Source organism: Pseudomonas sp. lyk4-TYG-107 (assembly GCF_030209055.1).
GTDB classification, from domain to species: Bacteria; Pseudomonadota; Gammaproteobacteria; order Pseudomonadales; family Pseudomonadaceae; genus Aquipseudomonas; species Aquipseudomonas putida_A.
This window is the reverse complement of the sequence record NZ_JARVST010000021.1, coordinates 1-97,606: the sequence shown is the minus strand read 5'-3', so window position 1 is coordinate 97,606 and position 97,606 is coordinate 1. Positions and strand designations below refer to the sequence as shown.

Annotated in this window: 71 protein-coding genes and 2 pseudogenes; 39 read left to right on the top strand and 34 right to left on the bottom strand. The window is 61.5% G+C overall.

What is annotated here, in order from left to right:
- Nucleotides 1-389: 389 nt before the first annotated feature.
- A complete protein-coding gene (locus tag QRN61_RS18890) occupies nt 390-611 on the top strand; it encodes a hypothetical protein (RefSeq protein ID WP_285374540.1) in 222 nt (73 codons plus the stop codon).
- Between the two features lie 174 nt (nt 612-785).
- Here QRN61_RS18890 and QRN61_RS18885 read toward each other — a convergent pair whose 3' ends face one another.
- The 5 genes from QRN61_RS18885 to QRN61_RS18865 form a co-directional block, all read right to left on the bottom strand.
- On the bottom strand, nt 786-1,553 hold the full coding sequence (locus QRN61_RS18885) for an SDR family oxidoreductase (protein WP_007965755.1): 768 nt from the start codon (nt 1,551-1,553) through the stop codon (nt 786-788).
- Nucleotides 1,554-1,575: 22 nt separating this feature from the next.
- Nucleotides 1,576-2,643, bottom strand: coding sequence for a phosphotransferase family protein (locus QRN61_RS18880; protein ID WP_115990105.1), 1,068 nt, complete (start codon nt 2,641-2,643; stop codon nt 1,576-1,578).
- Between the two features lie 156 nt (nt 2,644-2,799).
- Nucleotides 2,800-3,768, bottom strand: a complete 969-nt coding sequence (locus tag QRN61_RS18875; protein ID WP_150369612.1) for a 2-hydroxyacid dehydrogenase — start codon at nt 3,766-3,768, stop codon at nt 2,800-2,802.
- Between the two features lie 139 nt (nt 3,769-3,907).
- Nucleotides 3,908-4,432, bottom strand: a complete 525-nt coding sequence (locus tag QRN61_RS18870; RefSeq protein WP_150369611.1) for a cysteine hydrolase family protein — start codon at nt 4,430-4,432, stop codon at nt 3,908-3,910.
- Between the two features lie 207 nt (nt 4,433-4,639).
- Nucleotides 4,640-5,023 carry a tautomerase family protein gene (locus QRN61_RS18865; RefSeq protein ID WP_096795934.1) on the bottom strand — a complete coding sequence of 128 codons (384 nt, stop codon included), beginning with the start codon at nt 5,021-5,023 and terminating at the stop codon, nt 4,640-4,642.
- Between the two features lie 470 nt (nt 5,024-5,493).
- Here QRN61_RS18865 and QRN61_RS18855 point away from each other — a divergent pair, with 470 nt between their 5' ends.
- The 3 genes from QRN61_RS18855 (at nt 5,494) to QRN61_RS18845 (ending at nt 8,939) form a co-directional block, all read left to right on the top strand.
- Complete coding sequence (locus QRN61_RS18855) at nt 5,494-5,664, top strand: hypothetical protein (protein WP_007965765.1); 171 nt, start codon at nt 5,494-5,496, stop codon at nt 5,662-5,664.
- A gap of 252 nt (nt 5,665-5,916) precedes the next feature.
- Nucleotides 5,917-7,197 carry an HAAAP family serine/threonine permease gene (locus tag QRN61_RS18850; protein WP_027613177.1) on the top strand — a complete coding sequence of 427 codons (1,281 nt, stop codon included), beginning with the start codon at nt 5,917-5,919 and terminating at the stop codon, nt 7,195-7,197.
- Between the two features lie 80 nt (nt 7,198-7,277).
- Complete coding sequence (locus QRN61_RS18845; protein WP_285374533.1) at nt 7,278-8,939, top strand: SulP family inorganic anion transporter; 1,662 nt, start codon at nt 7,278-7,280, stop codon at nt 8,937-8,939.
- Nucleotides 8,940-8,990: 51 nt separating this feature from the next.
- Here the strand turns inward: QRN61_RS18845 and acnB are convergent, their stop codons facing one another.
- Nucleotides 8,991-11,600, bottom strand: a complete 2,610-nt coding sequence (gene acnB, locus QRN61_RS18840) for a bifunctional aconitate hydratase 2/2-methylisocitrate dehydratase (protein ID WP_027613175.1) — start codon at nt 11,598-11,600, stop codon at nt 8,991-8,993.
- Nucleotides 11,601-12,067: 467 nt separating this feature from the next.
- On the opposite strand from acnB, the gene QRN61_RS18835 reads away from it, so the two are divergent.
- Nucleotides 12,068-12,538, top strand: a complete 471-nt coding sequence (locus QRN61_RS18835) for a DUF1289 domain-containing protein (protein WP_007965774.1) — start codon at nt 12,068-12,070, stop codon at nt 12,536-12,538.
- 208 nt (nt 12,539-12,746) lie between these two features.
- Here QRN61_RS18835 and uspL read toward each other — a convergent pair whose 3' ends face one another.
- Nucleotides 12,747-13,610 (bottom strand): universal stress protein UspL, encoded by an 864-nt coding sequence (uspL, locus tag QRN61_RS18830; RefSeq protein WP_027613174.1) that lies wholly within the window; start codon nt 13,608-13,610, stop codon nt 12,747-12,749.
- A 159-nt stretch (nt 13,611-13,769) separates the two neighbouring features.
- Here uspL and QRN61_RS18825 point away from each other — a divergent pair, with 159 nt between their 5' ends.
- The 3 genes from QRN61_RS18825 (at nt 13,770) to QRN61_RS18815 (ending at nt 16,520) form a co-directional block, all read left to right on the top strand.
- The gene (locus QRN61_RS18825; protein WP_027613173.1) at nt 13,770-14,378 is read left to right on the top strand and encodes a MiaE family protein; all 609 of its coding nucleotides are present in this window, start codon (nt 13,770-13,772) and stop codon (nt 14,376-14,378) included.
- A gap of 147 nt (nt 14,379-14,525) precedes the next feature.
- A complete protein-coding gene (locus QRN61_RS18820) occupies nt 14,526-15,233 on the top strand; it encodes a response regulator (RefSeq protein WP_115990098.1) in 708 nt (235 codons plus the stop codon).
- Nucleotides 15,234-16,520, top strand: a complete 1,287-nt coding sequence (locus QRN61_RS18815; protein WP_285374529.1) for an ATP-binding protein — start codon at nt 15,234-15,236, stop codon at nt 16,518-16,520.
- 118 nt (nt 16,521-16,638) lie between these two features.
- On the opposite strand, the gene QRN61_RS18810 is transcribed toward QRN61_RS18815, so the two are convergent.
- Nucleotides 16,639-17,127 carry a GFA family protein gene (locus QRN61_RS18810; protein ID WP_123587924.1) on the bottom strand — a complete coding sequence of 163 codons (489 nt, stop codon included), beginning with the start codon at nt 17,125-17,127 and terminating at the stop codon, nt 16,639-16,641.
- A gap of 208 nt (nt 17,128-17,335) precedes the next feature.
- On the opposite strand from QRN61_RS18810, the gene QRN61_RS18805 reads away from it, so the two are divergent.
- The 3 genes from QRN61_RS18805 (at nt 17,336) to QRN61_RS18795 (ending at nt 20,535) form a co-directional block, all read left to right on the top strand.
- On the top strand, nt 17,336-18,220 hold the full coding sequence (locus QRN61_RS18805) for a LysR substrate-binding domain-containing protein (RefSeq protein WP_123587923.1): 885 nt from the start codon (nt 17,336-17,338) through the stop codon (nt 18,218-18,220).
- A 99-nt stretch (nt 18,221-18,319) separates the two neighbouring features.
- Nucleotides 18,320-19,435 (top strand): agmatine deiminase, encoded by a 1,116-nt coding sequence (gene aguA, locus QRN61_RS18800; protein WP_027613168.1) that lies wholly within the window; start codon nt 18,320-18,322, stop codon nt 19,433-19,435.
- 2 nt (nt 19,436-19,437) lie between these two features.
- Complete coding sequence (locus QRN61_RS18795) at nt 19,438-20,535, top strand: extracellular solute-binding protein (protein WP_115990094.1); 1,098 nt, start codon at nt 19,438-19,440, stop codon at nt 20,533-20,535.
- Between the two features lie 105 nt (nt 20,536-20,640).
- On the opposite strand, the gene QRN61_RS18790 is transcribed toward QRN61_RS18795, so the two are convergent.
- Genes QRN61_RS18790 through QRN61_RS18780 form a run of 3 tightly spaced genes read right to left on the bottom strand, consistent with a single transcriptional unit; the run spans nt 20,641 to nt 23,171 of the window.
- The gene (locus QRN61_RS18790) at nt 20,641-21,258 is read right to left on the bottom strand and encodes a DNA-3-methyladenine glycosylase family protein (RefSeq protein ID WP_097087952.1); all 618 of its coding nucleotides are present in this window, start codon (nt 21,256-21,258) and stop codon (nt 20,641-20,643) included.
- 1 nt (nt 21,259) lies between these two features.
- Nucleotides 21,260-22,057, bottom strand: coding sequence for an isocitrate lyase/PEP mutase family protein (locus QRN61_RS18785; RefSeq protein WP_285374522.1), 798 nt, complete (start codon nt 22,055-22,057; stop codon nt 21,260-21,262).
- Nucleotides 22,058-22,088: 31 nt separating this feature from the next.
- On the bottom strand, nt 22,089-23,171 hold the full coding sequence (locus QRN61_RS18780) for a bifunctional transcriptional activator/DNA repair enzyme AdaA (protein ID WP_285374520.1): 1,083 nt from the start codon (nt 23,169-23,171) through the stop codon (nt 22,089-22,091).
- A 107-nt stretch (nt 23,172-23,278) separates the two neighbouring features.
- Here QRN61_RS18780 and QRN61_RS18775 point away from each other — a divergent pair, with 107 nt between their 5' ends.
- A complete protein-coding gene (locus tag QRN61_RS18775) occupies nt 23,279-23,692 on the top strand; it encodes a VOC family protein (protein WP_096795943.1) in 414 nt (137 codons plus the stop codon).
- Here the strand turns inward: QRN61_RS18775 and QRN61_RS18770 are convergent.
- Nucleotides 23,689-24,309 carry a LysE family translocator gene (locus QRN61_RS18770; RefSeq protein ID WP_097087945.1) on the bottom strand — a complete coding sequence of 207 codons (621 nt, stop codon included), beginning with the start codon at nt 24,307-24,309 and terminating at the stop codon, nt 23,689-23,691. The two genes, QRN61_RS18775 and QRN61_RS18770, sit on opposite strands and share 4 nt — an antisense overlap.
- A 274-nt stretch (nt 24,310-24,583) precedes the next feature.
- Here QRN61_RS18770 and QRN61_RS18765 point away from each other — a divergent pair, with 274 nt between their 5' ends.
- Complete coding sequence (locus tag QRN61_RS18765) at nt 24,584-25,198, top strand: biliverdin-producing heme oxygenase (RefSeq protein ID WP_285374515.1); 615 nt, start codon at nt 24,584-24,586, stop codon at nt 25,196-25,198.
- Nucleotides 25,195-27,441: an ATP-binding protein gene (locus QRN61_RS18760; RefSeq protein WP_285374513.1), complete on the top strand. Its 2,247-nt coding sequence runs from the start codon at nt 25,195-25,197 to the stop codon at nt 27,439-27,441. Before QRN61_RS18765 ends, QRN61_RS18760 begins: the two co-directional genes overlap by 4 nt.
- 42 nt (nt 27,442-27,483) lie before the next feature.
- Here the strand turns inward: QRN61_RS18760 and QRN61_RS18755 are convergent, their stop codons facing one another.
- Nucleotides 27,484-31,167 (bottom strand): hypothetical protein, encoded by a 3,684-nt coding sequence (locus QRN61_RS18755; RefSeq protein WP_285374511.1) that lies wholly within the window; start codon nt 31,165-31,167, stop codon nt 27,484-27,486.
- 223 nt (nt 31,168-31,390) lie between these two features.
- Here QRN61_RS18755 and QRN61_RS18750 point away from each other — a divergent pair, with 223 nt between their 5' ends.
- Nucleotides 31,391-31,978 (top strand): LysE family translocator, encoded by a 588-nt coding sequence (locus QRN61_RS18750; RefSeq protein ID WP_095139638.1) that lies wholly within the window; start codon nt 31,391-31,393, stop codon nt 31,976-31,978.
- A gap of 14 nt (nt 31,979-31,992) precedes the next feature.
- Here QRN61_RS18750 and QRN61_RS18745 read toward each other — a convergent pair whose 3' ends face one another.
- The 3 genes from QRN61_RS18745 to QRN61_RS18735 all read right to left on the bottom strand — a co-directional run bounded on the left by QRN61_RS18745 (nt 31,993) and on the right by QRN61_RS18735 (nt 34,231).
- Nucleotides 31,993-32,826, bottom strand: coding sequence for an AraC family transcriptional regulator (locus QRN61_RS18745; RefSeq protein ID WP_097087938.1), 834 nt, complete (start codon nt 32,824-32,826; stop codon nt 31,993-31,995).
- Between the two features lie 35 nt (nt 32,827-32,861).
- Entirely contained in the window at nt 32,862-33,365 is a 504-nt protein-coding gene (locus QRN61_RS18740) for a VOC family protein (protein WP_007965300.1), read from the bottom strand.
- A gap of 191 nt (nt 33,366-33,556) precedes the next feature.
- Nucleotides 33,557-34,231, bottom strand: coding sequence for a class I SAM-dependent methyltransferase (locus QRN61_RS18735; protein WP_285374507.1), 675 nt, complete (start codon nt 34,229-34,231; stop codon nt 33,557-33,559).
- Between the two features lie 92 nt (nt 34,232-34,323).
- Between QRN61_RS18735 and QRN61_RS18730 the strand changes: the two genes are divergently transcribed.
- Nucleotides 34,324-34,716, top strand: a complete 393-nt coding sequence (locus tag QRN61_RS18730; RefSeq protein WP_285374505.1) for a GFA family protein — start codon at nt 34,324-34,326, stop codon at nt 34,714-34,716.
- 265 nt (nt 34,717-34,981) lie between these two features.
- On the opposite strand, the gene QRN61_RS18725 is transcribed toward QRN61_RS18730, so the two are convergent.
- Nucleotides 34,982-35,812 carry an alpha/beta fold hydrolase gene (locus QRN61_RS18725; RefSeq protein WP_285374503.1) on the bottom strand — a complete coding sequence of 277 codons (831 nt, stop codon included), beginning with the start codon at nt 35,810-35,812 and terminating at the stop codon, nt 34,982-34,984.
- A gap of 251 nt (nt 35,813-36,063) precedes the next feature.
- On the opposite strand from QRN61_RS18725, the gene QRN61_RS18720 reads away from it, so the two are divergent.
- The 4 genes from QRN61_RS18720 to QRN61_RS18705 all read left to right on the top strand — a co-directional run bounded on the left by QRN61_RS18720 (nt 36,064) and on the right by QRN61_RS18705 (nt 40,303).
- Entirely contained in the window at nt 36,064-36,519 is a 456-nt protein-coding gene (locus tag QRN61_RS18720) for a (2Fe-2S)-binding protein (protein WP_007965305.1), read from the top strand.
- A 14-nt stretch (nt 36,520-36,533) separates the two neighbouring features.
- Nucleotides 36,534-38,696, top strand: a complete 2,163-nt coding sequence (locus tag QRN61_RS18715) for a xanthine dehydrogenase family protein molybdopterin-binding subunit (protein ID WP_285374502.1) — start codon at nt 36,534-36,536, stop codon at nt 38,694-38,696.
- A 1-nt stretch (nt 38,697) separates the two neighbouring features.
- The gene (locus QRN61_RS18710; RefSeq protein ID WP_285374501.1) at nt 38,698-39,276 is read left to right on the top strand and encodes a hypothetical protein; all 579 of its coding nucleotides are present in this window, start codon (nt 38,698-38,700) and stop codon (nt 39,274-39,276) included.
- 61 nt (nt 39,277-39,337) lie between these two features.
- Nucleotides 39,338-40,303 carry a sensor domain-containing diguanylate cyclase gene (locus tag QRN61_RS18705; RefSeq protein ID WP_285374499.1) on the top strand — a complete coding sequence of 322 codons (966 nt, stop codon included), beginning with the start codon at nt 39,338-39,340 and terminating at the stop codon, nt 40,301-40,303.
- 552 nt (nt 40,304-40,855) lie between these two features.
- Here QRN61_RS18705 and fabI read toward each other — a convergent pair.
- The 8 genes from fabI to gloB form a co-directional block, all read right to left on the bottom strand.
- Nucleotides 40,856-41,650 carry an enoyl-ACP reductase FabI gene (gene fabI, locus QRN61_RS18700; RefSeq protein ID WP_003202751.1) on the bottom strand — a complete coding sequence of 265 codons (795 nt, stop codon included), beginning with the start codon at nt 41,648-41,650 and terminating at the stop codon, nt 40,856-40,858.
- A 19-nt stretch (nt 41,651-41,669) separates the two neighbouring features.
- Nucleotides 41,670-43,280 (bottom strand): ABC transporter ATP-binding protein, encoded by a 1,611-nt coding sequence (locus tag QRN61_RS18695; protein ID WP_285374497.1) that lies wholly within the window; start codon nt 43,278-43,280, stop codon nt 41,670-41,672.
- Nucleotide 43,281: 1 nt separating this feature from the next.
- Entirely contained in the window at nt 43,282-44,301 is a 1,020-nt protein-coding gene (locus tag QRN61_RS18690; RefSeq protein WP_285374495.1) for an ABC transporter permease, read from the bottom strand.
- A gap of 1 nt (nt 44,302) precedes the next feature.
- The gene (locus QRN61_RS18685; RefSeq protein WP_003224148.1) at nt 44,303-45,376 is read right to left on the bottom strand and encodes a microcin C ABC transporter permease YejB; all 1,074 of its coding nucleotides are present in this window, start codon (nt 45,374-45,376) and stop codon (nt 44,303-44,305) included.
- Nucleotides 45,377-45,380: 4 nt separating this feature from the next.
- A complete protein-coding gene (locus tag QRN61_RS18680; protein WP_285374494.1) occupies nt 45,381-47,222 on the bottom strand; it encodes an extracellular solute-binding protein in 1,842 nt (613 codons plus the stop codon).
- Complete coding sequence (locus QRN61_RS18675) at nt 47,219-49,051, bottom strand: extracellular solute-binding protein (protein ID WP_285374493.1); 1,833 nt, start codon at nt 49,049-49,051, stop codon at nt 47,219-47,221. Before QRN61_RS18675 ends, QRN61_RS18680 begins: the two co-directional genes overlap by 4 nt.
- A 290-nt stretch (nt 49,052-49,341) precedes the next feature.
- Nucleotides 49,342-50,808, bottom strand: coding sequence for a LysM peptidoglycan-binding domain-containing protein (locus QRN61_RS18670; RefSeq protein WP_096795960.1), 1,467 nt, complete (start codon nt 50,806-50,808; stop codon nt 49,342-49,344).
- 99 nt (nt 50,809-50,907) lie between these two features.
- Nucleotides 50,908-51,675: a hydroxyacylglutathione hydrolase gene (gloB, locus tag QRN61_RS18665; protein ID WP_285374491.1), complete on the bottom strand. Its 768-nt coding sequence runs from the start codon at nt 51,673-51,675 to the stop codon at nt 50,908-50,910.
- Nucleotides 51,676-51,741: 66 nt separating this feature from the next.
- On the opposite strand from gloB, the gene QRN61_RS18660 reads away from it, so the two are divergent.
- From QRN61_RS18660 to QRN61_RS18640, 5 genes are all read left to right on the top strand, one after another.
- Entirely contained in the window at nt 51,742-52,500 is a 759-nt protein-coding gene (locus tag QRN61_RS18660; protein WP_285374490.1) for a methyltransferase domain-containing protein, read from the top strand.
- Nucleotides 52,501-52,591: 91 nt separating this feature from the next.
- Nucleotides 52,592-53,053 (top strand): ribonuclease HI, encoded by a 462-nt coding sequence (gene rnhA, locus QRN61_RS18655; protein ID WP_003224162.1) that lies wholly within the window; start codon nt 52,592-52,594, stop codon nt 53,051-53,053.
- A 183-nt stretch (nt 53,054-53,236) separates the two neighbouring features.
- Nucleotides 53,237-53,995, top strand: a complete 759-nt coding sequence (dnaQ, locus tag QRN61_RS18650) for a DNA polymerase III subunit epsilon (RefSeq protein ID WP_027613146.1) — start codon at nt 53,237-53,239, stop codon at nt 53,993-53,995.
- A gap of 244 nt (nt 53,996-54,239) precedes the next feature.
- Nucleotides 54,240-56,495, top strand: coding sequence for an Orn/Lys/Arg family decarboxylase (locus QRN61_RS18645; protein WP_096795962.1), 2,256 nt, complete (start codon nt 54,240-54,242; stop codon nt 56,493-56,495).
- A 14-nt stretch (nt 56,496-56,509) separates the two neighbouring features.
- A complete protein-coding gene (locus QRN61_RS18640; RefSeq protein WP_096795963.1) occupies nt 56,510-57,124 on the top strand; it encodes a GNAT family N-acetyltransferase in 615 nt (204 codons plus the stop codon).
- Here the strand turns inward: QRN61_RS18640 and QRN61_RS18635 are convergent.
- Both QRN61_RS18635 and QRN61_RS18630 read right to left on the bottom strand, forming a co-directional pair.
- Nucleotides 57,090-57,983, bottom strand: a complete 894-nt coding sequence (locus tag QRN61_RS18635; protein ID WP_285374487.1) for a LysR family transcriptional regulator — start codon at nt 57,981-57,983, stop codon at nt 57,090-57,092. The genes QRN61_RS18640 and QRN61_RS18635 overlap by 35 nt on opposite strands.
- Before the next feature lie 85 nt (nt 57,984-58,068).
- Complete coding sequence (locus QRN61_RS18630) at nt 58,069-58,299, bottom strand: hypothetical protein (RefSeq protein WP_007965845.1); 231 nt, start codon at nt 58,297-58,299, stop codon at nt 58,069-58,071.
- A 183-nt stretch (nt 58,300-58,482) separates the two neighbouring features.
- Here QRN61_RS18630 and QRN61_RS18625 point away from each other — a divergent pair, with 183 nt between their 5' ends.
- Complete coding sequence (locus tag QRN61_RS18625) at nt 58,483-59,040, top strand: NADPH-dependent FMN reductase (protein WP_027613142.1); 558 nt, start codon at nt 58,483-58,485, stop codon at nt 59,038-59,040.
- Nucleotides 59,041-59,200: 160 nt separating this feature from the next.
- Nucleotides 59,201-60,484 (top strand): arsenic transporter, encoded by a 1,284-nt coding sequence (locus tag QRN61_RS18620; RefSeq protein WP_097087915.1) that lies wholly within the window; start codon nt 59,201-59,203, stop codon nt 60,482-60,484.
- Between the two features lie 130 nt (nt 60,485-60,614).
- On the opposite strand, the gene QRN61_RS18615 is transcribed toward QRN61_RS18620, so the two are convergent.
- Complete coding sequence (locus QRN61_RS18615) at nt 60,615-61,565, bottom strand: DUF1853 family protein (RefSeq protein WP_285374484.1); 951 nt, start codon at nt 61,563-61,565, stop codon at nt 60,615-60,617.
- A 115-nt stretch (nt 61,566-61,680) separates the two neighbouring features.
- On the opposite strand from QRN61_RS18615, the gene QRN61_RS18610 reads away from it, so the two are divergent.
- From QRN61_RS18610 to pepN, 6 genes are read left to right on the top strand one after another with little or no spacing between them, the layout of a single operon-like run.
- A complete protein-coding gene (locus tag QRN61_RS18610) occupies nt 61,681-62,571 on the top strand; it encodes an NAD(+) kinase (RefSeq protein WP_003224174.1) in 891 nt (296 codons plus the stop codon).
- The gene (locus tag QRN61_RS18605; RefSeq protein ID WP_372241222.1) at nt 62,568-63,542 is read left to right on the top strand and encodes a metallophosphoesterase; all 975 of its coding nucleotides are present in this window, start codon (nt 62,568-62,570) and stop codon (nt 63,540-63,542) included. Before QRN61_RS18610 ends, QRN61_RS18605 begins: the two co-directional genes overlap by 4 nt.
- A complete protein-coding gene (locus QRN61_RS18600) occupies nt 63,539-64,408 on the top strand; it encodes a rhomboid family intramembrane serine protease (protein ID WP_285374479.1) in 870 nt (289 codons plus the stop codon). Before QRN61_RS18605 ends, QRN61_RS18600 begins: the two co-directional genes overlap by 4 nt.
- Before the next feature lie 32 nt (nt 64,409-64,440).
- Nucleotides 64,441-64,701, top strand: coding sequence for a YeaC family protein (locus QRN61_RS18595; RefSeq protein WP_003224178.1), 261 nt, complete (start codon nt 64,441-64,443; stop codon nt 64,699-64,701).
- Complete coding sequence (locus QRN61_RS18590; RefSeq protein ID WP_027613137.1) at nt 64,698-65,528, top strand: DUF2797 domain-containing protein; 831 nt, start codon at nt 64,698-64,700, stop codon at nt 65,526-65,528. The genes QRN61_RS18595 and QRN61_RS18590 overlap by 4 nt, the downstream gene beginning before the upstream one ends.
- 10 nt (nt 65,529-65,538) lie before the next feature.
- On the top strand, nt 65,539-68,196 hold the full coding sequence (gene pepN / locus QRN61_RS18585; protein WP_115990069.1) for an aminopeptidase N: 2,658 nt from the start codon (nt 65,539-65,541) through the stop codon (nt 68,194-68,196).
- Nucleotides 68,197-68,314: 118 nt separating this feature from the next.
- Here the strand turns inward: pepN and katG are convergent, their stop codons facing one another.
- Entirely contained in the window at nt 68,315-70,585 is a 2,271-nt protein-coding gene (gene katG, locus QRN61_RS18580; RefSeq protein ID WP_285374478.1) for a catalase/peroxidase HPI, read from the bottom strand.
- A gap of 289 nt (nt 70,586-70,874) precedes the next feature.
- On the opposite strand from katG, the gene QRN61_RS18575 reads away from it, so the two are divergent.
- Nucleotides 70,875-71,303 carry a hypothetical protein gene (locus QRN61_RS18575; RefSeq protein WP_097087905.1) on the top strand — a complete coding sequence of 143 codons (429 nt, stop codon included), beginning with the start codon at nt 70,875-70,877 and terminating at the stop codon, nt 71,301-71,303.
- A 42-nt stretch (nt 71,304-71,345) separates the two neighbouring features.
- On the opposite strand, the gene QRN61_RS18570 is transcribed toward QRN61_RS18575, so the two are convergent.
- Nucleotides 71,346-73,577, bottom strand: coding sequence for an LTA synthase family protein (locus QRN61_RS18570; protein WP_285374476.1), 2,232 nt, complete (start codon nt 73,575-73,577; stop codon nt 71,346-71,348).
- 308 nt (nt 73,578-73,885) lie between these two features.
- Here QRN61_RS18570 and QRN61_RS18565 point away from each other — a divergent pair, with 308 nt between their 5' ends.
- Both QRN61_RS18565 and QRN61_RS18560 read left to right on the top strand, forming a co-directional pair.
- The gene (locus QRN61_RS18565) at nt 73,886-74,902 is read left to right on the top strand and encodes an ABC transporter substrate-binding protein (RefSeq protein WP_285374474.1); all 1,017 of its coding nucleotides are present in this window, start codon (nt 73,886-73,888) and stop codon (nt 74,900-74,902) included.
- 127 nt (nt 74,903-75,029) lie between these two features.
- A complete protein-coding gene (locus tag QRN61_RS18560) occupies nt 75,030-75,524 on the top strand; it encodes a hypothetical protein (RefSeq protein WP_285374472.1) in 495 nt (164 codons plus the stop codon).
- A 69-nt stretch (nt 75,525-75,593) separates the two neighbouring features.
- Here QRN61_RS18560 and QRN61_RS18555 read toward each other — a convergent pair whose 3' ends face one another.
- The 4 genes from QRN61_RS18555 to QRN61_RS18540 all read right to left on the bottom strand — a co-directional run bounded on the left by QRN61_RS18555 (nt 75,594) and on the right by QRN61_RS18540 (nt 79,119).
- Nucleotides 75,594-76,073, bottom strand: coding sequence for a copper chaperone PCu(A)C (locus QRN61_RS18555; protein WP_027613130.1), 480 nt, complete (start codon nt 76,071-76,073; stop codon nt 75,594-75,596).
- Entirely contained in the window at nt 76,073-76,678 is a 606-nt protein-coding gene (locus tag QRN61_RS18550) for an SCO family protein (RefSeq protein ID WP_115987469.1), read from the bottom strand. Before QRN61_RS18550 ends, QRN61_RS18555 begins: the two co-directional genes overlap by 1 nt.
- Before the next feature lie 156 nt (nt 76,679-76,834).
- On the bottom strand, nt 76,835-78,241 hold the full coding sequence (locus QRN61_RS18545; RefSeq protein WP_285374469.1) for an efflux transporter outer membrane subunit: 1,407 nt from the start codon (nt 78,239-78,241) through the stop codon (nt 76,835-76,837).
- A gap of 83 nt (nt 78,242-78,324) precedes the next feature.
- Entirely contained in the window at nt 78,325-79,119 is a 795-nt protein-coding gene (locus QRN61_RS18540) for a helix-turn-helix transcriptional regulator (protein WP_225138690.1), read from the bottom strand.
- Nucleotides 79,120-79,607: 488 nt separating this feature from the next.
- Here QRN61_RS18540 and QRN61_RS27800 point away from each other — a divergent pair.
- The 3 genes and pseudogenes from QRN61_RS27800 to QRN61_RS18530 form a co-directional block, all read left to right on the top strand.
- Nucleotides 79,608-80,930: pseudogene (locus QRN61_RS27800) on the top strand (condensation domain-containing protein); the annotation flags it as partial.
- A 90-nt stretch (nt 80,931-81,020) separates the two neighbouring features.
- A pseudogene (locus tag QRN61_RS18535) lies at nt 81,021-86,021 on the top strand (amino acid adenylation domain-containing protein); the annotation flags it as partial.
- Between the two features lie 268 nt (nt 86,022-86,289).
- On the top strand, nt 86,290-97,606 hold an 11,317-nt coding region (locus QRN61_RS18530), incomplete at its 3' end, for a non-ribosomal peptide synthetase (RefSeq protein WP_285374465.1).

The window sequence follows — 97,606 nt, the reverse complement described above, 5'->3', positions numbered from 1 at the left end:
TCAGATCAAAAGCGGTACTCGAGCTAACGCTCATTGTGTTGAGTGGGGCGGCTTCGCCGCATGGGGTGTCGCTCTCTGAATTGCAGGAGTCAGCCTGCTGGCGATGGCGGCCTGAAAGCGGACCCATTTACAACTGAACACACCCATTCCAACTGTGGGAGCTGGCTTGCCAGCGAAGGCGGCCTTCCAGTCAAAAAATTCTTGTTGATGTACCCCTCCCACACAGAGTTACTCCCCGCAAAATCGACAGCCAATTCCCTTATCCCCCTCCATTTCACTGGCGCTTGCAGGGTAGTCGGCTATAAAGAATGAGTGGTCAGGTCTTCCGTCATCCGCGATATTCGTGCGCGATGGCGGAAGTGGCTCTTCCATTCATCGCGGGTCGTCCTATGAATAATCCTGGGAAACGCGTGTATCTGCCGTTGTCGCTGGCTTTCTCTGTCGCGCTATTGAGCGGCTGCGCCAGTCCTCCGCCACCGCCTCCTGCTGCACCGCCACCACCGCCGGTGCGTAACTGTCAGACCCTGGAAAACACTCAGGTGTCGGGCGATATGTATGTTGACGAGCAGGTCACCCGGCATATCACCACCACCCGGTGTGTCACGCAGTAGTGCTGTAGGGGTGCTTGCCGGTGCACTTTGTCAGGCCATTACCCAAAGTCACTGTCTTACGGATAACCCCTGTGGGAGCGGGCTTGCTCGCGAATGCGGTGTGTCATTCAAGGCAATGCTGCCTGACACTCCGACTTCGCGAGCAAGCCCGCTCCCACAGGGTTGTCAGAGAGATCAGGACAGGAACCCACCATCCACATTCAGCGAAACCCCGGTGGTGTAGCTCGATGCATCACTTGCCAGATACAGCACCGCCCCGGCCATTTCACTCGGATCGGCCACGCGCTTGAGCGGGATCTGCGTCAGCGCCTGCTTGAGGATCGCGTCATTCTTCACCAAGGCCGAAGCGAATTTGGTGTCGGTCAGGCCCGGCAGCAAGGCGTTGCAGCGGATGCCGAATTGCGCACATTCCTTGGCGAAGACTTTGGTCATGTTGATCACGGCGGCCTTGGTCACCGAGTAGATGCCCTGGAACACGCCCGGTGAAATCCCGTTGATCGAGGCGACATTGATGATGCTGCCGCCACCGTTTTCGCGCATCAGCTTGCCGGCTTCCACCGACATGAAGAAGTAGCCACGGATGTTCACGTCGACAGTCTTCTGGAACGCACCCAGATCGGTGTCCAGCACGTTGCAGAACTGCGGGTTGGTCGCCGCGTTGTTCACCAGAATATCGAGGCGACCGAACTGTTCCTTGATCCCGGCGAAGACCTGGCTGATCTGTTCCATTTCACCAATGTGGCAGGCCACGGCGGTGGCCTTGCCGCCGGCGGCGATGATCGCGTCGGCGACGTGCTGGCAGCCTTCGAGCTTGCGGCTCGAGACGATCACGTGGGCGCCTTGCTGGGCCAGCAGTTTGGCGATGGCTTCACCGATGCCACGGCTGGCGCCGGAGACGAATGCGATTTTGCCGTCGAGGTCGAACAACTGAGTCTTGGACATAAGGGTTCCTTGGTGTGGGCCGTCAGAGGCTCGATTTCGCAATGACCTGCAGGCTCATGTGCTCCAGCAGTTTGTTCATGTGAATGAACTGCGCGAAGCGTTTGTCCTGGGTCTGGCCGTGGTAGAAGCGGTAGTAGATCTGCTGCACGATGCCGGCCAGACGGAACAGGCCGTAGGTGTAGTAGAAGTCGAAATTGTCGATCTGGATGCCCGAGCGTTCGGCGTAGTAATCGACGAATTCGCGTCGAGTCAGCATGCCCGGGGCGTGGCTCGGCTGGCGGCGCATCAGTTGCACCGGTGCCGGATCATCGGCCTGAATCCAGTAGGCGAGGGTGTTGCCCAGGTCCATCAGCGGATCGCCGAGGGTGGTCAGTTCCCAGTCGAGCACGCCGATGATCTGCATCGGGTTGTTCGGGTCAAGGATCACGTTGTCGAAGCGATAGTCGTTGTGGACGATGCTCGAGGTCGGATGGTCGGCCGGCATCTTGTCGTTGAGCCAGGCTTTGACTTTCTCCCAGTGCGGCGCATCCGGGGTCAGGGCTTTTTCGTAGCGCTCGCTCCAGCCCTTGATCTGGCGGGCGACGTAGCCTTCCGGCTTGCCCAGATCGCCGAGGCCGCAGGCGTTGTAGTCAACCCGATGCAGCTCAACAAAGCGGTCGATGAAGCTCTTGCACAGCGCTTCGGTTTTCGCTGCATCGAGGCCCAGTTCTGGCGGCAGGTCGGAGCGCAGGATGATGCCCTTGACCCGTTCCATCACATAGAACTCGGCGCCGATCACTGACTCGTCGGTGCAGTGCACGTAGGCTTTCGGGCAGTAGGGGAAACCATCGCGCAGTTGATTGAGGATGCGGAATTCGCGGCCCATGTCGTGGGCGGATTTGGCCTTGTGGCCGAACGGCGGCCGGCGCAGCACGAACTCCTGCTGCGGGTATTCCAGAAGGTAAGTCAGGTTCGACGCACCGCCGGGGAACTGGCTGATCTGCGGCGTGCCGGTCAGCCCCGGAATGTGCTTCTTCAAGTACGGATCGATCAGGCTGGCATCGAGTTCTTCGCCAGAGCGGATACGGGTGGACTGGTCAGTAAGCGCCATGCTTATCCCTTCTGCTTATTTTGGAGGCCAGACATCATTGGCTAATCTAATGGCGCACTCGGGCGGCCACAAGCGCGCAGCGGTCTTATAGGTTAGCGTGTTGCAGGATAATCAGCGTTTCGAATAGGTACGGCAGCAGGGCGCTGCCGGCTTTTTTCAATGCACGCGCTGGTTGTTGAGCCTGGGGGGCAGGGCGATGGGCGTCAGCACCGGTTGCCCTGAGAAGAACGCCACGAGGTTTTTTCCCACCAGTTCCACCGTGCCTTGGGTGGCCTCGGGTGACAGGCCGGCGACGTGTGGCGTGAGAATCACGTTGCTCAGGCTTTTCAGTGCATCCGGCACCTGCGGTTCGTGATCGAACACGTCCAGTGCGGCGCCGGCAATCCGCCGTTGCTCAAGGGCGCTGATCAACTCAGCGGTGGCGATCACACTGGCCCGCGCGATGTTGACGATGAAACCGTTCGGGCCAAGGGCGTCGAGCACCGGGCGAGTCACCAGATGCTGGGTGCCAATCCCGCCCGGCGTGGCGACGATCAGAAAGTCCGAGGCCCGCGCCAGTTCGGTTGGCGTCGAGCAGAACGCATAGGGCACATCACTGCGCAGTTGACGGTTGTGATAACTGATCTGCATGTCGAAACCGAGGTGAGCACGCTTGGCAATCGCCATGCCCACCGCGCCCAGGCCGAGAATGCCCAGGCGTTTATTGGCCAGCGACGGGCGCATGATCTTCGGCCATTCACCCCGGCGCACCGCGGCGTCGCAGCGTGGAATGTCGCGCACCAGCGCCAACAGCATCGCCATCGCATGATCGGCCACCGACGAGGCGTTGACCCCGGCACCATTGGTCACGGTGATCCCGCGATCGCTGGCAGCCTGCAGGTCAACGTGTTCATAGCCGGCGCCGATCACGGTGATGATTTTCAGCGCCGGCAGGGCGGCGATTTCCTCAGCGGTCAGTCCCAGCGGGCCACGGGTCAGCACCGCGTCGATCCGTGCGCCGTGGCTGGCGATGGCTTGCGCACGTTCGGCAGGGGTTGGTGCGAGGATCAGGTGAAAACCCTGATGCTCGAGAATCGGCAGATAGTCATTGATGGTTTCAACCAGTACCAGAACGGTGGCGGGCATTGCGCGGCTCCTGTGATCTATGACGGTGTGGTCGCGAAAGTCGTGTCAGAGTGCTGATTCCAGAGCGGTTTGGCAATGGTGGCCGCAGCCCCGCTTCAGCCAGTGTAGGAGCTGAAACGGGGAGCGCGCGGGCGCTTCGTCAGAAGCTCACGTCAGCGCTGTTGATCAGCCGTGCAAATGCTCCGCCGAGGGTGGCGTTATGGTGCTCGATGATGACGTGGGCGGGTAATGCCGGGGTGTCCATGCAAGTGTGGGCGTCGGCCACCAGCAACGGCTTGAAGCCAAGATCCGCAGCGGCGCGGCAGGTGGCGTCGATGCAGAACTGGGTCTTCATGCCGACCAGGTAAAGGTCGTCGATCTGATTAGCGTTGAGCTGCTGCGCCAGATTCGTGCCGTGGAATGCGTTGGGTCTGGATTTGTCGAACACATGGTCGGACTCGGCATTCAGATCGAGTTCCGGCAGCAATTGCCAGAAGGGGCTGCCGGCGGCAATCGGCGAGCCTGCCGGGCCGGTGTGGCGCACGGCGTAGATCGGCACGCGTTGCTGGCGTGCCTGGCGGATCAGCTGCTGGATGTTGGCGAGCACACGCTCGCCGTCGTGGGGTTTTTCCGGGCCATGGAACAGACCGACCTGCATATCGATGATCAACAATGCTGCGGACATGATGTTTCTCCTTGAGGGCTGCAAGTGCCGCACGGACGGGAGAAACAACAAGGCCCCGTCCATTGCTGGCGGGGCCTTGGGTTCACTGCGCTGGATTCACCTCAGGCAGCAACACCACGACCCGCCGGTGGCGGTCGTGGTGGTACGGGTGAGGTGCAGCGGGCGAAGGTTCATGCCGCCGATCATGCTGGCGGCGGCGAAGGGCTGTCAACTGGCGTATTGAGCGATGCCGTTGCCGAACGACCAATTCTCCTTTTTTACTTCCACCAGATTGATGAACACGTCTTCCATACGAATGCCCAGTTGGGTGTTCAGGTTGTGCGCGATGGTCTGGTACAGGGCTTTTTTCTGCTCCAGCGTCCGGCCTTCATTGAGGGTGATCTGGATAATCACCAACCGATCGCTGCGCTGGATGCCCAGGTATTGCGGGTCGAAGATGAAATGCTCGCCGTCGTGCTCGTTGAGAATCTGGAAGTTGTCGTGCTCCGGCACGTTGATGGTGCTGCGCATGGCGGCGTAGATCTGCTCGCCGATGCGTTTGGCGAAGGTGGGGTCAGAGTGTTTTTTGATTTCGACGCGGACGAGGGGCATGGGCAGAGACTCCGTTGGGTAGGGGACTTGTCTCACGCTAGAACATGTCGGCCAGATTGAAAGTGTGGGGTGATGAGCTCGCCGCTGTTTTTGTACGAGGCTACCTACGTTTTTCGCGGATTTTGCCTACGAATTTGGCGGATGCGTCTGCTATGCGGCTGCCGATGAACAAGAAATGATGAGACATACAGTAGCTCGGGCGGTGACTGCCAACAGCCAAGGAAGGCAAATGCTCAAGAACGATCTTGAAAATCTGGAACTCGACAGGCTGGAGAATGAGTCAAGAAAGCTTGTGGCCGAGAGGAAAAGCTATTGGCGGAGGAAAAAAAGCTTAAGAGAGAGACAAATTTATATCCGCTCGCAGTTATAGCTGGGGTGGTGACAGCAATCACCCCAGCAGCAGGTGTTTTCTTCAAGTTTTGAATGTTCGTTTCACAACCGTCCGACCCATGATCCAAAGGAAAATCCACATGAGTACCTATGATCGCAAAGCCAGAATGGAACAACTGGAACGTGAGCACGATGAGTGGGAAGAAAGAATGCGCATCAAAAACAAGGGCGATATGTACCCAATCTGGGGAATGCTAGCGTTCGGCCTGTTTTGCATGTCACTCGGATTCATGCTGGCTCGATCGATCTGATCAAATCTTCCCGCTCGTATTCCATTGAAACTTGCCGGAAAACGACATCTAACGTATCTGGAGCCGACAGCCATTTTCCCGAAAACGACAACCCGCTGATCTGCTCCGTACAACCATTCCTCAGCTAAGTCTTTGCTTCTGCTCATTTATCGCGGAGAATCGCGCCCCTGTTTCGGCCGGAGCATGTCTGTCGGTTTTTTCCGACGCGTCCTGACCGAGTGGCAAGTGACCGGAATGCGGAGATCCGACCGGATGAATGATCAGGCCAATAGCGTCGACGCACGCTATGAAGCGGCAGCACCAGCTGAACTGTCGAGCTGGAATCGCCATGACACCACGTGGATGTTGGGACTGTTCGGGACGGCCATTGGCGCCGGTACCCTGTTTTTGCCGATCAACGCGGGTCTGGGTGGCTTCTGGCCGCTGGTGATCCTCGCGCTGCTGGCCTTCCCGATGACATTCTTCGCTCACCGCGGCCTGACCCGCTTCGTGCTCTCCGGTCGCGAAGGCGCCGACATCACCGAGGTGGTCGAGCAGCATTTCGGCATCAAGGCCGGCGCGCTGATCACCCTGCTGTACTTCTTCGCCATCTTCCCGATCCTGCTGATCTACAGCGTCGGCCTGACCAACACGGTCGCCAGCTTCCTCGAACACCAACTGCACATCACGCCGCCACCGCGCGCGCTGCTGTCGTTCGTGCTGATCCTCGGCCTGCTGGCCGTGGTGCGTTGCGGCGAGCAGGCGATCGTCAAGGCGATGAGCCTGATGGTGTATCCGTTCATCGTCGCGTTGCTGTTCCTCGCGGTGTACCTGATTCCGCACTGGAATGGCGGCATTCTTACCACCGCTTCGCAAGTGCCGGCACCGTCGGCACTGCTGCACACACTGTGGCTGGCGATTCCGGTGATGGTGTTCTCGTTCAACCACTCGCCGATCATCTCGGCCTTCGCGGTGGACCAGAAGCGTCGTTACGGTGCCAATGCGGAGCAGCGCAGCTCGCAGATCCTCTGCCGCGCCCACCTGCTGATGGTGGTGATGGTGCTGTTCTTCGTCTTCAGTTGCGTGCTGACCCTGTCGCCGGAACAACTGGCCGAAGCCAAAGCGCAGAACCTGTCGATCCTGTCGTACCTGGCCAACCACTTCAGCAATCCGGCCATCGCTTTTGCGGCGCCGTTGATTGCCTTTGTGGCGATCTCCAAGTCGTTCCTCGGCCACTATATCGGTGCCAGCGAAGGCCTCAAGGGCCTGATCGTCAAGAGCGGCAAGCGTCCGGGCGCCAAAGCGCTGGATCGTATCGTGGCGGCGTTCATGCTGGTGGTGTGCTGGATCGTTGCAACCCTGAACCCGAGCATTCTCGGGATGATCGAGGCCGTCGGCGGTCCGGTGATTGCGGCGATCCTGTTCCTGATGCCGATGTACGCGATTCGTAAAGTACCGGCGATGGCGCGCTATCGCGGTCAGGCGTCGAACGTATTCGTTACCCTGGTCGGTCTGGTGGCCATTTCGGCGGTGATTTATTCGCTGACGGCGTAAGCCAAAGCGCCAGAGACTCAGCTACAGTGGCCGCTGTGCGTGATACGCACAGCGGCTTTTTTTCGTCTGGAGACAGTGGATTGTCGAGCGCGCCCCAATCAGTAGAGCCACCCAATCGCTGGCAGGACATCCTCGCCGGTCTGTCGATTGCCGGTCTGCTGTTGCCCGAAGCGGTCGCCTATTCGACCATCGCCGCACTGGCGCCCCAGGCCGGGGTGATTGCGCTGTTTGCCGGGTTGCTGTGCTATGGGTTGTTTGGCACCAGCCGCTTTGCCATTGTCTCAGCCACGTCTTCGTCAGCGGCGGTGCTGGCGGCGGCCACCGCGACCATGGCCAATGGCGACCCGCAGCTACGCGCGACGCTGGCGGTCGGGTTGGTGCTGGTCACCGGTGGGCTGTTCTTGCTGGCGGGGATCTTTCGTTTCGGCAGCGTCACTGCGTTTATCGCCAAACCGGTGCTGCGCGGCTTCGCCTTCGGCCTCGCGCTGACCATCATCCTCAAGCAGGTCGCCAGTGTGGTCGGTGTGCATCTGACCGATGCCAATCTGGTGCGCTTCGCCCCGCAACTGCTCGAACAACTGCCGCAGTGGAACTGGCCGGCGGCGGCCGTCGCAGCGGTGGCGTTGCTGCTGTTGGGACTGTTCTCGCGCTTTCCACGGGTGCCAGGCGGTTTGCTGGTGGTGGTGATCGGCATCGTCGCCGGACAATGGTTGAACCTTCCGGCGTATGGCGTGAACATGATCGGTTTGATCGACCTGAGCCTGGAGGTGCCGAGCCTGCCGGTGCTGCCGTTTGCCGACTGGCTGCGGCTGGGGGAGGTGGGGTTTGCGCTGGTGATGATTCTGTACGCCGAGTCGTACGGCTCGATCAGTTCGTTCGCCCTCAAGCACGGTGATCGTGTGACCTCCAACCGCGATCTGCTGGCGCTCGGCGCAGCGAACTTGTTGTCCGGATTGTTCCATGGCATGCCGGCGGGGGCCGGGTATTCGGCGACGTCGGCGAACGAGGCCGCTGGCGCGACTTCTCGCTGGGCCGGTGGGGTGGCGGCGCTGGTGGTGCTGGTGATCGTGCTGACGGTGCTGCCGTGGATCGCCCTGACACCGGAGCCGATTCTGGCGGCCATCGTGGTTCATGCGCTGGCGCGGGGCTTGAGTCTGCAGCCGCTGGGGCGCTATTTCGTCTGGCGCCGGGATCGGCTGCTGGTGCTGTGCGCGGTGGGGGCGGTGCTGGTACTGGGCATTCTCGACGGCTTGCTGGTGTCGGTGGCCATCAGCGTGTTGCTGATGCTCAAACAGATGTCGGCGGCGGACATTCAGGTGCTCGGTCGGATCGACGGCGGGCATGATTTTGTCGATCTGCAGCGTCACCCAACGGCGGTGACTGAGTCGGGAGTGCTGATTGTGCGGCCCAGTGAGGCGTTGTTCTTTGCTAACGTCGAGCGAGTTCTTGGTGCAGCTTTGCACTTGATTCGTCATTCGGACGTGGCGCTGCACACGGTGATTCTCAGTCTGGAGGAAACCCCGGATCTGGACGGCACCAGCATTGAGGCGATCCAGGAGTTCTTCCTGCGGGTGCATCAGGAGGGCAAGCGCCTGATTCTGGCGCGACTCAAGCATGAGGCGCTGGCCGTGTTGGAGGCGTTGCCGGAGGTAACGGCCAACGGGGTGATACTCAGCGGGCTGAGCGTCGATGGTGCGGTGCAGCAGGCCTTGAAGCCTGCTCCCACAGGTCCCCAGACATAAAAAAACGCCGCGCATCTCACGATGGGCGGCGTTTTCTATTGCTTTGTAACGTTAGGCTTGAACGACTGGAATCTTGGCGTTCGCAGCAGCTTCACGGAACTCGGCGATCTGGTCGAAGGACAGGTAGCGGTAGACATCGGCCGCCATGCTGTCGATCTTGCCAGCGTATTCCATGTACTCCTCGACGGTCGGCAGGCGACCCAGGATCGAAGCCACGGACGCCAGCTCGGCCGAAGCCAGGTAGACGTTCGCGCCGTCGCCCAGACGGTTCGGGAAGTTACGGGTCGAAGTCGAGACCACGGTGCTGTTCGGCTCAACGCGTGCCTGGTTACCCATGCACAGCGAGCAGCCTGGCATTTCCATGCGTGCGCCGGCCTTGCCGTAGATGCCGTAGTAGCCTTCTTCGGTCAGTTGGTGAGCGTCCATCTTGGTCGGCGGCGACAGCCACAGACGGGTAGGCAGCTGACCCTTGACCTGATCCAGCAGTTTACCGGCAGCGCGGAAGTGACCGATGTTGGTCATGCACGAACCGATGAACACTTCGTCGATCTTCTCGCCAGCCACGCTGGACAGCAGACGGGCGTCGTCCGGATCGTTCGGCGCGCACAGTACCGGCTCGTTGATGTCGGCCAGATCGATTTCGATGACTTCGGCGTATTCGGCGTCGGCATCGGCTTCCATCAGCTCAGGGTTGGCGATCCAGGCTTCCATCGCTTGCGCGCGACGTTCCAGGGTACGCGCATCGCCGTAGCCTTCGCCGATCATCCAGCGCAGCAGGGTGATGTTGGACTGCAGGTACTCGGTGATCGACTCTTTCGACAGCTTGATGGTGCAACCGGCAGCCGAACGTTCGGCCGAGGCGTCGGACAGTTCGAACGCCTGTTCCAGGGTTAGACCTTCCAGGCCTTCGATCTCCAGGATGCGGCCGGAGAAGGCGTTTTTCTTGCCTTTCTTCTCGACGGTCAGCAGACCGTTCTGGATGGCGAAGTAAGGAATGGCATGAACCAGGTCACGCAGGGTGATGCCAGGTTTCATTTTGCCTTTGAAGCGCACCAGGATCGATTCCGGCATGTCCAGCGGCATGACGCCGGTGGCAGCGGCGAACGCGACCAGACCGGAACCGGCCGGGAACGAGATGCCCATCGGGAAGCGGGTGTGCGAGTCACCACCGGTACCTACGGTGTCCGGCAGCAGCATGCGGTTCAGCCACGAGTGGATGATGCCATCGCCCGGACGCAGGGAAACGCCGCCGCGGGTCATGATGAAGTCAGGCAGGGTGTGGTGGGTGGTCACGTCGATCGGCTTCGGATACGCCGCGGTGTGGCAGAAGGACTGCATCACCAGGTCAGCGGAGAAGCCCAGGCACGCCAGGTCTTTCAGTTCGTCACGGGTCATCGGACCGGTGGTGTCCTGAGAGCCGACGGTGGTCATTTTCGGTTCGCAGTAGGTGCCAGGACGAACGCCTTTGCCTTCTGCCAGACCGCACGCCTTGCCGACCATTTTCTGCGCCAGGGTGAAGCCCTTGGTGCTTTCAGCCGGTGCTTCCGGCTTCTTGAACAGATCGAATGCCGGCAGACCCAGTTCGGCACGAGCCTTCTCGGTCAGGCCACGGCCGATGATCAGCGGAATACGACCGCCGGCACGGACTTCGTCCAGCAGCACAGGGGTCTTCATTTCGAAGGTGGTGATGACTTCGTCGGTACCGTGCTTGCAGACTTTGCCAGCGTGCGGGTACAGGTCGATCACGTCGCCCATGTTCATGTTCGACACGTCGAACTCGATTGGCAGTGCGCCGGCATCTTCCATGGTGTTGTAGAAGATCGGAGCGATTTTGCTGCCGAAGCAGAAACCGCCAGCGCGCTTGTTCGGCACGTAAGGGATGTCGTCGCCGAAGAACCACAGCACCGAGTTGGTTGCCGATTTACGCGAGGAACCGGTACCGACCACGTCACCGACGTAGGCGATCGGGAAGCCTTGACCGCGCATTTCTTCGATCTGCTTCATCGGGCCGGTCTTGCCTTGCTCGTCCGGAACGATGCCGTCACGGGCCATTTTCAGCATGGCCAGGGCGTGCAGCGGGATGTCAGGACGCGACCAGGCGTCTGGTGCCGGGGACAGGTCGTCGGTGTTGGTTTCGCCGGTGACCTTGAACACGCGCAGGCTGATCTTGTCGGCCAGGACAGGGCGTTTCTTGAACCACTCGCCATCAGCCCAGGATTGCAGCACGGCTTTGGCGTGAACGTTGCCGTTCTTGGCTTTTTCAGCCACGTCGTGGAAGGCATCGAACATCAGCAGGGTGTGCTTGAGTTCTTCGGCAGCCACTGGCGCCAGCTCGGCGTTGTCCAGCAACTCAACGAGGGTCACGATGTTGTAGCCGCCCTGCATGGTGCCGAGCAGTTCTACAGCGCGCTTCTTGTCCAGCAGAGGGGAGGTGACTTCGCCTTTGGCCAGGGCCGACAGGAAACCGGCTTTGACGTAAGCGGCTTCGTCCACTCCTGGTGGTACGCGATTGGTGATCAGGTCAACGAGGAAAGCTTCTTCGCCAGCCGGAGGATTCTTCAGCAGCTCGACCAGGCCTGCAGTTTGTTCGGCGTTAAGCGGCTGGGGAACGATACCCAGGGCTGCACGCTCTTCGATATGTTTGCGGTAGGCTTCAAGCACAGTTATTACCCTCATCAGTGGTCCCAAATGGGTGTCCGGGACGCTCATCCCGAAATTGCCGTACTCATGCACCGCACGACGTTGTGGGTCGTTTGGCCAGAATTACCGGCAATTCCTTACAGAAGCTGCTTTCAAAGTTTTACGCCTGCAGAACGGGGAGCTGATGAGGGTTGGCGTTGGGCTTTTCCCCGCTGGAAAAACCCTTCGCCAACACCGCTCTGAAGGAACGACTGTGCTCGTGACGCTTTGAAAACAGCTTCTAACGGACATTGGCGCCTTAAAAGGCTGGCTGATTCTACGGCAAAAAAAATTTAAAGGTAAGTCGCGCTCTATTGGACTTTGGTGGCGTTGTGCGCGGGCGAGGCAAACCGCGAGCCAGCGCTTGCCCCTGACGTTTGAGGGGTGATCAATGCCCGACAAAGGGCTAACATGCCGGCCTGTTCCGCGTTTCAGTGTTTTGCCAATTTATGCCCAATCAGACCATCAAGACCCCCTGCGTCGGCCTCTGCTCCACTGTTTACGGAGATCTGGTGTGCCGTGGCTGCAAGCGTTTCCACCACGAAGTGATCCACTGGAATGGTTACGGCGAGGAGGAAAAGCGTGCGGTGTGGTTGCGTCTGGAGCAATTGCTGTCACAAGTGATGGCGAGCAAGGTCGAGATCTTCGATCCAGCGCGGCTGCGCCAACAGCTGGAGCAGCGCAAGATCCGCTTTGTGCCGCATCAGTCGGAATATTGCTGGGCCTATCAGCTGATTGCGCGCGGGGCGCGGGTGATCATTAATCTGGAAGCCTATGGGATGGTGTTGCTGCCGGAGTTCCGCGACTGGAACCTGCCGGAGTTGCGCGATGCCATTGATCGGGAATTCTTCCTGCTGTCGGAAGCGCATTATCAGCGCTACATCGCCCCGGGCTTCCTGAAAGACGCCTTCGGCGCCTAGAAGCTTCGCGAGCAGGCTCGCTCCCACAATGATCGCAGTGGAATGCAAATATTGTGGGAGCTGGCTTGCCAGCGATGAAGTCGGTGCATCCAATATCGATGTTGACTGACCCACCGCTATCGCTGGCAAGCCAGCTCCCACAGGGATATGCATTCCAACCGTGGGAGCGAGCCTGCTCGCGAAGGCGCCGGTTCAGGCACCGTAATCCTCAGTGCTTCACCGCCAACTCCACCAGATGATCCTCAACCTCCTGCGGCTTGAGCACCAGCACGTCGCTTTCCAGCGCATCCAGCACCACCTCAGCGGTATTGCCGATCAACGCGCCCGACAACCCGGTGCGCGCCACGGTGCCGATCACGGTCACCGCCGCCTGCAGCTTGTGCGCCATGAACGGAATCAGCACATCCGCCGGGCCTTCCTCGATGTGCAGGTGTTCGTCGTCCACATCGAACTCGGCCTGAAACGCCTTGCACTGTTCGCGGTATTTCGCCTCGATGGTTTCCTTGAGTTGAAAGGTCGGATCCGCTGCCGAGAGCATGGGTGACGGATGCGCCGTGATCACATGCAGATGCGCCTTGGCGAGGCTGGCAATGTCGTAGCCGTGATCAATGATCGTAGTGTGCAAATGCCGGTGTTCGCCATCGGCATTGCCCACGTCCACGGCCGCAAGAATCACCCGGTCTTTCCAGGAAGTGGATGTTTTTACCAATAGCACCGGGGTCGGGCAGTGCCGCAGCAGTTTCCAGTCCGCCGGCGTCAGCAGGGCCTTTTTCAGCGCACTGTCGGGATAGTGCTGCTTGATCACCAGCCCGCAGCCTTCGGCCTGCTGCACATCGATGATGGTTTCGTGCAGGCTCTCGTTCCACGCCTGTTCGGTGGTCGCGCTGTAGCCATCCGCCAGCAGCGCGGCTTTGAGCACGCCGAGCATGCCGGCGTGGTCGTGCTTGCGGTCGCACACCAGCAGGTGCAGATGGGCCTGGGTCACGCCGGCGATCAGCTTGGCGCGCTTGAGCGCCAGGCTTTCCGAATGTTCGGGTTCGATGACCACCAGAATGCTGCGAATGGCTTGCATGAGCGGAGTCTCCAGCAAAGAAAAGGCACGGCGTTGCACAACTATAGTTGCTGCTCATGCGCCTGCGACTTGATACATATCAACGCCTGCGACTGGTGGTCTGCGGGCAGGCCGGTATAATCGGCGGCCTTTGCTCGTACACCTTTTACCGTGAGCCCCATGATCCTTCCCGAAATCCACGAATTCCTTGGCTGCCGCACGCCCGACGCCTGGGTCCAGGCGGCACTGGCCGATCAGGAAACCCTGCTGATCGACCACAAGAACTGCGAGTTCAAGGCCGCCAGCACCGCGCTGAGCCTGATTGCCAAGTACCATTCCCACGTCGACCTGATCAATATGATGTCGCGTCTGGCCCGGGAAGAACTGGTGCACCACGAACAAGTCATGCGCCTCATGAAACGCCGCAAGATCGAGCTGCGCCAGTTGCACGCCGGGCGTTACGCCTCGGGCCTGCGCAAAGTGGTGCGCAGCCATGAGCCGGTGAAACTGGTGGATACCCTGGTGGTCGGCGCATTTATCGAAGCGCGCAGTTGCGAGCGTTTCGAAGCGCTGGTGCCGCATCTGGACGAAGAACTCGGCAAGTTCTATTTCGGCCTGCTGAAAAGCGAGGCGCGGCACTTCCAGGGTTATCTGAAACTGGCTTACCAGTACGGCGACGCGAAGGACATCGCTCAGGTGATCGACAAGGTGCGTGCTGCCGAGCAGGAGCTGATCGAGTCGCCGGATGAAGAATTCCGCTTTCACAGTGGTGTGCCGGCCGCGGCCTGAAACACAAACTGTTAAAAACTCTTAAGAGTATGAAATATCACCGAAAACCGGCCCCTGCGGCCGGTTTTTGCTGCCCGAAACAACGCCTCTCCGACGAATCCCGCCATACTGTCGCCCACTTCACACATGGGTTGGCAGACGGTCGTTATGGATAACCTGGGTTTTGGCAAAGTCCTGCTGGTCGAAGACGATGAGCGTCTGGCCACGTTGATTGCGCACTTTCTCGAACAACATGGCTACGAGGTGCGCGCGGTGCATCGCGGTGATCTGGCAGTGGCCGCGTTCCTCGAGTTCCAGCCCAAAGTGGTGGTGCTCGACCTGATGCTGCCGGGGCAGAGCGGCCTGCACGTGTGCCGGGAAATCCGCAGCGTGTCGGACACGCCAATTGTCATCCTTACCGCCAAGGAAGACGACCTCGACCATATTCTCGGCCTGGAATCCGGCGCCGACGACTACGTGATCAAACCGATCAAACCGCCGGTACTGCTCGCTCGGCTGCGCGCCTTGCAGCGGCGGCAGATGCCGGAAGCTGGCGTGGTCAGTGCGCTGGAGTTCGGGGGCTTGAGCATCGATCGCAGCTGTCGCGAAGTGCGTCTGGCCGGCGAGATCATCGAAATGACCACCATGGAATTCGAGCTGCTGTGGTTGCTGGCCAGCGCCGCGGGCAAGACCTTGTCCCGCGATGACATTCTTAACCGCATGCGCGGCATCGCCTTCGACGGGCTCAATCGCAGCGTCGACGTGTACATCAGCAAGTTGCGCAACAAACTCAAGGACAATCCCCGCGAACCGGTGTGCATCAAGACCGTGTGGGGCAAGGGGTATCTGTTCAATCCGTTCGCGTGGGAGCTGTAGATGCTGCGGTTATTCCTCGGGCTGTTTCTGGTGATGACGGTGGGCCTGGTCCTGGCGTTGCAGACTGTCGAGCGTACGTTCGATGCCTTGCTCGACTATCAGATGCAGGACTACAACCGCGAGGCGGTGCGTGGTCAGGCCTGGACGCTGGGGGAGTTGCTGCGCAACCTCGACGGCCCGGCCCGTGAAAAACAACTGCAGGCTCTGCGCCCGCACTATGGCCTGGGGTTGACCTTGGTCGACGCCGATCAACTGGCGCTCAGCGACGAGGAAAAAGCCGAGCTTGCTCAAGGCTTGCTGGTGATCCGCGACAAATACACCCAATACATTTCAGCCATCGACGGCGGCTCGCAACTGCTCAGCATTCGCTTGCCCGCCGAACCCAGCCTGATGCCGTTCTACATTGCCGGTGCCTACTTGATGATCGCCGTGCTGATCGGCTGTGTGTTGTTTTTCTGGGTGCGTCCGCACTGGCGCGATCTGGAAAAACTCCGTCTGGCCGCCGAGCGCTTTGGCGACAACGACCTGTCGGTGCGCATTCAACTGTCCAAGCGCTCGAACATTCGCGATCTGGCTGAACACTTCAACCTGATGGCGGCGCGCATCGAGAGCCTGATCGCCAATCAACGCGAACTGACCAACGCGGTGTCCCACGAGCTGCGCACGCCGATTGCGCGATTGTCGTTCGAACTCGACCAGCTCAAGCAGCAACCGGAAGCCAGCCAGAACCGCGAACTGATCGCCGACATGTACGCCGACCTTGGCGAGCTGGAAGAAATGGTCTCCGAGCTGCTGACCTACGCCAGCCTCGAACGTGGCGCGACGGTGATCAAGTGCGAAAACATTCAAGCGGCCAACTGGCTCGACAGCGTGGTCGGCAGCGTGGCGCTGGAGGCGGAAGCGGCGGGGGTGCAGTTGCTGATTGGTGACTGCCTGCTCGACACCGTACGCATCGAGCCGCGCTTTATGGCGCGGGCGGTGATCAATCTGCTGCGCAACGCCATTCGTTATGCCGAGCGCCGTGTCGAAGTGACGCTGGTGCGCAGCGGCGATTACTACGAAGTGCGGGTCAACGACGACGGTCCGGGTGTGCCGGTGGAAGGACGGGAGAAAATCTTCGAGCCGTTCTCGCGGCTGGATGCCAGTCGCGATCGGCGTACCGGCGGTTTCGGCCTGGGTCTGGCGCTGGTGCGGCGGGTGTCGCAGTCTCATGGCGGGCAGGTCGAGGTCGGGGAATCGGTGTGGGGTGGGGCGTCGTTCCGGATGACCTGGGCGCATCTGGACTGATTTGTGTAGACAGGTTGGGCCCTATCGCGAGCAGGCTCACTCCTACATTTGGAATGCATTCCCTTGTAGGAGTGAGCCTGCTCGCGATAGAGCCATCAATCACAACACAAGCCCCTGCTCATTTGACCAACCCCAACCGCTCATGCCACTGCGCAATCGACTCCTCGGGATACACCGCAAACTGCTTGTCCTTGGGCTTCGCATCCACCTCGACCCAGGGCGCCTTCGACCCCAGCATCAAATGTGTGTGCTCCGGCGGCACCGGCAACGGGGTATCGATGGCCGAGGCGAATGGATGAATCAACTCCGGCCATTCCGGGCTGAACAGCCACAAGCCGCTGCCGCACTGTGAGCAGAAATGCCGCTCGGCGGTGCTGCGATGGGCACGTTTTTCACCTGCTTCCTTCATCTTCGCGTGGTAGATGCTGATGTGCTTGCGCCCCTGAACCTTGAGGCTGGCCGCATCGCCACCGAGGTTGATCGCGTAACCGCCACCGCCTTGAGTCTTGCGGCAGATCGAGCAGTAGCAGCGTTGATAGGGGTAGGGATGGGCGCTGGTCAGGCTGAAAGTGACGGCGCCGCAATGGCAGGAGCCTTCGAGGTGCATGAGGGGCCTCCGGTTGGCTGAAGGGGTGCGGTTGAGCCTAGAAGATTTGTGGCGATCATGCAGACGCTTTCGCGAGCAGGCTCGCTCCCATAGGGGAGCGCGTTCGAGAATGTGGGAGCGAGCCTGCTCGCGAAGAACGATAACTCGGTCGCACTGGACGCCCACCGCCAGCCCGGTCAGCATGTCCCAAAAAAAGGCACCCCAACCCATGCGAAGACTCCCCTCACTGGCCGCCTTGCGAACCTTCGAATGCGCCGCCCGCCACGCGCATTTCGGCCGGGCTGCCGCCGAGTTGTGCGTCACCGACAGCGCGGTCAGCCACCAGATCCGTCAGCTCGAAGAGCAGCTCGGCGTCTCGCTGTTCATTCGCGAAGGCCGGCAGATCCGCCCGACCATCGCCGCCGGACGCCTGATGCAGAGCCTGCAGCAGGCCTTCGAACTGATCGGCGAGGCCTGTGATGAACTGCGCGATCCTTCCTCGCTGGCGGTGTTGCGCCTGGCGGTTACCGCCGAGCTGGCGCAAAAGTGGCTGATGAACCGCCTCACCGATTTCTACGCGCGCTATCCGCACATCACCCTGCATCTCTACGAACAGCCGATCGACGCCAGCGCGCCGGGCGAAGACATTGACCTGGCGATCACCTACGGCACCGGCCCGGTGGACAGCAGCGCCTACTTCGTACGGCCGTTGCCTGCGCTGCAATTCTTCCCGGTATGCAGCCCGGGGCTGTTCAATCAGGGCAGTCTGAAATCCCCGAAAGACCTGGCGCGCCACTGCCTGCTGCACGACGATCAGGACGGCAAGACCTGGACCGCCTGGCTCACCAGTCACGCCGGCGATCTGCGCCCGCAGCGCCAGTTGTATTTCGCCCATGCCGGTCTGGCGCTGGAAGCGGCGGCGCAGGGGCAGGGCGTGGCGATGGGCGACAACCTCACCGCGCAGGAGGACTTGCTGAGCGGGCGGCTGGTGCGGCCATTCACCTCGAGCATGACCGCGCTCGGCCAGTACGCGCTGGTCTGCGAACGGCTGCGCCTGGAGCGGCCGGCGGTGGCGCAGATGCTTGAATGGTTCAACGATCAACTGGCCGATTGATGAGTTGAATTCAACTGTTCCGCAATATTCATCGTTGGCGGGCCAGCCGTCCGCGACCGTAGCCTGTGGTCATTCCCAACCCCAAGACGAGGTTTGACCATGGCACGTTTGCTCGACTCCACCCCCAAGCGCGACGGCTTCCGTCTGCCCGGCGAATTCGAAGCCAAGTCCGGCTGCTGGCTCGGCTGGCCGGAGCGCACCGACGTGTGGCGCAACGGCGCGAAACCGGCGCAGAAAGTCTGGGTGCAGATCGTCACCGCCATCTCCCACAGCGAACCGGTCACCGTCTGCGCCTCCGCCGCGCAATTCGCCACCGCCCGCCGCCAGTTGCCGCCGCAAGTGCGCGTGGTCGAGATGACCTGCAACGACACCTGGTTCCGCGACAGCGGTCCGTGCTTCGTGGTCAACGACCAGAGCGGCGAAGTGCGCGGCGTCGACTTCGAGTTCAACGCCTACGGTGGGCTCGACGGCGGTTTGTACTACCCGTGGGACAAGGACGACCAGATCGCCAGCAAGATCCTCGAAATCGAACGCTTCGACCGTTACCGCGCACCGCTGATTGCCGAACTCGGCGGCATCCAGAGCGATGGTCAGGGCAGCATCCTCACCACCGAACAGTGCCTGCTCAACCGCAATCGCAACCAGCATCTGGGCAAGGACGAAGTAACCCGGCGCCTGACCGATTACCTCGGCGCCGAACAAGTGATCTGGCTGCCACGCGGCTGCAAGTTCGACGAAACCGATGGCCATGTCGATGACCTCGCCTGCTTCGTCCGCCCCGGCGAAGTGGTGCTGCAATGGACCGACAACCGCGACGATCCGCAGTGGGAAATCTATCAAGAGGCCTACGACATCCTGCGCAGCACCCGCGACAGCCGTGGCCGCGAGTTGATCGTGCACAAGCTGCCGCAACCGGACGTGCTGGAGTGGACCGCCGAAGAAGCCGAAGGCCTCGATCAGCAGGACAGTACCCACACCCGTCAGGCCGGCACCCGAATCTGCGCGTCGTATATCAACTACTACGCCGGCAACAGCTCGATCGTGGTGCCGCTGTTCGGTGATCGCAACGATCAGGTGGCGCTGGCGACCCTCGCCGAACTGTTCCCGCAGCACAAGATTGTCGGCATCGAGAATTCCCGGGAAATCCTCCTCGGTGGCGGCAACGTCGCGTGCATCACCATGCCGCAATACGCCGGCCAGAAAAAAGGAGCCTGACCATGGGCCTGCACAAACTGAGTAAAGCGTTATTGCTGGTGCTTGCACCCCTGTGTGTGCAGGCTGCCGAAACGGCGAAACCGGTGGTCAATCTGTACATCTGGGGCGAGTACCTGGCCCCGGATACCCTGAAGAATTTCGAGGCGAAAACCGGGATTCAGGTGGTCGCCGATCACTTCGATTCGCTGGAAACCGTAGAGACCAAACTGCTCACCGGGCGCAGCGGGTATGACCTGGTACTGACCGCCGGGCAACACCTGTCGCGAGCCATCGAGAGCGGTGCGATCCAGCCGCTGGACAAGGCGCGGGTGCCGCACTTTGCCGGGGTTGGCGAGGAGTTCCGCCAGCACATGGCGGTGTTCGATCCGGGCAACCGTTACGCCGGGATTTATGCCTGGGGTACCACCGGCGTGGGTTATCAGGAACAGGCGATCAAGCGGCGTCTGCCAAACGCGCCGACCGACAGTTGGGCGATGCTGTTCGACCCGGCGGTGGTGGCGAAATTTGCCGACTGTGGCGTGAGTCTGCTCAACGATCCGAACGAAGTGTTCGCGGCGGTCATGAAGTACCTGGGCCTGGACATCAACCGCCAGAACCTCGATGACTTGAAACTCGCCGAGCAGCAACTGGCGAAGATCCGCCCGTACATTCGCTACTTCGACAACGATCTGAACATTAGCGACCTGGCCAACGGCAACACCTGCGTGGCGATGTCGTGGAATGGCAACGTGGCGATTGCGGCGGGGCAGGCGCAAGCGGCGAGCAAACCGTTCCAGCTCAGTTACCGCATCCCCAAAGAAGGCACGTTGATCTGGTTTGACGCCATGGTCATTCCCAAGGATGCGCCGCATCCACAGGCCGGGCTGGCATTGATGGATTATCTGATGACGCCTGAGGTGATCGCGCCGATCACCGACACCATCCACTACGCCAATGCGATCACGGCGGCGGATAGTCTGGTGGATGCGTCGATCCGTAATGATCCGGGGACGTACCCGTCGGAGGCGGTGCGGGCTTCGCTGTACAGCAAGAATGACAATGGCAAGGCGTTCAATCGGGCTTTGATTCGGGCGTTCAGCAAGTTGAAGTCAGGTCTTTGATTTGAGGTTGAGTCGACGGGCGCCTTCGCGAGCAAGCCCGCTCCCACATTTTGAAATGCGTTCCTCTGTGGGAGCGGGCTTGCTCGCGAAGAACGATAACGCGGTCTAGACCTTGGCAACGCGCCACAAATACCAAGCTGCCACCGTCCGATACGGACTCCACGCCAAGCCGATCTCGATCATCTGCCTGCGCGTCGGCTGTACCTCCAGCGCCTTCAATCGGCGATAGCCCTCGCGCACGCCAAAATCATCCGCCGGCAGAATATCCATGCGCTCCAGGCTGTAAATCAGCAGCATCTCCACGGTCCAGCGGCCAACCCCGCGCAGGCTGACCAGGCGTTCGATCAGCGCTTCATCCTCCATTGCCAGCGCGGTGGGATAATCCGGCACTACACCGTCCAGCGTTGCCTGGGCGATGCCCTGAATGGTCGCAATCTTGCCCGCCGAAAAACCGCAGCCGCGCAGTTGATCGAAGTCGGTCGCGAGAATCTGTTCAGGCCGGGGAAACGTCTGCCCCGGAAACAGCGCCACCAGACGCCCGACAATTGCATCCCCAGCCTTGGCGTGCAGTTGCTGATAAGCAATTGCCCGCACCAGCGATTCGTAAGGGTCACGCGCCGGGTGCGGTTGATGCAGGCACTGGCCGACGGCTGCAACGTGGCGCTGCCAGTCCTCGTCGAGCGCGGCCAGAAATTCGCTGGCCGCCTGATAACGATCCGGCATGCTATTTCAGCAGTCCGTTGACTTCGCCGTAGGTCAGCGCCTTCAGATCATGGGTGTCGAGCTTGCCGCTGGCGAGGAAGCTTTTCACCAGCGAGCCCATTGCGCCGTAGAGGAACTCGGCGATCCCGGACCCGGCGCTCAAGCGCCGCACGCCCAGAGCTTGCAGCTCGGTCGGCGACGGCAGGCAGGCGAAGCCGAGCACGTTCACCGGCAGTGACGTGCCCTTGCAGATTGCCTCGATTTCATAAGCGGCGGTCACGCCAGCGGCAAACAAACCATCGGCTCCGGCCGCCTGATACAACCTCGAACGGCGCAGGGTTTCGGCGACGCGATCCTCGGCCGGGACCAGACCCTTGAGGTAGACGTCAGTGCGCGCGTTGATGAACAGCTTCACATCACGTTTGCGGGCGACTTCTCGCGCCACTTCGATCTTGCGCGCCAACAGCTCCGGGGCGCCGCTGCCGTCCTCGATATTGATCCCGACCGCACCGGCGGCAAGCACCGCGTCGACCACTTCGGCCACACGGCCAAGGTCATCGGAATAACCCGCCTCGATGTCCACGCTCAGCGGCACCTGGATCACCCGCGCGATGGATTCCACGGTTGAAATCAGCCGTTCGAGGGGCAGGGTGTTGCCGTCTGGATAGCCATGCGCCCAAGCGACTGCCGCGCTGCTGGTGGCGACCGCTTTACCGCCTGCATGCTCGACCAGTCGCGCGCCAGTGGCGTCGGCGACGTTGGTCAGGATCAGCAGACCTTCCTGGTGTAACTGGTGGAACCGAGTGTCGAGCGCGTTCATCGAAATCCCTTCTTGTAAGTGGAGCGAAGTGTCAGAAAGCCAGTGGTTGCGTGAGCTGCACCGCAGCGTTTTCCAGCCTCAGCAGAAACGCCTTGCGCGGCTGTCCACCACCATAGCCGGTCAGCGTACCGTCCGCACCGATCACCCGATGGCACGGAACCACGATCGACAGCCGATTGTGCCCATTGGCCAAACCTACCGCGCGACTGGCGCCGGGTTTGCCCAGGCGTGAGGCGATGGCGCCGTAGGTGCTGGTCTGGCCATAAGGAATTTGCAGCAGTTGCTCCCAGACTTGCCGGTCGAACGCGCTGCCGGGCAGGTGCAGCGGGACGCTGAACAGAGTGCGGGTCCCGGCAAAATATTCGTTGAGTTGCTCTTCGATCTGCCGCAAATGCGCGTTGTGTCCCGGTGCGACCACGTAGCCATGGCGGGCCTGCAGTTCCTCGACCTCGCGGGTCAGCGCCGGGCGATCGAGAAACTCCAGCAACACCAGTCCGCGACGTTCGGCCATCGCGATCATCGGCCCCAGCGGCGTGGTCAGGCGGGTGAACAGCAGCGGTTCACTGTGGGCCGCACGACCCGGGGTGATGTGGAACGACTTCTGGAACGCATCGCGAAAACCGCTGAGCGATTCATAGCCTGAGTCGAACGCCGCATGGTCAATCGAGGTGCCTTGGCGAATCCCGCCCAGCGCCATACCGAGCCGGCGCGTGCGCAGCCACGCATGAAAGGTCATGCCGAAATGCTGCTTGAACCAGCGCCGCAGCTTCAGCGGTTCGATGCCTTCGGCCAGCAGTTGCGCATCGCTCCAGCGCATTTCCGGGTCGGCATCGACGGCGGTGAGCAGGCGCTGCACCCAGTCGGGGGCGATGGCGGCAGCGTCCAGCGGCTTGCAGCGCAGGCAGGCGCGATAACCGGCGCTCAAGCACTCATCGGCATGGGCGAAGAATTCGACGTTCTCCGGTTTCGGCTTGCGCGCCGTGCAGCTGGGGCGGCAGAAGATCCCGGTGGTTTTCACGGCCGTGAAGAACACCCCTTCGTAGGCGGTGTCGCGTTCGAGCATGGCGCGAACCATCTCGGCGTGGGGCGGCAGCAGTGCGGTTTGTATGTTCATGGCCTGAGCTTAAATCCAGGATTTCGATGGCTCCACCGAAAAATCGACAGTGAATTTTTTCGATTCTGCACCACAATCAGCGGATCGCCGATTCGCTGGAGCCAACCATGCCACCGTTCATCATTCAACACATCGATCACATCGTCCTGCGTGTCGCCGATCTGCAACGCAGTATCGATTTCTACCGCCAGGTCTTCGGCGCCGAGGTGGTCAGGCACAACGAACCATTGGGTCTGGTGCACCTGCGCGCCGGCACCTCGATGATCGACCTCGTCGACTTGCAAGGCGAACTCGGCAAAAAGGGTGGCGGGGCGGCCGGTACCGAGCGGCGCAACGTCGATCACTTCTGCCTGCGCATCGAGCCGTTCGATGAGCCGGCGCTCCTCAGCCACCTGCAGTCCTGCGGCCTGAGCGTTGAAAAAGCCGCCCGACGTTTCGGCGCTGAGGGCTACGGCCTGTCGCTGTATTGCTTCGACCCGGACGGCAATCAGGTCGAGCTCAAAGGGCCGTCCGAAACTTAAGCCCGTTTCGCCAGCAACAACACCGAAGCCGCCGCCGACAGCAGCCCCGCGCAGCAACGGTTGAAGATCCGTTTGCCGCGCGGCTCGGCGAACCAGCGGCGCATGTGCAGGCCCATCCACGCATAGGCGCCGATGGCAATCCATTCCAGCAGCAGAAACAGCGCGCCGAGCACCGCGAATTGCGCCGGCACCGGGCGGCTCGGATCAACGAATTGCGGCAGAAACGCGGTGAACAACAGGATCGCTTTCGGGTTGCCCGCCGCCACCAGAAACTCCTGACGCGCCAGCCGCCAGAACCCCACCGACGCTCCGGCGACCTGCTGCTCGGCCTCGGGGTTGGCGCGCCAGAGTTGCCAGGCCAGGTACAGCAGGTACGCCGCGCCAATGATCTTGATCGCATGGAACAGCCATTCCGAGGTCTGCAGCACCACCGACAATCCCGCGCCGGCGAGGGCAATCATTGCGGCGAATGCAACGATTCGCCCGATACCGGCGGCGCAGGCCCGACGATAGCCGTAGCGGGTGGCATTGCTCACCGACAGCAGGTTGTTCGGGCCGGGGGCCATGTTCAAAGCAAAACAGGCCGGGAGAAACAGCGAAAGCGTGGCGAGATCCATGGGCTTGGGCTCCGGAAGCGATGACGCTTTTTTATCACAGGCTGCGGGCGCGTTGACCCGTACAGTCATGCGGTGCTGTCGCGGTACAGCCTTGGCAGCCTCTTTGATCGAGTCGAACTTTTCTGATTCTCCAGAACTCTGAAAGGTCTGAAGGCGATGGTTTCGTCAGAAAAATCTGTGCGCCAAGTCAGAAAAAGGCGTTTGCCGTGTAATATCCTTCCAAAGCTGCAAACACCCTGCCGGCCCCGAAGCGGCCCCACCAAGAGCGATCTACATGCAAGCAAAGGCCCGTGAAGTTTATGTGCCACCGGTGCTGCAAGATCTGCGAGCCGGCACTGCCGAACTGCACATCGCACTGGAAAAACGTCTTCCTTTTTTCTCCGATACCCTCGATTCCAACGCTTTTGTACGGCTGATGCAGGCCTACTACGGCTTTTATCGACCGCTGGAAAGCGCATTGCTCGACAGCGGCGTGATGCCGGTCGATTTCGATCTTGCGCCACGTCTCAAGGCGCGAACCCTGCTCAACGATCTGCAGGCGCTGGGCCTGACGGCCGAGGCCATCGCCCGCTTGCCAGTGTGTCAGTCGTTGCCCGTGATCGACTCCAGCGCTGCCTGCCTGGGGGTGATGTACGTGCTGGAAGGGGCAACCCTCGGCGGGCAGATCCTGCGTCGCGAAATCGCCTCGCGGTTGAGCCTGAACGCCGACAACGGTGCGGCATTCCTCGACGTTTACGGCGCTGCCACAGGCCGCCGCTGGCGCGATTTCATTGATTACCTGGGCAGTCGATCGCTGGATGCGGGCGAACGTGAAGCCGTGGTTGCGGCAGCCCAAACCACATTCAGCTGTTTCGAGCGCTGGCTCGAAAGCCGGGAGGTACTGGCATGAACCCGCAAGACCAAGAAGCCTTTGAAGAACTGCTGGCCAACTGTGCCGACGAACCGATCCGCTTTCCCGGGGCAATCCAGCCCCACGGCCTGTTGCTGACTCTGAGCGAGCCGGCGCTGGACATCATTCAGATCAGCGCCAACGTCGAGACCCTGCTGGCACGCCCGGCGCAAGAACTGATCGGCCAGCCACTGCACGAATTGCTGGGTGAGACGCACGCGGCGGCCGTGCGCGAGGCGTTGCAACAACCGGTATTTGCCGATGCCGGACCGCTGCACTTTCGCCTCAACGGCACCGCGTTCGAAGGTCTGCTGCACCGTCATCAAGGCGTGTTGATTCTGGAACTGGAAATCCACGTCGAGAACTTCCAGCCGCGCAACGTCGCCGGCAACCAGACCCATCTGGGGCGCATGCTCCAGCGACTGCAAGCGGCCACTTCGCTGCAGGCGCTGTACGACATCAGCGTCAAGGAAATCCAGGCCATGACCGGTTACGATCGGGTGCTGATCTACCGCTTCGAGGAGGAGGGCCACGGTCAGGTGATCGCCGAGGCGTCCGACCCGTCAATGGAAGTGTTTAACGGCCTGTTTTTCCCGGCCTCGGACATCCCCGAGCAGGCGCGCGAGCTGTACCGCACCAACTGGCTGCGGATCATCCCGAATGCCGATTACCAGCCGGTGCCGCTGGTGCCCAAGTTGCGCCCGGACACCCAGACCCCGCTGGACCTGAGTTTTGCCACTCTGCGCAGCGTCTCGCCGATTCATTGCCAGTACATGAAGAACATGGGCGTGCTGTCGTCGATGAGCATCTCGCTGCTCAAGGGCGACAAACTCTGGGGCCTGATCAGCTGCGGCAACCGCCAGCCGCTGCACGTGCCGCATGAACTGCGCAGCGCGTGCCAGACCATCGGTCAGGTGCTGTCGCTGCAGATCAGCGCGATGGAAGCGCTGGAAATCAGCCGCCAGCGCGAGGAGAAAGTCGAGGCGTTGGCGCTGCTCAATCAGGCCATGATCGACTCGCCGGAAAACGTCTTCGACGGTCTGGCGCAACAACCCCAAGTGCTTATGGCGCTGGCCGGGGCCGGGGGCATTGCGATCATCGAAGACAAGCAATTGCACCGTTATGGCAACTGCCCGGAGCCGGAAGACATTCGCGCCCTGCACAAGTGGTTGCAGAACACCGGCGAGCCGGTATTCGCCAGCCATCATCTGGCGAGCGTTTATCCGCCAGCCGCGCAGTTTCAGCAAGTGGCCAGCGGCGTGCTTGCCATGAGCCTGCCCAAACCGGTGGACAACGGGGTGATGTGGTTCCGTCCCGAGGTCAAGGAAAACATCAACTGGAGCGGCGACCCGCGCAAACCGCTGGATCTGGAAAACTCCGACGCCGGCCTGCGTCTGCGTCCGCGTACTTCGTTCGAAATCTGGAAAGTCGAGATGGCCGGGATCTCCACCAAATGGAGTCATGGCGATCTGTTCGCGGCCAACGATTTGCGCCGTTCGGCACTGGAAAACGACCTGGCGCGACAGGTACGCCGCGAGCAGGAGGCGGTGCGCGCCCGTGATGAACTGGTGGCGGTGGTTTCCCATGACCTGCGCAACCCGATGACCGTGATTTCCATGCTCTGCGGCATGATGCAGAAGACCTTCAGTTCCGACGGCCCGCACACCTCGCGGCGCATCTCCACGGCTATCGACACCATGCAGCAGGCAGCTGGGCGGATGAACACGCTACTGGAAGATCTGCTCGACACCTCGAAGATCGACGCCGGGCGCTACACCATCGCCCCGCAGACCCTGGATGTCGGGCAGATGTTCGAGGAAACCCAGTCGCTGCTCGGGCCACTGGCGCTGGACAAGGACATCAATATCTCGTTCGAGGCCGATCCCGACCTGAAAATCCACGCCGACCCGGAGCGCCTGTTTCAGGTGCTGTCGAACCTGATCGGCAACGCGATCAAGTTCACCCCGCGCAAAGGTTCGGTGGGCGTGTTGGCCAAGTCTGACGGCAAAGAGATCGTGTTTACCGTGCGCGATACCGGCGAAGGCATTCCCAAGGAAAACCTGGCGCGGGTGTTTGACCGCTACTGGACGGTGAAGGAGGGCAACCCGACCGGAACCGGACTGGGCTTGTACATCACGCAGGGGATTGTTGAAGCCCACGGCGGGCGCATCGAGGCCAGCAGTGAGCCGGGTGAGGGCACGGAGTTTCGGTTTACCGTGCCGGCGATGCTCTCCGGGGAATGAAGAAATCCGTGCCACCTTAAACGGGGCACGGATTTTGGGTGGTTAGCCCAGATCGCTCAACGACATGAACACGTGTTTCGGCATCGGTACAAATCGATTGTTGCGCAATTGGCTGATCGCATACACCGCGCTGGCGGTACGACCATTGCCGTCGCCGAAGCCTTGAAAACCGGCGATGGCCGCCAGCAAGTGTTTGTCGACATGCTCATGGGCGGCATCGAGCGTCTTCAGATGTTGTTCCAGCGAAGCATAACCGCTGATGCTGCCACCATATTTTGTTGGCTGTCCTACCTCGCGCACAGACTCCGCCAGTTGAGGCACCAGTCGAGCGTGGATCTCTTTGACCACGTTCGCATCGGTGAGCGATTTATTGTTGCTCGTATACTCGCGCAGGATCGCGACAATGTGCTCCAGTTCGTTGTCGGAGGACGAACCCTTGACCATCCAGGCTCCGGCTCTCTGCGCATTGTCGGTGAAACCCTGCGGGTTGAACGCCGTTTCGGGCATCACGTCGCTGTAGGGTGGCTTGCCCAGATCCAGCTTCAAGACGCTTTGCTGATGATTCTTCAGATAGATGACTTTCCTGGATTCAAGCTCGGCCATTGATCCAAGTATTTCCGAATAGTCACCAGCTTTTGTAGTGAACTTTGTGCCGTTGAACCGGGGGCCTCTGCTTTTGGTGAAGCTGATCAGTACGTCGTTCGCCGCGGCATGACCGATTAACGATTCCAGTTGCTGGAATCCCTTTGAGGACTGAGTCGCTTCCCTCGTTGCAGCGTTGAACAGATGCTGCAGTTCTGTCGCATTGCCGCCCTTGGGTATGGAAACAACGTCCTGGCTCAGGCGTGTGACGAGCTGTTCGACTGTTTCGAGTGCATCATCCTTGAACAATGCCCGTGCATGCGCCAGCGTCGGCAACGTCATGCGAATCTCCGCTGCAACCCCGGTCTTGCTCAGGGCCTTGACCAGGTCGTACGAGCCGCTGCTGGTACTGCTCAGCGCTCGGAGTTGTCCGGCTCCGGCCCGGATGACGGTATGGCCGAAATGGCTGAGTTTCATCACGCCTTTGCCGACCAGTCTGGCGCCACCGTAAACCAGCTTCGGAACGCCATCGAGCGGATTGAACACCGACAGCGCTACGCTTGCGCCGACCTTGCTCAGGCTTAACAGTCTTGTACTGCTGCCCAGCGCCTTGCTGAACGGCCCCAGCGCTCCGGCAAAGACGAAGAGGATCGCGGTCAGGTCCATCACACAGCTGAATATGGCGCCGCTGCGAAGATCCGGGTCACTGGAGGACAGGCCCCTGATGCACTGGCGGAACGGGATGACGATGTCGAGAATGGTTTCGGTGACGTTGTCCCAGTCATCATGTTTCTTCTCCAGGGCGGGTCTGTCGTAACTGATTGCATAAAACTGATCGTAATGGGTGGGGGGATTATGTTCGGCAATGATTTCGCCGATCTTGTCGAAACGCTCCGAGTTGAAACTGTGCATAGGGCTACGCGTGAAGGGGAGCGCGTCGTCAGGCTCATCGAATTCGGCAAAGCGTTCGAGAATGATGCCCGGCCTGTCTCGCAGCTCCTCGCTCAAGGGGGGCTGGCCTTCGAAGTAAGCGGTTTTCTCGATTCGCGCATGAAGATACGTCAGCGACTTGAAGTCTTTGTCGCCGTTCGGTCCCTCGGTAAACCATCCGATCTCATCGAGTGTCTGGCCGCGGATGTAGGCTTCAGCAAGAGCCGGATTATTGCGGCAAATGCCTTGCAGGGGGAATATTTCAAAACAGTAGAACTGCAATCCATACTTGCAAAACAGCATGTTGCCGAAGCGCGCTGTTTTACGTGGATCAAACGGCACAAAGCTGCTGTTTATCGGGGTTTGTATGGAGAAGTCGCGAACGCTGAATATGGCCACCTTGCCAAATTCAAGTGCCATCCGTTCATCCAGTGATAATCGTGAAAGTGTCAGGCGCACAGTGGTATTGATGGCTGTTTTGTATTGCTTGAAGTATTCTTTTACTTTTGCCTTGTAAATGTCGTTGATTGGTTCGAGTGTCAGCAGATCCGGATACGCCTTGTAGATACTTGTGCCGGATTGCCTGTCATAGCCTTTTTTGAACAGCAAGTTGCGGGTCATGTAAACATCAAGCACGGAATGATAATGGCGTTCGTATCCGTATTCGACCGGCAACGCTATTTGCATCATCGGATCGCAACCTACGTCGTACAGCTCGGCTTTTGCCAGCTTGCGCCGGCTGACCGGTGGGGTGGCGATCGTTGTCAGTGCGGCGTTGATCGCCTCGAGGTGGGCGTTGTATTGGCTGGCTGCCTGCTTGAACAGTTCCTGGGTTGGCAGGTCATTGGCATTCTCCGGTTCCAGGCCATTCAGCATCGACCAGTCCATGATGCCTTGCAGGTTCGCCCAGTCATGCAGGGTCTGCTGTTGGGCACTAGTGGGCAAGATCGCGCCCAATTCAAGCAGCTTGTCATAGGACATCTGACTGGACAGGCCAGGCGCGATGGTCTCGGCCAGACTTACCGATTTGCGCAGAATTACCCAGCCTGGCGTGCCGATCTGTAGCGTCGTGGGTGTTCTGACCAGGAATTCGGGCGCAAGTCCGGCGAGGATCAGTTCCAGCGTCATTGGAACTGCATACTCCTTTATACGTCGGCGCCCGAGTGCCTGTTCCAGTGCCAGGTTGACCTCATGGGAGGTAGCCTGCACGTAACCTGGGTTATAGATATTCTGCTCGATGAAGTTCTGGTTCTTGTCTTCGCGACCCAACGACAAATCCAGCATGACCGCTGCGACCAGCAGGCGACTGCGCTGCTCTGTGCTCAGCACAGTCGCATTGGCCATGGACGGCTCGTTCAACGCTTCGAAGCAGGACTGGGCGAAAGCTTTGGCTTCTTCGGTCTCGATCAGCAGTGCCCAGGCGCGACGCGGGTATTCACGCAGGGCTGTCGGCGTCTCTTTCTTGAGCAGTGCGCCCGCCAGATAATTGATCAGCGGTTCCGCGCGCGGCTCGCCCTTGTCCATCAACTTATGGATGACCTGGTAGATAGCCGATTGCTGATCTTCGTCGATGCACAGCTCTGTTGCGCCGGTTTCGTTCGATATCCCCCAGTAGTTGCCATGTGTCGGTGGCAGCGGCAACGTCAGTTCGAGCCAGGCAATCAGGTTTTGCAAGTGGTCTGCGGTCTCGGGCAGGTTCAGTTGCTGGAACTGCAGCCAGTTGAGCAAGGGCAGACGGTCGCTTGAAGACACGATGCCACCTGTCATGACTGCACTGCTGGCCAGCAGTTGCAGGTCGGCTTTCAACGAATCAATCTCGTTGATCTGCTGGGTGATATCAATGCGCTCGATAAACGTCCCGACAGTTGTTTCGATTTCATGGACTTGAAAGATTTCGCCCTTTTTATTGACCAGTGTCCAGTTGTCATCATTGATTTCTAACGTATCGACGATTGCAACGAATTGTGGCTGACGTACCAGTTGGCGCAGGACGATGTGTGCCGAAAAATGCGCTTGATTGAATAGACTTCCCTCAAGAGTCGATATGCACAGTTGTTTGTTATTAACACGGTTGGTGGGGTAGGCATAGTTGTCGCTGGCCTTGGCCTTTTCCCACTTTTCGAGCATGGCTCTCATTGTCTGCGCAATATCACGTCGCTCAAGTTGCTCACTTGATAGAGGTGCTGGGGTAAAAAGATTGGTTGAAGTCGTCATTGGGTGTCAGTCCATCCATGGCTATATAGGTGGGTCAATAAACGGGTACCGCGAAGATTTGTTTTCGCGTGGCGACTATATCGGCGCAACCAGGGTTTGTTTTGCAGTATTGGTTTCAACGTATGTTTCGTGTCGGTCGATACGAGGGCAATTTTGTTCAATACAGCAGGCCGTGCCTTAGTTAGCCTGAGTCTCTTTCTCCCCACTCTGCAGCAGGTGCGTAATGAGTCTGATTGTGTCGATGGCGGCGTTTGCGCTGGTGGCGTCCATAACCCCGGGGCCGGTGAATATAGTGGCGCTGAGTTCCGGTGCGCAGTTCGGCTTTCGGGCCAGTCAGCGGCACGTGGCAGGAGCGACGCTGGGTTTTGTGCTGTTGCTGGTGCTGATGGGCCTGGGGCTGCATGAGGTCCTGAAACTGTGGCCATTTCTGACCCGGGTGGTGCAATTGGCCGGGGTGGCGTTTCTGTTGTTCATGGCCTGGAAACTGGCTGCCGATGACGGCCAGTTGCATGCCGGCGAGGCGGGGCGGGCGCCGTCGATGTTGTACGGCGCGGTGATGCAATGGCTCAACCCGAAAGCCTGGCTGGCCTGTGTGGCAGGGATGGGCGCGTTTGTCGCCGATGGCGAGGCGCGGCTGGTCTGGCAGTTCGCCGCGGTGTATCTGGTGATCTGTTATCTGTCGGTCGGTTGCTGGGTCTATGCCGGGACGTTTCTGCGTGGGTATCTGGGCAATCCGAAGGGGATGCGCCTGTTCAACCGGTTGATGGCCTTGTTGCTGGCGGCGAGCGCGGGTTATCTGCTGTTGCCGTGAGCCCGGCGCCAGGGTCAGCCGCGATATTGGCCGGGGGTTGCCGCCAGATGCTGTTTGAATGCGCGCTGAAAATGCGCCTGATCGGCAAACCCTGCCTCCAGTGCGACATCAGCAATCAACTGGCCGCTGCGCAGACGTTCGCGGGCGAACTGGATGCGCTGGTTGACCACAAATGCATGCGGGGTCATGCCGTAATGCTGCTTGAACGCACGGATCAGATACGACGGTGACAACTGCGCCGCCGTGCAGATGTCCTCCAGGCTGAGCAGGTCCGTGCAGTGTTCGCGGATGAAGTCGGCGGCGCGTTCGAGCTTGAAATTCGGTTCGCGCAACGGTGGTTCAGCCGGGTTCAAGCGTAGTTGCAGATCGCTGAAAAACTCCACCGCTGCGCTGTGTTTGCGCAGTACGTCCTGCTGCTCGTCGACGAGTGTGGCGTAAAGCCCTTGCAGGTCACGAAACAGTCGCGGGTCATCCAGATGAGTAGTGGAAAACCGCCGAAACTCAAGCTCGGCACTGAACCCCAGTTGATGCTGCAGATCCGTCAGCCACGACGTCTCGACATACAGCATCAAGTACGACCACGGCTGATCATCGAGCGGGTTGCAGGCATGCACGTCGCCGGGATTCATCAGCACCACGGTGCCGGCGGCGACTTCGAACGTCGATTGCTCATGCACATAAATGCTGCGCCCCGCCGTGATCGCACCGATCGAAAAATGCGCGTGGGAATGGCGCGAGTAGCAGACCTCACGGCCATCGGCGATGGCCCGCGCTTCGATGAAGGGCAGGGCATCGTCGCGCCAGAAGCGAGGGGCTTTTTCAGGGTTTTTGGCGGCAGCGTGTTTCATCGTTATGGTTCCCGGCAGGCCAGAACCGGAGTGTATTAGCTCTGGCCGGCAAAGGCCCGCTCCAGTTCGGCGATGTCGAGTTTTTTCATCTTGAACATGGCCTGCATCGCCCGTTGCGACTTGCTGGTGTCGGGGTCCTGCATCATGTGCATGAACGCCACCGGCACGATCTGCCACGACACGCCGAACTGGTCCTTGAGCCAGCCGCATTGCTGGGCCTCGACCGGGCCACCGGCCGACAGGTTGCCCCAGAAGTGGTCGACTTCTTCCTGATTCTGGCAATTGACCTGAAACGAAATGGCCTCACTGAACTTGAACATCGGCCCGCCGTTGAGGCCGGTGAAGGTCTGGCCGTCGAGTTCGAAACTGACGGTCATCACCGCGCCTTCCGGCTTGCCGTGAAATTCCTGGCCGACCTTACTGTAGTGGGTCAGGCCGGTGATTTTCGAATGATCGAAGATCGAGCAATAGAACTTCGCGGCGGCTTCGGCCTGATCATCGAACCACAGGCACGGTGTGAGTTTTTGAAAGCGTTGCATGGCAGTCATCCTCGGCAGGTTAGACACGCAGGATTTACAGCGTAGTCAGTCCTTGGTCGAATGGCGGTGCCGTAGATCGACAAGTGCGTCGCTTGCCGCCAAACCCTGTAGGAGTGAGCCTGCTCGCGATGGCGTAGGGTCAGGCAACGCCTATGCAAGCTGCGACGACGCCATCGCGAGCAGGCTCACTCCTACAAGGAGCGCCGTTCGGCGATCAGCAACAGTGACTGCGGCACCGTGCTTTGCGGGTGCTGCGGTTCCTGCAAACCGAGAATGTGAAACCCGGCCATGTCCAGCGCGTTGCACCAACTCGACAGCGTGCGGAAATACCACGGCATCGGCTGCCACTGGCCCTTGAACCCGGCGAAGAACTCTTCACGCCAGCCATCCTGATAATCGCCGGCCGCCACGGCCCACGGATGCAGGGTCTGAATGATCATGGCGCCGCCGGGAACCAGTAACTCATGCATTGCGGCGAGCAATGGAATGATGTCCTGATGCAGCAGCGAGAAGTTGGCGCAGATCAAATCGTAGTCACGGCCAATATCAATTTCGGCGTCGACCAATGCCGCATAACTGGCCACATGTACCTTGGCCGAACCGGCCGCGCGTGCAGCCTCGATCAACGTCGCATCGCCATCGACGCCCGCCGCATCGATACCGCGATCCGCCAGCGCCCGCAACAACCAGCCTTCGCCGCAACCCAGATCCAGCACGCGTCCCGGTTGGCGGCCCATGATCGCCAGCAGGATCGCCTGATCGGTGACCTGCTGACGGCTTTCGATGGCACCGCTGCGGATCGCGTCGATCCAGGCATCAGCGTTGGCGTGCCAGCTTTGCAACAAGATGGATTCAGGGGAGGGCATGGCGCGGTCTCCGGCAAAGGCAGAATGTGGGCGTTGGCTTGTACGACTGCTATGGTCAAAGGCTGAACAGAGTCTGGCAGAGGATAGACACCATGAGCCCATTAACTGGCGGCTGCCTGTGCGGCGATGTGCGTTTCGAAGCATCAGGCGAACCTTACCGCGTCGGGATCTGCCACTGTCTCGATTGCCGCAAACACCACGGCGCGTTGTTTCATGCCTCGGCGATATTTCCCGAGAATGCGCTGACCGTCAGTGGCAAGACCGGCGAATATCAAGGGCGGGTGTTCTGTCCGCGCTGTGGTTCGCCGGTACTGGCGCGTTCGGGGGATGAAATTGAAGTGAATGTCGGCTCGCTGGACGCGCCGAACCAGTTCAAGCCGACTTATGAACTGTGGACTGTACGGCGCGAGTCATGGTTGCCGGCGCTGCCACTGGTGCACCACTACGAACGTGATCGCGAAGGGACGGGGCGCACCGAGGAATAGTACGCAGGTCAAGCCAATCATCCAGCCCACTCTGTGGAAGCTAGCCTGCTCGCGAATGCGGTGGGTCAGCCAACCCCATCATTGATTGACCGATTGCCTTCGCCAGCAGGCTGGCTCCCACACGGTTCCTGGTGTGACCGAGTATTCAGCAACCACCTGAAAACCTGTGGGAGCTGGCTTGCCAGCGATGAGGCCGGCACATCCACAATTGATGTTGCCTGATCCACCGCCATCGCTGGCAAGCCAGCTCCCACAATGATGTGTGTCAGCCGCGAATAAACGCCAGCAGATCGGCATTGATCGTCGCCGCCTCAGTCGTCGGCATCCCGTGCGGAAACCCCGGATACGACTTCAACGTGCCATTTGGCAGCAGTTTCGCCGACAAAGGCCCCGAGTTCGCATACGGTACGATCTGATCGTCCTCGCCATGCATCACCAGCACCGGCACGGTGACTTTCTTCAGGTCTTCAGTGAAGTCGGTCTGCGAGAACGCAACGATCCCGTCGTAATGCGCCTTGGCGCCGCCGATCATGCCCTGACGCCACCAGTTGCCGATGATCCCCTCAGACGGCTTGGCCCCGGGGCGGTTATAGCCATAAAACGGCCCGCTGGGGATATCGCGGTAGAACTGCGCGCGATTGGCCGCCAGTTGCGCCTGAAAATCGTCGAACACCGATTTCGGCAAACCACCCGGATTGCTTTCGGTCTTGACCATCAACGGTGGCACCGCGCTGATCAATACGCCTTTGGCGACGTTGTCCTGACCATGCCGGGCGATGTAGTGGATGACCTCGCCGCCGCCGGTGGAGTGGCCGACATGCACCACGTTCTTCACCCCCAGGTGCTGAACCACCGCCAGCGCATCGTCGGCGTAATGGTCCATGTCATGGCCGTCCCAGACCTGACTCGACCTTCCGTGCCCCCGGCGGTCATGGGCGATCACTCGAAAACCCTGGGCCAGAAAGAACAGCATCTGCGCATCCCAGTCATCCGAGCTGAGCGGCCAGCCGTGGTGGAAGTGGATCACCGGGGCGTCCTTCGGGCCCCAGTCCTTGTAGAAAATATCGACGCCGTCTTTGGTGGTGACAAATCCCATGTTCGCGACTCCTGACCAAGGTGATGGGTTACCGCGCTTGTCGCAGACCGGTCGTGAGGGTTCGGATAAGCGCCGTTATCAGCCAGAAGATTAAAGTCGACATTTTTGCGATAGGGCATGACCGGTGGTCGCCATGTCTGGCTTCACGCGCAAATTAGGCTTTGCTGAAAGGGATAAGCCGAGGCGCGCACAGGCTTCGATGGCCGTAGCGACGCCCCTTCAGAACACCGTGAGTCTGAGGAAATCCCCCGATGCTTACCTTGAATATCAATGGCAAGGATCAGGAGCTCGATGTGCCGGCCGACATGCCGTTGCTCTGGGTCCTGCGTGACGTTGCGCACCTGACCGGTACCAAATTCGGCTGTGGCATGGCCCAGTGCGGCGCCTGCACCGTACACGTCGATGGCGCGCCATTGCGCGCCTGTATCACGCCCGCCACCGCCGTGGCGCACGGCCAGAAGATTCTCACGATCGAAGGCCTTTCGACCGATGGCTCGCACCCGGTGCAGCAGGCCTGGGCCGAACTTGATGTGGTGCAGTGCGGCTACTGCCAGTCGGGGCAGATCATGTCTGCCGCCGCGCTGCTGGCGAAAATCCCCAAGCCCACCGACAGCGATATCGATCAGGCGCTCTCCGGCAATATTTGCCGCTGCGGTACCTATCCGCGAATCCGCGCGGCTGTGAAACGTGCGGCCGAGATCGGCTGATTGGGAGATAGACGATGAACAGTCCTGTATCGCGTCGCGGATTTCTCAAGGGCAGTGCCGTGCTGGGTGGCGGTCTGGTGGTGGCGTTTGTCGTCCCCGGTGCCCATCGTTTTGCTCTGGCGGCGGAGAATGAAGGCAAGGTCTTCGCGCCGAATGCGTTTTTGCGCATTGCCGCCGACAACAGCGTGACGGTGTTGCTCGGGCATTCTGAAATGGGCCAGGGCATCTGGACCGGCCTGACCATGCTGATCGCCGAAGAACTGGACGCCGACTGGTCGACGATCCGCGTCGAGCACTCGCCGGCCTCGGCGGCCAATTACGGCATGCCCGCGTTTGGCGGGATGCAGATTACTGGCGGCTCGACCTCGACCTGGATGGAATTCGACCGCTACCGGCTCGCCGGGGCCACGGCGCGGCAGATGCTGGTGGAAGCGGCGGCCAAGCGCTTCAACGTCGCTGCGTCGACGATTCGCACCGAGTCCGGCGTAGTGATCGCCGGCGATAAACGCGCGACGTACGGCGAACTGGCGGACGCCGCCGGGCAACTGCCAGTGCCGGATCCAAAGTCGATCACCTTCAAGGAGGCCAAGGACTGGAAAGTCATCGGCAAACCGACCAAGCGTCTCGACACCCCGGAGAAAATCACCGGCCGCGCCAGGTTCGGCATGGACGTGCAATTCGAGGGCTTGATGACCGCGATGGTCGCCCGTGCGCCGGTGTTCGGTGCCACGGTCAAATCCTTCGAGGGCGCCGAGGCACTGGCGGTGCCCGGTGTGCACAAAGTGGTACAGGTGCCGACCGGTGTGGCGGTGATTGCCGATCATTACTGGGCGGCGAAACTTGGTCGCGATGCGCTGAAGGTCGATTGGGATCTCGGGCCGCACGCTGACCTGAGCAGCCAGGGCCTGCTCGACAGTTTCCGCAAACTGGCAGCGACACCGGGCACTTCCGCCAGCCAGGCTGGGGATCCGAAAGGCAACTTCGACAAGGCGGCGAAGAAAATCGACGTCGAATACAGCGTGCCGTATCTGGCGCACGCACCGATGGAACCGCTGAACTGCACAGTGAAGATCAGCGCCGAAAAGTGCGAGATCTGGACCGGCACGCAATTCCAGACCCTCGACCAGATGGTCGCCGGCAAGATCACCGGACTCAAACCGGAACAGGTGGAAATTCACACCGAATTTCTTGGCGGCGGATTCGGGCGGCGGGCCAATCCGACCTCGGACTTCGTCGCCGAAGCGGTGCAAGTGGCGAAAGCCGCCGGGCTGCCGGTGAAAACCGTGTGGTCGCGCGAGGACGACATTCGCGGCGGGTATTACCGCTCGATGTTCCTGCATCAGGCACGCATAGGCCTGGACGGGCAGGGCATGCCGCTGAGCTGGCAGCATGTGCTGGTCGGCCAGTCGATCATGGCCGGCACCATGCTCGAACAGACCATGGTCAAGAACGGCATCGACGCGACTTCGGTCGAAGGTGTGGCCGACAGCCCGTATATCAAGGGCCTGGCCCATCAACAGGTCGAGCTGCATTCGCCGCAGACCGGAATCAATGTGCTGTGGCTGCGTTCGGTGGGGCACAGCCACACCGCGTTCGTCATGGAGTCGCTGATCGATGAACTAGCCGCTGCGGCGGGCAAGGATCCGGTGGAGTACCGACGTACCTTGCTCAAGGACCATGCGCGGCATCTCGGGGTGCTGAATCTGGCGGTGGAGAAGGCCAACTGGAAAGCGCCATTGCCGGACGGACATGCGTTGGGTGTGGCGGTGCACGAGTCGTTCGGCAGTTATGTGGCGCAGGTGGCCGAGGTCTCTCAGGACAATCTGGCGATCCGCGTGCACCGCGTGGTGTGTGCGGTGGACTGCGGGATCGCGGTCAACCCGCAGAGCATCGCGGCGCAGATGGAATCGTGCATCACTTTTGGCCTGGGCATGGCGCTGCACAGCAAGCTGACGGTCAAGGACGGCGCGGTGGTGCAGTCCAATTATCACGATTACCAGGTGCTGCGGCTCAACGAGATGCCGCTGGTCGAAGTGCATATCGTGCCCAGCAGCGACAAGCCCGGTGGCATCGGCGAGGCCGGTGTTCCGCCCACAGCGCCGGCGGTGGCCAATGCCGTGTATGCGCTGACCGGGCAGCGCTTGCGTGAACTGCCGCTGCAACTGTCGGGGGTGTGAGATGAAACGACATCTGCTGTTGGGCACGATGATGTTGCTGGGGCTGGGCGGCTGCGCCTCGGACCTGTTCGCCGACGATCAGGAGGCACTCAAGGCGTTCGGCACGGTGCAGAAGGTGTTCCAGAGCCCGCGCTGCCAGAACTGCCACATCCCCGGCGATTCGCCGCTGCAGTTCGATGCGGGCAAACCACACGCGATGAATGTGGTGCGCGGCATGGACGGCAAGGGCGCCGCCGGTTTGCCTTGCGCCACCTGCCACGCCGAGAGCAATCCACCGGCCAGTTATGGCCCGCATGCGCCACCGGGGGCGCCGCACTGGAGTCTGCCGCCGGCGGCGCACAAGATGGCCTGGATCGGCCTGCCGCCGGACAAGTTGTGCGCGATGATCAAGGACCGCTCGAGCAACGGCGACCGTGATTTCGCCGCGCTGATCAAACATGTCAGCGACGACAAACTGGTGTTGTGGGGCTGGAACCCCGGAGCAGGGCGCGCACCGGTGCCGGTGCCGCATGACATTTTTGTGGCCCAGTTCAAGCTTTGGGCCGATGCTGGCGGGCCATGTCCGGTGGCGGGCGGTTGAGTGTGTGAGTCGCTGGCGAATCAAGCTACTCTAACGGTCATTGACCCTGATGGAGTGCGTGATGCTGGCCCCGATCAAACCCGCCAATGAAGCCACCCGAATTCAAGCGCTGCACGGCTTGAAGGTTCTTGATTCGGCGCCGGAGGAGCGTTTTGACCGGCTCACGCGGCTGGCCAAACGCCTGTTCAACGTGCCGATTGCGCTGGTGACGCTGGTGGACAAGGATCGGCAATGGTTCAAGTCGTGCGTCGGCCTCGACGTCAACGAAACCCCGCGTGATGTATCGTTCTGTGGGCACGCGATTCTTCAGGACGAATTGCTGCTGGTGCCTGATGCCAAGCAGGACAAGCGCTTTCATGACAATCCGCTGGTCACCGGCGAGCCGAAGATTCGTTTCTACGCGGGCTACCCGCTGACCGTGCCCAACGGCAACAAAATGGGCACGTTGTGCCTGATCGACATCAAGCCGCGTGAACTCGACGACGAGGAGCGTGCCCTGTTGCGCGATCTCGCCGGCATGGCCGAGCAGGAGTTGATGGCGGTGCAGATGGCGAGCATGGACGAGCTGACGCTGCTGTCCAACCGCCGCGGCTTCAAGACCCTGGCCCAGCATGCGCTGGACGCCTGCAAACACCGGGACAAACCGGCGACGCTGCTGTTTTTCGATCTCAATGACTTCAAGCAGATCAACGATCGTTACGGCCATGCCGAGGGCGACAGTGCGCTGAAGACCTTTGCCGATGTGCTGCGCATCGCTTTTCGCGAGAGCGACGTGGTCGGGCGATTGGGCGGTGACGAGTTCGTGGCGCTGCTGACCGGCTCCAGTCACGTCGAAACCACAGCGATCATGGCGCGGCTCAAGGAAATCCTCGACGAGCGCAATGCGATGTTGCAGCGCGGCTACGAGATTCGCTTCAGCGTCGGCCAGATCGAATACGATCCGCAACGCCATGAAACGGTGGATCGGTTACTGGCCGATGCCGACGAGGCGATGTATGCGCACAAGCAGGCGTTGAAACGGCGCTGATTCAGGCCTCATCGCTGGCAAGCCAGCTCCCACAGATTTAGCGGCTGCCCACGAAATCCCGGCACACCGCAGAACCCTGTGGGAGCGGGCTTGCTCGCGAAAGCGTCCGGCCAGGCGATATCCATGTTGAATGTGCCAGCCTCTTCGTGAGCAAGCCCACTCCCACAGGTTTATCGGGTGCTCACAAAATTCAGGTGCAGCGCAGAACCCTGTGGGAGCGGGCTTGCTCGCGAAAGCGTCCGGTCAGGCGATATCCATGTTGAATGTGCCGGCCTCTTCGTGAGCAAGCCCACTCCCACAGGTTTATCCGCTGCCCACAAAGTTCAGGCGCATCGCAAAACAGTGTGGGAGCGGGCTTGCTCGCGAAAGTGTCCGCTCAGGCGATATCCATGTCGAATGTGCCGGCCTCTTCGTGAGCAAGCCCACTCCCACAGGTTTATCCGCTGTTCACGAAATTCAAGCTCACTCCTACAGGGGGATTTGGGTTGTTGAAGACATTGCAGGCACAAAAAAACCCGCCGATTGGCGGGTTTTTTATCGGCAGACCGAAGATTACTCTTCGATGTTGCCCATGGCGGTGGTGTTGAAGCCGCCGTCCACGTACATGATTTCACCGCTGATGCCCGACGCCAGGTCGGAGCACAGGAAGGCGCCGGCGTTGCCGACTTCTTCGATGGTGACGTTGCGGCGCAGTGGGGTTTGCGCTTCGTTGGCGGCCAGCATCTTGCGGAAGTTCTTGATGCCCGAGGCTGCCAGGGTACGGATCGGGCCAGCCGATACGCAGTTGACGCGGGTGCCGTCCGGGCCCAGGGAGCCGGCCAGGTAACGTACGCCAGCTTCCAGCGAAGCCTTGGCCATGCCCATCACGTTGTAGTTCGGCATGGTGCGCTCGGCGCCCAGGTACGACAGGGTCAGCAGGCTGCCGTTGCGGCCTTTCATCATTTCGCGGCCAGCCTTGGCCAGAGCCACGAAGCTGTAGGCGCTGATGTCGTGAGCGATGCGGAAACCTTCACGGGTGGTGGCTTCGGTGAAGTCGCCGTCCAGTTGGTCGCCCGGGGCGAAGCCGACGGAGTGCACGATGCAGTCCAGGCCGTCCCACTTCTTGCTCAGTTCTTCGAAGACCTTGGCGATTTCTTCATCGCTGGCCACGTCGCACGGGAAGCACAGCTCAGGGCTCGAACCCCAGCCTTGAGCGAATTCCTCAACACGACCTTTCAGTTTGTCGTTCTGATAAGTGAAGGCAAGCTCAGCGCCCTCGCGATGCATGGCGGCAGCGATGCCGGATGCGATGGACAGCTTGCTGGCGACACCGACGATCAGTACGCGCTTACCGGCGAGAAAACCCATGTGTTGCTCCTCTTTCAGGTTATTGCGCAGTGGCTGGTGCCAAAAAAGCGGCTTCCAGCAACTGCTGTGTATACGGATGTTTGGGGGCGGCAAAAATATCTTGCGCGTCTCCCTGTTCGACCACTTGGCCATGCTTGACCACCATCAACTGGTGGCTCAGCGCTTTGACGACAGCCAGGTCATGGCTGATGAACAAATACGTCAGGTTGTACTTGGCTTGCAGTGAACGCAACAGCTCCACCACTTGCCGCTGCACCGTGCGGTCGAGCGCGGAAGTCGGCTCGTCCAGCAGGATCAGCGCCGGTTTCAGCACCAAAGCCCGGGCAATGGCGATACGTTGCCGTTGCCCACCGGAAAATTCGTGAGGGTAGCGGTGCCGGGTTTCCGGATCCAGACCTACCTCCTTCAATGCCGCAATAATCGCCGCTTCCTGCTCGGCGGCGGTGCCCATCTTGTGAATCCGCAGGCCTTCGCCAACGATGTCGCTGACGCACATCCGCGGACTCAGGCTGCCGAACGGATCCTGAAACACCACCTGCATCTCCCGCCGCAACGGGCGAACCTCGTTCTGCGTCAGGCAGTCTAGCTGCTTACCCTCAAAGAGGATCGCGCCTTTGCTGCCGATCAGCCGCAAAATCGCCAGACCCAGCGTGGATTTGCCGGAACCGCTTTCCCCCACGATCCCCAGCGTCTGTCCCTGAGGCAGGCTGAAATTGATGCCGTCCACTGCCTTGACGTAATCCACCGTGCGCTTGAGCAGGCCTTTCTTGATCGGGAACCAGACTTTGAGGTTCTCGACTTCGAGCAGCGGCGCCCCGATTTTATTGCTCGCCGGGCCTCCGCTGGGCTCCGCGCCGAGCAATTCCCGAGTGTACGGATGCTGCGGCGAACGGAACAGCTCTGCGCACGATGCCTGTTCGACGATGCAACCGCGCTGCATGACACATACGCGATGCGCAATTCTTCGCACCAGGTTCAAATCGTGACTGATCAGTAACAGCGACATGCCCAATCTGGCCTGAAGTTCCTTGAGCAAATCGAGGATTTTCAGCTGAACGGTCACGTCCAGTGCGGTGGTCGGCTCGTCGGCGATCAGCAGTTCCGGCTCGTTGGCCAACGCCATGGCGATCATCACCCGCTGGCGCTGGCCGCCGGACAATTCGTGGGGCAGGGCCTTGAGGCGTTTGTGCGGCTCGGGAATGCCGACCATCTCCAGCAGCTCCAAAGTGCGCTTGGTCGCGACTTTGCCGCTCAGACCCTTGTGGATGCCGAGGATCTCGTTGATCTGCTTCTCGATCGAGTGCAGCGGGTTGAGCGAGGTCATCGGCTCCTGAAAGATCATCGCGATGCGGTTGCCGCGAATATGCCGGATGGTCTTTTCGCTCAGCCCCAGCAGATTCTGCCCGGCATAGTTGATGCTGCCGGCCGGATGGCGGGCCAGCGGGTAGGGCAGCAGGCGCAGGATCGAGTGCGCCGTCACCGATTTGCCCGAGCCGGACTCGCCGACCAGGGCCAGGGTTTCGCCGCGTTTGATGTCGAAGCTCACGCCCTCGACCACCCGGTGCAGCCGCTCGTTGAAGCCGAACTCGACGGCGAGGTCGCGCACTTCGATCAGATTGTCCTGATTCATTTCACTTCCTCGGGTCGAAGGCATCGCGAGCGGACTCGCCGATAAACACCAGCAAACTCAACATCAGCGCCAGCACCGCGAACGCGCTCATGCCCAGCCATGGTGCCTGCAAGTTGGATTTGCCCTGGGCCACCAGTTCACCCAGCGACGGACTGCCGGCCGGCAAACCGAAACCGAGGAAATCCAGCGCGGTCAGGGTGCCGATGGAGCCGGTAAGAATGAACGGCATGAAGGTCATGGTCGAGACCATCGCGTTGGGCAGGATGTGGCGGAACATGATCGCACCGTTCTGCATGCCCAGTGCCCGCGCGGCGCGCACGTATTCAAGGTTACGGCCGCGCAGGAACTCGGCGCGCACCACGTCGACCAGGCTCATCCACGAAAACAGCAGCATGATCCCCAGCAGCCACCAGAAATTCGGCTGGACGAAACTGGCAAGGATGATCAGCAGGTACAGCACCGGCAATCCCGACCAGATCTCCAGAAAGCGTTGCCCGGCCAGATCGACCCAGCCGCCATAGAAACCCTGCAGCGCGCCGGCGATCACGCCGATGATCGAGCTGAGCACGGTCAGCGTCAGGGCAAACAGTACGGAAATGCGGAAGCCGTAGATCACCCGCGCGAGCACATCGCGGCCCTGATCGTCGGTGCCGAGCAGGTTGTCCGCCGACGGCGGGGCTGGGGCCGGGACTTTCAGGTCGTAGTTGATGCTCTGGTAGCTGTAGGGGATCGGCGCCCACAACACCCACGCATCCTTGGCCTTGAGCAGTTCGCGGATGTACGGGCTCTTGTAGTTGGCTTCCAGCGGGAATTCGCCGCCGAAGGTGGTTTCCGGGTAGCGCTTGATCGCCGGGAAGTACCAGTGGTTGTCGTAATGCACCACCAGCGGCTTGTCGTTGGCGATCAGTTCGGCACCGAGGCTCAGGCCGAACAGGATCAGAAACAGCCACAGCGACCACCAGCCACGCTTGTTGGCCTTGAACAGTTCGAACCGGCGGCGGTTGAGAGGGGACAGGTTCATCTCAATGCTCCCGGCTGGCGAAGTCGATGCGCGGATCGACCAGGGTGTAGGTGAGATCGCCGATCAGTTTCACCACCAGGCCGAGCAGGGTGAAGATGAACAGAGTGCCGAACACCACCGGGTAATCGCGGTTGATCGCCGCTTCGAAACTCATCAGACCCAGACCGTCGAGAGAGAAGATCACCTCCACCAGCAACGAGCCGGTGAAGAAGATGCCGATGAACGCCGACGGAAACCCGGCAATCACCAGCAGCATGGCGTTGCGGAACACATGGCCGTAGAGCACGCGATTGCGCGTCAGGCCCTTGGCCTTGGCGGTGACCACGTACTGCTTGTTGATCTCGTCGAGGAAGCTGTTTTTGGTCAGCAGGGTCATGGTCGCGAAGTTGCCGATCACCAGCGCGGTCACCGGCAGCGCCAGGTGCCAGAAGTAGTCGAGGATCTTGCCGCCCAGGCTCAGTTCATCGAAGTTGTTCGAGGTCAGCCCGCGTAGCGGGAACCAGTCCAGATAACTGCCGCCGGCAAACACCACGATCAGCAGAATCGCAAACAGGAACGCCGGAATCGCATAGCCGATGATGATCGCCGAACTGGTCCACACGTCGAAGTGGCTGCCGTGCCGCGTGGCCTTGGCGATCCCCAGCGGGATCGACACCAGGTACATGATCAGCGTGCTCCACAGCCCGAGGGAGATCGACACCGGCATCTTTTCCTTGATCAGGTCGATGACCTTGGCGTCACGGAAAAAGCTGTCGCCGAAATCCAGCTTCGCGTAGTTCTTGACCATGATCCACAGACGTTCCGGGGCCGACTTGTCGAACCCGTACATGTGCTCAATTTCCTTGATCAGCGCCGGGTCCAGACCTTGCGCGCCGCGATAGGCGGAGCCGGCCACCGAGACCTCGGCACCGCCACCGGCGATGCGGCTGGTGGCGCCTTCGAAGCCTTCGAGCTTGGCGATCATCTGTTCCACCGGGCCGCCGGGCGCGGCCTGGATGATCACGAAATTGATCAGCAGAATGCCGAACAGGGTCGGGATGATCAGCAGCAGTCGCCGAAAGATATACGCCAGCATCTGATTACTCCGTGCCCACAGGGTCGGCTTGCAGTTTGGTTTCGACTTCTATGGCGGGCTTCGCGTCAGGCTTGACCCACCAGGTGTTAATCCCGATGTCGTATTTGGGCGAGACTTTCGGGTGACCGATGTGGTTCCAGTACGCCACGCGCCAGGTCTTGATGTGCCAGTTGGGGACCACGTAGTAACCCCATTGCAGCACCCGATCCAGCGCCCGGGCGTGAGCCACCAGGCTGCTGCGCGAGTCGGCGTTGATCAGGTTCTCCACCAGTTGATCGACGATTGGATCCTTCAGGCCCATGGTGTTGCGGCTGCTCGGTTTGTCGGCGGCGGCGCTCATCCAGAATTCGCGCTGCTCGTTACCCGGCGAGTTGGATTGCGGGAAGCTGCCGACCATCATGTCGAAGTCCCGCGAGCGCACGCGGTTGATGTATTGCGAAACGTCGACACGGCGGATCACCAGATCGATGCCGAGGTCGGCCAGATTGCGTTTGAACGGCAGCAGCACGCGTTCGAATTCGGTCTGCGCCAGAAGGAACTCGATGACCACCGGTTTGCCGTTGGCGTCGACCATTTTGTCGTCGACGATCTTCCAGCCAGCCTCCTGCAGCAATTGATAGGCCTCGCGCTGCTGGGTGCGGATCATGCCGCTGGCGTCGGTCTTCGGGTTCTCGAAGGCTTCGCTGAACACCTGCGCCGGCAGCTTGCTGCGAAACGGTTCGAGGATCGCCCGTTGTTCGACGTCGGGCAGGCCGGTGGCGGCCATTTCCGAGTTCTCGAAATAGCTGCGGGTGCGGAAGTAGGCACCGTTGAACAGCTGCTTGTTGGTCCACTCGAAATCGAACAGCAGGCCGAGCGCCTGACGCACCCGCACATCCTGAAACACCGGACGGCGCAAGTTGAAAACGAAGCCCTGCATGCCGGTCGGGTTGCTGTTGGCGATCTGTTCCTTGATCAGCCGACCTTCGGTCACGGCCGGGATGTTGTAGGCGTTGGCCCAGTTCTTCGCGGTCATTTCCAGCCAGTAATCGAACTGGCCGGCCTTCAGCGCTTCGACGGCGACGGTGTTGTCGCGGTAGTAATCGGTGGTCATTACGTCGAAGTTGTAGAACCCGCGATTGACCGGCAGATCCTTGCCCCAGTAGTCCTTGACCCGTTCATAGCGCACCGAGCGCCCGGCTTTCACTTCGGCGACCTTGTACGGGCCGCTGCCCAGCGGGATCTCCAGATTGCCCTTGGAAAAATCACGACTGGCCCACCAGTGTTTCGGCAGCACCGGGAGCTGACCGAGGATCAGCGGCAACTCGCGATTGTTGGTGTGCTTGAACTTGAACAGCACCTTGAGCGGGTCTTCGGCGATGGCCTCTTCGACATCGCTGTAGTAGCCGCGAAACAGCGGCGAGCCGTCCTTGGTCAGGGTCTGGAAGCTGAACACCACGTCTTCGGCGCGCACCGGATGGCCATCGTGAAAACGCGCTTCCGGGCGCAGGTAGAAACGTACCCAGCTGTTGTCCGGGGCTTTCTCGATCTTCGCGGCGATCAGGCCGTACTCGGTGAACGGCTCGTCGAGGCTGTGCTTGGTCAGGGTGTCGTAGATCTGCCCGATATCATCGGCCGGCACGCCTTTGCTGATGAACGGGTTGAGGCTGTCGAAGCCGCCGAACCCGGCCTGGCGGAAGATTCCGCCCTTGGGCGCGTCGGGGTTCACGTAATCGAACCGCTTGAAGTCCGCCGGGTATTTCGGCGGCTCGTTGTACAGGGTCACGGCATGTTGCGGGGCGGCAATCGCCAGCCCGGCGAACAGCAGACCGCTGGCCTGCACGAGCAGGGCGCGGATGGGCGTCATTTATTGTTCTCCGAAGATTTCAGCCACCACGCGCTCAGGCCCAGGGTGTAGGGCGGCGTGGTGACGAAGGCCAACCGGTTGCGGTAGGCCAGTCGGTGATAATTGAGGTACCAGTTGGGAATGCTGTAGTGCTGCCAGAGCAGCACGCGGTCCAGCGCCTTGCCGGCGGCGACCTGTTCGTCGCGGGTTTGCGCGGCGAGTAATTGTTCGAGCAGGTGATCGACCACCGGGTTGGCAATGCCGGCGTAATTCTTGCTGCCCTTGACCCCGACCTGACTGGAATGGAAGTACTGCCATTGCTCCAGACCCGGGCTGAGGGTCTGGTTGAGGGTCATCAGGATCATGTCGAAATCGAACTGGTCCAGGCGCTGTTTGTATTGAGCGCGATCCACCGTGCGCAGGCGCGCGTCGATGCCGATGCTGTTGAGGTTCTCGATATAGGGCTGGAGGATCCGCTCAAGGTTCGGATTGACCAGCAACAGTTCGAAGCTCAGCGGCTGCCCTGCGGTGTTTTGCAGGCGCTGGCCGTTGAGCTTCCAGCCGGCCTCGGCGAGCAGGGCCAGGGCCTTGCGCATGGTCTCTCGCGGGATGCCACGGCCATCGGTTTGCGGCAGGGTGAACGGCTCGGTGAACAGCTTGGCCGGAAGTTGCTCCTTGTACGGCTTGAGCATCAGCCATTCATGGCCGACCGGCAGCCCCGTCGCGGAAAACTCGCTGTTAGGGTAGTAGCTGGTGGTGCGCTGGTAGGCATCGCTGAACAGCGCACGATTGGTCCATTCGAAGTCGAACATCAGGCCCAGCGCTTCGCGCACCTTGACGTCGCTGAAGGTTACACGCCGGGTGTTCATGAACAGGCCTTGGCTCTGCGTCGGGATCTGGTGCGGAATCTGCGACTTGATCACTTCGCCACGGCGCACGGCCGGAAAGTTGTAGCCGTTGGCCCAGTTCTTCGCCTGATGCTCGATGTAGATGTCGAATTCGCCGGCCTTGAAGGCTTCGAAGGCCACGTCGCTGTCGCGGTAGAACTCGACTTCCATGCGATCGAAGTTGTACTTGCCGCGATTGACTGGCAGGTCCTTGCCCCAGTAATCCTTGACCCGCTCGAAAATCAGCTGCCGCCCCGGCGTCACTGAGGTGATGCGGTACGGGCCGCTGCCCAGCGGTGGCTCGAAGGTGGTGGCCTTGAAGTCGCGATCCTTCCAGTAATGCTGCGGCAGCACCGGCAACTCGCCGAGGCGCAGGATCAGTAACGGATTGCCCGAGCGTTTCATCACGAAACGAATGCGCTGCGGGTTGAGGATGTCGACCCGCGAGACTTCCTGCAGGGCGGTGCGGTACAGCGGGTGGCCGTCCTTGAGCAGTGTGCGGTAGGAGAACGCCACGTCGTAGGCGGTGATCTGGGTGCCGTCGTGAAAGCGCGCTTCCGGGCGCAGATTGAACACCACCCAGCTGCGATCTTCGCTGTACTCCACCGATTGCGCGATTAAGCCATAACTGGACGCCGGTTCGTCACCGGACGGCGAATACTGGCCGGTGCCGACCATCATCGGCTCGTTCAGCTCGTTGATGCCGTACTGCAGGAAATTCGGTGTGGTGACCGGGCTGGTGCCCTTGAACGTGTATGGATTGACCGTATCGAAGGTGCCGAACGCCATCACCCGCAACGTACCGCCCTTGGGCGCTTGCGGGTTGACCCAGTCGAAGTGGGTAAATCTGGCCGGGTACTTGAGCGTGCCGAACTGCGCATAACCGTGACTTTCGGTAATCGTCGCGCTTGCGGGTGAGCTCAAGGCCAGGCTGATCAGGAGCAGGAGGAGGGGACGCTTCAAGTCAGATCCGATCCAGGCGGCTTGGGCTTTGTGGGCCGTACAGTAACAGCTTGTCTGGACAGGAAAAAGATAGCGGGTTAATGGGCTGTTAATCGGCGTGCAATGCTTGCCCGGTTTGCATTGTAGCGAGGGGATTTATCCCCGATGGACTGCGCAGCAGTCCCCGTGGTTTTTGGAAGGCAGGGGCCGCTTCGCGCCCCATCGGGGATAAATCCCCTCACCACAAGGAATCCATCGGGGACAAAAATTCTGGCAATAAAAAAGCCCCTGAAAATTCAGGGGCTCTTCTGTCAGTGCGGCTGGTAAACCGTGAGCATCTGCCCGGGCTTGAGGGCCTTGCCGGCACCCGGGTTCCAGCGCTTGAGATGCTGCATCTCGACGTTGAAACGCTTGGCCACCACGTACAGGGTGTCGCCACGCTTGACCTTGTACTGGGTCTGCTGCTGGCTGTCGGCCTTGCCTTTGGGCTTGCTGTTGGCAGCGATCACCGTGTTGACCCGGCCACCGCTGCGCGCCGGGGTGCGCTTGGTGTTGTCCTGCATCACCAGGGTCTGGCCGACCTTGAGGTTCTTGCCGGTCAGCTTATTCCAGCGCTGCAGATCCTTGACTTCGACCTTGTTGGCCTTGGCGATGGAACCAAGATTGTCGCCGCGTTTGACCCGGTAGGCGCGCTTGAGCTTCGCCACTTCAGTCGGATCAGCACCGTCGAACACCGGCTTCAGCGAGCGCGGACTGATCAGCTCTTCAGGCCGCATGGTCTGCAGGCTGGCGGTCAGCAGTTGCGCCTTCGACGTCGGCACCAGCAGATGCTGCGGGCCGTCGATGGTGGTGCGCTGCTTGAAAGCCGGGTTGAGCTGGAACAGCTCGTCTTCGTCGATGTTGGCCACCGCTGCGACCTTGGACAGGTCCATGCGCTGGTTGATTTCGACGACCTGGAAATACGGTTCGTTGGCGATCGGGTTGAGGTTCACCCCGTAGGCTTCCGGGGCCAGTACCACTTGCGACAGGGCCAGCAGTTTTGGCACGTAAGCCTGGGTTTCTGCCGGCAACGACGACAGGTTCCAGTAGTCGGTCGGCAGGCCGAGCTTCTCGTTACGCTCGATGGCGCGGCTGACCGTGCCTTCACCGGCGTTATACGCCGCCAGGGCCAGCAGCCAGTCACCGTTGAACATGTCGTGCAGACGAGTCAGGTAGTCCATCGCGGCGGTGGTCGAGGCGGTGATATCGCGACGGCCATCATAGAAGCGGGTCTGGCGCAGGTTGTAGTAGCGACCGGTGGACGGAATGAACTGCCACAGGCCCGAAGCGTCGGCCCGGGAATAGGCCATCGGGTTGTAGGCGCTCTCGATCACTGGCAGCAGGGCCAGCTCCAGCGGCATGTTGCGCTCTTCGAGACGCTCGACGATGTAATGAATGTAGAGACTGCCGCGTTCGCCGGCGTTTTCCAGAAAGGACGGGTTACTGGCAAACCACAGGCGCTGCTGCTCGATGCGCGGGTTGACGCCCAGGCCGTCCTGCAGCTGGAAACCACCGCGCATGCGCTCCCAGATGTCCTGAGGCACCTGCGGGCTGGGCTTTTCGCTGAGCCAGATCGGTTTCTGCTTGGCTCGCGCAGCAATGTTCGGCGTATGGCTCGCTTCAGGCTGCGGAGCATGGCTGGAACAGCCCGCCAACGTGGCGGACACAGCCACCGCGATGGCTTGCGCCAGGCGGGTCAGCGTGTCTGAATTGACGGACTTACGTATGGATGACGACATTGGCTGGAAGTAAGTTCCGGGCAAAAATGTCGGGCGATTCTAGAAAGCGCACCCCCTGCGGTCAACCATTCAGAATTTTTGTACCAGCTGGTGAGTCACTTAGAACTTATCTTTCCATGCCCGCAGAGCCGCAAAAACCTCACTCGGCGCCCGGTTTTGAGCGCCTGCCCGTTCGTCCACTTTTTGTGTAACTAATGTTTCAGCGGTACGCAAAAACGGATTTGTGAGCTTTTCCAGGGCCAGGGTAGAGGGCAGGGTCATCACGCCTTTTTCCCGTTGCCGGGTGACTTTTTCCAGACGGGCGGCAATGTCCGGGTTGCTCGGTTCGACTGCCGCAGCAAACTTCAGATTGCTCAGGGTGTATTCATGGGTGCAATACACCAGCGTATCCTCGGGCAAAGCGGCGAGACGGCCGAGCGAGTGGTGCATCTGCTCCGGCGTGCCTTCGAACAGGCGTCCGCAACCGGCGGCGAACAGGGTGTCGCCGCAAAACAGCAGGCCGTGGTGGTAATAGGCAATGTGGCCGAGGGTGTGACCGGGCACCGCATAGACATCGAAATCCCAGCCGAGGACGCTGACCGTGTCGTTGTCCTTGAGCGCCACGTCGCGCCCCGGGATGTTTTCGCTGGCCGGGCCGTAGACTTTGGCGCCACTCGCCGCTTTCAGGCGTTCGACGCCGCCGACGTGATCGTGATGGTGATGGGTGATCAGAATGTCGCTCAACACCCAGCCCGGGTGCGCGTCGAGCCAGGCCTGCACCGGCGCGGCATCGCCCGGGTCGACCACGGCGCAACGCTGGCTGCGGTGATCCTGTAACAACCAGATGTAGTTGTCGGTGAACGCGGGCAGGGCACTGATCTGTATCATCGTCGGAATTCGCCAAGCGGAAAACATTGGCGCATCTTAGAGCTTCTAGCGGCGTTGGAGAATGACATGACCGATAAAGCGTTCGCTCAGGCCGATCCCGACTGGCTGGCATTGATCGGCGCGGCCCGTGAATGGCTGGCCGGCCCGCTCGGGCAATTTCTGCTGGATGAAGAACGGCGCATGCTCGAAGAAGAGTTGGGGCGGTTCTTCGGCGGCTACCTGGTGCATTACGGGCCGTCGGCCCAGACCCCGCCGTCGGCGCCGCAGGTGCAGCGCAACGTGCGGCTCGGCGCGCCGTTGCCGGGTGTCGAGATCGTCTGCGAGGAACAGGCCTGGCCGCTGAGCGAGCACGCCGCCGACGTGGTGGTGTTGCAGCACGGTCTGGATTTCTGCCTGTCGCCCCACGGCTTGCTACGCGAAGCGGCGAGCAGTGTACGCCCCGGCGGGCATCTGCTGATCATCGGCATCAACCCCTGGAGCACCTGGGGTTTGCGCCACGTATTCGCCCACGACGCCTTGCGCCAGGCACGCTGCATCTCGCCATCGCGGGTCGCCGACTGGCTCAATCTGCTGGGGTTTGCGCTGGAGAAACGCCGCTTCGGGTGCTATCGTCCGCCGCTCGCGTCGCCCAAGTGGCAGGCCCGACTGGCCGGCTGGGAACGCAAGGCCGGCGACTGGCAACTGTCGGGCGGTGGCTTCTATTTATTGGTCGCGCGCAAGATCGTGGTCGGCCTGCGCCCGGTGCGTCAGGAGCGTCGCGAGCCGATGGGCAAGCTGATTCCGCTGCCGATGGCCAAGGTCAACCGCCGTCGTATCGAACCGTAAACCTTCTTTTTATAGTGGCCGGACTTGTTCCGGCCGCGGCCATCGTCGATCCGCGATTGACGGGGCCAGGCATTTTTCTGGATAGAGTGGCATGAGCGAAAGCGTCGATAGCGTAGAACTGTTCACCGACGGTGCCTGCAAGGGCAACCCCGGCCCGGGCGGCTGGGGCGCCTTGCTGGTGTGCAAGGGCGTCGAAAAGGAACTGTGGGGCGGCGAAGCCAACACCACCAACAACCGCATGGAACTGCTCGGCGCCATCCGTGGCCTCGAAGCCTTGAAGCGGCCGTGCGAAGTGCTGCTGGTGACCGACTCGCAATACGTGATGAAGGGCATCAACGAGTGGATGGCCAACTGGAAAAAACGCGGCTGGAAGACAGCGGCGAAAGAGCCGGTGAAAAACGCTGACCTTTGGAAAGAGCTGGATGAGCAGGTCAATCGCCACAAGGTCACCTGGAAGTGGGTGCGCGGGCACATTGGCCATCACGGTAACGAACGGGCTGACCAGTTGGCCAACCGTGGGGTGGATGAGGTTCGCGGGTACAAGCAGAGCTGATTAACGGCGCTGCACTGTGGTACGGCCCATTCGCGAGCAGGCTCGCTCCCACATTGGAATGCGCTTCCCTGTGGGAGCGAGCCTGCTCGCGAATGGGGCGACACGGTCTGACTGAAACACCCCCACCGAGCGTGTTAACATCGCCGCTTTTGCACGATTGACCCCGTTGAGAATTGAACACTGATGGCCACCAGATCCGTTGTACTCGATACCGAAACCACCGGCATGCCGGTGACCGATGGTCACCGGATCATTGAAATCGGCTGTGTCGAACTGATCGGTCGGCGCCTGACAGGCCGGCACTTTCACGTCTACCTGCAACCGGATCGCGAGAGTGACGAGGGCGCGATTGGCGTTCACGGCATCACCAACGAATTCCTCGTCGGCAAACCGCGGTTCGCCGAAGTCGCCGACGAGTTCTTCGAGTTCATCAACGGCGCGCAGCTGATCATCCATAACGCGGCGTTCGACGTTGGCTTCATCAACAACGAATTTGCCTTGATGGGTCAGCACGATCGCGCTGACATCACCCAGCACTGCACCATTCTCGACACCCTGATGATGGCGCGGGAACGTCACCCGGGGCAGCGCAACAGCCTCGACGCCTTGTGCAAACGTTATGGCGTCGACAACTCTGGCCGTGAACTGCACGGCGCCTTGCTCGACTCGGAGATTCTCGCCGACGTCTACCTGACCATGACCGGTGGCCAGACCAGCCTGTCACTGGCCGGCAACGCTTCCGACGGCAATGGCACGGGCGAGGGCGCGGACAACTCCGCCACCGAAATCCGTCGTCTGCCGGCGAGTCGTCAGCCTGCGCGGATCATTCGGGCGACGGAAGAGGAACTGGCGGCGCATATGGCGCGCCTGGAGATCATTGCCAAGTCGGCGGGCGGTCCGGCGCTGTGGACGCAGATTGCCGAGGCTGATGCTCAAGCTTGACCCCCTCTGTGGCGAGGGAGCTTGCTCCCGCTTGGCTGCGAAGCAGTCATAAAACCTGAATGCACTATTGATGCTGAACGAATACTGGGGGCCGCTTCGCGCCCCAGCGGGAGCAAGCTCCCTCGCCACAAAAGCCGAGTCAGGCTGAGTGAAGCCAAGTGGCCACCCTCGCCACTTTCGCTGCAACCCTCTACCCTGAGTGCATTGGCAGACTTTGATCCGCCGCCTCGGGACACTGAGCCTCATGTACAAAGATTTGAAGTTTCCGGTGTTGATCGTCCACCGCGACATCAAGGCCGACACGGTCGCCGGTGACCGTATCCGTGGCATCGCCCGGGAGTTGGAGCAGGAAGGTTTCAATATCGTTTCGGCCATCGACTACACCGAAGGGCGGTTGGTGGCCTCCACCCATCATGGTCTGGCGTGCATGCTGATCGCTGCCGAAGACGCCAGCACCAACTCGCATCTGCTGCAGAACATGGCCGAACTGATCGGTCTGGCCCGGGTGCGCGCGCCGGATCTGCCGATCTTTGCCCTCGGCGAACAGGTCACTCTGGAAAACGCCCCCGCCGATGCCATGGCCGAGCTCAATCAACTGCGCGGCATTCTCTACCTGTTCGAAGACACTGTGCCGTTTCTGGCGCGGCAAGTGGCGCGGGCCGCGCGCAAGTATCTGGACGGTCTGCTGCCGCCGTTTTTCAAGGCGCTGGTGCAGCACACCGCCGACTCCAACTATTCCTGGCACACCCCCGGGCATGGCGGTGGCGTGGCTTATCACAAGAGTCCGGTGGGGCAGGCGTTTCATCAGTTCTTTGGCGAAAACACCCTGCGTTCGGACTTGTCGGTATCGGTGCCGGAACTCGGTTCACTGCTCGATCACACTGGGCCGCTGGCCGAAGCCGAAGAGCGCGCCGCGCGCAACTTCGGCGCCGATCACACGTTTTTCGTGATCAATGGCACCTCGACCGCCAACAAGATCGTCTGGCACTCGATGGTCGGTCGGGATGATCTGGTGCTGGTCGATCGCAACTGCCACAAGTCGGTGCTGCACGCGATCATCATGACCGGCGCGATCCCGCTGTACCTGTGCCCGGAGCGCAATGAGCTGGGGATCATCGGCCCGATTCCGCTGAGCGAATTCAGTCGCGAATCGATTCAGGCGAAGATCGACGCCAGCCCGCTGACCAAGGGCCGGGCGCCGAAAGTCAAACTGGCGGTGGTGACCAATTCGACCTACGACGGCCTGTGCTACAACGCCGAGCTGATCAAACAGAGCCTGGGCAATAGCGTTGAAGTGCTGCATTTCGATGAGGCGTGGTACGCCTACGCGGCGTTTCACGAGTTCTTCGCCGGGCGTTATGGCATGGCCACCTCGCGCACCGAAGACAGCCCGCTGGTGTTCACCACTCATTCCACGCACAAGCTGCTCGCCGCGTTCAGCCAGGCCTCGATGATTCATGTGCAGGACGGCGGTGCGCGGCAACTGGACCGTGACCGTTTCAACGAAGCGTTCATGATGCACATCTCGACTTCGCCGCAGTACAGCATCATCGCTTCGCTGGATGTGGCCTCGGCCATGATGGAAGGCCCGGCCGGGCGTTCGCTGTTGCAGGAAACCTTCGATGAAGCGCTGAGTTTTCGCCGGGCGCTGGCCAATCTGCGCGAGCACATTGCGGCGGATGACTGGTGGTTCTCGATCTGGCAGCCGCCCGGCGTCGAAGGCATCGACCGGGTGCAGACCGAAGACTGGCTGCTGCAGCCGGACGCCGACTGGCACGGCTTCGGCGAAGTCAGTGACGACTATGTGCTGCTCGACCCGATCAAAGTGACCCTGGTCATGCCCGGGTTGAATGCCGGTGGGGCGCTGAGCGAGAAGGGCATCCCGGCGGCGGTGGTCAGCAAGTTCCTCTGGGAGCGCGGGCTGGTGGTGGAGAAGACCGGGCTGTATTCGTTCCTGGTGCTGTTCTCGATGGGCATCACCAAGGGCAAGTGGAGCACGCTGCTCACCGAATTGCTGGAATTCAAGCGCAGTTACGACGCCAACGTCAGTCTGGCCACTTGCCTGCCTTGCGTGGCGCAGCAAGACACCGCGCGCTATCGCGGCATGGGCCTGCGTGACCTGTGCGATCAACTGCACGCCTGTTACCGCAGCAACGCCACCGCCAAACATCTGAAACGCATGTACACGGTGCTGCCGGAAATCGCCATGAAGCCGGCCCATGCCTATGATCATCTGGTGCGCGGCGAAGTCGAGGCGGTGCCGATCGATGAGCTGGAAGGAAGGATCGCGGCGGTGATGCTGGTGCCGTATCCACCGGGAATTCCGTTGATCATGCCGGGGGAGCGCTTTACCGAGGCAACCCGCTCGATCATCGACTACCTGAAGTTTGCCCGCACGTTCGATAGCAGCTTCCCCGGTTTCGTCGCTGATGTGCATGGACTGCAACATGAAGACGAGGGCAATGGACGGCAGTACACCGTCGATTGCGTCAAGGAATGAGGACTTTTCCGAGTATGCAACCGGTCATGAATCCGAAATACCCAGGGCTGTCGGTGCGCGTCGCCGACGATGGTTTCGCGGCGTATATCTGGGGCAGCGACTTCAGTTTCGAGGTCGCCGCGTACGGTGCCGCCGTCATTGGTCAACCGGTCGAGCGCTGGGCGGTGACGCCGATCGTGCCGTACCGCAAGTGCTACGGCATTGATCCTGAAGAGTTCAGCAGCTATCGCGATGCCGCCGACAGCGCGATCTTCATGGCGTACCTGGACGACGAGCCGGTCGGTCATCTGGTGATCAGCACCAACTGGAATGGCTTCGCCCATATCGATGAGCTGGCGGTACACGCACCGGCGCGCCGGCATGGTGTGGCCAAGGCGCTGCTGGATGTTGCGCAGTTCTGGAGTCGCAAGAAAAAACTGCCGGGGATCATGCTCGAGACGCAGAACAACAACCTCGGCGCCTGTCGTTTGTATGAGCGTTGTGGCTACGAGATTGGCGGTATCGACCATTTGCGTTATCGCGGGATTGACCCGAACACCGCGGAAATCGCGCTGTTCTGGTATCGACTGTTCGATAACCCTCTGGAACACCCGCTCAGCTCGCCAGCATCGCCTCGGCTTGTTCCGTGACGATCGTCAGCAGGGTCTGAATCGCTGTCGGCGTGGCGCTGTGTCGGTAGGTCAGGGCATACAGGCTGATCGGCACCGCCGGTGACAACGGGCAGACATCCAGTCCGCTCGTCCGCGCGCCGAGGGCGGTGAATGGGTCGACGATGGCCAGGCCTTCGCCGGCCTCGACCATGCTGCGCATCATCTGATGGGTTTGTACTCGGGTCTGGATGCTCGGCGCCGGGCGTAGGGCCTGGAGTTTGTGCTCCAGCGCCGGGCTCAATGGGTCGTGGCCTTCGAGGCCAATCATTGCCTGGCCAGCCAGATCCTGCAGGGAAATGTATTTTTGCTTCGGTTGCAGCCAGCCGTGGGGCGCGAGCAGTTGCAGCTTGCCGTGGGCCAATGGCTGGCAGTGGATGTCGGGGTGTTCCGGATCGTGCAGGCTCAGGCCCAGATCGCTTTCGCGCAGCAGCAGGCTGCGGACGATGTCGCAGGTCGGAGAGCTGAGCAAGCGGCAAGGAGCGTCGGGCAAGCGTCGGCGCAGCAGCGCGATACTTTGCGGCAACAGCTGTTGCGCCAGCGGCGGGGTGCCGATGATGCGCAGGGGCGGGGCGAGGTATTGCTTGAGGCTGCTGGCCAAGCGCTGCACCGGTTCCAGTGCCTCATAGACATGAGCGATCTCGACTTGCAGCGCCCGCGCTTCGGGCGTCGATTGCAATCGACCGCGTACGCTGGCGAACAGCATGAACCCCAGCTCGCTCTCGGCTTCGCGCAAACGCTCTTCGACCTCGGTCACCGGGAGCTGCAGCCATTCGGCGGCGGTGCCCAGGTGACCGGTCTGCAAGAGCGCCTGAATCACTTCGATATGACGTAAACGCATGCGTGAAGTCCATGTCCAGCAGGTGGGGTCAGTGGCTGAATCCTACCCCAAGTCTGCGCATATGACTTCTGCTCATAACGGCCAGTTATGACGCGACGGTTGTCTCAGGCTCGCGGGTCAGGGTGATACCTGACTGAACCAGGAGAAACTCGGTGTCACTGACTTTGTTGACGCGATCGCCAATGGCCAGTTTGTAAATCGGCTCCGAGCCAGTGGAACCGTCTGCCGACGGGGTGGATTCCTGGAACTCATGCACGGAATAAACGCGGCCTTCCGCATCTCTTGCATGGAACTGACCGACGAGTACTGCTGCCATCTGCTTAGAACCTCTGGAGATAAAACGCTTGATTTGCGGCTTGGTAGACCGTCATCAAGCCCTGTAAGTTTTCCTACAGGAAAAAAATAATCAGCGCGCAGGAATTTCCCTTGCTCGCTGGTGAAACTGTCATCGAATCATCTATAACTACTGGCTCTTCCCACCGACAGTCGAGAGTCTTCCATGAGCAATGTCTACAACGTCGCTGTAGTCGTCGGCAGCCTGCGCAAAGCATCGATCAACCGCAAAGTCGCGCTGGCGCTGGCCGAGCTGGCACCGGCGAACCTCAAACTGAAGATTGTCGAGATTGGCGACCTGCCACTCTATAACGAAGACATCGACGGCGATTCACCGCCGGCAGCCTACAGCACTTTCCGCCAGGAAGTCGGTTCTTCCGACGCGGTGCTGTTCGTCACCCCGGAATATAACCGCTCGGTGCCGGCGCCTTTGAAGAATGCGATTGACGTGGGTTCGCGGCCGTATGGCAAGGCCGTCTGGAGCGGCAAACCGGGTGCGGTGATCAGTGTGTCGCCGGGGGCGATTGGCGGTTTTGGTGCCAACCAGCATTTGCGCCAATCCTTCGTGTTTCTCGATGTGCCGTGCATGCAGCAGCCGGAAGCGTATCTGGGGGGCGCGGGTTCGGCGTTTGACGAGGCGGGCAAGTTGAGCGAGTCGGTCAAACCGTTCCTGCAGAATTTCATCAATGCGTATGGGAAATTTGTGGAACAACACAAGAAATAATCGGGTCTGAGCTGCGGCTCGAAAAAATCCTGTGGGAGCGAGCCTGCTCGCGAAAGGGCCATCAGCCACATCTCGTGGTTACTGACAGTCCGTTTTCGCGAGCAGGCTCGCTCCCACAGTTGTGTGGTTTGGCTTGTTTTCTTCATTAAGGCTGTCGCGAATGCTCGCTGCGTCACTGATCTTCCTGCTGACCATCACCCTTGTCATCTGGCAACCCAAAGGCCTCGGGGTCGGCTGGAGCGCGACGCTCGGCGCGGTGCTGGCGCTGATCTTCGGCGTCGTGCACCTGAGCGATATTCCGCTGGTGTGGCAGATCATCTGGAACGCCACCGGCACGTTCGTTGCGCTGATCATCATCAGCCTGTTGCTCGACGAAGCCGGTTTCTTCGCCTGGGCCGCGCTGCACGTGGCGCGCTGGGGGCGGGGCAGTGGGCGCAAGCTGTTTGCCTTCATGGTGCTGCTCGGCGCGCTGGTGTCGGCGTTGTTCGCCAATGACGGCGCGGCGCTGATCCTCACGCCGATCGTGATTTCGATGCTGCTGGCGCTGCGCTTTTCCCCGGCGGCGACCCTGGCGTTCGTCATGGGCGCCGGCTTCATCGCCGACACTGCGAGCCTGCCGCTGGTGGTGTCGAATCTGGTCAACATCGTTTCGGCGGACTTCTTTCACATCGGCTTCAACCGCTATGCGGCGGTGATGGTGCCGGTCAACTTCGTCAGTGTGGCCGCGACGCTGGGCGTGCTGATGTGGTTTTTCCGTCGCGACATCCCCAAGGCTTACGATCCCGAACAGCTCGAACAGCCGCACACGGCGATCCACGACAAGGCCACGTTCTATGCCGGTTGGGTAGTGCTGGTGATTCTGTTGATCGGCTGTTTCTTCCTCGAACAGCTGGGCATCCCGATCAGCGCGATCTCGGCGGTCTGTGCGGCGCTGCTGTTGGGGATCGCAGCCCGTGGCCACAAGATTTCCACGCGCAAGGTGCTGAAAGAAGCGCCGTGGCAGATCGTGATTTTCTCGCTGGGCATGTATCTGGTGGTGTATGGCCTGCGCAATGCCGGGCTGACCGGCTACTTGGCCGGCTGGCTGGATGTGTTCGCCGGGTATGGCGTGTGGGGGGCGGCGCTGGGCACCGGGGTGCTGACGGCGTTGTTGTCATCGATCATGAACAACTTGCCGACAGTGCTGATCGGCTTGTTGTCGATCGATGCCAGTCAGGCCAGCGGTGTGATCAAGGAAGCGATGATCTACGCCAACGTGATCGGCAGCGACTTGGGGCCGAAAATCACCCCGATCGGCAGTCTGGCGACCTTGCTCTGGCTGCATGTGCTGGCGCGCAAGAATATCCGGATTGGCTGGGGCTATTACTTCAAGGTCGGGATTGTGCTGACGGTGCCGGTGTTGTTGATTACTTTGGCGGCTTTGGCGTTGCGGTTATCCCTTTAGACCGAGTCGGACTTATCGCTGGCAAGCCAGCTCCCACAGGGTTTGTGGTGTGGCTCAGGTAGTGAGTACATAGAAGATCCTGTGGGAGCTGGCTTGCCAGCGATGGGGCCGGTGCAAACACCGCAAATTTTCAGGCCTGGCCCGGCACATTCGGCCAAAGATCCGCCACCAGAAACAACCGCTCCGCCTCTTCCCATTCGCCCTGCGCATTCTCGGTCAGGCGCACCAGCAGTTGCGCCGGGGCCATCGGTTCCAGGTCGTCCAGCCACATCTGCAGATGTTCAGCACTCCAGGTCTGATCCGCCGGGTAGTGTGCCGGCGCCAGCCATGCATGGCGGGGCAGGGGTTGCCAGCGCCCGGCCGGACGTTGAGCGACGAACGCCGGCCAATCCTTCTGATGCAGCCAGCTCCCGCGCAAATGTTGCGGATGCGCGCCGCTCGGTGATGCAGACGTGCCGGGCCACGGGTACAACAGGTATCCGCCCAGCCACAACTGCGCACTGAACACCTCGATATCCAGCTTCGCCAGCACCTCACGGCTTTCCGGGCGCGCCGAGATCGGCAGTTGATGTTCGGCCAGATGCGCCAGTTTGCGGTCCAGTCGATCGTGACAGCCCGGCCCCAGCCACTGCGCCGGGTCGTGGCCGTCGCCTTCCTGCGGGCCGAGGTAGAGCTTGATCGCCAGTTCCAGGTGATGCACGCCGTCGCGGTCGCGCAGCAGCATGTCGAGTTCACCGAGGGTGTGGCCTTCGCGGCGGATCGGCAGGTTGGCGGCAATCAGTTCGATGCCCGGCGCATGCTGCACGGCAAACTGCCACAACCGTTCGTAATACAGGCCCAGCCGCCGCGTGCGCGCCTGCGACAGCCAATGCAACAAGCCATAACTGTCGCGATCGAGTTGCCGCAGCCAGTGCTCCAGGCGCTGCGGATCACTGACCCAGTCGCTGCCGGCCAGCGGATGGCGCTGCGGCCACGGCGTTGCGGCCAGCATCGGAGGGGCGAGAATCACCCACGCCAGGTCACGCACTTCCGGATGGCGTAATTGGTGTGGTAACTGGAGCAGGTCGGGAAACAGGATCATCTTGCGAGCATAGCCTGAAACACGCGCGCCCCCTTGAGGCTGAAAGGATTTTGTCTATGGCGGGCTTTCGCCCATAATCGTGTTTTTCGCGTTTTCGATTGTCCGCAGAGGTCCCATGGAGCAATTTCGTAATATCGGCATCATCGGTCGCCTGGGCAGTTCCCAGGTGCTGGATACCGTCCGCCGACTGAAACGCTTTCTGCTCGATCGTCACCTGCACGTGATTCTCGAAGACACCATCGCCGAAGTCCTGCCGGGCCATGGCCTGCAAACCTCGTCACGCAAGATGCTCGGCGAAGTCTGCGACATGGTCATCGTCGTCGGCGGTGACGGCAGCCTGCTCGGCGCCGCGCGGGCGCTGGCCAAGCACAATATTCCGGTACTCGGGATCAACCGGGGCAGCCTCGGTTTTCTCACCGACATTCGTCCCGATGAGCTGGAAGTCGAAGTGGCCAAGGTGCTCGACGGCCACTATCTGGTGGAAAACCGCTTCCTGCTGCAAGCCGAGGTGCGCCGGCATGCCGAGGCCATTGGCCAGGGCGATGCGCTGAATGACGTGGTGCTGCACCCGGGCAAATCGACGCGGATGATCGAGTTCGAGCTGTACATCGACGGCCAGTTCGTTTGCAGCCAGAAGGCCGACGGCCTGATCGTCGCCACGCCGACCGGTTCCACCGCGTACGCGCTGTCCGCCGGTGGCCCGATCATGCATCCCAAGCTCGATGCCATTGTGATCGTGCCGATGTACCCCCATATGTTGTCGAGCCGGCCAATTGTGGTCGATGGCAACAGTGAGCTGAAAATCGTCGTGTCGAAAAACATGCAGATCTACCCGCAGGTCTCCTGCGACGGGCAGAACCACTTCACCTGCGCGCCGGGCGACACCATCACCGTCAGCAAAAAAGCCCAGAAGCTGCGGCTGATTCACCCGCTCGACCACAACTACTACGAAGTCTGCCGGACCAAGCTCGGCTGGGGCAGCAAGTTGGGTGGTGGAGGCGACTGATGCTCGATCCCGCGCGCAGTTATGACTTGATTGGTGACGTGCACGGATGCGCCCTGACCCTCGAACACTTGCTTGACCGTCTCGGTTATCACAAGCAGGGCGGGGTCTGGCGGCATCCATCGCGCATGGCCGTGTTCGTCGGCGACATCATTGACCGTGGCCCGCGAATCCGCGAGGCACTGCACATCGTCCACGACATGGTCGAGGCCGGGCAGGCGCTGTGCATCATGGGCAATCACGAATTCAACGCACTGGGCTGGAGCACGCCGGCGCTGCCGGGCAGCGGCAAGCAGTTCGTCCGAGAGCACACGCCGCGCCATGCACGCCTGCTGCACGAAACCCTGACCCAGTTCGAAGACCATCCGGGCGACTGGCATGATTTCCTCAACTGGTTCTACGAGCTGCCGCTGGTGGTTGATGCCGGGCGCTTCCGTGTGGTGCACGCCTGTTGGGATGCCAGCCTGATCGAACCATTGCGCGGGCTGTTTCCCGATGCGCGCATCGACGAGCACTTTCTCCAGGCGTCGGCCGTGCCCGGCAGTTTCGCCTGCACCGTGTTCGACCGCTTGCTGCGCGGCACCGACATGCGCCTGCCGGATGGCTTGACCATGACCAGCGGCGACGGTCTGGTGCGCTCGTTCTTCCGCACCAAATTCTGGGAAGACGACCCGAAAACCTACGGCGACATCGTCTTCCAGCCAGATGCGCTGCCGGAGCCGGTGGCGCAGAAACCGCTGACCTCCAGCGAGAAAAACAACCTGCTGCGCTACGGCATTGACGAGCCCTTGCTGTTCGTCGGCCACTACTGGCGTAGCGGCAAACCGGCGCCGATCCGCCCGAACCTCGCGTGTCTCGATTACAGCGCGGTGCTCTACGGCAAACTGGTGGCCTATCGTCTGGATCAGGAAACACGTCTGGATCCGCATAAATTTGTCTGGGTCGATGTCGAGCGGCCGGAGGTGCTGCAATGAGTGCGGTAGCGGTATTGCGTCTGCCGTTGGCGGTGGATCTGAGCGGTTTCGTCAAACTGCTGCAACGGATGCAGGTGCCGCATCGAGTCAGCGAAGAGGCGGGCGAGCAGGTGCTGTGGGCGCCAGCGGAAATCAGCGAGGACGTGCGTTCACTGTACGAGCGCTTCCCGGCCGGTGACCCCGATCAGCAACTGGACATCCCGGCGGCGCCGGCCTTCAAGCGCCCGAGCTTCGCCGAGCAACTCAAACACGCCAAGGCCACCGGGTTGATCCTGCTGCTGAGCCTGCTGGTCGGTGGCCTGACCTATCTGGGTGACAACCTCGACACCATTCGCTGGCTGACCTTCCTCGACTTCCGCGTGGTCGGCGAATACATCCAGTTCACGCCGCTGGCCGACAGCCTGGCGGCGGGGCAGTGGTGGCGCCTGTTCACGCCGATGCTGCTGCACTTCGGCATCCTGCACCTGGCCATGAACGGCATGTGGTACTGGGAGCTGGGGCGGCGCATCGAGTCACGTCAGGGCAGCATCAACCTGCTCGGGCTGACCCTGCTGTTCAGCCTGGTGTCGAACTACGCGCAGTTTGCCTGGAGCGGCCCGAGCCTGTTTGGCGGCTTGTCCGGCGTGCTCTACGGTTTGCTCGGCCATTGCTGGATTTTCCAGTTGCTGGCGCCGAACCCGGCGTATCGCCTGCCGCGAGGCGTGCTGGTGATGATGCTGGTGTGGCTGGTGATTTGCATGTCCGGACTGGTCTCGATGATCGGTTTCGGCCAGATCGCCAACGCCGCGCACGTCAGCGGGTTACTCATCGGATGCTTCACCGGTTTGTTGGGCGGTTTGTGTAACCGCCGTAAACTGGCCGCCTAAATTTTCAGTGAATAAAGAGCACGGAGACCCTGATGTCCTCTTTTAACGACATGATCAAAAACATCACCCCGGACATCTACGAGAGCCTGAAACTGGCCGTGGAAATCGGCAAGTGGTCCGACGGCGGCAAACTCACCGCCGAACAGCGCGAGCTGTCGCTGCAGGCGATGATCGCCTGGGAAATCCAGAACCTGCCTGAAGATCAGCGCACCGGTTACATGGGCCCGCAGGAATGTGCGTCGAAGTCGATCGAAGTGCCGAACATCCTGTTCAAGTCGGATGCCATCCATTGATCGAGATTGGCCGCGGTGCAATCAGCAAAATGTCGGCGCGCCTGGACGGGCCGAATGTGCAATACGCGTTTCGTCTGGATGACGTCGAGGTGCCGGTCAACCCCATGATCGGCACCACGGTGCGTCTGGAGTACCTGGGGGCGATTCATTGCACCCATTGCGGGCGCAAGACCAAAACCAGTTTCAGCCAGGGTTACTGCTACCCGTGCATGACCAAACTGGCGCAGTGCGATCTGTGCATCATGAGCCCGGAGCGTTGTCACTTCGAGGCCGGCACCTGCCGGGAGCCGGAGTGGGGTCAGAAGTTCTGCATGACTGATCATGTGGTGTATCTGGCCAACTCGTCGGGGATCAAGGTCGGTATCACCCGCGCCACGCAGTTGCCGACCCGCTGGCTCGATCAGGGCGCGAGTCAGGCGCTGCCGATCATGCGCGTATCGACGCGCCAGCAGTCGGGCTTCGTCGAAGACCTGTTCCGCAGCCAGGTGGCCGACAAGACCAACTGGCGCGCCTTGCTCAAGGGCGATGCGGCGGCGGTGGATCTGGCGCAAGTGCGCGATCAACTGTTTGAAAGCTGCGCCGAGGGCTTGCAAGGCCTGCAGCAGCGATTCGGCCTACAAGCAATTCAGACGATTGCCGATGTAGAACCTCTCGAAATCCGCTATCCGGTCGAGCAATACCCGGCCAAAATCGTCAGCTTCAACCTGGACAAGAACCCGATTGCCGAAGGCACGCTGCTGGGAATCAAGGGTCAGTACCTGATTTTTGACACCGGCGTGATCAACATTCGTAAATACACGGCCTATCAGCTCGCCGTGCATCAATAAGGATTCCAGCATGCGCACCGAACAACCGAAGATGATTTACCTGAAGGACTATCAGGCCCCCGAGTACCTGATCGACGAGACGCACCTGACCTTCGAGCTGTTCGAGGACCACAGCCTGGTCCACGCGCAACTTGTGATGCGCCGCAACCCGGAGCGTGGCCCGGGCCTGCCGCCGCTGGTGCTCGACGGCCAGCAGTTGGAACTGCTGTCGGTAACCCTGGCCGACCAGGAACTGAGCGCCAGTGATTACCAGCTGAGCGAAAACACCCTGACCCTGCAGCCGGCCAGCGCCAGCTTCACGGTCGACACCAGCGTCCGGATTCACCCGGAAACCAATACCGCGCTGGAAGGCCTGTACAAGTCCGGCACGATGTTCTGTACCCAGTGCGAGGCCGAAGGCTTCCGCAAGATCACCTATTACCTCGACCGCCCGGACGTGATGAGCAAGTTCACCACCACGGTGGTCGCCGAGCAGCACAGCTATCCGGTGCTGCTGTCCAACGGCAACCCGATTGCCTCCGGCCCGGGCGAAGACGGCCGACACTGGGCGACCTGGGAAGACCCGTTCATGAAACCGGCGTACCTGTTCGCGCTGGTGGCCGGTGATTTGTGGTGTGTCGAAGACACCTTCACCACCATGACCAATCGCAATGTTGCACTGCGCATTTACGTCGAGCCGGAAAACATCGACAAGTGCCAGCACGCGATGAACAGCCTGAAGAAGTCGATGCGCTGGGACGAAGAGGTCTACGGTCGCGAGTACGATCTGGACATCTTCATGATCGTCGCCGTCAACGACTTCAACATGGGCGCGATGGAGAACAAGGGCCTCAACATTTTCAACTCCAGCGCCGTGCTGGCCCGCGCCGAAACCGCCACCGACGCCGCACACCAGCGGGTCGAGGCAATCGTCGCCCACGAATACTTCCACAACTGGTCGGGCAACCGCGTGACCTGCCGCGACTGGTTCCAGCTGTCGCTGAAAGAAGGCTTCACGGTGTTCCGCGACGCCGGTTTCTCCTCGGACATGAACTCGGCCACGGTCAAGCGCATTCAGGACGTGGCGTACCTGCGCACCCACCAGTTCGCCGAAGATGCAGGTCCCATGGCCCACGCGGTACGCCCGGACAGCTTCATCGAGATCTCCAACTTCTACACCCTGACCGTGTACGAAAAGGGCTCGGAAGTGGTCGGCATGATCCACACCCTGCTGGGCGCCGAAGGCTTCCGCAAGGGCAGTGACCTGTACTTCGAACGCCACGACGGCCAGGCCGTGACCTGCGACGATTTCGTCAAGGCCATGGAAGACGCCAACGGTGTCGACCTGACCCAGTTCAAACGCTGGTACAGCCAGGCCGGCACGCCGCGTCTGGCGGTCAGCGAGTCCTACGACGCCGCGGCGAAAACCTACAGCCTGACCTTCCGCCAGAGCTGCCCGGAAACCCCGGACAAGGTGGAAAAACTGCCGTTCGTGATTCCGGTCGAACTCGGTCTGCTCGACAGCAAAGGCAACGAGATCGCGCTGCGTCTGGCCGGTGAAGCGTCGGCGCAAGGCACCACCCGCGTGATCTCGGTGACCGAGGCTGAGCAGACCTTCACCTTCGTCGACATCGCTGAACAGCCGCTGCCATCGTTGCTGCGTGGTTTCTCGGCACCGGTGAAACTGAGCTTCCCGTACAACCGTGACCAGTTGATGTTCCTGATGCAACACGACAGCGACGGCTTCAACCGCTGGGATGCCGGTCAGCAGCTGTCGGTGCAGGTCCTGCAGGAGCTGATCGCCCAGCAGCAGAAGGGCGAGAGCCTGGTGCTCGATCCGCGTCTGATCTCGGCGCTGAAAACCGTGCTGTCCGACGAGTCGCTGGATCAGGCCATGGTCGCCGAAATGCTTTCGCTGCCGAGCGAAGCGTATCTGACCGAAATCAGCGAAGTGGCGGATGTCGAGGCGATCCACACCGCTCGCGAGTTTGCCCGCAAGCAACTGGCGGACAATCTGTTCGAAGCGCTGTGGCTGCGTTATCAGGCCAACCGCGACTTGTCGAAGCAGACGCCGTATGTGGCCGAGGCCGAGCACTTTGCCCGTCGCGCGCTGCAGAACATTGCGCTGTCGTATCTGATGCTCAGCGGCAAGCCGGAAGTGCTGGCCGCTACGCAGGAACAGTTCGAAAACAGCGACAACATGACCGAGCGCCTGACGGCGCTGGCGGTATTGGTCAACTCGCCGTTCGAAGAACAGAAGGCCAAAGCGCTGGCGACGTTCGCCGAGCACTTCAAGGACAACCCGCTGGTCATGGATCAGTGGTTCAGCGTGCAGGCCGGCAGCACACTGCCGGGCGGTCTGGCGCGGGTCAAGGCGTTGATGCAGCACCCGGCGTTCAACATCAAGAACCCGAACAAGGTGCGTGCGCTGGTCGGCGCGTTTGCCGGGCAGAACCTGATCAACTTCCACGCCGCCGACGGTTCGGGCTACCGCTTCCTTGCGGATCTGGTGATCGAACTGAACGGCTTCAACCCGCAGATTGCTTCGCGGCAACTGGCGCCACTCACTCGCTGGCGTAAATACGACAGCGCTCGTCAGGCGTTGATGAAGGCTGAGCTGGAGCGGATTCTGGCTTCCGGTCAGCTGTCCAGCGATGTATATGAAGTGGTGAGCAAAAGCCTGGCGTAACGCATAACGAAATGTGGGAGCGGGCTTGCTCGCGAAAGCGGTGTATCAGACACGGAGATGTCGACTGGTATACCGCATTCGCGAGCAAGCCCGCTCCCACAGGTTTTTGCGTTTTCTGTTATTTCAGATCAAACCGATCCAGCTCCATCACCTTGGCCCACGCCGCCACGAAGTCTTTGACGAACTGTTCCTTCGCGTCAGAACTCGCATACACCTCGGCCAGCGCGCGCAGTATCGCGTTGGAACCAAACACCAGATCAACCCGCGTCGCCGTCCACTTCACGCTACCGGTTTTACGGTCGCGTCCTTCGAACTCGTCCGCCGCTGCCGACGTCGGCTTCCACTCCACGCCCATGTCCAGCAGGTTGGTGAAGAAGTCGTTGCTCAGGGTTTCAGTGCGCGAAGTGAACACGCCATGCCGGCTTTGCCCGACGTTCGCCCCCAATACCCGCAGACCACCGACCAGTACGGTCATTTCCGGAGCGGAGAGGGTGAGCAGTTGCGCCTTGTCGATCAGCAGCGCCTCGGCCGACACGGTGTATTTGCCCTTGCTGTAGTTGCGGAAACCATCGGCAATCGGTTCGAGGAAACCAAACGACTCGACATCGGTTTGCTCCTGAGTCGCGTCGGTGCGTCCTGGATTGAACGGCACAGAGACCGAGTGCCCGGCGTTTTTCGCCGCTTGCTCGACCCCGGCGTTACCCGCCAGCACGATCAGATCCGCCAGCGAGACTTTCTTGCCGGATGATCCGGCGTTGAACTCGTTCTGAATGCCCTCAAGGGTCTTCAGCACCTTGTCCAGTTGCTCCGGCTGGTTGGCCTGCCAGAATTTCTGCGGGGCCAGACGCAGACGTCCGCCGTTGGCGCCGCCACGTTTGTCCGAACCACGGAAGGTCGATGCGGCGGCCCAGGCGGTGGAAACCAGTTGCGACACCGACAGACCGGACGCCAGCACTTTGCTTTTCAGCGCAGCCGCGTCGTTGCTGTCGATCAGTGGGTGAGTGGCCTCAGGAATCGGGTCTTGCCACAGCAGTTCTTCGTTGGGCAATTCTGGGCCGAGGTAGCGCGACAGCGGGCCCATGTCGCGGTGGATCAGCTTGTACCAGGCGCGGGCAAAGGCGTCTGCCAGTTGGTCCGGGTTGGCCAGGAAACGGCGGGCGATCGGCTCGTAGATCGGGTCGAAACGCAGCGCCAGGTCGGAGGTGAGCATGGTCGGCGAAAGCTTCTTGCTTGGATCGTGCGCGTGCGGAACGGTGCCAGCGCCGCCGCCGTTCTTCGGTTTCCACTGGTGCGCACCGGCCGGGCTTTTGAACAGTTCCCACTCGAAGCCGAACAGGTTTTCCAGGTAGTTGTTGCTCCACTGAGTCGGAGTGGTGGTCCAGGTGACTTCGAGGCCACTGGTGATGGTGTCGGCGCCTTTGCCGGTGCCGAATGCGTTGCGCCAGCCGAGGCCTTGTTCTTCCAGCCCGGCCGCTTCCGGCTCAGGCCCGACATTGTCGGCCGGGCCGGCGCCGTGGGTTTTGCCGAAGGCGTGACCGCCAGCGATCAGCGCCACGGTTTCTTCGTCGTTCATGGCCATGCGGCCGAAGGTTTCGCGGATATCGCGACCGGAGGCAACCGGGTCGGGATTGCCTTCAGGGCCTTCCGGGTTGACGTAGATCAGGCCCATCTGCACGGCGGCCAATGGATTTTCCAGATTACGTTCGCCCTGATCGGTGCGGCTTTGCTCTTTGCCGTGCAAGTCCGGTTCGGCTACCAGCGTGCCGTCACCGGGCTCCTGCATGGCCGATTTGTCTTTGCCGTAGCGACTGTCGCCGCCAAGCCATTCGCGTTCCGAACCCCAATACACGTCTTCGTCCGGTTCCCAGACATCGGGACGTCCACCAGAGAAGCCGAAGGTCTTGAAGCCCATCGACTCCAGCGCGACGTTGCCAGTGAGCACGATCAGGTCGGCCCAGGAAATATTGCGGCCGTATTTCTGTTTGATCGGCCACAGCAGTCGCCGCGCTTTGTCGAGGCTGACGTTGTCCGGCCAGCTGTTGAGCGGGGCAAAACGCTGTTGCCCGGAGCCGGCGCCACCGCGACCATCGGCGGTGCGATAGGTGCCGGCGCTGTGCCAGGCCATGCGGATGAACAGCGGGCCGTAGTGGCCGAAGTCCGCCGGCCACCAGTCCTGGGAGTCGGTCATCAGCGCACGCAGGTCTTGTTTCAGGGCCTGGAAGTCCAGGCTCTGGAAGGCTTTGGCGTAGTCGAAGTCCTTGCCCAGCGGATCGGACTTGGGCGAGTGCTGGCTGAGGATCTTCAGGTTCAGTTGATTCGGCCACCAGTCACGGTTTGTCGTACCACCACCGGCGGCGTGGTTGAACGGGCATTTCGATTCGTTTGCCATGTTCGAGTCCTTATCAGGTCTTGTGCGGCCGGCTCATGCCGACTTCGGACTAGTAAGGCTAGACCCGACTCGGGCAGTCAGCTAATAGGCCGACTATTGGAGGCTGATAGGCAAACTCTTCAATGAATGATGCTATGGAATGAGTTGAAAGGTTTTTAGCTCGAAATCGACTAAACGACTGTCATTTCTGACAGTGCGCGGAGGAATTAATAAAAAATATATTGGCTGCATGTTAAGGGCCTGATGAATCACAAACCTTTGTTGGCAATCGAGTCGGGAGTGTATTTGCATGAAAAATTCAATTAAACCAGAAGAGCAAATTCTTAAGCTGATTCATGAAGGTCGCGGTAAATATAAAGGCACGTTTAAAGCTAGCGTTGATAACGTAGAGTTCATGTTCGCGGATACGAACGTGGTGTTTCACAGGGCAGGAGAGGAATATTACATTGTTGGGGCTGATAGAGATAATAAAAACTCCGTAGCCTTCTGTGTTCCATGGGCTATAAAAGAAGGCCCTCACGAGGTGAAGTGGTACAAAGGTGGTCTGGTTTGGAGCGTTAGTAAGGGCGGCGATTTTCACGAGATTCAACAAGGGGTGGCAACTGTGACGTTCTTACAAAGCGGCGAATATAAATACGGTGTTAAAGGTGAAATCGATTTTAGTTTGCCTCGAGTAGGGAAAATAACAGGTAAATTTGAAATTAAGCTCCGTGAGTAAACGTAAAGGGACGGATCCAGCCAATCCGTCCCTTCCCTGATTTCAACTCGATTGCACAGTCTCATCATCCGGCAACGCATCCAGCGGATCTTCCTGCCCCGGCAATTCAGTAATCACACTGAAATCCGTGACCTCGACCGCACCCAATCCATAACCCAGCAAGTGAAACGAAAAGGCCTTGCGCTGCTGCGGGTTGTCGAAGCTGAAATCCATCTGCAGCGGCTGATCGGCCGTGGCGACCATCTCGGTCGGCAGGCCCAGTTGCACGTCCTGTTCGAACTCCTTGGCCTTGAGCTGAATGTACGCCGCCTGCTGCGGGTCCACCGAGCGCACGGTCAGGCGCACGCGGGTGTGCGAACCCTTGGGCATTTCCAGGTATTGCGCACCGATCAGGTTATCGGCCCAGTCATCCTTGATCTGCGCCTGCAGCGGGATGACGTTGTTGCTGCCGAACTGGTAACGCTGATTGAGCGGGGTGCGCAGCAGCGACAGGTCCAGCGCCATGGCCCGCGCGGCAATCTGCCGGGCCTGCTGGCTGCTTTCATTGCCCTTGAAGGTGGCCCGCTCGGCAATGAACCCGGCGCTTTCGTAGTAGCGGCAGCGGCGCGGCATGTCGCACTCGGAAAAGATCCCCTGGCCGTTGTGGTAGCGCAGCTTGCCGTTGGTGTAGGACATGATTTCGCGTCCGCTGTCGTAGTCGCGGAACAGCGAACGGCCGCTCAGCGCCGACGGCACCGGCAGATCGAAATAATCAAGGATCGATGCGCTCAGATCGACGTGACCGTAGACCCCGGCATTCAGTCGCGGCAGTTGCTCGTGTTCCGGGGCCAGGGTCAGGTTGAAGCCCCAGGACGATGCCAGACGCACGCCATCGATGCCGTGGGATTCGTCCGAAGTAATCACCACCAGCGTGTCTTTGAGCACGCCCTGGCGTTCGAGGCCGCTGAGGAACTGCTCCAGCGCATCGTCCAGATAACCGACGGCCGCCTGTTTCGGCGTCTCGTAGCGCGCCAGATATTCTTCCGGTGCGGAGTAGGGCTGGTGCGTGCCGACAGTCAGCAGGGTGAGCATCCACGGTTGCTTCTGCTTCTTCAGTTGGCCGACGTAATCCAGCGCGCCTTCGAAGAACGCCTTGTCATCCTTGCCCCACGGGAACTCCAGATAGTTGGCGTTGCTGAACCATTCCAGACCATGGGTCGCATCGAAACCGATGTGCGGCATGATCTTGTCTTTGGCCATGAAGCGCAGACCGGCGCCTTGCAGGTAATGAGTGCTGAAGCCGTTCTGCCGCAGCTGCGCCGGCAGGCAGGCCTGATTGCGCTCCTGCTGGGTGAGCATTTCCACGCCTTTGGGCGTGCCGTTGTTGAGCTTGTCGTAATCGCCACAGAGCATGGCGTACAGGCCGCGAATGGTCTGGTGCGTATGCAGCACGTAATCCGGGGTGTTCATGCCGCGCTCGGCCCAGCGACTGAGATGAGGCATCAGGTCTTCCTGATAATGACTGCCGATGGCCTCGCGATTGGCGCGGAGGTACGCGCCGGGGATGCCCTCCAGGGCGATGATCAGCACATTGCGCGCCTGACCCGGTGCGGCCAGCAGCTTGTGGCCATTGAGATCCAGATCGGTCAGCCCGGCCATCTGTGGCGCGGGTTCTTCGACCTCACCGTCCAGCCATTCCTCGGCCTGCAACTGCAGCTCGGCGACTTGCGAGGCGAGCAACTGATGCGGCAGGTTGTACAGGCGCCACGGGTCTTCATCGTTCGGCCACTGGTTTTGCACGCCCCAGTGCGCGGCGAACAGCAGCGCCGGTGCGGCCCACACGGCACGGGGCAGGGCAGCAGCGGGTTGCGCGCGATTGGCGAAACGCGTCAGCAACCAGAGCAGCAGCGCCAGCAACAGAGCGGCGCCCAACGCCGGGTGGGCAAAGCCGCCACCGGTGGAGTTCTCCACGAACTGCGGGTCAATCAGGTAATGCAGGTCGGATGGGTTCGGCAACCGGCCGACAGCGCTGACCAACTCGGCCGTCGCCACCGCGAGCAATCCCCAGAACAGCAGCAACGGCAACGCCAGCCACCACGCACGGCGATGCAGCAACAGCACCAGCAAACTGCCACTCGCCAGGTCGGACAAATAGCCCAGCGACGACGACCAGCCCAACGCCGCGCGCAGGCACACCGGTACAATCAGCACCAGCAGAATCAGGGAAAACAGGCGGGCATGCGGCTGCCGCAACCAACGCAATAAAACGCTCACAAACAAAGACCTTCCAGCCATCAAACCGTCATAAAAGTGTGCGCGATGATACCAAGGGTGGGCTGTCTGATCGCCCTTTTAAACTACCGGCTGATCCGCTCTCGCAGGCACGGCGCAGGGCTTGAGGCCGTGACTGGCGTTGGTGTCAGCGCGCTGACGGCTGACGCACAGCGTGTAATCGATGGCAGATTTATTGTTTCAGGCTGTTTAAATCAGCGCATGACGGCAAACGTGAGCGTGCTATGGATATTCGATAACGGTATTTAATTTCTGTTTTTTATAGCGATAGAGTTCGGCCTTTCAGCAATCCACCCTGCTGCGAGGTTGTCATGGCCATACCGTTCAAACGTTCTGCGCTGACTCTGTTGGCCGCATCCCTGGCAGGCAGTCTGCTGTTCAGCGCCGGCGCCCAGGCCGAAGGCAAGATCAGCATTGCCCAGCAATTCGGCATCGGTTATCTGATTCTCGATGTGGTCCGTGATCAGCAGTTGATCGAAAAACACGGCAAGGCGCAGGGGCTGGAGATCAAGGTCGACTGGAACAGCATCTCCGGCGCCACTGCGATGAACGAAGCGCTGCTGACCGGCGCGCTGGACGTGGTCTCCGCCGGGGTGCCGCCGATGCTCACCGTGTGGGATCGCACCCGTGGCAAACAGAACGTCAAGGCGATTGCCTCGCTCGGCTCGATGCCCAATTACCTGCTGACCAACAACCCGAACATCAAGACCCTGAAGGATTTCAGCGACAAGGATCGCATCGCCGTGCCAGCGGCGGGCGTGGGGTTCCAGTCGCGGACCCTGCAGATCGAAACGGCCAAGGAATTCGGCAATGACCAGTACAAAAAATTTGACGACATCTCGGTCAGCCTGCCGCACCCGGACGCCACGGCGGCGCTGATTGCCGGTGGTTCGGAAATCAACTCGCACTTCTCCAGCCCGCCGTTCCAGTATCAGGCGTTGCAAAACCCCAACGTGCACAAAGTGCTGAGTTCCTACGACGTGCTCGGCGGTCAGGCCACCTTCAACGTGCTCTACACCACGGAAAAATTCCACGACGAAAATCCCAGGACCTACAAGGCGTTCTACGACGCGTTGGCCGAAGCGGAAAAAATCATCAAGGCCGACAAGCCCGCCGCCGCTCAGGCGTACATCCGCGTCGAACAGTCCAAGCTGCCGCTGGCGCTGGTCGAGCAGATCGTCACCGATCCCGAAATCGACTTCACAGTGGTGCCGCAGCGCACGTTCATCTATGCCGAAAAATTGCAGGAACTGGGCGTGCTGAAGAACAAGGCTGACAGCTGGAAGGATTACTTCTTTGAAGAGGCGCATGGCGGCGCGGGGAGCTGATAACGGCTCGCCAAAGAGTTGAAGCCTGTGGTTGTTTCTGGACAGCCTGATGGCCACTCAGTAGCATTCGAGCCCAACGGATTTTCCCTTCGCACGTCGTCCGATGTGGAGTTCTCAAGGAATCGACATGCGCGACACCCCCAATGGCGAACAACGAACGGTCGTGACCTTGGTCAACGGCGAGATTCATCACGAAACCCAGATCAGTTTCAGCTCGGTGTCGGTCGTCAATGGCGAAGTGCGGGTGCATACCGCTGAAGGCAATCAGATAAATGTCCAGGTACCGGGGGCGGACTTCTCATTGCGCTTTGATCTGGATGGAGTGCAGCAGATTCCAGTGGCGCAGCAGGCACCGGTTGAAACGGTGCCCGTCGATGACGGCCTGAAGTTGTTCACCTCGAAATCCGTGCTGATCACGCTTGGGCTGTGGTTCTTCGTCGGTTCGATTTTCGGTTGGCCGGGATTTTTCGTTGCAGCCGGATATTTCGGCTATCACTGGCGTCAGGTGTTGAAGCGCAAGCAGCAGTTGGCGGCGGTGCCCGTGGAGAAAACTGCGGCGGCATCGCGCTCGGGGATGTCGAGAGAAAGCGTGCGCAATGCACTGGCCCGCAAGCGCGGCTGACATGCGCGATAAAAAAGGGGCGACCTGATCATCAATCAGGCCGCCCCTTTTTATTACCGCCAAGTCAGATCAATGCATCTTGCTGTGATCGTGGCCTTCCATGTGCGTCAGCGCACGGACTTCGGCTTTGACTTCGACGGTTTCTTTCTCGCCCTTGGCGTTTTCCACGGTCAGGGTCAGCGGTACGCTTTCGCCTTCCTTGAGCTGGCCGGTCAGGCCCATCAGCATCACGTGGTAGCCGTTCGGGTCGAAGGTGACGGCTTTGCCGGCTGGCAGGTCGACCGATTTGACCGGGCCCATGCTCATCACGTCGTTCTTCATCGACATTTCGTGGATCTGCACATCCTTGGCCACTGGCGAGGCCACGCTCAGCAGTTTGCTGTCGCTGTCGGCGGTGACGGTCATGAACGCGCCGCTGGCCGATTGGGTCGGCACGGTCGCACGCACCCAGGCATCATCGACCTTGGTCTGAGCCGAGGCTTGAAACGCCAGGCCCAGCAGGGACAGGGCGAAAACGGCGCGTTTGATGTTGTTCAAAACGGGGTGCATCAGCAGACCTCCATAACGGTGAGCAAATCTTCCGTGCACTCTTGTGCCGAAAGCGATACAGACAGACCCATGCGCAACTGGCCGCGCGAGTCGTAGACGTAACTGGTGGACGTGTGGGAGATGGTGTAGGTGTCGCCGGCCGGCACCTTCTCGAAGAACACGTCGAATTCCTTGGCGGTGGCCCGGGTTTCTTCCAGCGTGCCGTACAGTGCGACGAAGCTCGGGTCGAAGGCTTTGACGTAGGCGTCGAGGATCTGCGGCGTGTCGCGTTCCGGGTCGAGGGTGATGAAGATCACCTGCAGACGGTCGCCGTCCTTGCCCATCAGCTTCTTGATTTGCGCGGCGCGGGCGAGGGTGGTCGGGCACACCGCCGGGCATTGGGTGAAGCCGAAGAAGATCATCGGCATCATCCCGCGAAAACTCGACAGCGTCATGGTTTCGCCGTCGGTGTTCTTCAGCTTGAAGGTGCGCCCGAGGATCTTGTCACTCAGGTCCTTGCCGTACTTGTACGACAGTTGGCCACGGGTGTCGCAGCCGGCGAGCAGGCCCAGGCCCAGCACGCCCATTCCCGCAAGCACCTTGCGGCGAGTCAACAAAGCCGTCATCTAATACCGCCTTTTGCAGCCCGTCAGTCGGCAGGACTGGCGGGGGGTTAACCGTAAAAGCGGCGCATGATACCAAACTGACGGCAGACGCCGGCCACGGATCGCCGCGCGGCGCAGGATCGGGCGACAAAAGGTGTAAGAAAAAGTGACGACGGACTACTGAACATTCGCCTCATCGGCCTGCCAGCCGCCGCCCAGCGCGGTGTACAGGTTGACCTCGGCAACCAGCTGCGCCAGCCGATCAGTGATCAGCCCCTGCTGTGAACTGAACAGTGAACGTTGCGCATCAAGAAACGTCAGGCTGCTGTCGACACCGTTTTGATAGCGGTGCTGCGCCAGGTTGTAGTAGTCCTGTGACGCCTGCACCAGATCGCGTTGCGCCTGCAATTGCTGCTGATAAGTGCTGCGCGCCGCCAGGCCGTCGGCGACTTCCTGAAACGCGGTTTGAATCGATTTCTCGTATTCGGCGACCGCGACGTCTTTCTGCAATTTCGAATAATCCAGACTCGCGCGCAGGCTGCCGGCGTTGAAAATCGGCAAGTTGATTTGCGGCTGGAACGTCCAGGCGCCCGAGCCGGCGCTGAACAGTCCGGACAGATCGCGGCTGGAAGTGCCGGCGCTGGCGGTCAGGCTGACACTGGGGAAAAACGCCGCGCGCGCTGCGCCGATATTGGCGTTGGCCGCTTTCAGTTTGTACTCGGCCTGGAGAATGTCCGGGCGCCGTTGCAGCAAGTCCGACGGCAACCCGGCCGGCAATTGCTGAACCAGATCGTTGGCCAGTGGTTGCGCCGGCAGTTGCTCGGGGACCTGAGCGCCAACCAGTAGCGTCAGGCTGTTGAGATCCTGCGCCACCTGGCGTTTGTATCGCGCCAGATTGGCCCGCGAACTGTCGACGCTGGTTTGCGCCTGCGCCTGTTCCAGCGCCGAAGACTTGCCGGCCTCACGGTTGCGCGTGGTCAGGCGCAGACTTTGCTGATCGGCGGCCAGGGTCTGGCGCGTCAGTTCGAGCAACTCCTGATCGGCGCGCCAGGTCAGGTAGGCATTGGCGACGTTGGCCACCAGACTTAGCTCGGCACTGCGCCGCGCCTGCTCGGTCGCCAGCCAGGTTTGCAGCGCCTGCTCGCTGAGGCTGCGCACCCGGCCGAAAAAATCCAGCTCATAGGCACTGACGCCCAGGTTCACCGCATAGGTCGAATTGATCATGGCTTTGCTGCGGGTCACGCTGGGCGGCATGCGCTGGCGTGACTCGCTGGCATTGGCCGACACCGCCGGCAGCAGATCGGCGCGCTGGATCCGGTACTGCGCCTGGAATGCCTCGACGTTCAGCGCGGCCACCCGCAGATCGCGATTGTTGAGCAGCGCGCTTTCGATCAGCTGTTGCAGCGCCGGGTCGTTGAACAGCGTGCGCCAGTCTTCAGTGCGCGCTGTGGCGGGTGTCGGTGCCGGGTAAACCGCGCCTTGCGGGTACTGCGCAGCGCTCGGTGAGGCAGGGCGCTGGTACTCGGGAATCAACGAACAACCGGCCAGCAGGGCGGCGAGGGACAGCAGGGAAATGCGCAGCATCGAACGCTCTCATGCAGAAAAAACACGTGCCGGGGACTGACTCCCCGCACTACCTCGAACACCGTTTAACTCTGACTCCGCCGCTACGCCCCGGCCATCCAGCGCGCCAGACCATGCCGTCCGCTGACCCCCAGTTTGGCGGTCGCCCGTTTGAGGTAGGTCTCGACCGAACTGCTCTTGACCCGCAGCTTCTCGGCCAGTTGCGGCACGGTACCGCCGGTCAGCAGACCCAGGCAGACTTCCTTTTCCCGCGCCGACAGCACGATGCCACCCAGCGCCAGACGTTCGTCGAACACCTGCTGCAACGGCGCCTGTTCCAGGTCGGCCAACGGCAGGCGTGGCTGTTTGGCGATGATCTGCCGACTGAGCTGCGCGTGCCGTTCGATCAGCGGCAACAGCGTGTCGGACAGGCTTTTGAGAAACGACAGTTCCGGCAGGGAAAACACCCGTTGCGTATGCGGTCGGTAGAACGAGATGACACAGCGGCGATTAGAGGTGCGGGACACCAGATTGCACTGGTGCACGCTGTGCTGCGGATGTTGCGGCTGGAGCGACGCTTTGAGTTGAATCAGCAGGGAATCATTCATCTCGATCATCTTCTGCAACAACGGATGATCGTCCGGACTTTTCAACGGGTCCGGTGGCGGGAAGGTCTGCGGCAGTCCGGCGCTGCCCAGCGCCTTGATCTCGACCACGCTGGCCTGACGTTCGTCCAGCGTCCACTCACTGAGATCGACGCGATTGACCGGCACCAGGGTGTCGACCAACTGGAACAGGTTGCTGGCGAAATGATCGTCGCCGGTGCTGGCAATCAGTTCCCCCAGTTGCCAGTAGAAATGCGGGTTTTCCATGTTGCGAATACTGCCGGTCAGATTCATATCCTTGTCATCCCTGGTTCCGAGTCATCACCGAGTCGTCCGCTGTTTATGCAAAAGCCGCCCACGCAATCGTCTCTCCTTGAAACTGATCTGGGGCGGGATTTAAGCCTATGGATTTGTCCTACGTCTGTAGGGGAAAACAGGGACACAAAGTGCCATCATTTCTGAAAGTTGGCGCCGGGCTTCTGACGCCGTTTGCGACAGGTGTTGCGCATCGCGTGACTGTTTGGTCACGGCAAGACCTTGAAAACCGGGGCAGTTGCGTTTTTTTGAGGTCACAACGCAGGTCGATGGCAGCGCTGGTGTGTGGCATTTTTCCTACAGGATTTTCAGTGTTTCCTCTCCGAACTTTTAGTGGGTTCCCACCCAATCAGGGGTTACAAGCGCTGACAGGCCAGCCCTCGGGGCGGGGTTGTCCGGGTTTTACGTGTCATGTCGGCATCAGGGCCGATGCTTGAATAGGCGCAAAATCACATGAGAAGGATCTTATGCCGCCTATTTCTGCCCCTGCGGTGGCCACGCCGTCCGCATCGCTCCAGACGTATCCGCTGACCGCTGCGCAGCTGGATATCTGGCTGGATCAGCTGAGTCGCGGGGATTCGCCGCTGTACAACATCGGCGGCTACCTGGACCTCAGCGGGCCGCTGGATCCGGCGCGGATGCAGGCTGCGCTGGAAGCACTGGTAGCCCGGCATGACGCGCTGCGCACGATTCTGCTGCCGGGCGCTGGCGCCGATGGCCTGCCTTTGCAGCAGTTCGCCCGGTCAGTAGCGGTGCCGATGCCGATCGACGATGTGTCGGCGCACAGCGACCCGGAATCGGCGGCGCGGGCATTGGTGCAGGCACGCATCGATCAACCCTTCGTGCTGGACGGCGGCTGCCTGTTGCGCTTTCTGTTGATCCGCCTCGATGAGCAGCGACACTGGCTGTCCGTGCAGGCGCATCACTTGATCGTCGATGGCTGGGGCTTCGGCGAAATGTTCAAGTCGCTGGACGAGATCTACAACGCGCTGGCACACGGCCAACCGGCACCGGTCGCGGCGCCGTCGTACATCGACTTCATCGAGGACAATGCGCGCTATCACGCGTCGCCGCGTTATGCGCAGGATCGCGCCTATTGGCTGGACAAGTACCGACAATTGCCCGAGCCGCTGTTGCTGCCACGGCATCAGCAGAGCCTGGCCGGCCAGACCGCGCAGACGCAGGTCTACGCGCAGCCCTTGCCGGCGTTGCTGCACGAGCGCATGCAGCAGGTGGCCCGAGCGTTCGGCGCGTCGGCGTTCCATGTGTTGCTGGCGGCGCTGCATGTCTACTTCAGCCGCACCGCACAACGTGACGAATGGGTGGTTGGATTGCCGATTCTCAACCGCTCCGGCGCGCGCTTCAAATCCACGCTTGGGCTGTTCGCCCAGGTCAGTGCGGTGCGTATGGGCTTCGGTCGCCACTGCACGTTCGCTGAACTGGTGAGTACGATCCGTGAGGAACTGCGCAAGGATTTCCGCCATCAGCGCTTCCCCGTGAGTGAGATGAACCGCGCCCTTGGCCTGCTGCGGGAGGAGCGCTCGCAGCTGTTCGAAGTCACTGTTTCCTACGAGCAGGGCACTCACGATTATCGCTACGGCGAGGCGTCGGGACGGATCATCAAGGCCTCGAACGTCGAGGAGGCCACACCGCTGGCGGTGCACTTGCTGAGCAATCTGGCCAATGACGACGCGCGGCTGTACCTGATCTACAGCGAGGCGTATTTCAACGCCGATGAAGTCAAGGCACTGGCCGAACGCTGGTTGCTGATTCTGGAGCAGGGACTGGAAGCGGTGAATCTGGCGGTGGCGGATTTCGATCTGAGCACGCCGGAAGAAACCGCGCTGCTGCAACAGTGGAATGCCACGCGGGTGGACTACCCGGCTCCGACCACCATTCAGCAGCGTATCGAAGCGCAGGCGACGCTGCGGCCGCAGGCGCTGGCGGCGGTTGAGCAAGGGCAAGGCCTGACCTATGCCGAGCTCAATCAACGCGCCAACGCGCTGGCGCATCATCTGCTCGATCTCGGGGTGCGCCCGGATGACCGGGTGGCGATCGTTGCCCGGCGCGGCCTCGACACACTGGTCGGGCTGTTGGCGATCCTCAAGGCTGGCGCCGCTTATGTGCCGCTGGATCCGGCGCATCCGGCCGAGCGCCTGAGCTATCTGCTGGAGGACAGCGCGCCCATCGCGGTGCTGACCCAGCGCGCGCTGCGCGGGCATTTGCCGGCGTTGTCGGTGCCGGTGATCGAGCTGGATCAGCCGAGTTGGTCGGCTGGCCGGGTCGACGCGCCGAAGGTGCCGGGGCTGACCCCGGCCAACCTCGCTTATGTGATTTATACCTCCGGCTCGACCGGCCTGCCCAAGGGGGTGATGGTCGAGCACCGCACCCTGTGCAATCTGGTCGATTGGCACGCTGATGTCTTCGACCTGCATGCCGGCAGCCATACCTCAAGCCTGGCCGGTTTTGGTTTCGATGCGATGGCCTGGGAAGTCTGGCCGGCGCTGTGCGTGGGCGCGACCCTGCACCTGGCGCCGGCCAGCGAGGGCAGCGAAGACATCGATGCGCTGCTCGACTGGTGGCGTGCGCAGCCGCTGGACGTGAGTTTTTTGCCGACGCCGATCGCCGAATACGCGTTCAGCCGCCAGCTCGATCACCCGACGTTGCGCACGCTGCTGATCGGTGGCGATCGCCTGCGCCAGTTCCCGCGTCAGCCATCGTTCGAGGTGATCAACAACTACGGGCCGACCGAAGCCACCGTGGTGGCGACCTCGGGACGCATCGATGCCGGGCAGGCGCTGCACATCGGCAAACCGGTAAGCAACGCCACGGTGTATCTGCTGGATGAACAGCAGCAACCGGTGCCGCTCGGCGTGACGGGCGAGTTGTACGTCGGCGGGGCCGGGGTGGCGCGCGGTTACCTGAACCGCGCAGAGCTGATCGCCGAACGCTTCCTGCGTGATCCGTTCAGTGCTGAACCGGGCGCGCGCCTGTACCGCACCGGCGACCTTGCTCGCTGGCGCGCTGACGGCAATCTGGAGTATCTGGGGCGCAACGATGATCAAGTGAAAATCCGTGGCATACGGATCGAACCGGGCGAGATCGAGAGCGCACTCACCAGCCATTCGGCGGTGCGCGAAGCGGTGGTACTGGTGCGCGACGGGCAATTGCTGGCGTGGTTCACCGAGCAGGCGCCGCTAGACATCAATGAGCTGCACGCGCAGCTGAAAACTCGCCTGAGCAGTGCCATGCTGCCGAGCGCCTATGTGCGTCTGTCGGCGCTGCCGCTGACCGCCAACGGCAAGGTCGATCGCAAGGCACTGCCGGCGCCCGGGCCGGACGATCTGATCCGCCGCGAATACGAGGCGCCGCAGGGTGAGGTCGAAATCGCCCTGGCGCAGATCTGGGCCGAAGTCCTGCAAGTCGAGCGGGTCGGACGTCACGATCACTTCTTCGAACTCGGCGGACATTCGTTGCTGGCGGTGATTCTGATCGAGCGCATGCGTCAGCTCGATCTGAGCAGCGACGTGCGCGTGCTGTTCAGTCAACCGACCCTGGCGGCGCTGGCGGCTTCGGTCGGCAGCGGTCGGGAAATCGAAGTGCCGGCCAACCGCATCGCCGCCGATTGCACCCACATCACCCCGGATATGCTGACCCTGCTGCAACTGGATCAGCCGACGCTCGACCGGATCGTTGCGACGGTACCGGACGGCGCCGCAAACGTGCAGGACATCTACCCGCTGGCACCGCTGCAGGAAGGCATCCTCTACCACCACATCACCGCTGAGCAGGGCGATCCGTACCTGCTGCAATCGCAACTGGCGTTCGACAGTCTTGAGCGCGTCGAGGCTTTCGCTGCTGCACTGCGCGAGGTCATGGCGCGCCACGACATTCTGCGCACTTCGGTGCTCTGGGAAGGCCTGACCACCCCGGTGCAGGTGGTGTGGCGCGAGGCGATTCTGCCGTTGCAGGAGGTCGAACTGGACCCGGCTAACGGCCCGATCATCGAGCAGTTGTACGCGCGCTTCAACGCCCGGCGTTATCGCCTCGACGTCAGCCAGGCGCCGCTGATGCGCCTGGTGTATGCCCGTGATCCGGCGCTGGATCGGGTGGTGGGGATTCTGCTGTTCCATCACCTGGCCATGGATCACATCGCTTTGGAGGTGATGCGCGGCGAAATGCAGGCCAGTCTGTCGGGGCAGGTCGTGGCGCTGGCGCCGCCGGTGCCGTATCGCAATTACGTGGCGCAGACGCGGCTGGGCGTCAGCGAGCAGGAACACGAGGCGTTTTTCCGCGCGCAACTGGCGGACATTGATGAGCCGACCCTGCCATTCGGCCTGCAGGAAGTGCAGGGCGACGGGCGCGGCATCGACGAAGCGCAGCAGGCGTTGCCGGCTGACGTCTATCAGCGCTTGCGCACCCAGGCGCGACAGGCCGGAGTCAGCGTGGCGAGCCTGATTCATCTGGCCTGGGCGCGGGTGCTGGCAGCGACGTCCGGCCAGCAGCGTGTGGTGTTCGGCACCGTGCTGATGGGGCGCATGCAGGGGGGCGAGGGTGCTGACCGGGCCTTGGGCGTGTTCATCAACAGCTTGCCGTTGCGCATCGATGTCGATGCGGGGGTGCTCGACGCCGTGCGCGCCACCCATGCGCGGCTGACCGCGCTGCTCGGGCATGAGCACGCGTCGCTGGCACTGGCTCAGCGCTGCAGCGGCGTCGCCTCGCCGTCACCGTTGTTCAGCGCGCTGCTCAATTATCGGCACAGTGACGAGTCCGAACTGCTGGAGCCATCCAGCCATGCCTGGCAAGGCATCGAAACCCTGGCCAACGAGGAGCGCACCAATTACCCGCTGACCATGAGCGTGGATGATTTTGGCAACGGCTTGCGCCTCACCGGCAGGGCCGTGGTGCAGATCGGCGCGCAGCGGATTTGCGGCTACATGCAAACCGCGTTGAGCGGCCTGGTACAGGCCTTGGAGCAGACGCCGCAACAACTGTTGAACCGCTTGCCGATCCTGCAAGCCGAGGAGTTGCAACGTTTGCTGATCACCTTCAACGTCACCGAGGTCGATTGTCCGCTGGAGCAGCCACTGCACGCGTTGTTCGAAGCGCAGGTGCGGCATAAGCCGGACGCCATCGCGCTGCAATCCGCGCAGGGAACCCTGACTTACCTTGAGCTCAATCAGCGCGCCAACCGTCTGGCCCATCACCTGCGTGAACTCGGCGTGCAACCGGACTCGCGCGTAGCGATCTGCGTCGAACGCGGGCTGGATCTGATCGTTGGTTTGCTCGGCATCCTCAAGGCTGGCGGCGCCTATGTGCCGCTGGATCCGGACTATCCGCTGGAGCGCCTGAACTACATGCTGCAGTACAGCGCGCCGGTCGCACTGTTGGTGCATGGCGCCACGCGGCAATTGCTCGGCGAGCCGGGTGTGACGACGATCAATCTTAATCACGACAGTTGGGAGCAGCAGCCGTCAGACAATCTGCAGGTGCCGGGCCTGAGTGCTTCGAACCTCGCTTACATGATCTACACCTCGGGCTCCACCGGGTTGCCGAAAGGCGTGATGATCGAGCATCGCAGCGCCTGCAACATGGTGCACTGGGGCTCGCAGATTTCGCCGCCGACCGAACACGGCGCGCTGCTGCAAAAAGCGCCGTTCAGCTTCGACAGTTCGGTGTGGGAGATCTTCTGGCCGCTGTGTTCGGGGATGCGTCTGGTACTGGCGCGACCGGATGGCAACCGCGATTCGGCGTATGTGGTGCAGACCATTCGTGAGCAGCAGGTAACGGTGGTCAAGTTCGTCCCGGCGCTATTGCAGCAGTTCATCGAGCAGGACGGTGTCGAACAGTGCACCAGCCTGACCGATGTGCTCAACGGTGGTGGCGAACTCAGTGCGGCGCAGGCCCGCCAAGTGCGCGATCGCCTGCCGTGGGTGCGGTTGCATAACGTTTACGGGCCGACTGAAACTACGGTGGACAGCACGGGCTGGACGCTTGAACCGCATATGCCGGTGCCGGACAGCGTGGTGCCGATCGGCAAGGCGTTGAGCAACACCCGCCTGTACGTGCTCGACGCGTACGGACAACCGGTGCCGCAAGGCGTCAGCGGTGAGTTGCACATCGGCGGCGTCGGCGTGGCACGTGGTTATCACGGCTTGCCGGAGATGCAGGCCGATCGCTTCATCGACAGCCCGTTTGTTGCGGGTGATCGCCTGTACCGAACGGGCGATCTGGCGCGCTACAACAATCATGGGGAACTGGAATTCCTCGGCCGCAATGACTTCCAGATCAAGCTGCGTGGCTTGCGTCTGGAGCCGGGGGAAATCGAGGCGCGGCTGATCGAACATCCGGCGGTTCGCCAAGCGGTAGTGATGGTCCGCGATGAGCGTCTGGTGGCCTGGTACAGCTTGCGCGCCGGCATCGACGCGCCATCGTTGGAAACCTTGCGCAGCCATGTGCTGGAGCGTTTGCCGGAGTACATGGTGCCGGGCGCGTTTGTGCTGCTCGACGCGTTGCCACTGACGCCAAACGACAAGATTGATCGCAAAGCCTTGCCGGAACCGGGTGCAGACGCGGTGATCAACCGCCCATACGTGGCACCCGAGGGTGAAGTCGAAACCGCGCTGGCGCAGATCTGGGGCGAGGTGCTTGGCGTCGAACAGGTCGGACGGCACGACAACTTCTTTGAACTCGGTGGGCATTCGTTGCTGGCGGTGAGTCTCGTAGCACGGATGCGTCAGAGCGGCCTGCACACCGACGCCCGAGCGCTGTTCAGCCAGCCGACGCTGGCGGCGCTGGCGCTCAGCACCACACCCGAGGCGCAGCACGTGTTGATCCCGCAAACCACCATCCCGAGCCTCAATCGCAAACGGCGGATCTGACCCGTAACTCATTGTGCAAACCAAACCCTGTGGGAGCGGGCTTGCTCGCGAATGCGGTGGATCAGTCGATGTTGATGGCGACTGTTACACCGCATTCGCGAGCAAGCCCGCTCCCACAGGGGTATTGCGGCGGCCGAGCCTGTGGCTTGTCCCCGCTTCCCATGTCAGCCCCGCAAGCCCCGATGTTTTAGTTTTTCCAGGCTGCGCACAGCAGGCACGGACTCGCCGCTGCGCGCTCCTTTTTCTCGTATTTACAGCAGGTTATCCCATGCATTTCAGCGAACTGATGGCTGTTCTTTCCACCCATGCGATCCGCCTTCAACAGGAAGATGAAGACCTGGTCATTCTGGGCAGCGACGACGCGCTGGACGATGCGTTGTGGGACAGCCTCAGCGAACACAAGGCGCAACTGCTGGAACTGGTTGCGCAAAACGGTGGCGACTGGCTGAGCCCGGCGTTTCGCATCACCCCGGACATGCTGCCGCTGGTGACGCTGGATCAGCCGACCATCGATCGGCTGGTCGCCAATGTGGCGGGTGGCGCCGCCAACCTGCAGGACATTTACCCGCTGGCGCCGCTGCAGGAAGGCATGCTCTATCTGCACCTGTCGGCGCCCGCCGGTGACCCCTACGTGTCGCAAGCGCGATTCGCCTTCGACAGCCGCGAACGTCTGGAGGCTTTCGCCGAGGCGCTGCAATGGATGATCGAACGCCACGACATCCTGCGCACCTCGTTCGTCTGGGAACGCCTGGACGAACCGCTGCAAGTGGTGCAGCGGCAGGCTCGTCTGCACTGCGAAGAAATCGCCCTCGCGCCGGGCGCGGATGTCCTGACGCAACTGCTGGAGCGCCACGACCCACGGTTCTTCCGCCTCGACATCCAGCAGGCGCCGCTGCTGCGTCTGGTGTACGCCATGGATCCGGCCAACGGGCGCGTGGTCGCGCTGTTGCTGTTCCATCACCTGATCATGGACCACGTCGCGCTCGACGTGGTGCGCCGCGAAACTCGTGCGCACCTGCTGGGCCAGACCGCGCAGGTCGGGCCGCCGGTGCCATACCGCGATCACCTGGCCAAGGCCCGTCTGCGTCTGGACGAACAGACTCACGAGCAGTTTTTCCGCGAGATGCTCGCCGACATCGACGAGCCGACCTTGCCCTGTGGTTTGCAGGATGTGCAGGGCGATGGCCAAGGAATCGAAGAAGCTGTGCTGATGCTCGACACCGACTTCAGCCGGCAACTGCGTGGCCAGGCGCGTCAGCTCGGCGTCAGCGTGGCGAGCCTGATGCACCTGGCGCTGGCGCGGGTGCTCGGCCAGTTGTCGGGCCGCACCGCCGTGGTGTTCGGCACCGTGTTGCTGGGGCGGATGGAGGCGGGCGAGGGCGGCGAACAGGCGCTGGGAATGTTCATCAACACCTTGCCGCTGCGCGTGGATGTCGGGCAGGACGGCGTGCGCGCCGGGGTGCTGGCCACCCATCGACGCCTGACCGCGTTGCTCGGCCATGAACAGACCTCACTGGCCCTGGCCCAGCGTTGCAGCGCAGTGGCGGTGCCGACGCCGTTGTTCAGCGCGATCCTCAACTATCGCCACAGCAGCAGTGAAGAGATCGCCGAGGTCAGCGAACTGGCCCCCGGCGTGCAAGTGCTGGGCGCCCGCGAACGCACCAACTACCCGCTGACGATCAACATCGACGACCTCGGCGAAGACTTGCGCATCACTGCGCTGGCGGATGCGGCGCTGGGTGCCGAACGCATCGCCGCTTACCTGCACACCGCGTTGCACAGCCTGCTGCAGGCCTTGCAATCGACCCCGGATGCGCCGCTGCAACGCCTGAATATTCTGCCGGCGGCCGAGCGCGAATACTTGGTGCACGGGGTCAATTCGCCGTTGCCGCAGTTCCCGGAAACCCCGCTGATTCACCAGCAGTTCGAGGCCCACGCGGCGGCACGCCCCGAGGCCACAGCGCTGCTGTTCGAGGAGCAGACGTTGAGCTACGGCGAACTCAATCGCCGCGCCAACCAGCTTGCCCACCACCTGCTGGCGCGGGGGATTCGTCCGGATCAGCGCGTGGCGATCTGCGTCGAGCGCGGCCCGCAGATGATCATCGGCCTGCTCGGTATCCTCAAGGCCGGCGCCGGTTACGTGCCGATCGACCCGGCGTATCCACTGGAGCGCATCGCTTACACCCTGGAGGACAGCGCCCCGGTGGCGGTGCTGACCCAGGCCGATACGCTGGATCGGGTTGGCGCGCTTGACGTGCCGATCATCGATCTGGACAGCCTGCAGTTGCAGGCTGAACTCAGCAGCAATCCGCAGATTCCCGAGCTGAGCCCGAGTCATCTTGCCTACGTGATCTACACCTCGGGCTCCACCGGGCAGCCCAAGGGTGTGATGGTCGAACACCGCAACGTCACGCGTCTGTTTTCGGCGACCCACGACTGGTTCAACTTCAACCCGCAGGACGTGTGGGCGCTGTTCCATTCCTTCGCCTTCGATTTCTCGGTGTGGGAAATCTGGGGCGCGCTGGCGTTCGGCGGACAACTGTTGCTGGTGCCGCAGGCGGTCAGCCGCTCGCCGGACGACTGCTACGCGCTGCTGTGCCGCACTGGCGTCACTGTGCTCAATCAGACCCCGAGCGCCTTCCGCCAGTTGATCGCCGCGCAGGGCCGCAGCCCGTTGCAGCACTCGTTGCGCGAAGTGATCTTCGGCGGCGAAGCCCTGGAGCCGGGCCGGCTCAAACCGTGGTACGCGCGGGTCGGCAATGCCGGTACGCGGCTGGTGAACATGTACGGCATCACTGAAACCACGGTGCACGTGACCTATCGGCCACTGGAGGCAGCGGACTCGCTACTGGTCGGGCGCAGCCCGATTGGCGTGGGCATTCCCGACCTGCAACTGTACGTACTCGATGCGCAGCGCGAACCGGTGCCGGTCGGCGTGATCGGCGAGTTGTACGTCGGTGGCGCCGGGGTTGCACGGGGTTACCTCAACCGCGAGACGCTGACCGCCGAGCGATTTATTGCCGACCCGTTCAGCGGCCGTGCCGAGGCGCGTCTGTACAAGACCGGTGACCTGGCGCGCTGGTCAGCGGATGGCAGCCTCGAATACCTCGGGCGCAACGACGATCAAGTGAAGATCCGTGGTTTCCGCATCGAACTCGGTGAAATCGAAGCTCGCCTGGCAGCCTGCGCCGGTGTGCGCGAAGCGCTGGTGATCGCCCGCGAAGACAGTCCCGGTGACAAACGTCTGGTCGCCTACTGGCTGGCCGCCGAAGGCACTGAACCGAGCGCCGCGCAATTGCGCGACGCGTTGCTGCAATCGCTGGCCGAGTACATGGTGCCGAGCGCCTTTGTGCGCCTCGACGCCATACCGCTGACCACCAACGGCAAACTTGATCGCAAAGCCTTGCCACAACCGGACAGCGATGCGTTCGCCCGGCGCGGCTTCGAAGCTCCGCTGGGGCCGGTGGAAACGCTGATCGCCGGAATCTGGCAGAGCCTGCTCGGTGTCGAGCAAGTCGGGCGGCATGACAATTTCTTCGAACTCGGCGGCCATTCGCTGTTGGCGGTGAAATTGATCGAACGCATGCGCCAGCACGACTTGCAGTGCGACGTGCGCGTGCTGTTCGGCCAGCCGAGCGTCGCGGCGCTGGCGGCGACCCTGAGTCACAGTCATACCCTGCGGGTGCCGGACAATCTGATTCCTTTCGATTGCACGCGGATCACCCCGGACATGCTGCCCTTGGCGACGCTGGATCAGGCCGCCATCGACCGCGTGGTCGCCAGCGTGCCCGGCGGCGTCGCCAATGTGCAGGACATTTACGGCCTGGCACCGTTGCAGGCGGGGATTCTCTACCACCATCTGGCGACCAGCGCCGGTGATCCCTACGTATTGCAGGCGCAATTCGCCTTCGCCGGTCTGGCACAGATCAAGGCCTTCGTCCGTGCGTTGAATGCGGTGATTGCGCGTCACGACATTCTGCGCACCAGCGTGGTCTGGGAAGGGCTTGAGGAGCCAGTGCAAGTGGTCTGGCGCGAGGCGCCGCTGGCGCTGGAACGGGTCGATGCCGACCTGCTTGAGGGCGATGTGCTGGAGCAGATGCAGGCGCGGTTCGATCCACGGCACTACCGCCTCGACCTGCGCCGGGCGCCGCTGATGCGTCTGGCCTACACAGAAGACCGGGAACAGCAGCGCTGGGTCGGCATCCTGTTGCTGCACCACATCGTGCTCGATCACACCGCACTGGAAGTGTTGCTCGCGGAAATGAACGACAGCCTGTACCCGAGCGGCGCCGATTTGCCGATGCCGGTGCAGTACCGCAACTACGTGGCGCAGGCGCAACAGCACGCCGATACTCAGGCGCACGAAGCGTTCTTCCGCGACATGCTCGGCGACATCGACGAGCCGACCGTGGCCTTCGGTGTGCAGGACGTACATGGCGACGGCAGCAGCATCGTCGACAGCGAGCAGGCGCTGGATTCGAGCGTGGCCCAGCGCTTGCGCGAGCAGGCGCGCCGCCTCGGCATCAGCGCCGCCAGTCTGGTGCACCAGGCTTGGGGCCAGGTGCTGGCGCAGGTTTCGGGGCGCGAAGAGGTGGTGTTCGGCACCGTGCTGCTCGGGCGCATGCAGGGTGGCGAGGGCGCCGATCGCGCACTCGGCATGTTCATCAACACCTTGCCGTTGCGGGTCAGTGTTGGCGCGACCGACGTGCAGCAAGGCGTGCGCGCTACCCATGAACGTCTGGCGCAACTGCTGGCGCATGAGCAGGCCTCGCTGTCGCTGGCCCAGCGTTGCAGTGGTGTTGCCGCATCGCTGCCGCTGTTCAGCAGCTTGCTCAACTATCGCCACAGCGCGGCCGATCCAGCAGGTGTGACCTGGGACGGGATCGAGGTTCTCAGCTCGCGCGAGCGCAGCAACTATCCGCTGGTGGTCAGCGTCGATGACCTCGGCACCGGTTTCCGCCTGAGCGTGCAAGCGGTGCCGCAAGTGGATGGCGCGCGGGTCTGCGATTACCTGAAAACCGCGCTGCACAACTTGCTGACCGCTCTGGAGCACTCGCCAGCAACGTCGCTGCGGCAGATCTCGGTGCTGTCGCCGAGCGAACGCCAGCGGGTCCTGGTCGGCTTTAACATCACCGGTCGCGATTATCCGCCAGCGCAAACCGTGCAGCGTTTGTTCGAGGCCCAGGCGGCCGCGCATCCGGAGGCCTTGGCGGCGCTGCAAGGTACCCGGCAGTTGAGCTATGGCGAGCTCAATCAGCGGGCCAATCGCCTGGCGCATCACCTGATCGGCCTTGGCGTGCAGCCCGATGACCGGGTTGCCCTGTGTGCCCGGCGCAGCCCGGACATGCTGGTCGCGCTGCTGGCGATCCTCAAGGCCGGCGCCGGTTATGTGCCGGTTGATCCGGCGTATCCACCAGAACGCATCGCCTACCTGTTGCAGGACTGCGCCCCGGTGGCAATCGTGGCGCAAGCATCGACCCGCGATCTGCTCGGTGGCGTGCCGGTCATCGATCTGGACAACGACCTCTGGCAGCACCTGTCGGATGCCAATCCGCAGGTGCCGGCATTAACCCCGAAGCACCTGGCTTACGTGATCTACACCTCCGGCTCCACCGGTCAACCGAAAGGCGTGATGGTCGAGCATGCGACCCTGGAAAACCTTGTGCACTGGCACGCGGAAGCCTTCGACTTGCAGGCCGGCAGCCAGACCGCGAGCGTCGCCGGCTTCGGTTTCGATGCCATGGCCTGGGAAGTCTGGCCGGCACTGTGTGTCGGCGCGACCTTGCACCTGCCGCCGCAGTCGATCCGCAACGAGCACCTCGACGAGCTGCTCGACTGGTGGTGCGCGCAGCCGTTGCAGGTCAGCTTCTTGCCGACGCCGGTGGCCGAATACGCGTTCAGCCGGCAATTGCAGCACCCGACCTTGCGTACGCTGCTGATTGGCGGCGACCGCCTGCGTCAGTTCAGTCGCGCGCAAACCTTCGAGGTGATCAACAACTATGGCCCGACCGAAGCGACGGTGGTCGCCACCTCGGGGCCGGTCGAACTGAATCAGCCGCTGCATATCGGTCGGCCGATCGCCAATGCCAAAGTCTATGTGCTGGACGCCGAGCAGCGCCCGGTGCCGGTGGGTGTGGCGGGCGAGTTGTATGTCGGCGGGGCGGGCGTGGCGCGCGGTTATCTGAATCGCCCCGAGCTGAGCGCTGCGCAGTTCCTCTTCGATCCGTTCAGCGACGAGCCGCAGGCGCGCATGTACCGCACCGGCGATCAGGCGCGTTGGCTGGCCGACGGCAACATCGAGTACCTGGGGCGCAACGATGATCAGGTCAAACTGCGTGGCGTGCGTATCGAACTCGGTGAAATCGAAGCCGCGCTCGGCAGCCACGCTGCGCTGCAGGAAGCGGTGGTGCTGGTCCGCGACGGGCGGCTGATTGCGTGGTTCACCGAGCGCACGGCGGTCGATATTCAACAGTTGCACACGCATTTGCAGGCTCGCTTGCCGGATGCGCTGTTGCCGTCGGCATACGTGCGGCTGGACGCATTGCCGTTGACCGCCAACGGCAAGATCGACCGCAAGGTCTTGCCGGAGCCGGAGCAGGGCGCGTGGCTCAGCCGCGAATATGAAGCGCCACAGGGTGCGGTGGAAACCGCGCTGGCGCAGATCTGGATCGACGTGCTGAAAGTCGAGCGCGTCGGGCGTCACGACAACTTCTTCGAATTGGGCGGGCATTCGCTGTTGGCGGTGAGCCTGATCGAACGCATGCGCCAGATTGACCTCGCGGCCGACGTGCGCGTGCTGTTCAATCAGCCAACTCTGGCCGCACTGGCCGCCGCTGTGGGCAGCGGTCGCGAAATCGAGGTGCCGGCCAACCGCATTCCGCCGAGCTGCACGCACATCACCCCGGACATGCTCAGCCTGACTGAACTCGATCAGGCCAGCATCGAGCGCATCGTCGCCACCGTGCCGGGCGGGGCCGCCAACGTGCAGGACATCTATCCGCTGGCACCGCTGCAGGAAGGCATTCTTTACCACCACTTGAGCGCCGAACAGGGCGATCCGTACCTGCTGCAATCGCGGCTGATCTTCGACAGCGTCGAGCGCTTGCGCACCTTCAGCCAAGCCTTGCAGCAGGTCATCGCGCGCCACGACATTCTTCGCACCAGTGTGGTCTGGGAAGGGCTGGCGAGTCCGCAGCAAGTGGTCTGGCGTCAGGCGCCGCTGGTGGTGCAAGCGGTGCCGCTGGATCCGGCGCAGGGCGACGTTCTCGAACAGTTGCACGCGCGGTTCGATGCCCGGCACAACCGCCTCGACCTGAGCCAGGCGCCGCTGATGCGCATCGTCTATGCCGAAGACACGGCGCAGCAACGGGTGGTGGCGATCATCCTGTTCCAGCACTTGATTCTCGACCACACCGCCATGGAGGTGGTCGGCCAGGAAATGCGTGCTTTCATGTTCGATCAGGCCGACAGCCTCGGCACGCCGATGCCGTACCGCAACTACGTGGCGCAGGCGCGTCTGGGTGCCAGCGAGCAGGAGCACGAAGCGTTCTTCCGCGACATGCTCGGCGATATCGACGAACCGACCTTGCCGTTCGGCCTGCACGATGTGCAAGGCGATGGCGGCGACATCGAGGAGGCGCAGCAAGCCGTGGATGCCGGGTTGACTCTGCGCCTGCGTGAACAGGCGCGGCAGTTGGGTGTCAGCCCGGCGAGCCTGATGCACCTGGCCTGGGCGCAAGTGCTTGGCGTGCTTGCCAACCGCCGCGACCTGGTGTTCGGCACGGTGCTGTTGGGTCGTTTGCAGGGCGGTCAAGGCGCGGATCGCACCCTCGGCGTGTTCATCAATACCTTGCCGCTGCGGGTGGATGTCAGCGAAGGCGTGCGCGCTGCGGTCAAGACCACCCACGCACGACTGACGGCATTGCTCGCCCATGAACACGCGCCACTGGCGCTGGCCCAGCGTTGCAGCGCGGTGTCCGGGGCGCCGCTGTTCAGCGCACTGCTCAACTACCGGCATACCGCTGCCGAAGCGCAGCCGCGTGACGGTCAGGGCATCTGGGAAGGCGTGCAATTGCTTGGCGGCGAAGAGCGCAGCAACTATCCGCTGACCCTCAGCGTCGACGATCTCGGCGAAGACTTTTCCCTGTCCGTGCTGGCGTTGGCGCAGATCGGCGCGCAACGCATCTGCGGCTACATGCACACCGCGCTGGAACATCTGGTGCACGCACTGGAGCAGGCGCCGCAACGTCCGCTCAACCGTTTGCCGATTCTTTCGGTCGAGGAATACGAACGCCTGGTGGTCGGTTTCAACCCGACGGCGGCGGCATACCCGCGCGGCGCAACGATTCAGGCGCTGGTGCAAGCGCAGGCCGAGCAGCAGCCGCAGGCATTGGCGGTGGTGCAGGGCACGCAGCAACTGACCTATGCGCAACTCAATCAGCAGGCCAATCGCCTGGCCCAGCACTTGCTCGGCCTCGGCGTGCACCCGGACGACCGGATTGCCGTGTGCCTGCAACGCAGCCCGCAGATGCTGGTGGCGCTGCTGGCGATTCTCAAGGCCGGCGCCGGTTACGTGCCAATCGACCCGGCGTACCCGGCGGAGCGCATCGCCTACCTGTTGCAGGACAGCGATCCGGTGGCGGTGCTGGCGCAGGGCGCGACCCGCGAGCTGCTGGGCCGGGTGCCGGTGATCGATCTGGACAATGACACCTGGCAGCATCTGCCGGACAGCAATCCGCAACTGCCAGCACTGACCCCGGCGCATCTGGCCTATGTGATCTACACCTCGGGTTCGACCGGCCAGCCGAAAGGCGTGATGGTCGAACACGCGACCCTGGAAAACCTTGTGCACTGGCACTGCGAGGCGTTCGACCTGCGCGCCGGCAGCCACACCGCCAGCGTCGCCGGTTGCGGTTTCGACGCGATGGCCTGGGAGGTCTGGCCGGCGCTGTGTGTCGGCGCGACCCTGCACCTGCCGCCTTCGTCGATCAGCAACGAACACCTCGATGAACTGCTCGACTGGTGGCGCGCGCAGCCGTTGCAAGTGAGCTTCCTGCCGACGCCGATTGCCGAATACGCCTTCAGTCGTGAGCTGGGGCATCCGACCTTGCGCACGCTGTTGATCGGTGGCGACAAGTTGCGGCAGTTCCCGCGTGGGCAGGCGTTCGACGTCATCAACAACTACGGCCCGACCGAGGCCACGGTGGTCGCGACTTCCGGACAAATCCATGCCGGGCAATTGCTGCACGTCGGCCGGCCCATCAGCAACGCCAGGATCTACCTGCTCGATGAACAGCAACGTCCGGTGCCGGTTGGCGTGGCGGGCGAGCTGTACGTCGGTGGCGCGGGTGTCGCCCGTGGTTATCTGAACCGTCCCGAGCTGACCGCCGAACGCTTCCTCGAAGACCCGTTCAGTGACGAACCGCAGGCGCGCATGTACCGCACCGGTGACCTCGCGCGCTGGCTGGCCGACGGCAATATCGAGTACCTGGGGCGTAACGACGATCAGGTCAAACTGCGCGGCGTGCGGGTGGAACTGGGGGAAATCGAAGCGGCACTGACCAGCCATCCGGCGGTGCAGGACGCGGTGGTGCTGGTGCGCGAGGCGCGGTTGATCGCCTGGTTCACTGCCCGCGCAGCGGTCGATATCGAAGAGCTGCGCCAGCATCTGCAAGCACGTTTGCCGCAGGCACTGGTGCCCGCCGCCTACGTGCGCCTGCCGGCGCTGCCGCTGACCGCCAACGGCAAACTCGACCGCAAGGCCTTGCCCGAACCGGATCAGGACGCCTGGCTCAGCCGCGAATACGCAGCCCCGCAAGGGCCGGTGGAAACCGCGCTGGCGCAGGTCTGGGCCGAGGTGCTGCAAGTCGAACAGGTCGGGCGGCACGACAACTTCTTCGAACTGGGCGGGCATTCGCTGCTGGCGGTGACCCTGATCGAGCGCATGCGTCAGCTCGGCCTGAGCACCGACGTGCGCGTGCTGTTCAGCCAGCCAACCCTCGCCGCACTGGCGGCCGCCGTCGGCAGCGGTCGCGAAGTCGCGGTGCCGGACAACCTGATTCCGTTTGGTTGCACGCATATCACTCCAGACATGCTGACCCTGCTGCAACTGGATCAGCAGAGCATCGAGCGGATCGTGGCCACGGTGCCGGGCGGTGCCGCCAATGTGCAGGACATTTATCCGCTGGCGCCGTTGCAGGAAGGCATTCTTTATCACCACTTGAGCGCCGCGCAGGGCGATCCGTACCTGCTGCAATCGCGCCTGGCATTCGACAGCCTTGAACGCTTGCAGGCCTTTGCCGCCGCGCTGCGTCAGGTCATGACTCGCCATGACATCCTGCGCACCGGAGTGGTCTGGGAAGGGCTGGCGACGCCGGTGCAAGTGGTCTGGCGTGAAGCCGAGCTGCCGCTGCAGGAGGTTGCATTCGATCCGGCGGGCGGTGATGTTCTGGCGCAGTTGTATGAGCGTTTCGACGCGCGGCATTACCGCATCGACCTCAGTCAGGCGCCGTTGATTCGCCTGGTCTATGCACAAGACCCGGCCAATGATCGAGTGGTCGCCATGCTGCTGTTCCATCACATCGCCATGGACCACACGGCGCTGGAAGTGGTGCAGCAGGAACTGCAGGCGCTGCTCTTCGGTCACGGCGAAGCCCTGATCCCTGCCGTGCCGTATCGCAATTACGTGGCGCAGACCCGGCTGGGCGTCAGCGAGCAGGAGCATGAAGCGTTCTTCCGCACGATGCTCGGCGAGATCGATGAGCCGACGCTGCCGTTCGGTCTGCTGGATGTGCACGGTGACGGCCATGACATCGAAGAAGTCCGTCAGCGCGTGCCCGAAGCCTTGGCGCGGCGCCTGCGCAGCCAGGCGCGGCAGCTGGGCGTGAGCGTCGCGAGCCTGTTCCATCTGGCGTTTGCCCAGGTATTGGCGGCGACTTCCGGACATAAGCGCGTGGTGTTAGGCACCGTGCTGCTGGGGCGGATGCAGGGCGGTACCGGCGCTGATCGCGGTCTGGGGATGTTCATCAATACGCTGCCGCTGCGGGTGGATCTGGGTGATGTTTCGGTGCGTGCCGGGGTGCGCGCCACCCATGCGCAACTGACCGCATTGCTCGGCCATGAGCATGCATCACTGGCGCTGGCTCAGCGCTGCAGCGGGGTGGCCGCGCCGTCGCCGCTGTTCAGCGCGATGCTCAACTACCGGCACAGCGTCAGTGCAGAACAGTTGCAAGCCAATCGCCTGGCCTGGCAAGGCATCGAAAACCTCTCCAGCGAAGAGCGCACCAACTATCCGCTGAGCTTCAACGTCGACGACCTGGGTCAGGGCTTTGATCTCACGGCCATGACCCCTTCGCCGATTGGCGCGGCGCGGCTGTGTGGCTACATGCAGCAGGCGTTGGCGGGGCTGGTCGAAGCGCTGGAGCAGACTCCGCAGCAGGCGTTAAATCGTCTGTCGGTGCTGGCGGATGCCGAGCGTCAGCATCTGCTGTTCGGCCTGAACGCCACGGAGGTCGATTACAACCTTGAGCAAACCATTCACGGCTTGTTCGAGACGCAAGTGGCGCGCACGCCTTGGGCACCAGCGG

Excerpts from the sequence above, each read along its gene's own strand:
- QRN61_RS18720 (WP_007965305.1), top strand. The coding sequence starts at position 36,064 with ATGCTTACCTTGAATATCAATGGCAAGGATCAGGAGCTCGATGTGCCG.
- QRN61_RS18685 (WP_003224148.1), bottom strand. The coding sequence starts at position 45,376 with ATGCTGGCGTATATCTTTCGGCGACTGCTGCTGATCATCCCGACCCTG.
- QRN61_RS18575 (WP_097087905.1), top strand. The coding sequence starts at position 70,875 with ATGAAAAATTCAATTAAACCAGAAGAGCAAATTCTTAAGCTGATTCAT.
- QRN61_RS18750 (WP_095139638.1), top strand. The coding sequence starts at position 31,391 with ATGAGTCTGATTGTGTCGATGGCGGCGTTTGCGCTGGTGGCGTCCATA.
- QRN61_RS18695 (WP_285374497.1), bottom strand. The coding sequence starts at position 43,280 with ATGAATCAGGACAATCTGATCGAAGTGCGCGACCTCGCCGTCGAGTTC.
- QRN61_RS18620 (WP_097087915.1), top strand. The coding sequence starts at position 59,201 with ATGCTCGCTGCGTCACTGATCTTCCTGCTGACCATCACCCTTGTCATC.
- QRN61_RS18660 (WP_285374490.1), top strand. The coding sequence starts at position 51,742 with ATGACCGATAAAGCGTTCGCTCAGGCCGATCCCGACTGGCTGGCATTG.
- QRN61_RS18725 (WP_285374503.1), bottom strand. The coding sequence starts at position 35,812 with ATGGGATTTGTCACCACCAAAGACGGCGTCGATATTTTCTACAAGGAC.
- QRN61_RS18785 (WP_285374522.1), bottom strand. The coding sequence starts at position 22,057 with ATGAACGCGCTCGACACTCGGTTCCACCAGTTACACCAGGAAGGTCTG.
- QRN61_RS18870 (WP_150369611.1), bottom strand. The coding sequence starts at position 4,432 with ATGTCCGCAGCATTGTTGATCATCGATATGCAGGTCGGTCTGTTCCAT.
- QRN61_RS18770 (WP_097087945.1), bottom strand. The coding sequence starts at position 24,309 with ATGGATCTCGCCACGCTTTCGCTGTTTCTCCCGGCCTGTTTTGCTTTG.
- QRN61_RS18855 (WP_007965765.1), top strand. The coding sequence starts at position 5,494 with ATGAGTACCTATGATCGCAAAGCCAGAATGGAACAACTGGAACGTGAG.
- QRN61_RS18730 (WP_285374505.1), top strand. The coding sequence starts at position 34,324 with ATGAGCCCATTAACTGGCGGCTGCCTGTGCGGCGATGTGCGTTTCGAA.
- QRN61_RS18885 (WP_007965755.1), bottom strand. The coding sequence starts at position 1,553 with ATGTCCAAGACTCAGTTGTTCGACCTCGACGGCAAAATCGCATTCGTC.
- QRN61_RS18565 (WP_285374474.1), top strand. The coding sequence starts at position 73,886 with ATGGCCATACCGTTCAAACGTTCTGCGCTGACTCTGTTGGCCGCATCC.
- dnaQ (WP_027613146.1), top strand. The coding sequence starts at position 53,237 with ATGGCCACCAGATCCGTTGTACTCGATACCGAAACCACCGGCATGCCG.
- QRN61_RS18715 (WP_285374502.1), top strand. The coding sequence starts at position 36,534 with ATGAACAGTCCTGTATCGCGTCGCGGATTTCTCAAGGGCAGTGCCGTG.
- QRN61_RS18625 (WP_027613142.1), top strand. The coding sequence starts at position 58,483 with ATGAGCAATGTCTACAACGTCGCTGTAGTCGTCGGCAGCCTGCGCAAA.
- QRN61_RS18755 (WP_285374511.1), bottom strand. The coding sequence starts at position 31,167 with ATGACGACTTCAACCAATCTTTTTACCCCAGCACCTCTATCAAGTGAG.
- QRN61_RS18635 (WP_285374487.1), bottom strand. The coding sequence starts at position 57,983 with ATGCGTTTACGTCATATCGAAGTGATTCAGGCGCTCTTGCAGACCGGT.
- QRN61_RS18735 (WP_285374507.1), bottom strand. The coding sequence starts at position 34,231 with ATGCCCTCCCCTGAATCCATCTTGTTGCAAAGCTGGCACGCCAACGCT.
- QRN61_RS18810 (WP_123587924.1), bottom strand. The coding sequence starts at position 17,127 with ATGCACCTCGAAGGCTCCTGCCATTGCGGCGCCGTCACTTTCAGCCTG.
- QRN61_RS18765 (WP_285374515.1), top strand. The coding sequence starts at position 24,584 with ATGCAAGCAAAGGCCCGTGAAGTTTATGTGCCACCGGTGCTGCAAGAT.
- QRN61_RS18815 (WP_285374529.1), top strand. The coding sequence starts at position 15,234 with ATGCTGCGGTTATTCCTCGGGCTGTTTCTGGTGATGACGGTGGGCCTG.
- QRN61_RS18850 (WP_027613177.1), top strand. The coding sequence starts at position 5,917 with ATGAATGATCAGGCCAATAGCGTCGACGCACGCTATGAAGCGGCAGCA.
- QRN61_RS18745 (WP_097087938.1), bottom strand. The coding sequence starts at position 32,826 with ATGAAACACGCTGCCGCCAAAAACCCTGAAAAAGCCCCTCGCTTCTGG.
- QRN61_RS18645 (WP_096795962.1), top strand. The coding sequence starts at position 54,240 with ATGTACAAAGATTTGAAGTTTCCGGTGTTGATCGTCCACCGCGACATC.
- QRN61_RS18820 (WP_115990098.1), top strand. The coding sequence starts at position 14,526 with ATGGATAACCTGGGTTTTGGCAAAGTCCTGCTGGTCGAAGACGATGAG.
- QRN61_RS18880 (WP_115990105.1), bottom strand. The coding sequence starts at position 2,643 with ATGGCGCTTACTGACCAGTCCACCCGTATCCGCTCTGGCGAAGAACTC.
- QRN61_RS18835 (WP_007965774.1), top strand. The coding sequence starts at position 12,068 with ATGCCCAATCAGACCATCAAGACCCCCTGCGTCGGCCTCTGCTCCACT.
- QRN61_RS18805 (WP_123587923.1), top strand. The coding sequence starts at position 17,336 with ATGCGAAGACTCCCCTCACTGGCCGCCTTGCGAACCTTCGAATGCGCC.
- katG (WP_285374478.1), bottom strand. The coding sequence starts at position 70,585 with ATGGCAAACGAATCGAAATGCCCGTTCAACCACGCCGCCGGTGGTGGT.
- pepN (WP_115990069.1), top strand. The coding sequence starts at position 65,539 with ATGCGCACCGAACAACCGAAGATGATTTACCTGAAGGACTATCAGGCC.
- QRN61_RS18560 (WP_285374472.1), top strand. The coding sequence starts at position 75,030 with ATGCGCGACACCCCCAATGGCGAACAACGAACGGTCGTGACCTTGGTC.
- QRN61_RS18775 (WP_096795943.1), top strand. The coding sequence starts at position 23,279 with ATGCCACCGTTCATCATTCAACACATCGATCACATCGTCCTGCGTGTC.
- QRN61_RS18680 (WP_285374494.1), bottom strand. The coding sequence starts at position 47,222 with ATGACGCCCATCCGCGCCCTGCTCGTGCAGGCCAGCGGTCTGCTGTTC.
- QRN61_RS18790 (WP_097087952.1), bottom strand. The coding sequence starts at position 21,258 with ATGCCGGATCGTTATCAGGCGGCCAGCGAATTTCTGGCCGCGCTCGAC.
- rnhA (WP_003224162.1), top strand. The coding sequence starts at position 52,592 with ATGAGCGAAAGCGTCGATAGCGTAGAACTGTTCACCGACGGTGCCTGC.
- gloB (WP_285374491.1), bottom strand. The coding sequence starts at position 51,675 with ATGATACAGATCAGTGCCCTGCCCGCGTTCACCGACAACTACATCTGG.
- QRN61_RS18825 (WP_027613173.1), top strand. The coding sequence starts at position 13,770 with ATGATCCTTCCCGAAATCCACGAATTCCTTGGCTGCCGCACGCCCGAC.
- QRN61_RS18710 (WP_285374501.1), top strand. The coding sequence starts at position 38,698 with ATGAAACGACATCTGCTGTTGGGCACGATGATGTTGCTGGGGCTGGGC.
- aguA (WP_027613168.1), top strand. The coding sequence starts at position 18,320 with ATGGCACGTTTGCTCGACTCCACCCCCAAGCGCGACGGCTTCCGTCTG.
- QRN61_RS18890 (WP_285374540.1), top strand. The coding sequence starts at position 390 with ATGAATAATCCTGGGAAACGCGTGTATCTGCCGTTGTCGCTGGCTTTC.
- QRN61_RS18545 (WP_285374469.1), bottom strand. The coding sequence starts at position 78,241 with ATGCTGCGCATTTCCCTGCTGTCCCTCGCCGCCCTGCTGGCCGGTTGT.
- QRN61_RS18600 (WP_285374479.1), top strand. The coding sequence starts at position 63,539 with ATGAGTGCGGTAGCGGTATTGCGTCTGCCGTTGGCGGTGGATCTGAGC.
- QRN61_RS18705 (WP_285374499.1), top strand. The coding sequence starts at position 39,338 with ATGCTGGCCCCGATCAAACCCGCCAATGAAGCCACCCGAATTCAAGCG.
- QRN61_RS18555 (WP_027613130.1), bottom strand. The coding sequence starts at position 76,073 with ATGCACCCCGTTTTGAACAACATCAAACGCGCCGTTTTCGCCCTGTCC.
- QRN61_RS18610 (WP_003224174.1), top strand. The coding sequence starts at position 61,681 with ATGGAGCAATTTCGTAATATCGGCATCATCGGTCGCCTGGGCAGTTCC.
- QRN61_RS18630 (WP_007965845.1), bottom strand. The coding sequence starts at position 58,299 with ATGGCAGCAGTACTCGTCGGTCAGTTCCATGCAAGAGATGCGGAAGGC.
- uspL (WP_027613174.1), bottom strand. The coding sequence starts at position 13,610 with ATGCAAGCCATTCGCAGCATTCTGGTGGTCATCGAACCCGAACATTCG.
- QRN61_RS18740 (WP_007965300.1), bottom strand. The coding sequence starts at position 33,365 with ATGCAACGCTTTCAAAAACTCACACCGTGCCTGTGGTTCGATGATCAG.
- QRN61_RS18875 (WP_150369612.1), bottom strand. The coding sequence starts at position 3,768 with ATGCCCGCCACCGTTCTGGTACTGGTTGAAACCATCAATGACTATCTG.
- QRN61_RS18615 (WP_285374484.1), bottom strand. The coding sequence starts at position 61,565 with ATGATCCTGTTTCCCGACCTGCTCCAGTTACCACACCAATTACGCCAT.
- QRN61_RS18550 (WP_115987469.1), bottom strand. The coding sequence starts at position 76,678 with ATGACGGCTTTGTTGACTCGCCGCAAGGTGCTTGCGGGAATGGGCGTG.
- QRN61_RS18640 (WP_096795963.1), top strand. The coding sequence starts at position 56,510 with ATGCAACCGGTCATGAATCCGAAATACCCAGGGCTGTCGGTGCGCGTC.
- fabI (WP_003202751.1), bottom strand. The coding sequence starts at position 41,650 with ATGGGTTTTCTCGCCGGTAAGCGCGTACTGATCGTCGGTGTCGCCAGC.
- QRN61_RS18690 (WP_285374495.1), bottom strand. The coding sequence starts at position 44,301 with ATGAACCTGTCCCCTCTCAACCGCCGCCGGTTCGAACTGTTCAAGGCC.
- QRN61_RS18865 (WP_096795934.1), bottom strand. The coding sequence starts at position 5,023 with ATGCCCCTCGTCCGCGTCGAAATCAAAAAACACTCTGACCCCACCTTC.
- QRN61_RS18795 (WP_115990094.1), top strand. The coding sequence starts at position 19,438 with ATGGGCCTGCACAAACTGAGTAAAGCGTTATTGCTGGTGCTTGCACCC.
- QRN61_RS18760 (WP_285374513.1), top strand. The coding sequence starts at position 25,195 with ATGAACCCGCAAGACCAAGAAGCCTTTGAAGAACTGCTGGCCAACTGT.
- QRN61_RS18570 (WP_285374476.1), bottom strand. The coding sequence starts at position 73,577 with ATGGCTGGAAGGTCTTTGTTTGTGAGCGTTTTATTGCGTTGGTTGCGG.
- QRN61_RS18780 (WP_285374520.1), bottom strand. The coding sequence starts at position 23,171 with ATGAACATACAAACCGCACTGCTGCCGCCCCACGCCGAGATGGTTCGC.
- QRN61_RS18595 (WP_003224178.1), top strand. The coding sequence starts at position 64,441 with ATGTCCTCTTTTAACGACATGATCAAAAACATCACCCCGGACATCTAC.
- QRN61_RS18540 (WP_225138690.1), bottom strand. The coding sequence starts at position 79,119 with ATGAATCTGACCGGCAGTATTCGCAACATGGAAAACCCGCATTTCTAC.
- QRN61_RS18670 (WP_096795960.1), bottom strand. The coding sequence starts at position 50,808 with ATGTCGTCATCCATACGTAAGTCCGTCAATTCAGACACGCTGACCCGC.